A 115,343-nucleotide genomic window follows, 5' to 3' on the forward strand; every position below is an offset into this window, starting at 1 on the left:
TCGCAAGCTCAATCATATTTTCTTTGAGTTTCACGCGGCGGCCAGCATTCCACGAGCCCCAATACATCCAGATATCGTCACCATCGTAGAAAATTGCGGGATCAATGTTCAACTTCACGTCGTTCGGTGTATTATCGGTAATTAGCGCATGCCCAATCGCGTCCGTCCACGGACCGGACGGATGATCAGCAACGGCAACGCCAATCGCAAATCCTTCACTTCCATTTTCCTTGATAGTCCCATGATGGACCGCCACATACCAATAAAACTTGCCATTTCGGTATTCGCAATGGCCCGCAAAAGCGCTCGCATTCGCCCATTTGAACGTTTTGACGCTCAAAACCGCCCCGTAATCGTGATAATGTTCCATATCGTCGGTCACGAGTACGTGCCAGTCGTTCATGATGAATGCTTTATTGTTGTTGCCCTGCGGTCCCTGTTCGTCGTGACCCGCAAAAATAAAGAGCGAGTCGTTATGCACGAGGGCTGCGGCATCCGCAGAATAAAAGTCCGTCGTCAACGGATTTGCGGCAAAAGCCGATTGCGCCCCAAAAGCGCCAAATAGGCAAAAAAGGCAAAAAAAGGCCCATTTCAACGTCGTAAAAAATCCAGAACTCTTCGTTCCCATAAACATCTCCAAATCCACACCAACAACTGCTTTAAATATATATCAAAAATTATAAAAAGTCCACATATTTATTTATGACATCAAGTATTATTTAGAAGATAATCCACAAACAACACACATTTTCACGAATTAAAAGTCTACAGTTCACAAAAGACTGTTGGACAGCGTTCTTATTTATGAAAAAAAAGAGAGTCCCGATCATTCCCGTCATCCCCGTCAAGCGAGGACAGGCGCGAGGACAGAATCGCAAATGACATTTTCTTTCGAAAATAACATTTCTTGTCTAATGACTATTGACCAAAGACCATTGACGAACGAATGATAATTGACCAACAACAGACAAAACGTATCATTAAGGTTGCATATGATTCAGCCGACAAAAAATTTCATTTATTTGAAAATTATTCATGGTAAACAAGCATAAAAGTACATATATTTTGTGTTGGATCTATTTGATTTAGGAGAGTGGATTATGAAAAGATCTTTGTTGGTCGCACTTTGCGCAACGTCAGTCATTTACGCAGGTTCATTCGAAACCTGGGATGCAGCCAAAATTTTTGAAGATTTCTATCTAAACTATCAAATTCATACAGGTCTCGGCAATGGACTCGAAACAGAAGGTTACTGGTATTCTTACAATGACAACAACAATTCGGGATCATCTGTAATCGTTTGGCCTGTATCGACAGATTTGTTTTACTCAAATCAATCTTTAGATCCCGTCATCGAGGAATGCAAAGGCCTTGCTGGCACAGCGATTCTAAGCAAAGAATCTTATGAACACGATCCGTATGTCGGTGTGGGCTTCAATGTTGTCGGCGAGACCTCAGAAACAAACCCAGCGCCAGATATTGGTGATGCATCAGCCTGGGGCGGACTCTGCGTGACCTACATGTCAGACACAGATATAGCCTTGGAACTCGGTCTTGGTGAAACCGTCGATTCAACAATCAATTACGCAAATCCAACAGTAACACTTCCCGCCGCAAAAGCTCCAAACATTCTATCGCCCAACGGAAAATACGGAAACAAAGTCGTCGTCAACTGGTCCGACTTTAAACAGCCTTCATGGTACGATGGAGCCGTTAAAATCGACGGCGAGACGGCAGCAAAACAGCTTGCCGCCGTACACTTTAAAATTCAGGCGGAACCAGGCGAATACAATTTCAACATCTGTGCCATCGGCCCGAAAGACGGAACATGCCCAGAAAAATGCGGAAAGTCAACATCCGCAGGACCGTTTATCACATGGAACGGAGCCGATGAATATGCTAACGACCAAGTTCAAACAGGACTTGGCAACGAAACAGAAACGAGCGGATTCTGGTTCTCCTACGGAGACGATGGTGATGGAGGCGTGTCAGCAGTCCGTTGGGACACCTATACAGATCCTGAACCACCACATGTACTCGAACCCATCGTCTTGGAGTGCAAAGGAATATGCGGAACAGCCCAACTCAGAAAAGGTATTTTAACCTACACACCTTTCATAGGTTTAGGCTTCAGTGTTGTCGGACAAATTTCATATGAAGATTTTTCCTATGCCACAGGCGACGCCTCTTCTTGGGGTGGACTCTGCGTAACTTACACTTCCGATGCAGACATACAACTTGAACTCGGCCTTGGTAAAGCAACCGATTCCACAATCAATTACGCAAATCCGGCTGTCAATCTCCCCGCCTCCAAGACTAGCAATAGAATGGTTTTCAGTTGGTCCGACTTTAAGCAACCTTCGTCATACGACGGGGCCGTCAAAATCGAAGGTGAAGCCGCAGCAAAGCAACTCGCCATGGTCAAATTCAAGATACAGGCAGAGGATGGCGATTACCGTTTTAACATTTGCGCAGTCGGCCCGAAAGACGGGACATGCCCGGAACAATGCGGAACGCCAAGTGCAGGGATTCAAATTGCCCACGGAACATCAGCAGTTAAAGCATTTTTAAACGGTCGCACGCTTGGATTCACGGGAATCAAGTCCACAGCCACCGTCGAAGTTTTGAATTCTCTTGGACAAGTCGTGATGAAGGGCGCCATTAACAACGCCATTAACAACGCAGCCACGCTTAACCTTACATCGCTTAACGCAGGCATTTACATGGTGCGTGTGAGCGGGAAAAACGTGAATTTTGCAAAGAAAATAGTACTGAGGTAACGCAAATACGAGAAGGTGATTCCCGGTCATCCCCGTCAAGCGAGGACAGGCGCCGGGAATGACATGCAAGGGTATCAAGCGAGAGGTCACTTGTGAACTCGCATTTGATACCCGCAGCAGTCAAGCCCCGTTAGGGGAATAACATGGGAGTTTACGATGAAAAAATTTTTATTGACAGCACTTTGCGCAGCAACATCAACTTTTGCAGGGCCGTTTATCACATGGAACGGAGCAGACGAAAACGTAACCAGCCAAGTTGAGACTGGGCTCCGCAACGAAACAGATATAAGCGGATACTGGGTAGCCTATTCAGACGATAGCGATGGTGCCGAGTCCCAAATACTTTGGGACATTGATTTAAGCCCAGAATGGATACCCAATAAATATGACCCAATCATCGATTATTGCAAAGGAATGTGCGGAACAGCCCATCTCAGAAAAGCAACTTCATCCCACGTTCCTTCCGCAAATGTAGCCTTCTGCGTTGTCGGAACGATTTCAGAACACGATTTCTCTCTAGCCAAAGGCGACGCCTCTTCTTGGGGTGGACTCTGTGTAACCTACACATCGGATACAGACATAGCCCTAGAACTCGACATTGACGATACCGACGATCCCATAATAGATAATGCAAGTCCGGCAGTCAAATTGCCCACCTCCAAGACTGGCAATAGAATGATTTTCAGCTGGTCCGACTTTAAACAGCCTTCGTCGTACGACGGATCCATTAAAATCGATGGAGAAGCTGCAGCAAAGCAACTCACCGCGGTCAAATTCAAGATACAAGCAGAAGACGGCGATTACCGTTTTAACATTTGCGCGGTCGGCCCCAAAGACGGCACATGCCCAGAACAATGCGGAACGCCAAGTACAGGGATTCAAATCGCTCGCGGAACATCCACAGTCAGCGCAATTTTGAACGGGCGCACGCTCGGATTCACGGGAATCAAGTCCACCGCCACCGTCGAGGTTTTAAATTCTCTTGGGCAGGTCGTGATGAAAGGCTCCATTAACAACGCCACGAATAACGCGGCAACGCTTAACCTCACCGCGCTCAATGCGGGAATTTATATGGTGCGCGTGAGCGGGAAAAACGTCCATTTTGCAAAGAAGATTGTACTGAGGTAAAACTGTTCAAGACGGAGATGCCCTCCCCATACGCGGATCATGCTCACGTAAGTGCTGAAGCACTAAGTGATCAAAGAGCTCAGTGGCGGGCATGACATAGGAGTCGAAGGATTACAACATTTGGAGGGTAAATGATGAAAAAAATTATGTTGGCAGCACTTTGCGCTGCGTCAGCCATTTACGCAGGCACATTCGAAACCTGGATTGGAGCTGATTACGCCACAAGAGTAGAAACCGGACTAGGCAACGAAACCAATACCTACGGAATTTGGTACGACTTTAATGATTATTACGAAATAGAAACTTATGGAATAATAGGCGGGGAACTTAGACCAGGCTCCTGGTTATATACCATGTCCGAAGCATGTTATGATCACGAATACAACTGTGTCGAATATTTTTTTGATCCTGTCGTAGAATATTGCGCCGCAATTTGTGGAACAGCCCGTTTACGAGAAGGAGCGCCTACCGCACAACCGTTCGTGGGCGTCGCATTCAACGTTGTCGGCAAAGTATCAAAAGATAGCCCAATTCTAGCCACGGGTGACGCCTCTGCCTGGGGTGGACTCTGCGTAACCTACTCCTCTGATGCGGACATATACCTAGAACTTGGGCTTGGCAACACCATTGATTCAACGATGAATTACGCACTCCCTGCAGTAAAGCTCCCAGCCTCCAAAACGGACAATAGAATTATCGCCTCATGGTCCGACTTTAAACAACCTTCAGGGTACGATGGTTCTGTCAAATTTGACGGAGAAACAGCAGCAAAACAATTGGCTTCTATCAAATTTAAAATTCAGGCGGATTCCGGGGACTACGATTTCAATATTTGCGCGGTAGGTCCGAAAGACGGAACATGCCCAGAAAAATGCATCAAACCTTGGCTCGAACAAGAAAACAAGATTGCTCGCGGTGTTTCAGCAATCAAGACTAATTTGAACGGGCGCACGCTTGGATTCACGGGAATCAAGTCCACCGCCACCGTCGAGGTTTTAAATTCTCTTGGGCAGGTCGTGATGAAAAGAGCTATAGGCAACAGCGCCCAAACGCTCAACCTCGCCGCGCTCAAAGCAGGAGTTTATTTGATACATGTTGTTGGAAAATCAACAAACTTAGTTCGTAAAATTTTGTTAAAATAAATAGACAAAATATTTAATATTTTTTATCATTGGTACAAATCATATCAAACCAAGGAGAATCTAATGAAAAAAATTTTCTTGATTGCAACAACTGTGTTGGCTTTTGCAGCAAGTTCTTTCGCAACACCTTCCAAACCGTTTACCTCAGGCATTTCTCTCTCGGAAACAACAGAATTCGCCCGTGGCAGCGACGCACCTGATTTCGACGCTTTGTTGGGATACAGAATCAACCTTACGCTTGCTTACAACGCCATGATTGGAATCATCCCCAATCTTTATGTCCACCCGGCACTCGGCGTGAGCCTCCGCCTCAGCTCTGAATCCGATAATAAGAACAGTGGCAGTGGCTTCAACATGTCCGTTTCTTCCAATGATGAAAAAACGGTTTCTGCTTTGGACGTTTTGCTCCCTGTAACAGCTCGTTATTACATCACAAACAATTTCTTCGCTGAACTCGGCTTGGAATTCGACTTCAACATTTTGGAATCCTACAACACTGGTAGCCAAAAAGAAGACGATTATTACGAAAGCATGTATGAACCAAGCGCCGTTAACCTGGGCATCGTAGGTGGCATCGGTGCAACATTCAATTTCGGTCTCGAAATCAGCCTTACCTACACGCACGGTCTCACGGATCTTTACAAAGAAAAGAAGGTTGTTGATTTAAACATCATGGGCTACTCCATTGCACAGAAAAACGCAAACTGGTCTTACAGCCGCCTCAACTTCAACATTGGTTACTGGTTCGGCTACAGAAACTAATCTTAGTTAAAAGAACTCAAAAGCCTCCGATTAATCGGAGGCTTTTTTGTTTTTGTTTTAATAGAAAGCTTTGAGCACAAAACAAAAACGCCCACGGGTACTACCCGCGGGCTGTTTTGTTAAGAAGGAAATTCCCACTCGGTAGCGGGAATGACATTAAATGGAACCCGTGAACAACAAACGCCTCGTATTGCGATTTCATCGCATAAACCGGCGCCTCAACAATAGAAACAAGCAAGCTTGTTTCTGCTGTATTCGGCTTGGATTTATTTAACGAGGCGTGGTTGCGAGAGCGAGGCGAAGACGGAGTCCCCGCCATGCATAAGAGCCGAGCGGTCTGATTACGTGTGAGCGAGAAACGCCTGGCATTAGCCAGGCGTTTTCGCGAGAGTGAGCGTCGCTCACATATTTCTATTTGATTCTGACGCGAACGGTTAGGTATGTGCGTCAACCCATTCAGCGTTCTTCTTGCAAGCTTCGACAGACTTGTCGAAAGCAGCCTTTTCTTCGGCGCTCATCTTGACTTCGAGAATCTTTTCGACACCGTTTGCACCAACGACAACCGGCACGCCGCAGTAGAGGCCGTTCACGCCGTATTCGCCATTGAGCTTAGCAGCGCAAGAGAACACGCTCTTCTTGTCGAGGAGGTACGCTTCAGCCATGTGGATAGCAGAAGTTGCCGGGCTGTAGAAAGCAGAACCGCGACCGAGGAGGTTCACGATTTCGCCACCTGCACCAGCAGTACGCTTTGCAAGTTCAGCAAACTTTTCCTTGCTCATGAGCTGAGAAACCGGGATGCCACCGACAGAGACGCATTCCATGATGGAAACCATCGTGTCACCGTGGCCGCCCATAACGAGAGCCTTGACGTCTTCGACGGAAACGCCGAGTTCGTCAGCAACGAAGCAAGCGAGACGAGCAGAGTCGAGCACGCCAGCCATACCGATAACCTTGTTAGCCGGGAGACCAGACTGCTTCTGCATGTTGTAGACCATGGCGTCGAGCGGGTTCGTAATAACGATCACGAATGCATCCGGAGCGTTTTCCTTGATAGCTTCAGCAACAGTCTTGATAACGCCGCAGTTCTTGTCGAGAAGGTCGTCACGGCTCATGCCCGGCATACGCGGGAAACCAGCGGTAACGATAACAACGTCAGCACCCTTAATAGCGGAGTAATCAGTAGAACCCTGAAGATCAACGGACGAATTGATGACGGAGCGGCCTTCCATAATGTCGAGAGCCTTACCCTTCGGCATGCCCTGAGTCATCGGGATGTCGATAAGCACGACGTCACCGAGGTTCTTCTGTGCGAGCACGAGAGCCATTGTACCACCAATTTGACCAGCACCAACGAGTGCAATCTTCTTTCTTGCCATGATTAACCTTCCTTTTAAGGTATTAAAAATTTTACGTGTCAAATATAGCAAAAGAAATGTAAAACCGGCAACGTTACAATGTTATTTCTTTGTCATACGAGAAGGAGTTTCCCGTTAAAGGCAAGAAGACAATGAGTGCACTGGAAACCGTCATTTTTGTAATAGCCAATAGCGACTAACTAGTAACTTTACTAAATTTGAGCCCACTATGAGTATTGCTATTCCTCAACTGCCCAAGGGCACACGCGATTTTTACCCGGAAGCCGAGCGCATCCAGAACTATATTTTTGACACATGGCGCAAAGTCGCCGAAAGCTTCGCCTACGAAGAATACGAAGGTCCGATGTTTGAGCATCTGGAACTTTACACCGGCAAGTCCGGCGAAGAAATCGTAAGCCAGCTCTACAACTTTAAGGACAAGGGCGACCGCGAAATCGCACTCCGCCCCGAAATGACGCCGACGCTCGCCCGCCTCGTGATCCAGAAGGCCCGCGAACTCAAGAAGCCGTTCAAGTGGTTCTCCATGCCGCGCCTGTTCCGTTACGAAAAGGCTCAGAAGGGTCGCCTCCGCGAATTCTTCCAGCTGAACATGGACATCATCGGCACCGAAAGCATTTACGCCGAAGCAGACTTGCTCGCTTCTATCGCTACAATGCTCCGCAAATTCGGTCTCAAGGACGCTGACTTTGCCATTGGCGTTTCGAGCCGCAAGCTCCTCGCCACCTACCTCGAAGAAATTGGCGCCCCGAACCCGGCTCTCGTTTACCCGGTTCTTGACCGTCGCTTGAAAATCGGTCCGGAAGCATTTGCCAAGGCACTTACCGAAGCAGGCCTCTCCGAAGCACAGATCAAGCAGCTCGACGATTTCATGAGCTGCAAGTCCATCGAAGAAGTGAAAGCGGCCGTCAAGAGCGAAAACGCAGCAGCAGCTCTCGCTGAAATCGAAAACCTCTTCGCAACGCTTGCCGCAGCAGGCTTTAGCGAATGCGTGAACCTCGACCTGTCCATTGTGCGTGGCCTTGCCTACTACACAGGCATCGTGTTCGAAGTCTTTGACAAAGGTAAATCCATGCGCGCTATCGCAGGCGGTGGACGTTACGACAGCCTCACCGAAAAACTCGGTGGCGACCGCATCCCGGGCGTGGGCTTTGGCATGGGCGATGTCGTGCTCGCCGACCTCCTCCGCGAACGTGGACTTCTGCCGAGCCCGAAGCAGCATGTGGACTTCTACATCGCAAGCTTCACGAACGACATGAAAAAGATCTTCGAAACGGCCCAGGTGTTCCGCGCAAACGGCAACTCTGTTTCTCACCCGCTCGCCACCATGAAGATGGGCAAGCAGCTGGAACAGGCCAACTACCAGGGCGCAAGCATCGTCGTTTATGTCGATGGTGACAAGGCCCAAGCCGGTCAGTTCGAATTCAAGGACCTCCGCGACGGCACCATGCACGTTGGCGATGTCGCCGCGATTGTTGAACAGCTGAAAGCTTAACTATGACTCCAGTAAAAGTATTACTCAGCATCATTTCTCTGTACCTCGTTCTCGGGCTGATGGCGCTTGCCTACCCTGAAGACGGAATCCATGTTGGCGATACGACGCTCCGCTACCCGAAGCTTTCCCAGGTTTTCGAGAAGGCCGAAACGACAACGGACTCCGCTGGAAACACCGTCAAAGTCGAACAGGTCGATCCGGAAGAAGCCATCCGCCAAATGATGGAAGAGACCAAGGCAAAGCAATTTGCAGCATACTCGGATTCTCTCAAGTACTACGAAGACTTCTTTAGAGAAGGCCGTACTCGCTTTGACCTGCCAGACAACGACCTCACGTGGTTTGATCGTTTCTTCGAAAACCTTCAAAAGGCACAAAAGGATTCTAGCGTTGTTCACATCATCCACTATGGCGACTCGCAGCTCGAAGAAGACCGCATTTCTTCGGCTATCCGTGAAGACTTGCAAACGGAATTTGGCGGTAATGGTCCGGGCATGCTCCCTGCCGTGATGCACATTCCGTCGCAGTCGACTTCGCAGTGGAACAATGGCAACATGCAGCGTTACATTGTCTTTGGCCCCAAGGAAGAACAGGCGACACACAACCGCTATGGTCCGTTAGCACAGGTGGGCGAACTCAATGGTTCTGCCGTCATCGGTGTCAAGAAACGCGAAAACAAAAAGGATATGTTCCCGCACGTCGGTAGCTATTCTACCATTAGGGTTCTCGCCGCCAAACGTGGCAACTTGAAGCTTCGCCTTACCTACGAACACATGGTAAACGAAGTCGTGGGACAAAATGCAGACGGAAGCCCCAAGTTCAAAATCAAGAACAAGAAAGAAACCGCCGCAGATCCGACTTTGGACGAATACACGAAGCTTAGAGTTTATACGTGGAAACTCCCGGACACGACATCGAACATCAAGCTTTACCTGAGCGGTCGCACGGAAATTTATGCCGTTTCTGTGGACGGTGCTTATGGTGTCGCTGTGGACAACGTAGCTATGCGCGGTAGCTCGGGTACAGTATTCCACAAGATCGATAGCCAGCTCCTTGCCGAATCTTACAAGGCAATGAATGCGAAGCTCATCATCATGGAATATGGCGGAAACATGGTTCCGAGCATGACGCCCAAGACTCTTGACTGGAGCAAAAAGCTCATTACCAGACAAATTCAGGCTGTCAAAAGGGCAAACCCGGATGCAGACATTTTGTTCATTGGTCCTGCCGACATGGCAAAACAAATTAATGGCAGATGGCAAACTTATCCGGGACTTGGCATTACCATCAAGATGCTTCGTGAAGTGGCTCTTGAAAACGGACTTGCTTACTGGGATATGCACCGCGTGATGGGTGGCGAAGGCGCCATGATCAAGTGGGTCAAGAAATCTCCGCCACTCGGTTTTACCGACCATGTCCACTTCACTCGCAAGGGTGCAGCTTACATGGGCGATCTGTTCTGTTCTTCGCTCCACATGTATTACGATTACTTCCAGTTCCGCGAAAGGCACAAGCTGAACGATTCGAAGCTTAAGGACATCCGAAAGTTCTCGGATAAAAAACAGGCTAGTGCTGACACGCCCAAAGTAATTGATTTGAACAAAGAAAAGCTAAATCCTTAAATACCGGAGGGGGTGTTAAGTGAAGAAAAAGCTTGCCGTCATTGCTGCCATACTTGGCATCGTTAGCATGGGATCCATGGTTTCTGCAAAGGACATGGAAATAACCCCAGGCTATTATGACGTTGACTTTACGAAATACGATTTTATCGATACGTCTTTGAATACCATCCAGTTCCCGCAAGGGAGCGCTAGTTTCGAGCCGTTCTTCAAGAAGCTCGACACGCTCGTTTTCGAGAACAGGGGCAAGGTGCGCATCCTCCACATTGGCGGTTCGCACTTGCAGGCAGACGTCATCTCGGGCCGCATCCGCGAACACTTGGTAAAGGAATATCCGGGTGCATCGGCAGGCCGCGGTTTCGTATTCCCGTATTCGGCAGCTAGGACAAACACCCCTGCAAGTTACGCTAGCTATTATAAAGGCATCTGGGACAAGAACAAGAACGTCCAGCACGAAATCACTAAACCGCTCGGACTCCTTGGCATTGCCATCAGCACTCGCGACCCGCGTGCCGAAATCACGCTCCTTTTGGACAAGTACAATACCGAACCGATTTGGGGCGAAACAAGTTTTAGAGTTTTCGGCTATAGCGACAGCAACGACGTCGAACCGGTGCTCCGCATCGATTCCATGGACGTCTTTGGAACGTTCGATGCCTCTAGCCAGAGCTACGTTTTCACGAGCCCGCGCCCGATTGACACCATCCAGATTGCGTTCCGCTGGGCAGATACGACCAAGCAGGCAGAAGTCGCCGCATTCATCACGGACTCGCTCTACAAGGATTCTGTGGCCCGCGCAGACTCGCTCGCCCGCGTCGCCGATTCTTTGCGCATGGATTCGCTCGGCATTACGCCTCCGGCAAGTTCCGCACAGCAAATGGCACAGGCAGTTGCCGCAGACTCGATGTTCCAGGGCGACTGCGAAGACGTTCTCGATACAAACTGCCTGAACCGCGATGAAGACTTGCAAGCCGCACTAGATTCTGCCGCTGCAGATACGGTTCCGCCTCGCCCGCACTTTACGCTCACGGGCATCTTGGCAGAAAACAATGCACCAGGCATCACGTACACGAACGTCGGCATCAACGGTGCGAAGGTTTCGAACTACTTTGAAGAGACATGCCCGCTCTTTGAAAAGGAAATGTCTTATTACAAGCCGGACCTCGTGATTTTCGCCATCGGCATTAACGATGCCAACGTTGACGTCTTTAACGACAAGGCGTTCCGCGAAGATTACGACATGCTCATCAAGCGCATCCGCAAGGTGAGTCCCAAGACGGCTTTCATTTTCGAAACAAACAACGACTCCTACCGCAAGGTCCGCAAGAAAAAATACGTGCAGCACCCGAACGGTGAAGTCGCACGCAAGGCTTTCTTTATGCTCGCCGACAAGCACAAGGCAGGCGTCTGGGACAAGTTCTCCATCATGGGAGGCTTAGGTTCCATGGCTAAATGGGAAAAGGCGGACCTCGCCAAGAAAGACAAGGTCCACTTCAAGACCGCCGGTTACCAGTTGCTCGGCGACATGTTCTACAAAGCTTTGATGCAGGCATACTTTGACCACATAGCAAGCCTCCCTGCTGAAGCTCCGGTCGTTGCACAGGCAAAACCCGCAGCAACCCCGACTCCAGCCCCAACACCAAAGACAATTCCGGCAGCATCGAGCGTAGCCCCAAAGACGCCAACACCGTCTGCCAAAACAGCTTCGAGCACAGCCACGGCATCTGCTACAGCTCCCGCTGCAGCCCCGGCAAATGCAAAGGCAGCCGCTGCAATTCAAGCTAAGGTCGCAGCCCCCGCTCCAACAGCAGCACCGGCAAAAAAAGAAGTAGCAGCCAAACAGCCTGCCGAAAAAACGGTTGCTCCACCGCAAATGCCAAAGCTAGCCGCCGCAGCTCATAAAGATGTTCCAATGCCTGAAGTTGTAAAACAAACCGCACAACCCGCGCAACCCAAAATTCAAATTCCGCTGAAACCTCAAGCTCAAGCAGCGGAATCGCCGACAACACCAACTCCCAGTGCGACGGACTCCAAATAATTTTCTAATTTACAAGCCCAAAAATCATGCTTGACTATATCATCCCCTACCTGACCCGCACATTCGCGTTTGACCCGAACTCCCCGTTACTCTTCACCCAGTTCTATTTCTGGGGTTTCTTCGCGGTCGTTTTCGCCATCTTCTCGTTAGTCCACAGCAAGCTTTTGCTCCGCAACGCATTCCTGTTTGCGACAAGCTTGTTCTTCTACTACAAGACGAGCGGCAGCTACGTGTGCATCCTCATCTTCTGCGTGATAGCAAACTTCTTCATCGGCAAGTGGATTGAGAAAGCAGAAGAAAAGTGGAAAAAGAAACTCTTGATGATTATAGTCGTGATTATCGACTTGCTGGTGCTCTGCTATTATAAATACTCTTACTTCTTCCTGGATGCACTTTACGACTTTACCGGCATCGAGCTCCACGTGTACAACTTCTTTGCCGCCGCAAGCAATGCAATGTTCAACACGCACTCGCTCGTCGATACGATTATCCTCCCGGTCGGTATTTCGTTCTTCACGTTCCAGGCGATGAGCTACTGCATCGACATTTACCGCGGTAAGATCAAGGCCGTAGACAACATCCTGAACTTCGGCTTTTACCTTTCGTTCTTCCCGCAGCTCGTGGCAGGACCGATTGTGCGTGCTGACAAGTTTGTGCCACAGCTTTACAAGCCGTATTTCCTCCCCCGTCGCGCCTTCGGCATGGCAGTGTTCTGGATTTTGAACGGTCTTGCCAAAAAGATTATCTTGAGCGACTACCTCGCCACAAACTTTGTGGACCGCGTTTTCGATACACCGCTCCTCTTTACCGGCCTTGAAAACCTGATTGCCCTTTTCGCCTATTCTTTACAGGTTTACGCCGACTTCTCGGGTTACACGGACATTGCTATTGGCGTTGCACTTTTGATGGGCTTCCGTCTGCCGCAAAACTTCAACAGCCCGTACAAGGCCAAGAGCCCGACCGAATTCTGGCGCCGTTGGCACATCTCGCTTTCTAGCTGGTGGCGCGATTACTTGTACATCCCCCTTGGCGGTAACAGAAACGCAACCGTCGGCACGTTCTTCTGGATGGGTTTCTTGAGCCTTGTGGCCATTCTCCTTTCTGGCAGCATGTGGGTCGGCATCGCTCTTGGCGTGTTCTTCCTCTACATTGCGATTTTCGCCTACTTCAAGCCGGAATCCCGCAAGACGATTACCACGAACATGAACGCTATGGCAACGCAGATTGTCGGCGGTTGGTGGCATGGCGCTAGCTGGAACTTCATCATCTGGGGCGGTTTGAACGGCTTTGGCCAGGTGTTCAACAAGCTCTGGGTCAAGCGCAGCGCGACTGTCCGCGCATCGATTGCTCTTGGATTCTTTGCACTGAGCGCGATTCTCTACAAGCACTACACAATTCCTATATGCGCCATTACAGCCGTGTGGTTCGGCGTGCTTTTCGTGGGCATCTACTCGACCATCATTTATCACTTGTTCTGCCAAAAACAATTGCCGTGGCTCACGACCGCATGGAATGTGACGCTCACGTTTGTGTTCATCACGTTCACGCGTCTCTTCTTCCGCGCAGGTTCAAACCTCGACCCGGCTGAAGCAAACGAAGTCGCATGGAACACGGCAAAGAACATGGTGCACCAGATGGGTACCGCCTGGCGCTGGGACACGATTCTCCCGATTGCATGGGAACACATCAATATCATACTCGTGTTCATCGCTGGTATGCTTATCCACTGGATTCCGAAGCGCGTGAAATCCCGCTACCGCATCACGTTTGCATCGCTCCCGATTCCGGGAATGGTGGCGGCAACGGCGTTCATCATCTTCGTGATTTACCAGTTCATGAGCGCAGACAGTTGTCCGTTCATTTACTTCCAATTCTAGTTATTGGTCAATGGTTATTAGTCATTAGTCAGTGGTCAATCGTTTGTAGCAATTCAATGTCATCCCGCGAGATTCGCGGGATTTTTTTAAGACAAAATCCGACATTTTGACCATATTTATTGCAATTTGAGCACACGATAGGTTACTCAAATTTACAATAATGTTACACAAAGTTTTCTTGTTAATATCTAGTGAAAAAATATCCCAAATGTAGTGACAAAACGCAAAAAATTGAGTATTATTGAGTCCATATATATAGACCCCCTATTTTTATGAAAATTAAAACTATACTCATTGCAGGAGTCCTGCCACTCGCACTTTTCGCAAAAGATGACGACATGGCGGGAAAAATTGTTCCTCGTCTCGTTGAATCCAGAAGTACAGAATTGAACCAGACTATCGATGGTATCAACGACTTCGCCACAGAAGCCGAAGCCCAAACCGTCGGAAAGTTCGTCATCAACGAAAGCAACTTTACTCATAAAAAATCCAAGTCCCGCAAGGCTAAAGCCGCAGCCAAGGCTGCCCCTGTCGTCAGCGTCAAAGAAGCAGTCACGGCAAATCTCGGGACCGAAGAAGGCATCAATAGCGATAGCCTCGACACTGAAGAAGCCGTACGCGAATATGCCGAAGCAGATGCCGATATCAAGGCAACAACAGACTCCGCTTCCACGGGCGCTCCCGAAAAACTTTTTGTCCTCGACATGACGACTTCCATCATCCCGACGGAAAGTCGCCGCATCGCAGGTCACTATGGTCCGCGCAAGCACCGCATGCATCGCGGTGTAGACCTCGGTCTCTGCCACGGCGAAGACCGCACGATCGTCGCTGCATTTGCAGGCAAGGTCGTCAAGGTTCGCAACCAGGGCCGTCGCAAGGGTTATGGTCGCTACGTGATTTTGGATCACGGCAATGGTCTTACCACGCTTTACGCTCACCTCGAACGCTGGAAGGTCAAGGTTGGCGATGAACTCCAGGCTGGCGATACGATTGGCGTTGGAGGCAACTCAGGCCGCTCGTTCGGCGCCCACTTGCACTTCGAAATGCGCTACAACGGCATCTACATCAATCCTGAAACTGTTTACGATTTCGCCGAAGGCACATTCAGAGATATTTCCGTCACGCTGGATACAGACAAGCTCCAGGAAATCGAAGCCGCCTACCAGAAGGAAATCGGCAAGAGCAAGTTCTATAAAGTTCGTCGTGGCGATTGCCTCGGAAAGATTGCCCACAAGTACGGCACATCTGTCGAACAAATCAAGCGCTTGAACAACCTCAAGTCTGAAAAGATCCGTCCGGGACAAGTGCTCCGCTGCTCATAAGGAAGTAGGAAGTAGACAGAAAGACAACTGCGTAAGGCGAGTGAAGCGCTTATGCTTGCATAGGCATTTCCGAGCCTAGCAGTTGGTACTTTAGCGAAGCTAAAGTACAATGTCGCGCGGGATTGCGCGACTTTTCTATTTCATATGGCAACCAGCAAACTGCGCAGCCGAGAGGGCATCTCCTTTTTAAGCGAAATATTCTTTTCTAATGAGAAGGCTACAACAGCGCACAAGCGGGCTTATTCCTTCGCAATCTTGTCGTAAGCTTGAATCAATTCGCGGTCCATGTCACGACGGTGCGCCGGGGACGCAAACTTGTTAAGCACCTGGCTTTTGTAAATAGTCCAGTTGCGCGAGAACGCAATGTGCATCACAGAAGCAATCAAAAGTCCCGGCAACAGGCTGTAGCTACCCGTCATTTCACAGACCATCACAACGCCTGCAATCGGAGCCTTTGCAGCGCCCGCAAAAAATGACGCCATCCCCACAAGGATGAACATCTCAGGCATGCGAATAACTCCCGGAAACGCAAGTTCGCATATTCCAGCAAACATAGCGCCAATAACGCCACCAATAAATAGCGATGGTCCAAAGACACCGCCCGAACCGCCCGAACCGACCGTAAGAGCGGTCGCCACAATCTTTGCAAGCACGATACCGAGCAAGAGCAAAACGCCCCACAGCGAATGCGGCACAAGCCCCGCCATTAGGTTGTCAATAAAATCAAAGCCGCCACCCGAAACTTCCGGGTACGCAAAAATCAACAGAGAAATGAACGCGCCACCCAACGCAGGCTTGAGCCAAACGGGGATTTTCCACTTGCTAAAACGGCGTTCCGACTCATAGTAAAAGCGCACATACAAATACGAGAATGGGAAACAGAGCACGCCAAGAAGCGCACATGCCAAAAGCTCGACGCCACCCGTAAACGGGAATGCAGGCACGCCACCGATCAAAGGAGCAGTCCCCACAAACGCGACGTAAATCGCAAACGACACCACCGAGGATACGATAGAAGTTGCAAAAGCGTTCGATTCAAAATCCTCGCGGTAAAGCATTTCGACCGATGTGAGCGCTCCCGCGAGCGGAGCCTTGAAAATAGCACCAAGCCCAGCCGCCGTGCCCGCCAGCAAGAACTGTCCACGCATCATGCGCGGCATCTTAAAAAACTTGCAAATCGTGGATGCAATGCCAGAGCCAATCTGCGAAATCGGTCCCTCGTACCCCGCCGAGCCGCCCGTCGCAAGCGTGATAATACTAGCAAAGAACTTGACCGGAGCCACGCGCGCACGAACATTCCCACCTTGATGATGGAAAGAATAAATCATCTTGTCGGTGCCCTGCCCCGCCGTCTCTGGCGCATGCGCCACCTTGTGGATGAAAAGCCCGACAACAAGTCCGCCAATCGCAGGCACCACCGCAAAAGCGTACCACGGCAAAATTCCAAGCGTCCACGGCATGCGAACCCAATCCACAGCGTGGTCAAGCCCCCAATGGAACGCGACAGCGACAAGCCCCGTCACAAAACCGATTACCGCGGCAAGCCCAAGCTTCGGCAAGTAACCGTTCACCACAAGAAGTTTCGCAATTGTACGATGAATCCGCTTCACGCAGCGCAAGATAGAAATTTTAAAAGTGCGCGACAAGGTTTCGCGCACATGTCAAAAACAACGAAAAATCAAGAGATCCTTCGACTCCACGATGTTTCGCTCAGGATGACAAAGCCCCGCAGCTATTTTTCGAGAACCTCGAGCACGAGCTTTTCGAGCATTTCAAAGCTCGGGGCGCCGCTCCAGACGCGCTTGATGTAGCCGTTTGAATCAAGGAGCATGAGCGTCGGGACCGCATGAATCCCGTAACGGCGCCAGAGTCCCTGGTCCGCATCGCGGTAAAGCGGATACGGCGAAGCATGCTGCTTCTTGTAGAACGCAAGGAGCGGCTTGGTCTGTTCAGACGAAATGCCGATGACTTCGAGCCCTTGGCTAGAATACTTGTTGTAGATCTTTTCGAGCACAGGGAGTGTCTGGCGGCAAGGTCCGCACCAAGTTGCCCAGAAATCGAGAAGCGTTGCCTTCGGAGCATCCTTTCTCTTTTCGCCGTTCTTGTAGAAGTTCTTGCCGAATTCAGCCATCTTGCTTCCAATTGCAGAACCCGTAAGGCTAGAAATATCGTCCGGGCGTTCCGTCAGCGTCACCTTCAGCGGGATGCGCTTTCCATCACGGAAAATTTCAATCGCAACCTTCGAACCGACCTTAGCCTTTTTCAGAACGTCCTGTATTTGCGCCACATTGACCAAGTCCTTGCCATCAAAACCGATGACCAAGTCACCCGAAACAATACCGGCCGAGAGGCAGCCCGATTCAGGATGCACGCCAGAAACAAGCAGCGCAAGGTGATTTTCATAGAGGGATTTTTTGTAAATGAGTCCAAGCCACGGTCCCGCAAACGCAGAAGCCGACAAAAGTAAGAGAACACAAATTGCACGAATGATTTTCGACATTTAATCCATCCTATAAATTACTATTTAAAAGAGATAAAAACCGATATTCAAAGCAGCAGTGAAATGAGTTTCACGGCTAAAAAGTTCATCATTCTTATCGACTAGCGCACGCCCCAAGATGTAACTTGCATCCAGCTCGATACGGCACAAAAAACTCGTATTCTTGAAGAACGTAATGTCGCGACCATAACCAAGTGTCAAGCGCGGCGGGAAATAGCTTTTGCCATATCGTTCGAAAGAAATAAACGAAACTCCCAAACGCACAAAATCATCTTCGCGAGTTCCACGGAAAAAGAATCGCCAATCCGAGCCGACTTCAAGATAATCACCAGAGAACAAAGCTACACCAAACAAGTCGAGCGAATGGTGCTTATGGAAGCGATACTCGCCACTCAGCAAAATGCCAGGATGCACGGAGCCCAAGTAATAAACGAGTTCCAGTTCACCCCCAAACGAGAGCGCCGAAAGCGAATCTGACACCGGAGCATTTTCGTAGGGTTGCTCGATAAAGTATCCAGCGAAAGAATGGACACTCACAAGCAAAAGCGCAACGAGGAATATTTTAACGCTCCGGAACTTCAATGTTCGTTAGCCCTTCGGGTTCTTAGCGTCGTAATCGGCGAGAGACTTGAAACCGTCTTTCGAGAGAGCTTCTTCAAGTTCCTTGCGCATCGCATGGGCAGCCATCCAGCGGAAAGCCACCACAGAATAGCACTGCACCGCATCGACACCGAGCTTGATGAGGTCATAAATCTTGTAGCCGTGGTCTATGCCACCGCAAGCAATCACGCTCATCTGCGGGTAATGTTCACGAATAAACTTGACATTACGCACCGTATTTTCGTAAAGCGGGCGACCAGACATGCCACCGCGATCGTTATCAGCACGGAGCGGCGTCAAATCGTCGTACTTCACATGGACAGGGAGATCCGTAACTTTCTTTGTCGGGTACGTGTTGCCCATGACAACGCCGTTCACGCCCACCTTCACCAGCATATCCATGATGGTCGCCGTGTGATTTTCGGGCATATCCGGGCTGAGTTTTGCATAAATGGCCTTGCGGACTGGCTGTTTATTGCGATAATCCGTGATGGCGGTAAAAATCTTATTGACAAGCGTCATGTCCAAATCGAGGCGGTTCTCCCCCGTATTCGGGCAGCTCAAGTTGATTTCAACGTAATCAGCCACGCGGTAAGCGATAGAGAAACTTTCGACGATGTCCTGGAGCTTTTCGTTTTCGTCCGTGATGCCCGGCGTTTCGGCAACAGAGATGCCCACGCACATGCCTGCCCTGTGAGCTGCAGTAATCTGGGTATCCACGCGACGAGTCACCGCATCGACGCCATCGTTGTTAAGACCCATGCTGTTATGAATCGCACGGTCATTCTCGATAAAACCGATACGCGGTCTGTGCGTGTTTCCTTCGCGGACGTGGCGAGTGGCAGTTCCCACTGAGATGCCGCCAAAACCCATGTTGGCAAAATCGCAAATGCGCTTCGCCGTCTTGTTTGCACCAGCCGCGAGCATAATTGGGCAACCGAAATGGAGCGGATTCGAACCATCCGCAAACGTTACCACGCGATTCAGAGTCTTGCTCAAGTCCGGGCGACCACCCATGAACGGGATAATCGGAGCAAAGCGAGCCACATGCTTCAAGGAATCATGGCGAAATTCAGGATTGTTGTGAAAAATGCGGCGAATAAGCGCTAGAACACGGTCACTAGGACGCATGTAATATTCGTGGTTGATGCAATTATTACTCATGTGTAGTAAAATAGAAAAAAAAGACTCCCCTGACGAGGAGCCTTTAAGCTATAGACTTAATAAGGCTATCTAAACATCGCTACTTGAGAGCAAGCATCGTAGCAATATTTTCTTCAGAAACACCAATTGAACGAAGATAATCCGCCCTCTTGGCATCAAGAGCCTCGTACTTTTCACGTTCTTTTTTAGCGCCCTCATTAAAAAAGTGTTCACCAAAGGATTCGTAGCCCTTATTTTTCAAAGCCTCTGGACTATCCATCTTGATTACCTCGCTTTTGTAAGGCCACTTCCAGAAAAAGTACGAAAGCGACTGTTTAATAAAATCCCTACCTTCGTCGGTATTCTGCAGCCTAAGCAAGTGCGCAGCCGCCTCACGAAAAGATATGGAAAACTTCTCTACATCAAAAATATACTTCATCGCAGTCAGGGCGACAAGTGTAAAGGTATTCCTCAATTGCATTGATTTCGTAAGCGATGTCAAATCATTCACACAAAAAAGGTTCCCCAAAGGGAACCTTTCATAGCTATTTACCTTTCAATTATTTAATTACAACTCGCTGAATCCTATTATCAATTTTCAAGAGGTAATTGCCTGGGCGAGCGACAGACATGTTGAAATTCGTCGTGTACACTTGACCTTGCTGCAACACCTTGCCTTGCATATCAAACAGAGCATAAGCGGAACCAACGCGAGCTTTGGAAATCTGAATATTGTGAGCAATTACCTGAATTGAGAACTGAGGAGTCTTCGTTACAACAATCGCATCCGTTTTTTTGCTGGAAGAAGATTTAGCCTTTGAACTTGAAGAACTCTTGACAGAACTAGACGATGATTTTGGAGCGCTACTAGAACTAGACTTCACAACAGAACTACTGCTCTTTGCATTGCTAGAAGAACTCTTAACAGAACTTGACGAGGACTTCGGAATACTGCTAGAACTAGACTTCACGACAGAACTGCTGCTCTTTGCCGTGCTAGAAGAACTTACTGTCATTGAAGAACAAGATTCGTCATTGCGAGAACTCGAAGAGCTCGTAGCAATCTCTTTACTTGAAGAACTGGACGAAGAAAGCTGCATGATGCTGGAGCTAGACTCGTCAGCAAAACTGGAGCTACTACTTATTGCCGTACTATCAAATAAAGCCTTATAAGTAGCATCACCAGAAACCGCTACAACTTCTGGCGTCCAATTTTTGAATGTATAAGAGTACAAAGAAGTAGACGTTCTCGTCGGAACGCCCTCATACTCCGGAATAGCACCATATTTCAATTCAAATTGGGCATTCTGGGAAACATTAAATTCATTAACAAACTTAACTATATATGTATTGACTGTGCTATCAAATATAGCTGTATAGACAGCATCCTTAGTTACCTCGACTACAGCCGGATCCCATGCCTTAAAAGTATAAGTATATTGAGCAGAAGCCTCTCTTGTCGGGGTCACAGGTTTTACAATCTTTGCTACAGCTGTACCATAAGCATAAGAAGAATCCTTTAGCACTGTTTCATCATAATTTTCAAACACGACATTATACTTATTCACAACGCTATCAATAATGGCGTTATAAGTAGCCGGTTCTACAGCAGCGACAATTTCTTTATCCCAACCCGTAAAGCTATAAGTAAACTGTGCAGAATTTTCGGGCAAAGTAACCTTCGGCGCAGTCGGGACAGTGCCGTAAGCAACTTCATTAGACTGCAATTTCGTTTTGCCATTCATAAATGTGATAACAAAAGTCTTTATATTGTACTTTGCATCAACCACAGTATTTCCAGTTACTGAAATTTTATCACCAGATTTGCCAATAACCATTGAGCCATTATAGAATCCAGCAAAGTCGTAACCCGTGCTATCTGGAGCCTTAGGCAATGTATAATTCGAACCCTTTTCTAGAGCAACGCTATCAAGTGTAGTATTCCCTAAATGGATTGCAACGTACACCAAATCAAGAACCTTAACCGGCACCACAATTTCAGCAGAATTCGTATAGTTTTTCGTATCAGTCGGAACAAAAACAACCGCATAACCTTCATTTTCTAAAGCAGGCTTTGTCGTAGATGTTTTCCAAACAAATTCGCCATCGACATCTGCTCGACCTCCACTAAGTTCAGATGCAGCCAAAGTTAGTCCAAGAACAACATCACTAGCCTTGGGATTCTGGCTAATAACAGGTGTTGCCTTTTCAATCGTAAACGTTTTGGACGCAGAACCACTATAGTTACCCTTCATCGCTACCGAGACCGTAGCAGTTCCTGCATTTACATTGTTTTTGTATTCAACAGCATAATCTGAGACATCAAGCAACGCTTCGCCATTATAGACTTTGATTTCAGGAGTCAAGGCTCGACCTGTATAAGTCATGTTATCAATCGCAGCAATCGTTGGTTTTACAGCAACACCAGCAATTTCAAATTCAACAACTTTACAACCGCCATACGGCTTTATGCCACACACATTGATAGATGCGGTACCTGCGTTAATGTTATCCTTGTAGGTAACAGTATATTCTGTTTCATATTCCAAAGTTTCACCAAAAAGCGTAACCGAAGTCACTATGGGAAACTTTTCCTTACCATCGTACTTGATTCCTTCAAGTGAAGCTGTAGCCACAACAGCATTGGTTAAGGAATTGCTGTAAATTTGGAGGAACGGATACGAATCTTTTTGAATTTTCCAAGTATCGATAAAATTCCAATTTACATAAGTTGATTGAGTCTGCATTTCTGCAGTTGTCTTGCTTGGCAATCCCGAAACCGAAGCAGTTTCCTCACCGCCATCGATCCCCAAGCCACATTTCGTCTTGTCATAATACGATTTAGCAACCGAAAGTGAGCCGTTTACATAGCCCACAATGCAACCCGTATAAACGGGTTCATTTTCAATGCCCTTGACAACACCGCTAGCGTATATTTCTTCCAGAGTTCCTTTTGCATATCCAACAAGCCCTCCAATATAATAGTTCCCCACTTCATCGGCAGGGTCGCCATAATAACTACCCGTAATATTTCCATTTGCGTAAGATTGAGAAATTTTAGTACCGTCAAAACGACCAACAAGACCTCCCAATTTCGTGGTTCCCGAAACATCGCCCAAAGCCATGGATTTGCTTACAGAACCGCTATATTGATAGCCAACTAGCCCACCAAGGTTATCATTTCCTGCAGATGAATGATCTTCATCGCCAATGACATTTCCCATTGCGTACGAATTAGAAACATTGCCGTAGGCGCTACCAATAAGACCACCAACATTATCATCACCTTTTACATTCGCAGTCGAATAGGAACTATCGACAGCTGACTTTGCATACCCCACAAGACCACCGATCTGGTAAATACCTGTAACAGAATCACCTTCAAAATAAGAAACATCTATAGAGTCGCTAGCGTAACCAGCTAAGCCTCCAACGAAATTTAGACCTTTTACATATTTGGCATCTGCATTGGAATTGCGAATTTTGCCAGAAACAGAACCAGCAACACCACCGACATAGTCCTTAGTACCAAGTACTTCACCCTTAGAATACGAATTCGTAATAGAACCAGCAACAAGTCCAACCAAACCGCCAACATAACCATAGCCATTCACACTTCCATCGGCATGATATGACGAATCAACTAAAGCTACACAACCTGTTAAAGTACATGAAACATAACCAGCAACACCACCGACATAATTATAGCCGCTCACACTACCTTCAGTATGATAAGACTTATGAATACGACCACCTTTACCAACCAAACCTCCGACATTGTCAGTTCCAATCACATCTCCTTCAGAATACGAGTTCTTCACCATATAATAAGCATATCCAATCAGACCACCAACATAACTACCTTTCCCCGTCACTGTTCCACCAGTATGACTCGATAAATCAACCGAAATACCATTACCAACTAAACCTCCAACATAGCCAATTCCAGTCACATTTCCTTCAGAATACGAGTTTTTTACACTTGACGCAGTTTCCCCAATCAAGCCTCCCACGTAATGACCATTTCCTATTACATTCCCTTCAGAATGCGAATTTTCCACAATTGACGTCGTTTTCCCAACCAAGCCACCGACATAAAGACTACCACTAACATTACCACCGCTATGATACGCAGAATCAATAGTTCCTCCTGCATATCCGATAACTCCACCTACATAACTAGAATCACTTGAAACATATCCATTTTTATGATATGACGAAAAAATTTGCAAAGAAATATTAGAGTTATACGATGATGATTTATAACCGTAATTGGATTTTCCCAATAAACCTCCAACATATTTATCGCTGCCAACAACATTTCCCAACGAATAGGAGGCTCTTACGATTTTCACCAACATAGTTGTATTGGATGGCTGCCTATAAATAGAATCCAAGCCAACTAAACCTCCGACATACCCTTTTCCCTTAACATTTCCTATTGCATATGTATTTGAAGTTGTTATAATAGTAACATCTGACGAACCCGAGTAATAATATTCCGACATACCAATCAATCCACCCACATAATTTCCTGTTCCGACAACATCACCTTCGGAATACGAATTTTTTACACTTAATGAAGCATATCCAATCAAGCCTCCTACGTAACCAAAGCCTTGAACATTACCTTTTGTATGGTTCGAAGAATCCACAGAAGTTCCACTACCAACCAAGCCTCCGACACGATTACCAGTTCCCGTCACATTTCCTTCAGAATACGAGTTTGTCACAGATTTTGCTAATCCAACCAAACCACCAATAAAACCTCTGCCTTTCACATCACCTTTTGTATGATTCGAGGATTTTACAACAGCTGAAGTTCCTATACCAACTAAGCCACCAACATAATCTCCGGTCCCCGTCACATTTCCTTCAGAATACGAGTTTGTCACATTTGAAGAAACATTACCAATCAAGCCACCAACATAATCAGAGCCAAAAACATCCCCTCCAATATGATAAGACGATTCAACCGAAGCCGCACCACCAGCCAAGCCTCCGACAACGGGACCAGTCCCCGTCACATTTCCTTCGGCATACGAATTCGTCACAGAACCATCGGTATGTCCAACTAGACCGCCAACACCATTATAGCCCTTGACAAAACCACCAACATGATAGCTGAAATTTATTGAGCTATATACGGACCCCGCAACACCACCTACATGACCAGAAGATCCAATCACATCCCCTCCCTCGTGGTACGAAGACGTTATATATCCGTAAAAATTGGTATTGTATGTAGAAGAATAGGCTCCATAATTAGATAGACCTACAACACCTCCTACATACGACTTTCCATTTACATTTCCTTGAGAATGTGATTTTTTTATATATCGACCAACACTGTATTTATTATCCACACTTCTATATACAGAATCTTGTCCTATAAGCCCCCCAATACGATTTACACCGGTCACATTACCAATGAAATAAGAATTATTCAAAGTTGTTGTGGTAACACTCGTAGAACCGCTATAACGATAAAAAGACAAACCAATCAATCCACCGACACAATCTCCTTTTCCCGTCACATTTCCTTCAGCATACGAATTTGTCACAGAATCAGATACGTACCCAACAAGTCCACCAACATAACCATAACCATTAACATCTCCATTTACATGATATATTGAATTAATCGTTCCGTTAGCAAAACCAGCAACGCCACCAATATAGTTTGAATCACCTTTTACGGAACCTTCCGCATAACTCTTGGATATAGCAGAACCATAACCAACCAAACCACCTACATATTTTCGACCTTTTATATCACCAACAAAATAACTATTTGATTTATCCGTTCCAGAAATAGAACCTGTCGTGAAACCGATCAAGCCACCAACAGAATCTTGTCCGGCAACATTTTCCTTCACTGAACTTGTAGAAAGGCTACCTGTAAAATAACCCACAAGACCACCAACATGATTATTGCCAGTCACTCTAATTTCACTATGCACATTCGTAACAGAACCTCCTACTGCATAGCCAACAAGAGCCCCCACATTATCCTTTGCAATAATTCGACCCACTAAAACATCAAGATTACTTATCTTAACATTACTTGTATATCCCAAAAGACCCGCATAATCTTTAGTAGCATCGCTAATGTACAATCCATAAATTTTACGATTCTTTTTACCAGCAATACCATCGAATTCACCCTTGAACGGTCGAGATTTCGTTCCAATAGGAGTCCATTCAGCATGAGGAACACTAGCCCATGTTCCCGCCCCAGCACCGGCAGTATCATTCAGGAAAATATCCGCACCCAAAGTGATTGTTTTTCCGCTAAAATTAGAGGTTCCTTCATTTACCAACTTGGCAAGACCGGCAAGCTGTTCAGCTGTTGTCAAGTTGTAAGCTTGAGCACTCGACTCATACCATGAGACATCTGCAGTTCCATCCCAAATCTTAGGAGCTGCAATAACGAAACTAACCCAAGCAGCACAAAAAGCAATTATTTTGCTAAACGAATTCATTGATTCGAATCTCCTTAAAAAGCTCACTCAAACATAAAAAATTACGATACATTGTCAAGTTTTTTGTAATTTTGAGAACTTTTTCGGTCTGAAATGCGACGTAGACGACAAAAACCGACCCATGAGGACCGGTTTTATCAATTAAACGAGCTATAGAAGCTTACTTGAGAGCAAGCATCGTAGCAATATTTTCTTCAGAAACACCAATTGAACGAAGATAATCCGCCCTCTTGGCGTCAAGAGCCTCTTTTTCCGCTTCATTCCTTTCGCGTTCCCGTTCAACCCCTTTACGAACACCTTCATTAAAAAAGTGTTCACCAAAGGATTCGTAGCCCTTATTTTTCAAAGCCTCTGGACTATCCATCTTGATTACCTCGCTTTTGTAAGGCCACTTCCAGAAAAAGTACGAAAGCGACTGTTTAATAAAATCCCTACCTTCATCGGTATTCTGCAGCCTAAGCAAGTGCGCAGCCGCCTCACGAAAAGATATGGAAAACTTCTCTACATCAAAAATATACTAAACCGAGTGTCGCAGCGCAAGCTTGCTTGCTGCTATGACCGAGGTGCCGTATATTGCGCTTTAGCGCCAATATACTTCATCGCAGTCAGGGCGACAAGTGTGAACGGTGAAAATTCCTTCAGTTCAGCATCATCAATGGCATGTCCAACATCTAAAAATACAGCCTTGAAAGGATAGCCGATATCATGATAGAACTTGGGATATTCAGCATAATGAGTTTTCGCCAACGGATTCCATTCATCTTCACCATTATAGACAATGAAGGCAACCACAGGAACATCCTTCTTGCGTTCCAAGAACAAATGATGATAATATTCAGAAATTTGAAGAAGCACCTTATCCTTACTTGTAGACTTATGCTCTGCAATAATCCCTACATAGAGTCCCGTAACACCGCCATCCTTAAGATTGACCTCAAAAACTAGGTCTGCAGAGCCCGTATGCTTGTCGCTTGAAAAGTTTTCAGGAGTTCCACGAAGGGTTTTGAGATCTATGGTGTCCAAGAACTCTCTAAGCGAAGCGTTTCGCCGCGAAAAAAGCTTCAGCAGTTCAGCCATTCGCTCAGGATCCGCAAAAGCAAATCTAAAGTACCTATCATGAATAAAGTCGCTCTGTTCATCAACAGAATCCACGATTGCATTGAATTCGTGGGCAATGTCACGCGTCACAGAATCTGGAATTTCATTTTTAACCTGTTCATTTTCCAATGCCATAGCATGTCCTTTTTACGGTCGAGAACATCTCAAACCGCTTTATTAACACGCTTTTTTCGCAATTTTATTCCAGGTTTATTTCGTAAAATCTTTTAAACAATGCAAGAAATTATTTAAAGGCAGTATCTGTAGAAAGCCAACAAACCACCTATTGCCATGATACGAAAAATTTTATAATTCTTACTAGACAAGAGAGTAAATTATGCAAAACAAAATCAAGAAAGATATTCACGAAAACATGCCGCGCTATATCGACATGCTTTCGAGCCTGGTTGCCATTCCGTCCATCAGTTTTGACAATTTCGACCAGAAGTACGTTTTGGACAGCGCGAACGCCGTAAAGGCGATGTTTGAAAAAGCGGGACTCACGAACATCCAGTTTTTGACGCCGCCAAGCGGGCGTCCGAGCGTTTACGCCGAAAGCCTTACAAGCCCCAACAAGCCGACCATCCTTTTGTACGCTCATCACGACGTGCAGCCGCCCATGCGAGAAACTTTGTGGGACACGCCGCCGTTTACGGCCACGCAGAAAGGCGACCGTCTCTTTGGACGCGGCACCGCTGATGACAAGGCCGGCATCATCACGCATCTCGCCGCACTTGAACAGGTTCGCCGCGAACTCAAGGGCAACGGTCCAAACCTCAAGTTCATCATAGAAGGTGAAGAAGAATCCGGGAGCGCAGGCTTCGAAAAGATTCTCACGAAACATGCAGAACTCTTGAAAAGCGACGCCGTCATTATCGCAGACCTCGGAAACTTCGCGAAGGGAACGCCGTCCATCACGACGACGCTCCGCGGCATGAGCGCCATCAACGTGACGCTCCGCGCGACAAAGGCCCCGCTCCATTCCGGTTCGTGGTCCGGCCCGATTCCCGACCCCGCCCAGGCGCTTTGCCGCATGATTGCAAGCCTCACCGACAAGGACGGCAAGATTCTCATCCCGCATTACGAAGACGACATTATCCCGCCGACAAAGGAAGAGCTTGAATCTTACAAGTCGCTCGGCATGACCGAAGAAATTTTCCGCAACGACGGCGGCGTTCTCGAGCAAGTGAAGTTGAACGTGCCCGAAGACGAAATTCTGCTTTCACTGTGGCGCCGCCCGAGCATCATCGTAAGCACAATTGAATCCGGTTCCCGCGTGAACGCTGGCAACGTGCTACAAGACAGCGCCTATGCCCGAATCGGCATCCGCCTTGCACCCGGCATGGACGCCGTGAAATGCACCGACATGCTCGCCGACTTCCTCAAGGCACAAGTTCCGAACAACATGGAAATCACCATCGACAAGGAAGACGGCGCCAATCCATTCACGACCGACACGAATCACCCGTTCTTCAAAAAGATGAGCGAAGCCATGGCAGACGCTTACGCCTCCCCCACCAAATTCATAGGCTGCGGCGCAAGCATCCCAGGTGCAGAGCTTTTCCGTAACACGCTCGGTAACATCCCGATTTTGCTCACGGGCCTCGAAGACCCGGAATGCAACGCCCATGGCGAAAACGAAAGCCTTTACCTGCCCGATTTCGAAAGCGGAATCGTTGCAGAAGCGCTTTTCTTTGCATCCATTTCGTAAGGAGGATCTATGAAACGTAAAAGACTCGTCGTACTGACTGGCGCTGGAATCAGCGCAGAATCTGGTCTCCGCACATTCCGCGGAAACGATGGCATGTGGGAACACGAAAACATCGAAGACGTCTGCACACCGGACGCCCTCCGTCGTGACCCGAAGCGCGTCAAGGACTTTTACAACTTCTTGCGAAAGGGACTCCCCGAGCACGCTCCGAATGCGGCACACATCGCGCTTGCCAAGCTCGAAGAGCGCCTCGGCGATGCATTCTTGCTTGTAACGCAGAATGTCGACGACCTCCACGAACGCGGAGGAAGCAAGCGCGTTTTGCACATGCACGGCGACTTGATGAAACTCCGTTGCACAAAGAACGAGCACGAATTCGAATTCACGGGCGAAGAAACATTGGACACAAAATGCCCGATTTGCGGAAGCCCCGTGCGCCCGGACATCGTGTTCTTTGGAGAAACGCCTTTGTACATGGACGAAATTCAAGAAGCTCTGATGAATTGCGACGAATTCGCCTACATCGGCACTAGCAGCGTCGTGTATCCGGCAGCAGGGTTCAAGAGCTTTGCGAAATCCTACGGAGCAAAAGTCACTTGCTTAAATCTTGAAGCACCCTATGGCGACCCGTACACGGACGTCGTCATTCAAGGAAAAGCGACCGAAGTCGTTCCCAAGTGGTGCGAAGAATTTAAGTAGTCATTAGTTTTTAGTCATTAGTTTTTAGTTAATAGTTTGACGAATTTCACGATTATAATTCTATCGACTATTGACCAATGACTATTGACTATTTTTATTCAGCACAAAGTTTGCCGAGTTCATCTCGCTTTTCGAGAAGCTTCGCCAAGAGTTCGCTATAATCCATTTGCGTGCGATTACGCAAAAGTTCAGTAATCTCGACCGCAATCGTATAAAGCGGCGTCAGCGAGAGATTTCCGAGAACGCCCTTCAGCGCATGAGCGGCATCAAACGCACCATCCAGATTTTTAGCATCGAGACCCTGCTTAAGTCTGTCAAACACAGCATCATCGGGAATGGTCATCACGAGCTTCAAGAAGAGCGCTTCGTTTCCAAAGCAACGAGCAAGCCCTTCAGCGGTATTTGCACCAAACGAATTGAGTTTTTCAATAGTAATCACGATTTACTTCCTAGTTACGGCTTCACCTTCGAAGAACGAGACAAAGTCTTTGGGTGGAACGGGTTTTGAGAAATAAAAACCTTGAATAATTTCACATCCCATTTTTTTCAAAGTTTCTAATTGCGATTCTGTTTCAACACCTTCAGCAATCGAAGGCACATTCAGGAATTTTGCAATATCAATAATGAGCTTGACGAGCTTGAGATTACGTTCATCCTTTTCCATGTTACGGATAAAGGACATATCGATTTTCAAGATATCCACAGGAATCGACGTAATCATATTCAGCGAGGAATACCCTGCGCCAAAGTCATCAATTTCTATGCGGAAGCCCTTCCGACGCAGGTTTTCGACAACTTCAATAAGCCTTCCCGTATTTTCGGAATAAGCGCTTTCCGTCACTTCGAGCATCAATTCTTCTGGCGAAAGACCATTTTCAGCGCGAATGTTTTCTAGCTTGCTTTCCAGTTCTGGATCGAGAATATTGATGCGAGAAACATTCACAGATACGGGAATCGATGTTCCATGTTCTTCTTTCCAGCGACGGATTTGCGCGGCAGCTTCGTGCCATACATAATTATCAACCTTTTGAATGAGGCCATTTGATTCAAACAAAGGAATAAAATCACCCGGACTGATAAAACCTAACTTCGGGTGGATCCAACGCACAAGCGCTTCGGCACTTGCAAGGCGTGGCGTCGAGCCCACAACATTGTACTTCGGTTGGTAATAAACTTTCAAGTCCTTATTGGCGATAGCATCATCTAAATCATGAATGAGAGTTTCTTCGAACAGATACCTTGCATGCAATTCGTTATTATAATGGGCAAAAGATTTTGTAAAATCGCCACGATTTGTATTGCATGCTATTTTTGCACGGTCAAACCAGTCTTCAATTTCGTATTCACGGCTGACATTTTCCCAAATTCCATAGCGGAGGCGGATATTATTCATCTGGAAGAACTTGGAAATCACAGCATCGAGTTCTTCACGGAATTTTGAGTAATCTTCTTGGTGAGTGGCGAACACATAGAACGTATCGGCATCGGCGCGGCAAGCAATCGCATTCATCGGAGCCAGCAGCGCTTTCATGGTTTTACCAATTTTCGAAAGAACAAAGTTACCATAGGGGCGGCCACAAAACTCGTTTACCAAATGGAATTGTTCGATATCAATGACAAGGGCATCTCGAGGAATCAGCTTGCCCCAGCGTTCCATTTGACGGATGTATTCAAAGAAGTAGTCCTTGACAAAAAGCCCCGAGACACCATCGCGTTCCGTATGACGAATAAGATTTTTATCTTCGAAGAGCTCGACAATTCTTTCGCAGCGAGCAATCACAACTTCGGGAAGGCTGAAAGGTTTCTTAATAAAATCTGCGGCACCTAGCTTAAGACATCTTATTTCATAATCATTTTCCGATGTCATCACCACAACAGGGATTCGCTTTAACCGGTCACTAACAACTCGGCGTTCCAAAAACTCAATCCCGCCCATCACCGGCATCATCAAGTCGAGAAGTACAAGCGAATAGACCGCGTCGGGTTCCATCAGCTTATCTAGGGCAATCTGCGCATTTTCCGCGTAATCAACGGCATAAGCCTTTGAAAGCATATTGCCCAGTATTTCTCGGTTAATGAATTCGTCATCTACTACAAGTACACGACGTCTAATAGCTTCATCCTCTCTTATGGTATTCATTTGTAACCACACTCCATTTTTTTATTGTCAAATTTAAACAATAGTTGACTAAATTCAATACGTTATTTTCATTACATTTGTAATTATTACACATGACATATTGTGTCATCGATATTTTTTTTGTTACAATTTAATGCTTTTGCTGACTTTTTTCTTACTACGCCAGTTTTCGTCACAACCTTATTTATATTTGCCGCGTGTTGGGATGAAAAATCTGCAAAGCGCAGAGAGGATAATATGGTGTGGAAAAAAAGAAATGGAGTCAAGGAAACAGCCATTGGCAACATCGCCATGGCACTAGCCGTAATCGCAGGGTTCATAGCCTTAGCCTATATTGCGGTACAAAATATCAGCTCAATGTTCATGGAGGAACTTGCCGGTCGTCGTGAACAGTTTGTGGAGTCCAAACTTACAGACTATGTAAACAGTCTAAACTTCGCCGTCAACCACCTTACCCCAGAAGATCTCGCCAGCGAAGCGAATTTCCAGTCCTACCAATACCGCTTAAAGCATGTGTATGGACTTGAGAGATTCGCCTTTGTCGATTCCAGAGGCGTTATTTACACCTCGAATGGCACACGCGACGACATCGACCTTTACAAATTCGACTATAAGACTCTTTCCAAACCTGAAATTTCACTCAAGAAAGTTGAAGGCGAACACAAGACAATCATTGTAGCCATTCCCATCAACAAGCTTCATTACAACGGTCAAACACTTGTCGTTTCCTTCATGGAAATCAATATCAGCCGTTTGCTCGAAGGCGTCTCTCTACAGCTTGATACGAACAGTGCAGTATCTTGCAACATCTACACAAAAGACGGTCAGTCGCTTTTAAGCATGGTGCTTGGCGGATTCGCAAGTGACGAGAATCTTTTTACAGCCATGGAGAAGGCAGCATTCGACGAAGGCTACTCCGTTGAAACAATTCGCACAGATTTTTCAGCACATCAAGAAGGAACGGCAACATTCACACTCAACGGAATACGAGAAACGGTCCACTACATCCCAGTAAAGTCAACCGACTGGATGTTAGCATACCTTGTTCGTGACAATGTTTTCTCGGAACAGTTTACCGCATTCTCCGAAGGCATTGTTGAGCGTAACTTGATTATTTCCGTCATCGTCCTCTTCGCTATCGTTCTGCTTTCAATCTTTTTTATCGTGCAAACACGCCGAAATGCAAAATACAGAATCGAGCAAGAAATCATCGAAGCCGAAAACCGCGTAAAACAGAAAAAACTCGAAGAACAGCTAAAGCTCCAGGAAAAGCTTGTAGAACAGGAACGCCAGAGGAGCGAGCAAAGCTACATGATTAACGCGCTTTCTTCGGAATACAAGAGCGTGTTCTACGTAGACTTGGAAAATGACACATCCATTTGCTACCGCAAAGTCATGGACGAAGACATTCCGTTTGATATCGGCGAAAAAATCCAGTACTGGAAAATATTCTCGACATACGCCAAGATGTTCATTTTGCCGGAATACCAAGAAAAATTCATTGAATTTATCAAACCAGAACACATCCGCGAAGCCCTTCAGAAAGAAACGCTCATCTCATTGCGTTACAAATCCATGCACAAAGGAAAAGAAACCTATGAAATGGTCCGCATGGCAACCGCTAATACAAATGAAGACGGGACCATCCGCATTGTGGGTGTCGGTTTTTCGAACATCGACGAAGAAATGCGCGAATCCATGGCCAAGAACCAAACGCTCATCGACGCTTTGAAAGCCGCCGAAGAAGCGAACAAGGCAAAGACAGTGTTCCTCTCGAACATGAGCCATGAAATTCGCACCCCGATGAACGCCATTATCGGCCTTGACAACCTTGCGCTCCATGAAAAAGATATTTCGCCCAAGATGCGTGAATATCTTGAAAAGATAGGATCCTCAGCCGAGCACCTGTTGAGCCTTATCAACGAAATTCTGGACATGAGCCGAATCGAAAGCGGACGCATGACTATCCATAGCGAAGAATTCTCGTCGGCAAAGATGCTCGAACAAGTGAATACGATTTTCAACGGGCAGTGCAGTGAAAGAGGCTTGAATTACGTTTGCAATATTTCCGACAACATAGATGACTACTACATTGGCGACGACATGAAAATCCGCCAGGTGCTCATCAACATTCTCGGAAACGCCGTCAAGTTCACCCCGCAAGGAGGATCAGTCACATTCAGCATCAATAAAGCAACGACGTACGACAACAAGTCTACTCTCGTCTTTAAGATTAGCGATACCGGCATCGGCATGAGCAAGGAATACTTGCCGAAACTCTTTGAACCGTTCAGCCAAGAAGATCCAAACACAACGATTAAGTACGGCAGCAGCGGCCTTGGACTTGCCATTACCAAGGGTATTGTCGACATGATGAACGGAAAGATTGAAGTCGAAAGCGAAAAGGGCAAGGGAACGACATTTACCATTTCGCTAACGCTTTTGAACTCCGACCGCTCCGACAAGGATACAAGCGATATCCAGATTCAGACAAGCGAAATGAGCGTCCTCGTGGTGGACGATGACGAAGTCGCCATGAACCACGCCAAGCTCGTTCTCGAGAAGTCTGGAATTTCAACAGAAGTCGCCAATTCTGGAAAAGAAGCTGTCGAGATGGTGAAGCTCCGCCACGCCAGATGCAATCCATACAGCCTCATCGTTTTGGACTGGCAGATGCACGAAATGGACGGCGTGGAAACCGCAAGGCAAATCCGCGCAGTCACCGGCGACGATACCGCCATCATCGTGCTCACTGCCTACAACTGGGACGACGTTCTGGACGAAGCGCTTGCCGCTGGTGTGGATTGCTTTATCGCAAAACCAATCTTCACAAAGAACATCTTGGATGAACTCAAGAATATTCTCAAGAAGAAACGTCAACATATTGCGCCGATGAAAAAGAAGGCAGAACTTTCAGGCCGTCAGTTGCTCCTTGCTGAAGACATGGAAGTGAACGCCCAAATCATGATTGAAATCTTGAAGATGCGCAATATCCAGACGGATCACGCCGAGAACGGAAAGATTGCTCTCGAGATGTTCAGCAAGAGTCCTATCGGGTACTACGACGCCATTCTCATGGACATGCGTATGCCCGAGATGGACGGCTTGGAAGCAACGGCTGCCATCCGCAAGCTCGACCGCCCCGATGCAAAGGTCATCCCGATTATTGCACTCACGGCAAACGCCTTTGACGAAGACGTACAGCGCAGCTTACAAGCAGGCCTTAACGCTCACTTGAGCAAGCCGGTACAACCCGACGTGTTGTTCGAAACGCTCGAAGGAATGCTGTAATAACTATTCTATCTCTAAAAGGAAGGCTGCTCGTTTTGAGCAGCCTTTTTCTTTACTTTTCAATTTTTGTTTCGGCAGTATCATCTTTTATCAATCGGACAAAAGACTGCGAATGCGTACTGAAAGTCACACGGCCGGGGAAAATTTCAAAACAGAATTTATCCTCAGATGTCCAGAAATGACTAAAGAAATTATTGCTGATGCCAGTGCTGCATTTGACCGGAGTCGCCTCAAAACCCAGATTATCGGTCGGGGTCACGTTGCATTTTTCCCAACCCTTACGAGACATGAGCACGCTCGACGGATCACCAAGCCCTAAATTTGTAGCGGTCTTGATCAAGGTTTCAAAATCCTTTTTGCTAGGAACGCGCCAGCCCCTTACGGCACAGTACTTGTTCACGGAATTCCATTCGTACAGCCCCTCGCCCGTATAGCCCACGCACTTGTACTTTAAGGGTTCCTTCATCCACACTTGTTCGCCAATCCTTACGGTCTTGTAAACCTGACCATCGCGAGGGTCGACAAACTGCGATTCAAAAAGATTCGGGGAAAGCGAGAATCTTTTTTGCCAAATGTATTCCTGCATGATATCGAGCATTTGCGCGCACGGTTCAAAAGACAACCCCAACTCCACGCAAAGCCGTCTTTGGCAAGCTTCCAAAACTTCCTGCTGTTCGCCATCCGAAAAACTTCTGACCTCGTACATGCTTGACGGGATTTTCTTTAAAACAAGCAGGAACAAACGATCCTTGGCATCTGCAAATTCGGGGGCATCCAAATCGCGCAGTTCTTTTTCTAAAGTCGATTCGTTTGCGAAAATAGAATCACCGACTTTTTGTACAAGAACCTCACATAAAGCCTTAACATCTTTTTGCGCTACCTTGACTGCGGGGCGCACCAATTTGGCGCCGCAGAACGGGCAATTTTCCATTTTATCCATTAAAGCATCAAAATCTTTTAGATTCTTATGACACTCTTTACAGAACATAGTGTTCTCCCCGAAAAAATTCTCGAATTTTCAATGTTAATATTAAAAATTGAGAAAGAAAGGGATGTAAAACTTATGCAAAAAACGATTGCAAAGCAGAGTTACTTGGCGCAAAAGCAATAGGCGAAATGGTCCGCTTCGGCAATTTTCGTCGGGAGTTCGGCGGAAAGGCATTTTTCGCGAACATCGGCGGAAGCCTTGGCACATTTGCAGCAGCGGTCAGCAAAGCGACAACCCTTTGCAAAGTCCTTGGGATGCGGCACAGAGCCCGGAATAGACGCAAGCGTGCGCAAGTCGCTATGGCTTTCTGGAATCGCGGCAAGGAGCCCTTGCGTGTACGGGTGCATCGGATGATTGATGACTTCGCGGACAGGACCTTCTTCAACAATGCGACCAGCATACATCACGGCAACACGGTGGGCATACTGCGAAACGATACCCATGTTGTGCGTAATGAGGAGAACAGCTGTTCCCGTTTTTTCCGCCATTTCCTTGAGTACGGCAAGAACTTGAGCTTGCACGGTAACATCCAAAGCGGTTGTCGGTTCATCGGCAATGATCAATTTGGGCTTTGGCAAAAGCGCCATCACAATGCACACGCGCTGGAGCATGCCACCCGAAAGTTCATGCGGATAGGAATTCAAAACGCGATCGGGATCGGTGAAACCGGCCAAGCGAAGCTGCTCGCGAATAAGGTCGAGGGGATCGTTCTGCGCATTTTGAGACTGCGCATTCCGAGATGTCGCGGGATCTTGTTTAGACTGCGCGCTTTTCAAAGTAGCACCCTTCGAGATTGCGCTAAACTTAAAAACTTCAAGGAGTTGCTTTTTGATGGTGACGACAGGGTTCAGCGCTTGCATCGGTTCCTGGAAAATGCACGCGATTTCGGAACCACGAACAGATTGCAAATCCTTGAACGGGAGTTTCACGAGGTCGTGGGCATCTTGAGATTGCGCATCATTCGCCCCCACATCGAACAAAATCTCGCCGTTCACAATCTTTGCACTCGGCCACGGCAGCAGGCGCAAGATACTCATGGCTGTCACGCTCTTTCCGCAACCAGACTCGCCCACCAACGCAAAAAATTCGCCTGGGAAAATGTCAAACGAGACGCGGTCCGTCACTTGCAACGGTTGCTTGCCATCACGCGAGTTGCCGTTTTTATCAAATCCGAACGCCACCGAAACGTCTTTTACACGCAAAACGGGAAAAGCAGTATTAGACATAGCGATCCCCCGACTTCGGATCGGTTGACGACTCCGCAATCGACTTAACAACGCTACCAGAACTTCTGAAGTCGATCGCTCCGCGCTCCCACGGCTCGTTAATACGAGCCGTTCCCGCTTGGCATGGACCACTCAGTCGTATTGCATTAGACATATCTATCTCCCGACTTCGGGTCCATTGCATCTCGCACGCCTTCGCCGACAAACGTCGTAAGGAGGAGCGTCACAAACAACGCAGCAACAGTGCTCACGGAAATCCACGGAGCGTAGAGGTTGTTGAGTCCCTGGCTCATCAGTTCACCCCAGCTCGGCGTCGGCGGCTGGAGTCCAAAGCCCAAGAAGTCAAGCGACGTGAGGCTTCCGATTCCACCAATCAACGTGAACGGGAAAAGCGTCACCACGGGAGTCATTGCATTCGGCAAGATTTCCTTGAAAAAGATATGGCGATGCCCAAGTCCAAGCACCTTCGCAGACATCACGTACGTCATGCTGCGGAGCTTCAGGAATTCCGCACGCATGTAATAGCTGAGCGAAAGCCAGTTGAACGCCGCCATAATCAAAATCAAAAGCCAGAAACTGCGGCCGTAAATACTGCCGATGAGAATCACCACGTAAAGCATCGGGAGCGACGACCAGATTTCAATCATACGCTGCATGCCCGTATCCCAGAACTTCCCGAGATAGCCCTGGATACCGCCAATGACAATGCCGAGGAACGTCCCAAGCACAGTCAAGAGCAAACTAAAGCTGATGCAAATGCGGAACCCGTGAATCAAGCGCGAAAGAACATCGCGCCCATTGCTATCGGTCCCGAGCCAGTGCTTTGCGCTCGGCGCAAATGGAGGGGTTCCCTCCTCGCTCAGATCCGCCTTCAGCGGATCGTGCGGCACTGGCGGCATGATCGTCCACATCTCGGGGCAGCCACCAGCACGCGGGAATCCGTCTTCTTCATCCTGCTTACATTCTTCGACATCTGCAAAAAGCTTTGCGTAATCCTGATCCGTCTTGTATTCACCACCAAAGTCCGCTTCGCTGTAACGCGCAAACGCCGGGAAATAGCTCTTGCCGTTATAACGCAAATAGAACGGTTCATCGTTCACCGTCCACGGACTCGTGAGAGAAAGCAAGTACGCCACCACCAAAATCACAAGCGACCAAAAGGCGCGCTTGTTCTTGCGGAAGCGCTTCAGGCGGTTCAAAGTTTCTGTCGAAAGTCTAAGTTTCATAGATTAAACAAGGCTCGGCGCATTTTCGCATTTTCGCGGCAGTTCCAACAACCATTAAATACTCGACTCGATAAATTCCTTGCGGAACGTTCCATTACCAAGCAAAATATCAATCGGCAGCTTGTGGAACTCGTACTCGTACGGAGGCTGTTTCCACGCAAAATCCTTCGGGTACTCGTTGAAAATATACTGCAACAACTTCACCGCCATTTCAAAACTGCGGAACTTGTTGCGGTCCGTCACATGAATCTGCGCACCGCCACAAATCTGCCCAGCGCCCTTGTGAAACGTCGGCTGGAAGTAGTTTTCGCGGAAATACACGCCTGGAAGCTTGAGGCCATTCATGTACTTGCAAAGCTTGACTGCATCGATAAACGGAGCACCGAAAATTTCGAACGGGCGCGTCGTGCCACGGCCTTCACTCACATTCGTTGCTTCAAACAGACACATACCCGGATAAACAATTGCAGTATCGAGCGTCGGCATGTTCGGGCTCGGCAAAATCCACGGGAGTCCCGTTTCGTCAAACCACATGCGCTTATCATAGCCGTCCATGTGCATCACATAAAGTTCGCATTTCGGGAATCGTTCTGCCTTGAACTGTTCGGCAAGTTCGCCAATCGTCTTTGCGTGCCTCGTGCGGATGCTATGGAGCCCAACAAAGCTCGTGTAATTGAGGTCAAGCACCGGACCTTCCTCGTCCACGCAGTTAATCGGATTCGGGCGATCCACCACGACCACCGGGATTCCCGCCTTTTCGCATGCCTTCATGCAGAGGAACAGCGTCCAGATGAACGTATAGTAACGGGCGCCCACATCCTGCAAATCGACAAGCATCGCATCCACATGCGAAAGCATTTCTGCGGTCGGTTCACGATGTTCACCGTAAAGGCTGTAAACCGGAATATGCAATTCCGGATCTTCGTAGCCTTCCCATTCAATCATGTTGTCTTGCGTGTGCCCCTTGATGCCGTGCTGCGGACCAAACAAAGCCGAAAGCTTAAAGAGCTTGCCGTCCAAATCCTTGAGCAAGTCAAGCGTATAACTCAAATCGGCACAGACCGAAGCCGGATGGAGAACCGCACCCAGGCGCTTACCACGAAGCGCTGCCGGGAAACTTTTTTCAAAATGAGAAAGAGCTAACGTAACCATGGATTTAAAGGTAGTAAAACCACCTTTAAACGCCAGCCGCTTCAAGCCGTTTCACATGGCAATAGGCGAGTTCTTTTGTCCGCTCGTCACGCAAATGCAGGCTGGAGCCCTCGCAATAGCGCCAATACTTGCAAGTTTTGCAGTCACCAATTTTCGCCCAGCTGCGGTCGCGCATCACCTGATAGCGGTTCTGCCATACATCCCACAAGTCATCCTTGTAGATATTCCCTTGAATGTAATCCCCACGCAAGCTCGGGCATGCCGAAATGCTTCCATCGCACAGCACCGACGCAATATTGACGCCCGCCCAGCAAAAGAACGGATTATCTCGAACCACCTTTTCATAACTTCCGAGGAATCCTTCGCAATCGTAATTCACGTTGATGATTTTCTTTGTTTTCGCTTCACGAATAAATTCAAAGACCTGTCGAAATTTCTCATTCGAAAGTTGAAATAGCGGATTATCTTTCGCGCGACCTTTCGGGAACACGTTCGAAACGCGCCAACGCTTCACGCCAAGATTTACAAGCAAATTAAAAATCTGAGGCAATTCCTTGAGATTCTTGCGATTCACGCAAGTCATCACGTCAAACGTCAAACCATCCGTATGCGCAGCCATGTTGATGGCTCGCACAGCACGTTCAAAGCTATGTGGATTTCCACGAAAATGATTGTGATTCTCTTCAAGCCCATCCAAGCTAATCGTAAGCGATTTGAGCCCAGCGTTCATAAGCCGAGCGAACCGATCAGGCGTCAAAGCGAGTGCATTCGTCACCATGCCCCATGCATATCCGCGCTTCTTAATTTCCTTACCGCATTCCTCAAGATCAGGGCGCATCAAAGGCTCGCCACCCGTAATCACCACCGCAAAATCATTCGGATCAATGTGCGGAGCAAGCCCATCCAAAACACGCAAAAAATCTTCACGCGGCATATCTGGAATCGCCTCCACCAAGCAATCACTACCGCAATGCAAGCAGTGCAGATTACAACGCAAAGTACATTCCCAGAACAAGTATGTCAACTTGTGGGATTTTATTTCACTATGGCGGTAAAGACGGTGCGCCTCAAGCGCTAAGGTTTTCTTAAAACCTAGATAATTCATCGTTCAAAATTACTTTTCCTCGCCGCAAGAATTATTGAACACGCAAGGAGGACCATAAAGAGCTATCGCTCGTTCCAAAAGCATGTACTTATCAAAAAATTCATCTTCGCTCAGATTAGCTTGTCCATTGCTATATACAGTATTTCCTTTATCATCAGTACTTACAACAAAGGACTGACCATCCTCGCACTCAAATGAATTATCATCCACTCGTTCACAGGGAATTTTTTCATCAGGCTTCACTTCGGTAAAAACATTATAATGAGCCATAAAATCAGCTTCGTTATAGACCTTGCCATCATCACATGTATAAGTCTTATCTCTCACAATAACAACGCCGTATTTGGCAGTAACCTCAGGACGATTACGTATAGAAACTGGTTCTTCATCAACGATAGATTCAACACAGGTCACGCCATCAGAGCAAGTAAGTTTCGAATCACCCTCGATTCTGGTGCAGACATCCCCCATAAAAACACCATACAATGGCTGAGGAACAACATCCATGCTGCTAGAACTTTGAACAACAGGATTTGAGCTAGACGATTGAGCTTCAGAACTTGAAGAATTTACCTCAGAACTAGAGCTTGCAATTTCAGCCGACGAACTGGAACTATTGCTATTTGAAGTTGCACTTGAACTGGAATCCGAGCCCTCAAACGTCGGAGATGTAGAACTATTATCGCAAGCATTCCAGAAGAACGTTGTCAACGCCAGCAAAAGCTTTTTCCAGTGATTGTACATCATATCAAATTCCCTAAAAATGTTGCCCCATACACATCTAATATAAACAAACCAAGAAAAAATCACAATCTTGGAAAAGCTCGTTTCAAGAGTTTTTCAACGTTTTTCAAAAGCAAATTCCACTTTTTCACGACAAACGTATTATATGCGACTTTTGAGCAACAAAAAAAGACTGCCGTTAAGCAGTCTTCTTTCGTCTTTGTACAAGTTCCAAATGCTCGGCTCGGCCATGTTCAAGCAAACTTGACCGCGGCGCTCGCCTTACGCATTTGTCGTCTGTAGCGGAGCGTTCTTTCGTCTAGCTCACGAGCATCATCGAGAACACCATAACGAACAGCGCGACCGTTTCGCCGACACCGAGCACCATGAGGTAGTTCACGAGGCCCTTGCCCGTTTCGCCAAGAGCGTTGCAAGCGTCAGCAGCGGACTTACCCACGTACCAGGCGCTAGCCATCATGCCGATGCCACCGAAGATGCCTACGCCAAGGTAAGCAGCCCAGTTGCCCGGAGCAGCCTGCGACTTGTTCAAGATGTACATCATCAGGAGCATGCCGTAAATCGTCTGCGCAATCGGCGCACCCACGAAGATGAGCAGCGTAAAGAGCGCGTTCTTACCCTTGAGATACGCCTTCTTCCAGGCACCGATGGCCGCCATGCCGGCAGTCCCGCAGCCCAGCGCAGAGCCCACCGCGGCAAGGCCAAGAGCCGCCACCGCACCGAGCTTTGCGAGCGTTAAAAGTTGTGATTGATCCATAAGTGCGACCTCTTTCGATTAAAGCACCATCATGGAGAACACAAGCACGAACAAAGCGACGGTTTCGACGATACCGAGAACCATCAAGTAGTTCACCATGCCCTTGCCGGTTTCACCGAGAGCATCGCAAGCCACTGCAGCAGACTTGCCCTGGTACCAAGCAGAAGCCATCATGCCGAGGCCACCGAAGATACCAGCACCGAGGCAGCCGCCCCAGTTCGTAAAGCCCTGTTCAGCAGCCTTGCTCAAGATGAAGTTCATGAGCAACATGCCGTAAATCGTCTGGGAAATCGGAGCACCGACGAACACGAGAAGAGTGAAGAGAGCAGACTTACCCTGAGCGTAAGCCTTCTTCCACATCGTGATAGCAGACATACCGGCCGTTCCGCAACCAAGGGCAGAGCCCATAGCCGCAATGCCAAGCGCAGCTGCAGCACCCATTTTAGCGAGAGTCACCATTGTATTCGGTTCCATTATATTATCCTCATTAAGTAGCGGGATTTAACCCTTGGTTTAATTTTTTTGCTTGGCGAAGGGGCTGAATGCAAATCCGCTCCATTCAAGACCAAGTCCATTTGAAAATTCGAGTGTGTTAAGACGTACGGCATGCACTGCAACGCCCATCACGGCAAGTGCAATGTTCAGGCCATGAACGCCCAAAAGAACTAGAGCTGCACCGGCAACCCCCACGGCAGAGCCAAACAGCGGCGAGAGCATTCCATTGAACGCTTCGGCGATGGCGGCACCAGACATACCCACAGCAAAGAGACGGATATAGCTGATAACGTCGGTGAAGCTGTTCACGATGTCGAGCACGAGCATCGGGATGCTGATGAAGTCCTGTTTGAGGCGGCTAGGCGGCACCGTAAAGAGCACGAGAAGCACGACTTCCACGATGAACATCGGGATGACGAACTTCGGCATGTCGATTCCAAGCACCATGTTGCATGCAAGGAAGAACATGACCCAAGCGCCCATGAGCCAGCCCACCTGCGCCATGAACGTCGAAGACTTGCGCTTGAGACGCACAACGACATTCCACGCATGAGCAATGCTCAAGTGCACAACGGCAATGCAGAAGCAGAACAGCTGGATATGCTGCATCTGGGATGCCCCAGCGGCCTTCGGCACAAAGCTAGCAGGCAAGAACGTAAACGTCTCGCAGAACTGCTTGTATGCTTCGAAGCGCGTCGGATCCGTCGGAGCAGAGCTGCGAATCCAATAGAGTACGTTGCGCACGCCTTCCGGGATAAAGTTGTAGTTAGCGATATCAAGGTAGTAGCTCCACCCTGCAAGTTCCGGCGTAAGGCCAAGGAAGTTTGCATTGATGGCGCCCCAGATGATAGTCGCCCAGCTCATCAAATACACAAAGTGGAATCCTGCACTACTTGCCTTCGGCATTTTCGAGCGAGCAAACATCGCAAGACCGAGGAACAACAGGCCATAAGCCATATCGCCCACAATCATCGCAAAGAAAAGGCTAAAGAAGCAGAGGAACACAGAGCTCACGTCAACTTCGTTGTAACCCGGCGAGATGCCAATGATGTCATAGAGGCACTGCATCGGGCGTGAAAGCTTGTTGTAGCCGAGAAGCGTCGGGATGTTATCTTCGTCCGTCGGATCTTCAACGCGGATGCCCCAGCCGTTTGCCTTCGCTGCCGCACTGATTTCAGCAACGCGCGGTTCCGGGCAGAATCCCTGAAGTGCAGCCAAGCCCTTGTTCTGGAGCATGCTTGCAGAAGCTTCCACGAGATTGTAACGGTCCGTCACTTCCAAGAGGCGGTCTTCGAGATCGTCCTTCACGGAAGCAAGCTGGGCAAAGCGTTCGTCCACAGCAGAAATCGTCGTGTTCGATTCCTCTTCGATCATTCGATATTCTTCGAGCGACTTGAGAGGCATGGCGAGTTCCGTAAACGCACCCTTCACAGATGCAGGAGCATCGCCCTTCGTGAACACGGCAATGTACGTGCCATTTTCATCCTTGCCAAAAACATGCTTGTAAGCGTTATCGCCTTCGACTTCAAAAGGATCCTTGGAAAGATCGACGAGATAAAGGCGGACAAAGATGCCCTTTGCGGCGAGTTCCTTGACCGTACGCGGATCGAGATTTCCAAAAGCGTGGAGCTTTTCAAGTTCTTCCTTGGCTTGTTCCAGCTGAATTTCGGCATTTTTCTTGTCCGAAATGAGCGTCTGGATTTCTTCGACGAGCGTTACACCGCTTGCACCTTTCGCTGCAGGCGTCACACCCTTGCGGAGCTTATCCGGAACGACTTCCATAGCCTTCTGCACGCGGGCCACAGCACCCTTTGCACCGTTCACAGATGCACCAACGGCATTCTGGAGCGGAGTCAAATGGATAATTTCCATTTCGCGCAGAGCCTTAAGGGTTTCTTCCTTATGGCTTGCAAGCGTAAGAATGGTCACCTTCTTCATAGGAGTAATCATGCGGCAACCTCCTTACTCTGGGCGTCAAGTGCAAGCGCCTTAGCCGTAGCCTTGCCCTTTGCAAGCTTACTACGGGCCACACCGCTTGTCTGCTGGTCACCCAAGAAGATATTGATTTTGCGGATGTTATCCTTAGACTCGGGAATTTTCACCTTTTCGAACAGGTTCACACGCTGGCTCGTGGTACGCAGTTCCTTCGAAAGGAGTTCGTACTGCTTTTCGAGCACACGGCGTTCCAGGCGCAAGGAAATCAAACCTTGCAAGCTGCGGATACCATCGTCGAGCCACACCGGAGTCGTAAAGAAGTCCGGAATGTTCACGTTGAATTCCACACCGCTAAACGTCGGAATCTTCACGCCGGCAATGTTACCCTCGCCCTGTTCGACACTTTTCACCGAGAGATACTTTTTCCACTCAATGGGTTCGGCAAAAAGCGAAATCCACGAAGCCATACTCTTGCGGAGCTTATCCTCTTCTTCGCGTTTCGCCATCACCTTCTCCTGGAGCGTACGCATTTCCATCTGCAGCTGCTGCTTTTTCAAAAGCAACGTCGGCAGATAGCGCTGGAAGCGCTTCAGTGCGTCACGTTCCGCCTTGAGGGCGTTTTTAGTTAACTTGACCTTAGCCATATTACCACTTCTTCGGCCAGTACTGATTGATCATCTTGGTGGGGATACCGGTTTCTTCAGGAGTGAAGCAATCGGCGAGGATTTCCCATCCGAGATCCAAAGCCTTTTCAAGAGGGATGTTCACAGAAAGGTCCATCATTTCCTTTTCGAAGCGTACACCGTACTTCAACAGCTTCTGGTCCCAGTTGCTCATGTTGAAGCCCATGGATTGCTTTTCCAAGGTTTCCTTGTAGCTTGCGTACAGCTGAATCATGGTGTTCATGATGGTACGGTGGTCGCTACGGGTCTTGCCGTTCACCTGCTGCTTCAAGCGGCTCAAAGAACCGAACGGTTCGATACGGCCCTTGCGCAAGTAGAACTGACCTTCGGTAATGTAACCCGTGTTGTCCGGAACCGGGTGCGTCACGTCGTCGCCCGGCATGGTGGTCACAGCCAAAATCGTGATAGAACCAGCGTCGCTGAAGTCCACAGCCTTTTCGTAGCGGCTTGCGAGCTGAGAGTAAAGGTCGCCTGGATAACCACGGTTCGACGGAATCTGTTCCATCGTAATAGCAATTTCCTTCATGGCGTCGGCAAAGTTCGTCATGTCCGTGAGGAGCACGAGCACGTTCTTGCCTTCGGTTGCAAACTTTTCAGCAACAGCGAGGGATGCATCCGGAACAAGCAAGCATTCCACAATCGGGTCAGATGCGGTATGCATGAACATCACCGTACGGGAAAGAGCACCGTTCTTTTCGAGGTAATCCTTGAGATAGAGGTAGTCATCGTGCTTGAGGCCCATGCCGCCGAGGATAATCACATCGACTTCAGCCTGCAAGGCGATACGTGCCAAAAGTTCGTTGTAGGGTTCACCTGCAATCGAGAAAATCGGGAGCTTCTGCGAAACGACGAGCGTGTTGAACACGTCAATCATCGGGATACCCGTACGCACCATCGTCTTCGGGATGATTCGCTTAGCAGGGTTCACAGACGGGCCGCCAATCGTGATGCGTTCGCCATCGACTTCCGGGCCGTTGTCACGCGGCTTGCCGGCACCGTTAAACACGCGGCCAAGCAAAGCATCGCTGTACGGGACCTTCATCGGTTCACCGAGGAATCGCACTTCGGAGTCCGTAGAAATACCACGAGCACCAGCAAAGACCTGCAAGTCCACGAGGTCACCGTCAATGCGGATCACACGGGCAAGAGAAGTACCGAAAGAGCTCGTCACCTGAGCCAGTTCCTGGTTTGCAACGCCTTCGGCTCTCAAAGTAATCACAGAACCGGCAATGCGTTCAATACGATGGTAAGCAACATTATGCATTAGCAGAAACCTCCTTTACGGAAGCAAAAATACTGGATTCGAGATCCTTGAATTCCTGAGAGTCAAACGCCACGCGGTTCCAGTCCTTGGTAGCCTGCGTGAGCTTGAGGAAGAACGTACGGGCGACATCCTTTTCGGTAAACGTCATCGGCGTCATGAGGATGGTGTAAATCTTGTCGAACACGTACTTTTGACGTTCTGCAGAGCAAGCGGCGTCGATTTCGTTATAGGCGTCCTGCTGCAGATAAACGGCATCAAGATATTCAGATTTCAGATAAACAATGAAGTCTTCGATCGAAGTACCTTCTTCGCCCACAACCTTCATCATGTTGTTCACATCCACACCGTTAGCGAGGATAGAACGAGCCTGAGCGACCTTCTTGGAATCGATGATACCTTCGTACTTAGACCAGGAATCCAACGGGTGGATAGCCGGGAAGCGGCGCTGGTCAGAACGTTCACGGGAAAGGCCAAGGAATGCGCCCACCACCTTCAAGGTTGCCTGGGTCACCGGTTCTTCGAAGTTACCACCTGCAGGAGACACGGAACCACAAATCGTCACAGAGCCGGTTGAACCGTCCTTGAGGCGGACAACGCCACCGCGTTCGTAGAAAGAAGCGATCACAGATTCGAGGTAAGCCGGGAATGCTTCTTCGCCCGGAATTTCTTCCAAACGGCCACTCATTTCACGGAGAGCCTGAGCCCAACGGGAAGTGGAGTCTGCGAGGAGGAGCACGTTGAGGCCCATCTGGCGATAGTATTCAGCGAGCGTCACGCCGGTATAAACGGAAGCTTCACGAGCAGCCACCGGCATCGAAGACGTGTTACAAATGATAAGCGTACGTTCCATCAAGGACTTGCCCGTACGCGGGTCAATCAATTCCGGGAATTCGCGAAGGGTTTCCACCACTTCACCAGCACGTTCACCGCAAGCAGCCAAAATCACGATGTCCACATCGGCATAACGGCTCATGAGCTGCTGGAGCACAGTCTTACCGGCACCGAATGGACCCGGCGTACAGAACGTACCGCCCTGCATCACAGGGAAGAACGTATCGATAATGCGCTGCTGCATGGTAAGCGGCTTGGACGGGCGGAGGCGTTCTTCATAAGCCTTGATCGGCATCTTGACCGGCCAGGTCTGCACCATCGTCACGTCAACAGATTCGCCCTTATCGTTCTTGAGCTTTGCGACAACATCTTCGACAACGCGGTCACCGGCAGTCGTAATGTAATCCACAGTCCACTTGCCGAGGAGCTTGAACGGCACCATGATGCGATGCGAGAAAACACCTTCCGGAACCGTACCGAGCGTATCACCAGCGACAACCACATCGCCAGCCTTAGCGACCGGAGTAAAAGCCCACTTCTTGTCACGCGGGAGAGCCTTCAAGTACTTACCGCGCTGGAGGAAGAAGCCGCATTCGTCAGCGAGCTTCGGCAGCGGGTTCTGAAGACCATCAAAAACTTGAGTAAGGAGACCCGGACCAAGTTCAACAGAAAGAAGTTCACCCGTAAATTCGACTTCGTCGCCAGCCTTGAGGCCAGTCGTATCTTCGAACACCTGGAGTTCAGCGTAATCACCACGGATACGAATCACTTCGCTCTTAAGGGGGATGATTTCTGTCTTACCTGCTTCGTTCTTCGAAATGAGCTTTGCATAAGCCACTTCGTTCTGGGAAACGGCGCTTTCAAACTTGACACGAATCAGGTTTCCGTTCACGCCGGTTATTTTTCCGATACTAGCCATTGAAAATGGACCTCCACTCATTCCTGCCTGTATGCAGGATCGTTTTCATTAATAATATTGATGACGGCCTTGTCGCCTGCGATATCGTTCAAGCGAGCCCAACGCTCGCAGATTCTAAGCTTAATCGCATAGGCGTAGACGTGCTTGATGGTCCCCTCGCCTACACCGGCAAGGCTATCCACAAGCCAAAAACGGGCGCGGTCGATATCCTGTTCCTTTTCAAGCGGATTTGACTTCATGAACGCGTCCTGGATCATCTTCGCAAAGGTGACGTCATAACCAGAGAATGAACGTTCCGCAAAACGCACTTCAGGGCCCCACGCCTGGGCGCGGAGCCTACCTGAAACATTTCTCATCTGGGTTTCGCGGGACTGGTATTCCCTAACAAATTCATCATCGCTCTCTTCGCCCGCTAAGAGGGCGTCGAGCGCTTCGAGTTCTGGGGCATCCAGCACACCTTCGCAACGGCCACGGAACTCGGCCATGCTAAGGGGCGGAACGTCGCCCAGTTCTAGCATCGGAAGCGATGCCATCAAATATGCTGGACTGCTCATTGGACCGCCTTATTTGCCCTGGGCGGCCTTGTTTACAATCTTTGCAAGTTGCGGTCTGAGCAAGGCAGAAAGAGATTCCGCCATTGCCTGTTCTGTAAATTCGTGGCTGACCTTGCCGCCGTCGAGCTTCACGCGGAAACCAAACTTGACGCCCTTGTCGCTTTCGACCTTGACGCCAGCCTTGAGCTGCTTTGCAAACTCGCCCATCACAAAGCTCGTGAGGGCCTTGGCATCGGCTTCGGAGAAGTTGATTTCGATGTCGGAGGTGTAGCTCTTTGCAACCGTAAGGAGCATGTTCTTCACGGTCGATTCATCGAGAGACTTGTCAATCTGGAGGCTGAGAAGATCAAGAATCATCTTTTCGAGGTTCTTGCCCACCGAGAGGAGCAAATCGCGAGCGGACTGTTCCAACGTGCGTTCGCTGCGTTCTGTAAATGCTTGTGCTTCCTTATCGGCGTTTTCGAGTTTTGCTTTGGCTTCGTCTTCGGCTGCCCTGACAATTTCGGCCGCCTTGTCCTTTGCCTTAGAAATAATATCTGCTGCTGCGAGTTCTGCCTTTTCGACAGCATCCTTCTGGATGCGTTCCATAAGGGCTTGCAAATCTTCTGCCATTTAAATCTCCAAATTGAACCAAAACACCCCTTTTAAGGGCATTTTTATTAAACACAGAAAAGAATATACTAGGAAAATTTGGAAAAAGACAAGAAAATCGACAAAAAATTGCGAAAATATTGTTTACTTACACAAATGGAGGATAAAAAGACCAAAAGGAGCGACAAAAGGCGTAAAACCTCGACAGAAAATGGAAAGCGCTTTACAAAATTTGGGAGGAAACGATGAATCTATTCAAAAAGACTTTTTCAAAAACAAGCAATTAACAACTAGGAAGTTTTTCTATATTTCACCGCGAAAAATTATCTTCAAGGATACAACCATGAAACGTACACATAACTGCGGCCAGCTTCGCAAGGAAGATGTTGGCCAGACCGTAACACTCGCCGGTTGGGTGGATCGCCGCCGTGACCATGGTGGTGTGATTTTCGTTGACCTCCGCGACAAGTATGGCAAGACCCAGATCGTTTTCAATCCGGATTACAATGCCGATGTTTTGAAGACTGCCGAACAGCTCCGTAACGAATACGTTATTTACGTGACTGGTAAGGTCTACGCCCGCGAAGAAGGCAACACGAACGAAAAGCTCGCTACGGGTGAAATCGAAGTCAAGGCTGACAAGCTCGAAATTTTGAACGCCGCCCTCACCTCTCCGCTCGCCATTAACGACCCGAACGAAGAATGCAAGGAAAACGACGACCTCCGCTTGCAGTACCGCTACCTGGACCTCCGCCGTCCGTGGATCCAGAAGAAGCTCCTCCTCAAGAGCCGCTTCCTCAAGGCCGTGTACGACTTCTTCTATTCTAACGGTTTTGAAAACATTGAAACTCCGTGCCTTTGCAAGTCCACTCCGGAAGGCGCACGTGACTACCTCGTGCCGTCCCGCGTGAACCCGGGCAAGTTCTACGCCCTCCCGCAGTCTCCGCAGCAGTACAAGCAGCTCTTGATGATTGCAGGCATGGACCGCTACTTCCAGATCGCCAAGTGCTTCCGCGACGAAGACCTCCGCGCTGACCGTCAGCCGGAATTCACGCAGATCGACGTTGAAATGTCTTTCGTCAATCAGGACGAAGTCATGGAAATGTTCGACAAGTTCGTGACTGAAGTTTTGGGCAAGGTTTGGAACTTCGAACCGCCGCGTCACATCCGCCGTATGAAGTGGGCAGAAGCTATGCTCAAGTACGGTTCCGATAAGCCGGACCTCCGCTTCGACCTCGAAATTCACGACGTGTCTGAAATCGGTGCAAAGTCCAACTTTGGCGTGTTCAAGAACTGCGTTGCCGCTGGTGGCAAGATCCGCGGTATCGCTGCTAAGGGTTGCGTTGACTTTACTCGTAAGCAGATCGATGAACTCACGGCTTACGTTGCCAAGTACGGTTCCAAGGGCCTCGTGTGGATGCGCGTCAAGGAAAATGACGAAGTTGAAACTCAGGTCGGCAAGTTCTTCACGACCGAACAACTTAACGAACTCCGCGACGCTGTTGGCGCTAAGTGCGGCGACATGATGTTCTTCATCGCAGGTCCGGAAAAGATTGCAGCTACGGCTATGGGTCAGCTCCGCTTGGAAGTCGCCCGTATCAAGGGTCTCCGCGATCCGAAGAAGCGTGAATTTGTGTGGATTACCGAATTCCCGATGTTCGAATACAGCGATACCGAAGGCCGCTACATGGCTATGCACCACCCGTTCACGAACCCGCTTCCGGAACATTTGGACATGATGCTCAGCGGCAACCTCAAGGATTGCAACGCTGAAGCTTATGACCTTGTTCTTAACGGTGTGGAAATCGGCGGTGGTTCTATCCGTATTCACAACCCAGAAGTTCAGGAAAAGGTGTTCCGCTTGCTCGGCCTCTCCGAAGAACAGGTGAAGACCAAGTTCGGCTTCTTCGTCGATGCATTCAAGTACGGTGCTCCTCCGCACGGTGGTTTGGCCTTCGGTCTCGACCGCGTTGTTGCTACTATGGAAGGTGAAGAATCTATCCGTGACTACATCGCATTCCCGAAGAACACGAGTGCTTCTAGCCCGATGGACCAGTGCCCGAGTGAAGTGGACCTCCAGCAGTTGCAGGACATCCACATTTCTGTGCAGTTGCCTAAGGGTAACGAGAAAAAGTAATAGTGGTTGTCATGCCCGCGAAGGCGGGCATCACCCTTTCACTAAAGCTTTTGAAAATGGCGGGTTTCGACCCGCCATTTTTGTATGAATGGTGATTCCGGCTCGGAGGCCGGAATGACAGCTTCCGCGAGAGTCGCGAAACAAAAGAAATGAAAAGAGCCGTCGGTATTGCTACCGGCGGTTCTTTGATTGTTGGATGGAGGAGGAGTCTTTTTTTATAAGTTCTTTTTCTGCTGTTTATGTTCATCGACATTGCCGCAGGGTTTCAGATGGCGATAAACGGCAGGATGCCCCGAGATGCTGTCAATGGAAAGAAAATGTGAGGATTCGGATACGGCTACACCGAATGAATCCGTCTGCCCTGTAAATAGGCTATTGATGTATCCCATGTCGTTCTCCTATATTTTCAAATTCTTCAGGTATTGCGAGAGTTCCATGTTCGCGGAGTAATCCACCGGGCACTCGATGATGCTCGGCACGTCCTGGCGGAAGGCTTCGCGCAAGGTGCTCGGCAAGTCTTCGGTGCGCTCAATGCGGTAGCCCTTCAGGTGCAAGGATTCGGCGTACTTGACGTAATCCGGGTTCGTGAATTCGACCGCATAGCTGTCACCGTAGCGTTCTTCCTGTTTCCACTTGATGAGGCCGTAGCCGCCATCGGTAAAAATCAGCGTCACGAACGGGATGTGTTCACGGTAAGCCGTCTCGAGTTCCTGGCTGTTCATCATAAAGCCGCCGTCACCCGTGACCGCCAAGACCTTTTTCTTGGGGTTCAAAAGCTTTGCCGCAATCGCGCCAGGCACCGCAATACCCATGGTCGCAAAACCGTTAGAAATAATGCAGGTGTTCGGGTGGTCGCAATTGTACTGGCGGGCAATCCACATCTTGTGCGCACCCACGTCCGAAATCAGGATGTCTTCTTCATCCAGAACGAGACGGATGTCATGAAGCACCTTCTGCGGTGTCGGCGGGAAACTCGTGTCGTGATCGTAACGCGAATGCTCGGCCACCATCATCGCACGGATTTGCATAGCCCATTCCGGTTCCCAGGAGTTCGGACAAACGCTGCAGAGCGCATCGAGAGATGCGGAGATGTCGCCAATGATTTCTTCGTCGGGCTGATAGAATTTGTTCACATGGTTCGGCGTTTCGTCGATGTGAATAATCATCTTGTTGCCATTCGGGTTCCACTTGGCAGGCGCATATTCCACGACGTCATAGCCAACAGCAATCACGAGGTCTGCCTGTTCCATGACGATGTTCGGATAATCCCTTTGCGGTAGTCCGATGCAGCCCATAAAATACTTTTCGCAAGTCGGGATTACACCCTTTGCCATCATGGTGCAAACGACTGGAATCTTGGACGAGGACACAAATGCACGCAAAGCCTCGGAAGCGTGGTTACGCACAGCGGAATGCCCCACAAGAACCACCGGGCGCTTTGCATTTGCAAAGACCCCGCCCGCCGCGAGAATCGCATCGGTGCTAGCGTACACGGTGTTTTCGCGATGGTGCTTCAGCGGAGTTTGAGCGACCTCGCCTTCCACTTCCATAGCGGCAATGTTGCACGGCAAGTCGATGTGGCATGCACCGGGCTTTTCCATTTCGGCGTACTTGAATGCAATACGGACAATTTCATTCACCGTATCCGGGCGAACGACCTGCTTACTGCGCTTGGTAATCGGCGTAAACATGTTCACCAAGTCCAAATATTGATGGCTCGTCAAATGCATACGCTCTGTACCCACCTGCCCCGTAATCGCAATCAGCGGAGCGCCATCGGAGTTTGCATCGGCAACACCCGTAACAAGGTTTGTAGCGCCAGGGCCAAGGGTCGAAAGGCAGACGCCCGCCTTCCCCGTCAAACGCCCATAGACATCAGCCATGAAGGCCGCGCCCTGTTCGTGACGCACCGTAATGAACTTGATGGACGACTTTTTAATCGCTTCCATCAGTTCGAGAGTTTCTTCTCCAGGGATTCCAAAAATATACTTGACGCCTTCACTTTCTAAGGACTTGATCAAAACTTCAGCAGTGTTCATAATTTTAAATGTCTCTTAAATGTCTCCGCGAAAAGGTTTGCAAAAACCGTGCCAAAAAGTGGTTTTGCCGTAAAAAAGACAAATTTTGAAAGAAACAGGGCTCTGGAGAGCATTTTTTAGGGCATTTTGGGAGTTTTGCCGATTACAAAGCTAAAGGTTATACAAATAATGGAACGCGCTTTTACACAACAAATTCCGTAATAGTTACAAGAAACGTAATGAATATATTATAAAAACACGCGATTTTAAGCCATATTGGCCTTGGCACATTTTTTGCGATTAAACGAGCATGGAATGTGTAGAGACAGAAGATACTTTTATCCGGTCCATTTCGGCATTGTCGAAAGTGGAATTCGAGCACCGCTGCAGGCGTTTGCATAACGTTCTCGATGAGAACGATCTTTCGTCGAGCATGGGAGGCAACCACAAGGGTACAGACCCCATCCCTCTCGTGATTACGGCCGAAGAATGGAAAACGCTGGAAGCGGGCGTTGCACAAAGGGCAAAGCTTTTTAACGCGCTCGCGAAAGACATTTATGGCGAACAAAGTCTTTGGAAAAAAGGGAAATTGCCCGCCGCGCTGTTGTTTGCGAACCCGGATTTTTTGCAGGTTGTATGGAAGGTACACCCGGTTGGCGATGTATTTGTGAACTTGACATCAACCGATGTCGCAAGGCTCAAAGACGGAACGTTTGTGGCAGTATCGGACCATTTGCAAGTACCCGATGGATTAGGGCGTGCACTGGAGAACCGCATTGGCGTAAGCCGTGCATTCCCGGAGCTTTTCCGCAGCATGCAAACGGAACGATTGGCAGGATTTTTCAAGAAGCTGATGGATGGCCTAGACGCCATGCACAAGAACATAGGAGGTGAAGGTGAAACCAGCAAGGTGGTACTTTTGGCATCGAGCCCGGACAATCCGCGTCGAGCAGAAGACGCAGTAATCGCCCGTTACCTGGGGATCCCACTTGTCGAAAACGATGACCTCGCGATTCGCAACATGCAGGTGTACATGAAGACGCTTATGGGACTCAAGAAAATTGGGACCATATTCCGCCGAGTGGAAGACGGCATGTGCGACCCGCTGGAATTGCGAATTGACAGTGGCGAAGGTGCTGTCGGCTTAATCAGTTCCGTCCGCGCAGGGAACGTCGCGATAGCAAACTTCCTCGGGACTGGCGTTCTGGAAACGCCCGTATTCAAGCCGTTTTTGCCGGAGATTTGCCGCGAGCTTTTGGGCGAAGAACTGCTGTTGCGCGATGTGGAAACGCTTTGGCTCGGGAACGCAGATGATGCGGAACGCGTGTTGGCTGAACCCGAAAAATGGATTTTCAAAAAGGCGTTCCGCGACGAAGGAAGTTTCAAGGAGGCAGAACCCAAGACTTATGTAACCATGACGACGACAGCACAGCTCGCCTTGCTGCAAACGGTCGAGAATGCACCCGAGCAATGGGTGGCAGAAAGATCGATGGAGGTTTCGACAGTTTACGCTTACCGAGGAGAGTTCACTCCAGCAGTTTCGCTGATGCGGTTCTTTGCGGTGAACACAGCGAAGGAAACTTCGGTGATGCCGGGCGGCCTCGGAATTTTGGAGAATGGACTTGGAGAAAAAGACATTTGGGTGCTTTCGGAAAATCCTGTGGCGAACTTTTCATTGCTCGCGCCAGCAAGTCAGGCGATTACGCCGTCGAGAGCTGGAGGCGACCTGCCTAGCCGTGCGGCCGAGAACTTGTTCCGGCTGGGGCGAGCATTGTCGGCTTCGAACATGATGGCGCGTATCGCAAGAGGTATCGCGGTGAGGCTCTCGGACGAATCCTGGATGGACATGCCGGAGCTACCGTGGATACTGAAGGCTGGGCTTACTGATGAAACGCAGTCGAGGCTCGCGCAAGATCCCGAAAACGCACTCCGTTACTTTATCTTGCGTAAGGACAACAAGAACGGCATGCAATGTGTGCTGACGGAAATTAGAGAGCACGGCATGCAGTTGCGAGACCGCATTTCGGAGGATTTATGGCTTTACTTGAACGGATTTGGCATTGCAGAAGTGCCGGCAGGAACAGGTGCGGCAGCGCTGTTGCCATACCTAAAGGAGGTCCTGTCGGACAGCGCTGCAGTGGCAGGGCTTGCAGCCGACTCCATGACGCGAGGCCACGAATGGCGCTTTTTGGAACTCGGTCGTGAAATCGAATGCGCCATCCGCACCTTGCAATTGGTCAAAAGTTTGCTGTACACCGCCCCCACTGACGAGATGACAAACTTGCGCTTATTGCAAGCAGTTCTTGAAATCGGCGATGGACTTATGACATACCACCGCCGCTATGGAGGCCGTTTGCAAGTTGTCCCCGTCATCGACTTGCTTTTGTCGGACGAATCCAACCCGCGAAGCGTCGCCTACCAGGTGGCAAAATTGCGGAAAGCAGCAAAGTACTTGCCCGGCAACGACCAAAGCGAAGCGACATTCTCGCCACTAGACCGTGAACTGATGCGCGTGCTTGCCGAGCTCCGTCTCGCAAACATCGAACAGCTTGCAGAAACTGTAGATAACAAAAGGGAGAACCTCATAAAACTTGTAGAAACACAGATAAATTCCATTGAACGAATTGCAGAAATCGTAAACAGGCTCTACTTAAGCCACGCCCCACGCGCTGGAGTATTCCACGCGACAACCACGGATGTGTCGGAGGTTTAAGATGCCCATTTATCAAGTTGACCATGAGACCGTCTACGACTACCGCCTCCCCGTTCTTTACAGCAACCACCTCGCCCACATGCTCCCGCGAGCAGTCAGCCGACAGAATTGGATTAGCCACAACATCGAAGTGGAACCGAACCCGACAATTCGGCAGGAACGCATCGACATTTTCGGGAACAGGGTATTGGCATTCAGCATCGAGCAGGAGCACACGCACTTTAGATTCAAGACGACTGGCATTGTAGATGTTCAGGGAGAAGAACCGCCAAAACAAGGTGAAACGATGAAATGGGAAGATGTCGCAAAGCTTTTGGAACGCCCGACAAGCGACGAGACGCTAGACGCCGCGATGTACGCCTACGCCTCCCCTTTCGCCAAGTTTGACGAATCCGTCCGCAATTACGCGCTCGAAAGCTTTGAGCAGGGCCGCCCCATTTTTGACGCCGCCTACGAGCTCATGAAGCGAATCTACACGGATTGCAAGTACACGCCGGGAGCCACAAGAATCGGGGCGCAGCCACAGGAAATCTTGCGCGGGCGAAAAGGCGTCTGCCAAGACTTTGCACACTTGATGATAGGCTGCTTGCGTTCACTGCATTTGCCCTGCCGTTACGTGAGCGGTTACCTCCGCACGCACCCCTGCGAAGGCCAACCCAAACTCGTCGGAGCCGACGCGACCCATGCCTGGGTCAGCACCTACATTCCCGGCCACGGCTGGGTAGAACTGGACCCCACCAACAATGTGCTTGGAGGTAACGAGCACATTATACTCGCCTGGGGCAGAGATTTCGGGGACGTGAGCCCGTTAAAGGGCGTCATCACCGGAGGTGGCGAGCATACCTTGAAAGTGTCCGTGAACGTGGACATGAAGGAATAAGTGACCCCGGCAGGGAAAGGCGATCCCGGCACGTAGGCCGGGATGACAGTAAAGGAACATTTAACATAAAAGCATAAGGAAACACAACAACATGCGATTTGGAAATTACGACACCGAAGGCTTTTACGATGAGCTTTGCTTACCGGATGGGACTCCCCGCCCGGCTGCAGAGCCGTTGTTTACGAAGATTAACGAGCTTCCCGAAGGAGAACTGCAACGCCGCCAAACCATTGCGGAATCTGCGTTTTACGATAACGGAATTACATTCGCGGTTTACGGCAACAAGGACGGTAAGGACAAAATCATCCCCTTTGACGTCATCCCGCGTATTGTAAGCGCAACCGACTGGAAGCACCTCGAAGCAGGCCTCAAACAGCGTACAGAAGCGCTGAACTGCTTTTTGACGGACATCTACAACGATCGAAAGATTTTGCGTGACAAGGTCGTCCCCGAAAGCCTCATCAACACCTGCACCGCTTACCGCCCGCAGATGGAAGGTTTTGTGCCGCCCAAGGGAATCTGGGCGCACATTACAGGCACAGACCTTGTGCGCGATACCGACGGCACATTCTATGTACTTGAAGACAACATGCGTTGCCCGAGTGGAGTCTCGTATGTGTTGCAGAACCGCCAAATTCTCAAGAGGACCTTCCCGCAGGTTTTCTCCAACTGTTCCATTCGCCCTGTAGACGAATACTGCACCCGTCTGCGCCATGCGCTGGAATACTTGGCAGATTCTACTGCGTCGCCGAAAGTCGTGGTGCTGACACCCGGCATCTACAATTCGGCGTACTACGAACATTCCTATTTGGCACAGCAGATGGGCGTGGACCTCGTGACCGGAGACGACCTCGTGGTGCAAGACAAGAAGGTTTATGCCCGCACAACGCGCGGTCTCAAGCAGGTTCACGTGATTTATCGCCGTGTCGATGACGAGTTCTTGGATCCGAAGGTTTTCCGCCCGGATTCTTGCCTCGGCGTGCCCGGACTGATTGAAGCTTACAAGGCAGGTAACGTAGCGCTTGCGAATGCGCCCGGTTGCGGCGTTGCCGACGACAAGGCGATTTACACCTATGTGCCGCAGATTATCAAGTACTATCTCGGCGAAGAGGCGATCATCCCGAATGTGCCGACTTTTGTCTGCGAAAACCCGAAGCACATGCAGCATGTTCTGGACCACATCGAAAACATGGTCGTCAAGGCAGCCAGCGAATCTGGTGGCTACGGCATGCTCGTCGGTCCAAAATCGACAAAGGAGGAATGTGAGGCGTTCAAGAGCAAGATTATCGCGAACCCGCGTAACTACATTGCGCAGCCCATGATTTCGCTCAGCCGCGTGCCTTGCATTGTCGATGGCGGTTTTGAAGGTCGCCATGTGGACTTGCGCCCCTACATTGTGCAAGGGCGAGAGACTTACATTCTCCCCGGTGGCCTCACTCGCGTAGCACTCCGCAAGGGTTCTATCGTGGTGAATAGCTCGCAGGGCGGCGGATGCAAGGACACTTGGGTCATTGCCGAAAACGAAAAGGCTCCGGAACTCGGACAAGCCAAACTTTGGATGGAACAACAACAGCAACAACAATAGGAATTTAGAAGTAGGAAGTGTAATATGTTAAGTAGAGTCGCAAATTCCATTTATTGGCTCGCCCGCTATATCGAACGCGCCGAAAACGTCGCGCGAAGCATCGATGTGAACCTCCAGCTGCAACTGGACTTGCCCGGCGAAGAACGCCCTTGGGAACCGGTGATTCAGATTGCCGGCAATGCCGATGACTTCTTCAAAAAATACGCGCATGTTTCCATTGAAAACGCGCTCATGTTCTTGACGTTCGATAAGGAAAATCCGAACAGCATCATTTCGTGCGTCGGGGCCGCCCGTGAAAACGCCCGCTGCGTCCGCGAAAGAATTTCTTCGGAACTGTGGATTGCCATCAACCAGTTTTACTTGAAACTAAACGACCCCGAAATGCCTAAAGAAGCATTGGCTGGTCCGCACGCCTTTTACAACAGCGTCAAGGAATTCAGCCAGCTCACCGCAGGCATCATTCAAGGCACGATGAATCACGATGTCGCCTGGAACTTCACGCATCTCGGCACATTGCTCGAACGCGCCGACCAGACTTCGCGTATTCTGGACGTCAAGTATTACATCTTGCTTCCAGATGTGAGCATGGTGGGCATGGCGCTCGATACCGTGCAGTGGAACGCCGTTCTCAAGAGCGTCGGTGCGTACGAAATGTTCCACCGCCGCAATTCGAATGTGACACCGCACAACGTCGCGGAATTTCTTTTGCTCTCCGAAGATTTTCCGCGTTCCTTGCGCTATTGCCTCGAAAAAGCGGAACAGTGTCTCAAGAACATCGCCTACCCTGTCAAGAGCAAGGCAGAATCCATCCGCCTCTTGGGAAAGCTGCGTTCCGACATTGCGTTCACCACCATCGAAGAAATCATCGACGAAGGGCTTCACGAACAAATTGAAAAAGTCCAGATTCGCCTAAACGAACTCGGCAATCAAATCTGGAAAGATTTCTTCTGCTAAAAAAAATTCCATTACACTCAAATAAAATCACAATGACGGGTTTCGGCACGTCATTTCTTTTGTATATTCCGAACATGGCGTTTTCTAAGGAATATCTCAAAGATTACGAACGCAAGATTCGTGAGCTCCCTGTCGAGGAGCTCTACGATATTTTAAGCCAAATTCGCGATCATGCATTTCAGGCAGATGATTCTCCAGAACGGATCCGAATTGTCGAAAAACGCATAATCGAACTCACCGGCAACAAAGATGACATTTTGCCATTGCCACAGTATACACAAAGTCTCAATGAAAAATATCAAAACAGAATGACGCCAGGCTCTATTGTATTTAAAGTCATTGGCATAACCTTAATCTTTGCGGGCTTCTGCTTTTTCGATAATCAGACAAAGCAATACACATCTTTTAACTTTATTATAAGCGGACTAGGATTTTTAACATTTGTAATAGGCTGTACATTTGATGGCCAAATAAGACTGTGCTTAAAAGAATTTACCGTCATCAGAACAAGAAAAGATCACCCAAAAGAATTTAAACGCATTACAGGCATTCTAGACATTATCGGCTATGGACTGATCATTTACGGTCTTTTTGCTTTTTAAATTTCTATTTTTGCAAAGCGAGCCTTTAACTCGCTTTTTGGAGCATTTATGAAAACTTGCAGAATTTGTGGCAAAACATTCGAAGCGAAATCTTACTTTGCAAAAGAAATGATGTATTTAAACGCAGGGCGTTTTGAATACTTTGAATGCCCGCACTGCAAGTGTCTGCAAATCGATAGCGTTCCTGAAAACTTAAGCGAATACTATGGTCCCAATTACTATAGCTACAACAAGCCCGCCGACACAGTCACTCGCGCAAAGACACAACACAACAAACGCATACTCGACGTGGGTTGTGGCGCAGGCGCATTGCTCTGCAGTATGGCAGCAACTTCAGGAATTGAGAGCCTTACCGGTTGCGATCCGTTCATCGAAAAAGATATCTCGTACGAAAACGGCGTTCAGATTTTCAAGAAGACGGTCCACGAAATGACCGGCGAATTCGACATCATCATGCTCAACGATTCATTCGAGCACATGACCGATCCGCACGAAACCATGGACAGCCTCAAACGACTTTTGGCAAATGGCGGAACCATCAAGATGACGCTCCCCATCTACCCCAACATTGCGTTTGATAAGTACAAGGAAAACTGGTATCAGCTCGACGCCCCCCGTCATATCTTTTTGCATTCCATCAACAGCCTAAAACTCCTTGCCGACCAACACGGTTTCAAAATTGCGCAGATGATTTTCGACTCCAACAACTCCGCCATTTTGAGGAGTTACCTGTACACCAAGGGAATCACATTCTGGAAGCAAGACCCGAAAGACATTTTCAAGTATTTTACCAAAAGCGAAATTATCGACATCGATAAGAAAATAGCTGAAGCCAACAAAAAAGGTTATGGCGACCACGCCACAGTCTACTTCATGCATAAATAATTGACAGAAAAATAACAGCACAAATTAGTCATAATCTCCTTTTTTTGAGCATTTTTGTCTCATTTCATTGAAAAACTTCTCAACGTTTACAACAGTTAATAAAAAAAAACAATAAAAACGGTCTATTGAATAGAAAACCGCTATATATTCCATTATAGAACGTGTGGGTTTAGTTTTTTCAAGGGATGAGATTAATAATGAAAAAACTGTTGGTTTGGTCACTCGCTGTTGCGGGTACATGTTTTTACGGGTGTGCAGACGAAAACGCAGCTGCATTTGGTAGCATTGCGCCAGAAATTGGTGAAGTTTCATCTTCATCTGTTGAAGAAGATGATCCAGATAATCAAACTCTTCCGCCATCAACAGAAGAGTCTTCGTCGTCCAGCGTACTCGAAGGCGTTTCTAGTTCACAAAATAATTCTCAAGAAGCTCCTGCTCCGAGCTCATCTAGCGCGGGCTCTAACACGGATTCTAGCGCAGACGCTCTCGAAAGCTCTTCCTCGCCCGTCCTAAATTCCAGTTCTGCAATAGCACCAGCAAGCAGCTCTTCTCCAGCTCAAATTCAGATTCCATTATCCTCAAGCTCCATTGCAAGTGTAATTTCAAGTTCTTCAGCAATTGTGGCATCATCGTCTAGCGGACTCCAGGAATACGATGATAATCATAAGCCCAAAGATTCTTTCCTCCCGAAAGCAGGCTTCTACAAGAGTTTAACCATTGAACCGCTCACACCGCAAAAGGGTGGCGAAATCCGTTGCTCATTTGACGGGTCTTTCCCGACCGCAGCTTCCGAACAAATTACAGTCTCAACCCCGATTACCGAAAACACAGTTATACGTTGTTCTGAATTCGTAAACGGAGTCGCTGCAGATACGGCAACGCAAACATATTTCATTAACGAAAGTGTCTCGATGCCAGTGGTTGCACTTACGGTCAATCACCACGACATGTTCGATTCTACCGATGGTCTCTACGCTACCGGAAACCTCACTGGCGGTGGCATGGGTGGCGGAATTGGCGGAATGTGGGGTGGCGGCAACGCAAACGTTACCGACAACAACAACCCGAAATGCGCAGAACCCTGCAAGGCAGCAAACTTCTGGAGAGACGATGAACTCCCCGTCCACGTGGAATACTTCGAAAAAGGAAGTTCCACCACAGAAAAGACATGGGAAATCGACGCAGGCATTTCGATTATCGGTAACTACAGCCGATACAAGCCCAAAAAGAGTGTCGCCATCAAAATGGATAACGACACCTACGGCGACAAAACAATCAAATATTCTTTGTTCAAAACGCGCCCTGAAGCCAAGAAATTCAAGAGTTTCAATTTGCGCAACAACGGCAACCGTTTCTGGACGGACTATGTTGGCGATGCCATGATGACCTCACTTATGGAAGGCACAGAAGTCGATTACCAGCGCAGCCGACAAGTCGTCGTATTCTATAACGGTGAATACTTCGGCATCCACGATATGCGCGAACGCTTGAACAGACACTTCGTCGAAACAAACTACGGCATCGATTCCAAGTCGATCAACATGATCAAGATTACCGGTTCTGGCTACGAAGCTAGCGGAACAAATGGAGCATCAACAGAAGATTACAAACAACTCGTAAATAGTATTTCTAGTGCAAATTTTGCAGGCGAAAACAACACACAGTACGAACAGATTAAGAGCAAACTCAATGTCAACAGTTTTGCCCAATACATGTTCGCCGAAATGTACTACCACAATGGTGACTGGCCAAACAATAACGTGCGCGCCTGGGGCGGCAACGGATATCCGTTCAAGTTTGTCGCATTCGACACCGACCACGGTTTTGGCTTTACACCGGGCATCAGCGGTTTTGACGAAGAAAATCAAAACATGTTCGACTGGGTTCTTGGTGCAAAACAGACAAGCAATCAAGGCGGAAATGGCGGCATGTGGGGCGGCTTCGGTGGAGGCATGGGCGGCGGTTTTGGCACATCGGTCGACAGCAGGGCTCCGGGAGGAATGCTCAAGAAGCTCCTCGAAAATCCAGACTTCAAGCGCCTTTTCATCAACAACGCATGCATTCTCCTCAACAGCTACTTGACTTACGAAAAGGTGCAGAGCACGGTCCAGTCTATGATGGCAACGATTCCATCTTCGGAACAGCAGCGCGACGAACAGCGTTGGCCGCGTAACCAGGCAAACTTCAAGTGGGATCCGAGTGGTAACACGCTTATCGCCTACGCCAAGAATCGCGGAGAAAAAATCAAGCAAGAAATGGTCGAACGTTTTGACCTTGAAAGTGAAGTAACGGTCAAAATCGGAGTAAGTGGTAACGGCTCCGTGCTTGTAGACGGCATGAAACTTCCGAGCAACAATTATCAATGCAAATTCTTCACAAATAATGAACTGCAATTGACAGCAGTAGCAGGTGCCGGAGCGGTATTCACAGGATGGTCTGACGGATCAACTGAAAACCCACATAAAGTTACCCCCACAGCAGGCATGACTATCACAGCGCAATTCAGATAAACACATTTTATTCTAGTCTCCTTTCCCCGCGGATAACGCGGGGATTTTTTATATTGGGACTATGTCCAGAGCAGCCAAAAGACGCAGAAAACTCATGATGATGGAGAACCAAATGATGGAGAATCAACCTCTCCCACCCTCCAATGTCAAGCTGACAAGTTCTACTAAAAAGCTGTCACCAAGAAACAAGATTCTAATTATTTTATTCATATTAGAAGTATGTTTCACTGCAGTGTTTTTCCTTCTAAGAGCAAAAACACATTCGTTTGATCTCGGCTATATCATCGACGATATATTTTTGAACAAACTTGCTGAACGTGAACTATACAGAACATTGCTTAAAATTTCATTAGCTTTCTCTTTAAGCTTTGCAATTGGCATTACTTTCCACATCCTTAAAATATTGCCAGCAAGAAAAGACAACAAAGAACCATCTACAAAAAATTTTATTACTGAATTCATTCTTCTGCTAATACTCGCCATTGGCGTTTCAATTTCAGAAGTTATCGAACTTCCTGCAAGGTTTACAAAAAAGCCAATACTCAAAAAAGAATTCCTTATTAATAAAGATACTTGGACAACGAAATCAGGAATGCATTATGACCTTATATTCAGTAGCAAATCGAGCATAACGGTTAGCAAGCGCACTTATTTAGCAATGGATATCGGAACTGAATTTTACACTGTTTATCAGGGGTCGTTTCTTATTGATTTTTTCCCGATGGATAAATATTTTTTGAGAAAGTAATAAAGAATCGAAACAAATACAATTAATACAATAGTATCATTTGGTGAAGTAAAAAGCAATATTATAAAGGGGTTGAATAGCTATATTAGGAACATATCCCCCAAACAACAAAAATCTACGTAGCTGTTGGCTGCGTAGATTTTTTTTATGCATTGGAAATGCGCGGGGTAGCCAGATGGGCTGCGCTGGCTTCCCGATTGAGCATCGGGGTAGCCAGATTGCCAAAACACTCATTTCATTTCGTGTTTTGCCCTCCGGGCTTGCTTGAGCTACGCTCAAGTCAAGGCTTAAAACCGGCTGTGTTCGCTACGCTCTCGCCGGTTTTAATCGAACTGACTTCGTCAGTTCTCACTGGACTCCGTTGATATATGCAAAACGACCCCACAAGGGGGTCGTTTTGCATATCGGGGTAGCCAGATTCGAACTGACGACATTCTGCTCCCAAAGCAGACGCTCTACCAGGCTGAGCTACACCCCGAAGTGACAGCAAATATAGCAAAGATTATTGCAAAATTTGAATGAAACCGCTAAAAATTTTCATCTATAACAAATTTTTTCATAAAAACTTCACTTTTGTGCACTGAAAATATTGACAATTGCCCAGTTGTGCATTATATTTATATTGTCCAAATTCCAGAACCCTTTATGACGAGAGGCTAAACATGGAAAACTTTAATGAAAAGCGCAAAGAACTGACGGCAAGGCAAGAAGAAATCTACGAATACATCAAGAAGTATTCCAAGGAAAACCGCATGCCGCCTACCGTCCGCGAAATCGGCAACCACTTCGACATTTCTTCGACAAACGGAGTTCGTTCCATTCTCGCAGCCCTCATCAAGAAAGGCTACATCAACCGTTCTCCACGCCTCAGCCGTGGCATCGAAATTTTAAGCTCAGACGAAAGCGATTCCAACAAGAAGGCAGCAAGCAACACGATTGAAATTCCCATTGTCGGTCGCGTTGCCGCAGGTACGCCGATTCTCGCCGTGCAGAACCTCGAAGGTACAGTTACCATCGACAGAGACTTCCTCGCCTGCCGTAGCGATGTGTTTGCTCTCCGCGTCAAGGGCGACTCCATGATCAACGCCGGCATTTTCGATGGCGACTTGATTTTCGCTCGTCAGCAAAAGACTGCCGATCTTGGCGAAATCGTCGTGGCTCAGATTGATAACGAAGCTACAGTCAAGTACTACCACCCGAGCGCAGACCACGTGGAACTTCGCCCGGCAAATCCCAAGTACAAGCCGATTATCGTGAACAACAGAAAAGACTTTTCAATTGCAGGCCGCGTCATCGGCGTCATGAGAAAAGTCAATTAATTTATTTTCAATGGTATACAAAAAACCGAGGTTTGACGCCTCGGCTTTTTTATTCTTTGGACCCCCTCCCCTATTGAGCTATGCACTCCCAGGGGCGAGTTCAATAACAAATTAATCGTCGAAATCGGCGAGTTCTTCTTCAGCTTCCTTCAAGTCAGCAGCATCCGGTCCTTCGATATCGTCGTCCTCCACTTCGTCAAGAGAGTCTCCGCCCATAGCGCCCAGCTGGTATTCCACCTTGCGAGCTTCCTTGGACTGACCCAAGTGCAAAATAGCGGCACATTCTTCGCAGTAACCGAGGTGTTTGTCGACCCAGAATTCCGGAGAAACAAGGTTCTTGTTGCAGCGCGTGCAAATCTGCGTTGCAGCTTCGCGCGTGAAGGCAGCGTTCTGTTCTTCAAGTTCCTTCAAGATGCGTTCCGTCAATTCTTCCTGCGTTTCTTCAGCAAGTGAAATCTTATGACGGATGGCGGAAGTCGGCTTCTTTTCGAGGTTCTTCATTTCAGAAGTCACCTTCTTCTTGTTGGCGCGTTCTTCCTGCTCATCAATTTCAACAAACATAATGAACTTGCAAGGTTTCTTGCCACCTTCAAGCAAAACAGCATACGGATAATCAGACTTCACTGTAGCCTTCTTCGCTTCGACCTTTTCAACGACTTCAACTTTTTCAGGGGCTTTTTCAACCACCTTTTCAGGTTCCTTTTCTTGAACCTTTTCAACTTCCTTAACAGGTTCTTTTGCAACCTTCTTTTCGACTTCCTTTTCAGGAACGTTCTTTGCTACAGGCTTAGCCTCGACTGCCGGTTCAACCTTCTTTACAGTCTCAACATGCTTCTTTGCTGGAGTTTCAGCAGCCTTAACCACCTTTGCAGTTTCTTTCTTTGCTGATTCTTCTTTTTTGGCGACAGGCTTCTTTGCTGCTGCAGTGGACTTTGCCGGAGCAACTTTTTCCGGAGCAGCCTTCTTTACAGGTGCTGGCTCAGCCTTTGCAGCAGGTTTCTTTGCGGCAGCAACAGGCTTTGCAGGAGCCTTGGCAGGGGCAGTCTTTTTAGTCGGTGCCGGAGCAGCCTTCGCAGCAGATTTCTTTGCGGCAGCAGCGGGTTTTGTAGATTTCTTTTCAGAAGCACTCGCCTTTGCAGGCGCTTTAGATGTCGCTTTTGTTGAACTCATATTTTACTTCTTTTCCACAATTTTAATGTTCAAAATCGGATCGTTCGGGTCAATACGGCACACGACATCGTGACCTTCAATGACCTTACCAAAAACAGTATGATGACCGTCTAAATGCGGCTGCGGGAGGTGCGTAATGAAGAACTGAGAACCACCGGTATTCGGGCCTCTGTTCGCCATCGAAATCACCCCCGTCTCATGCTTAAGATTGTTCACTTCATCATCAATGGTATAACCAGGACCACCCGTTCCATCACCCTTCGGGTCGCCACCCTGGATCATAAATCCTGGGATAACGCGATGGAAAACAAGCCCGTTATAGAAACCGGAATTAGCGAGTTCCACAAAATTTGCCACGGTATTCGGTGCAGCCTTGAAATTCAAGTCCACAACGATTTTCCCCTCATGAGTTGTAATCTCGGCAAGAATCTGTGTTGTCCCCGTGTAATCCTTGTTGAAAACCTTCCCCGCAGCAAAAGCATTTGCGGCAAGGCAAAGGGCACTGCAAATAATGAACTTTTTTAACAAAACTTAACTTCCGTCGTTGTAACGTTCTAAAAGTATATCGTACTAAAAGAACAAATTGTACACCTAGAATATAGTTTTTTTTTAATGGGTTCACAGCGAGTTCCAATAAACAGGCACAAGATTTCTATATTTATGCAAAAACTCTTCAACATCTTAATATGCCGCAAAACAACAATATCCGTAATTTTAGCATTATCGCCCACATCGATCACGGCAAATCCACCTTGGCCGACAGAATGATTGAATTGACCAAGACGGTCTCTAAAAACGAAATGATGAACCAGCTCCTGGACGACATGGACCTGGAACGCGAACGCGGCATTACCATCAAGGCTCACGCCATCCGCATGGTCTATGAAAAAGACGGTGAAGAATACATTTTGAACATGATCGATACGCCGGGGCACGTGGACTTCACTTACGAAGTCAGCCGTTCCCTCGCCGCTTGCGAAGGCGCCATCCTCGTCGTGGACGCAAGCCAGGGCATCGAAGCGCAAACGCTTTCGAACCTCTACCTCGCTATCGAAAACGACCTTACGATCATCCCGGTTTTGAACAAAGTAGACCTTCCGGGTGCACAGCCCGATCACGTGGCTCAGCTCGTCGGTGACCTGCTCGGCTACGATCCGGACAAGATTCCGCGCATTTCCGCAAAGACAGGCCTTAACGTGGAACAGGTGCTCGACAAGATTGTCGACGAAATCCCGGCTCCGAAGGGCGATTCCGGCAAGCCGCTCAAGGCTCTCATTTTTGACTCCGTTTACGATTCCTACCGCGGCGTGATCAACTACATCCGCATTGTCGAAGGCACGCTCAAGGCGGGCATGAAAATCCGCATGATGAAGACGGGTGGCGAATACGTCGTCACGGAAGTCGGTACATTCAGCATGCGCCGCGACCCGCGCCCGGAACTGACCGAAGGCATGGTCGGCTACGTGCTTGCAAACGTCAAGACGATTAGCGACGTGAAAATCGGTGACACGCTCACGGACGCCGCCAATCCAGCCGAAGAACCGCTCCCGGGCTACAAGGACGTGCTCCCGATGATTTACTCGGGTATCTACCCCATCGACCCGGAAGATTACAAGGATTTGCGCGAAGCTCTTGAAAAGCTCCGCCTCAACGACTCCGCCCTCTGCTGGGAACCGGAAACTTCCGAAGCGCTCGGCTTTGGCTTCCGCACGGGATTCCTCGGACTTTTGCACATGGAAATCGTGCAGGAACGTTTGGACCGCGAATTCAACGTGGACATCATCACAACCGTGCCGAACGTGGAATACCACGTATACATGAGCGACGGCTCCATGGTGAAAATCGAAAGCCCGTCCAAGCTCCCCGACGCTAGCCGCTACGACTACATCGAAGAGCCGTATGTGAAGGCACAGATTTTTACACCGAAGGAATATGTCGGCGCCATGATGACGCTTTGCGAAGAAAAGCGCGGCACGTTCGAAACGATGGAATACATCGACGAAACAAAGGTCATCCTCAAGTACGACCTTCCGCTTGCCGAAATCATGTTCGACTTCTACGACCGTCTCAAGTCTCTGAGCCGCGGTTACGCAGGTCTCGACTACACGCCGAGCGAATACAAGCGCAACAACCTCGTCAAGCTCGACATTCTCTTGAACGGTGACCCGGTCGACGCCTTCTCCGTGATCATCCACCGCGACAAGGCAAACACCTACGCCAACGCCATCTGCGTAAAACTCAAGGACCTCATTCCGCGCCAGCAGTTCGACGTCGCCATCCAGGGAGCCATCGGCGGAAAGATTATCAGCCGTTCGACCGTGAAGGCAGTCCGCAAGGACGTGCTTGCCAAGTGCTACGGCGGTGACATTACCCGTAAGCGTAAGCTCCTCGAAAAACAGAAGGAAGGTAAGAAGCGCATGAAGAGCATCGGCTCCGTGGAAGTGCCGCAAAAGGCATTCCTCGCAGTTCTCTCTCTCAGCGACGATTCTACCGGCGGCAACGACTAATCGCAATCAGAACCATGTCAGCACTCGATCGTAAAGTCAGGTCATTACAACGACGCCATTCCAGAGCGCACGTGTTTTTCCTCGTCTTTATCCTCGGCATCGTGCTGACAATCATGATCGGGGTTCGCACCTATATTTTCGAGCCCGTCCGCCTGCAAGACAACTCGCTACATCCCAAATTCAAAAAGAATAGCATCATGTGGATGTGCAAGCTTCCTAGCTGTACAGAAAATATTGTCGACGGCGATTACGTCTGGGGCGTCATGCGCAACCAGGACAACATGGTTCGCAGAGTCATCGGCGTTCCAGGCGATTCCATCACGATTACGAACAACGGCAAAGTCTACACGCCACACCGCAACTTCAGATGGAAAGGCGAAGACGCATTCATCGAAACGCGCAGCATCTACGTTCCGCGCAAAGGCGATACACTCCGTTTTGACCAGCTAAGCGATGTCGAACAAGACTACTTGATAGCTCTCATGCACGAGCAGAACGAGAAAATCTACATCAAGTCCAGTCTTTGGCAAGGCAACCGAGAAATGCCGCTAGAACGCATCGGTTCCACAAAGCTCGGAAACCGCCTTGTGAGTTTGCAAGAAATCGACTTCATGCCCTGGCAAGACAGATTCCTCGTAGAACTCCAAATATTCCTTGCAGAACCCGGCAACACGCCCATCCATATCAAGCGTGAACTATACAACGCCAAGGATTCCTCGAAGATTTCTTTTTACGTTGTTCCTGAAGACTGCTATTACCTCCTCTGCGAAAAATCCAACCATTGCGCAGACTCCAGAGAAATCGGTTACTTTACCACAAATCGTCTTATCGGTCGCGCCAACAAAACGGCAAACAACATTCAGAAATCATTCGACAAGCGCATTTCCGAACTTCAAAATTCAGCGAGATCGTTGTTGAAACGCGCGACGAAAACAGGCAAAAAGCCTGAGAAAAAAGACAAAAAGAAGCCGGCAAAAAAAGAATCTACCAAAACTTAAATCGTTTAAGTTTCAACAGAACGATTATACCCGAAAGATACAGAACACGTATCCACCTGTGCTTTTGACTTAAATCCATATTCCACACACCATATTAAACATCACCGGCGGGAAATGTAGAATTTAGGAACACAAAAAACGAATTATTGACTCATTTTGCAAACAACCGTTTGCAGGAACGCAAAAATAAAAGCATTGCGTATCAAAAAGCCAAAACGCACCCAAGCCGGGTGCGTTCTGCAATTTTCACTATAGAAGTCCGCGCCTCTCGTACGAGAGGTTCGCGCATTCTACAAGCAATTAGTCGAGCGTGTGGACCAAGAGACCGTCGCGGAGCTTCGGTTCAAACCACGTGCTCTTCGGCGGCATGATTTCGCCAGCGTCGGCAATGCTCATGAGCTGATCGAGCGTGGTCGGATACATTGCAAATGCGCAAGCGCATTCACCGCTATCGACGCGCTTTACGAGTTCGCCGAGACCACGGATACCACCGACAAAGTCGATGCGCTTGGAAGTACGCGGATCGTCAATGTCGAAGAGCGGCTTCAAGATAAGCTTCTGGAGGAGAGCCACATCGAGGCTGTCGACCGGACCCAAGTTCTTGAGGAACTTGTCCTTGAACGTGCAAGCATACCACTTGCCGCCCATGTAGAAGTTCACCTGATTCTGCTTGCTCGGGCTCTGCATGCTCGGCAATTCTTCGATATCGAACACAAGCTTCATTTCTTCCATGAGCTGTTCCGGCGTACGGCCGTTCAAGTCCTTAAGCACGCGGTTGTAGTCCAAAATCTTGAGCTGCGTGCTCGGGAAGAGGATAGCGAGGTAACGGTTGTATTCTTCGTTGCCCGTGTTCTTCGGATTCTGTTCGGCGCGGTAGCTGGCAGCGCGAGCACCAGCAGCACTGCGGTGGTGACCGTCAGCGATGTAGCTCACCGGAATTTCTTCGAAGGACTTGCGGATAGCTTCGATTTCAGCATCATCGTCGATGACCCAAACCGTGTGGCCAAAGCCGTCGCCCTTGCTCACGAAGTCGTAAACAGGCTTGCGCTTGGTCACAGCACCGAAGATATCGAACTGGCCGTTGTCGCGGTAAGTGAGGAACACCGGACCCGTATTGGCGTTCGTGGCGAGCACATGGCGCAAACGGTCTTCTTCCTTGTCAGCGCGGGTAAGTTCGTGCTTCTTGATGGTGCCGTTGAAGTAGTCGGCAGCCGGAACACAGCACACAAGACCGTACTGTTCGCGACCGTTCATCGTCTGGCGATAAACGTAGAGGCACGGCTTCTGGTCGAAAGCGATCACGCCGTCTTCGATCATCTTGTCGAGATTTTCACGAGCGTGGGCATAAACCTTCGGATCGTAAGCGTCGACAGAATCCGGAAGTTCGAGTTCGGCACGCGTCACGCGCAAGTAGGAGTGCGGAAGGCCCTCAGCCATAGCCTTGGCTTCGGCGCGATTCATCACGTCGTAAGGGAGCGCAGAGATAGTCTCAGCTTCAGCCGGGTTCACCGGACGCAAAGCCTTGAACGGATAGATGTGCATCATAGGTTTCTTTCCTTTGTGTGCTTCTTTGATTAAAACTTCGTCTTCGGCAATCAAGTTATGGATATAACCCGTCTTTGCCTCAATCCATTTTTTCTTCCTGTAACTTACGATGAAATAAGCTAGAAAAAAGAAGATGGCGCCGCCAATAGCAGCGACAATTGTAATGCCAATCATGAACGCCAACAGGTGGTCCGCAGCATCATTCCACAAATGCCCGATCACCGTCGTGAAATTCTTGAACGATAGCCCCTGGAATTCTTCCAAAAAGTCAAACTTAATCGCCTCCGGATGGACAATCTTACACCCGAGCATGTAGCCCGTCGGGTAGAAAAATCCGAACTGAGTCAGCGGGTTTGCCACAAACGACGAGACAATTCCCGGAACCTTCGGAAGGCGGAACAAGGCACAGAACGCAACCGTCAAAATAATGGCAACACCAATCGTCGGCCAAATACCAATAAAGACGCCCGCCGCCACAGACCACGCCACTCGCATGGCATCCTGACGCCTCGGAAACATCCTATTGTAATAAATACGGCTTAAGCGCTTGTACTTCGATTCGTTCCTTCTCAATTTAACCATATCACCTCTTAAATAACCGAGCCAAAGATAGTAAATATAGAGGAAAGACCAAAGACTATAAAAGGGGGAAGACTCCCCCTGATTGCAGCCCCAGCTTACATTGTCACCCCGGCCACCGTGCCGGGGTCGCCAATCCCTATTACAATAAAAACGCCGGATCTTCCATCACCCCCTCAAACGGGGCTTCAATCGCCAGCCCCGTAACGCCCCGGCTACAAGTCCTTCAAGCAACGAACTGAAAAACCGTAATCTTTGGAGTAACCGGCACTGTATGCAATCTCATCCCCCAGCATCATCGAGTAAGCTCTGCTGCCATCATATTCATCCTCAGCGGCAATCCAGAAAAGGGCATATTCACCTACATGAAAGAATTTGCCATAGTCACCAGAACAAAAAGGCTCACAACCATGGTTAGTGCCCATCCTGTAGCCAGCAGGGAGCGCAGAGAACCCAAACGAATCCGAGCCGTTGCAACCATTACACCCCCCACATTGCGTTGTCAGTATTTTACCGGCAATTGAATCCAGCACTTCAGGATGTTCAAGACTAAAGGGTTTTCCACCCACTTTAGTAAACAAAGTTCCCCATTCCGTTTTGGTCGGTAGACGCCAGCCCGGCGGACAAATGCCCTGCACCTTTGCCGGAAGCGAACAGGATTTAAAGTATTTGCATTCATCCAAGTCAATCGCCGCCGCCCAGGTGTAAAGACGTCCGGCAACGGCACAATTTTCAGCCTTGTTGTTATAGCACCAACTACGCTCCAACAGACTCGGAGTTTTGACACTATCGGCATAGTTCAAGTTTTCAGCCATCCACACCTGGCCACCGATTTTCACAGTCTTGTAAATTTGACCATCGCGGGGATCAGTCATTGAGTCATAGGCAATTTCAGGATTCAAATATGCTTCCTTCGGCACATCCCAGTTCCAGCCTCCCATCAGCTGTACCCAGCCGTTTATGGTGCAGTAATACTTGTTGGTTGCGTTTTCCACACCATCAATCATCTTGCCAACCTCTGCACTGGAGCATTTTTCGCCGTAGGTATCACATTCAATGTCGGTCGCTACGCCCCATACACCCTCCTTACAAATAAAGCGGTCTTGCGATCCATAGGAGGCACTGTATTTGTTAGCAGTAGCCTTGATTTCGCCATTGTTGCTTGAACCACATTCGTCCAAGCCATAGTTCGTATACCAGAAGTTACGTACATACTTTTCGAACTCAGGCACCGCTCCCAAGTTCCACTTATCAATGTTGCTGCGAATGATAGCTAGTTCCCCCGCAAGATCCTTTGCTGCCGCCCAGTCTGCAATTTTTGCCTTGGTCGCCTCGTCATCCCAAATACCATCTTTTTCCATATCTGTGGCAAATTTGGTCAAGAGTTCGGTAAAATCGGCTTCACTCAAATCCCTGAGCATCAGCACGCTGAATGCTAAGAGCGCAGCATTGCCATCACCCTTGCTGAAAATATCAAGGTCTTCAGAACTAGCAAATTCGCCCTTAATGCCAAACTCATTCAAAATTTCTGATTCAGCTTGTTTTTTAGCTGAGGAGACATTTTTACCTTTACCCACCAGGTATAATGCACGTTCATATTCCAAATGCGTAAGCAAATTAATATTTACAGTCTTGCGGTCGGAAATGTCTGTGAGAGCATTCAAAGTAATGGTACTTTGAGACTTATTTCCCATAATTTCGTTACGGAAATACCCATTCGCCTCAAGCAAAGCATACTGACTTGCTAGAGACACGCTCGAAATACTAAACTTACCATCATCAGAGGTAATCTTTCCCGTAAAGTTCTTGCCAGTCTGAGCATAAGACTCGCCGTCTAGTTCGTAAAGTTTAACCACCGAACCAGTAACAAAAGGACCTTTTTGGGATATGCCACTAATGGTCTTATTCTTGACAGCAACAACTTCAGGCAAAGCATTGTTGTTTGGACCACTGGAGCTGCTATCGCCACCACAGGCTGTAAGCAAAAGCACACTTGATATTGCAGCTGTAGCAACGCACCCTCGCAAAGACTTCTTTCCACACCAAATTTTTTTCAACGACATAAGATTCTCCAAAACAAAGTTTTTTTCAAATACGTTTATTTGTAATAGTCTATGATTCATCCTTCAGGCAACGAACCGAGAAGGCGTAGTCCATGCATCCGTTGTCCAGGCCCGCACCCTCGTATTTGCCGTCCAAGTACAGGCCGCTGCAGGCGTTAGAGCCATAGATCTTGGCACTCAAGAAGACGGTGTTGTAGCCATCGCCGACGAAGCCGCCATCGCCGCCCCTGCCGCCAGCAGGCAGCGCGGAAAAGCCCACGCCATCAGTACCGTTGCCATTTCTTCCATCATAATTCCATCCCGTCTGCGACTTGAGAATCTTGCCTGCTGTCAATTCTCCACCCACTTCGGTAAACAAAGTTTCCCATTCTGCTTTTGTCGGCAAATGCCAGCCCGACGGACAAATGCCCTGCACCTTTGCGGGGAGAGTGCAGGTTTTGCCGAAACCACAATCAATGCCCTTGCCAGCGTCATACAAAGCAACCGAGTCAATCGCCGCCGCCCAAGTATAAAGGCGTCCGACCACATCACAGTTGGCAGCAACGTTGTTATAGCACCAGCTGCGTTTCAACAGACTCGGAGTCTTCGTACTGTCGGCATAGTTCAAATTCTCGGCCATCCACACCTGATTGCCAATTTTCACAGTTTTATAAGTTAGCCCATCGCGACTATCTGTCAGAGTACCATAATTAATGTTTGGATTCAGGTGAGCTTCCTTCGGAACATCCCAACGCCATCCCTTTCCCTTTGACACATTTACCCAACCATTTACGGTACAACAGAACGTGCCTTTGTTCTTCAGGGCTTCTTTGACTTCAGCTTTGTTACTAGCATCGCATTTACCCAAACCATAGTTCGTATACCAAAAGTTGCGCACATATTTTTCGAACTCGGGTACCGTTCCCAAATTCCACTTTTCAATATTGGCGCGAATAGTCGCAAGTTCACCAGCATAATCCTTCATTTGCGTCCAATCCGCAATATTAGTTTTGTTTTCCTCATCATCCCAAACGCCATCTTTTTCAATATCCGTGGCAAACTTGGTCAATAGCTCGGTAAGATCAGCCTCGCTCAAATCCCTGAGCATCAGCACGCTGAAGGCTAGGAGCGCAGCATTGCCATCGCCCTTGCTGAAAATATCAAGGTCTTCAGAACTTGCAAATTCACCCTTGATGCCAAAAGCATTCAAAATTTCAGCTTCAGCCTGTTTCTTAGCGGAAGACATACCTTTACCTTCACGCATCAAATACAAGGCACGTTCATATTCCAAGTGCGTAAGCAAGTTGATGTTCACCGTTTTGCGGTCGGAAAGGTCCGTGAGCGCATTCAAAGTAATGGTACTTTGCGATTTATTTCCCATAATTTCGTTATGGAAATACCCATTCGCCTCAAGCAAAGCATACTGACTTGCTAGAGACACGCTCGAAATACTAAACTTACCATCATCAGAGGTAATCTTTCCCGTAAAGTTCTTGCCAGTCTGAGCATAAGACTCGCCGTCTAGTTCGTAAAGTTTAACCACCGAACCAGTGACAAAAGGACCTTTTTGCGAAACACCACTTATGGACTTATTCTTGACAGCAACAACTTCACGCGATGCATTGTTGTTTGGACCACTGGAACTGCTATCATCACCGCAGGCAGTAAGCAAAAGCACACTTGATATTGCAGCTGTAGCAACGCACCCTCGCAATGCTTTTTTACACCATGTCTTTATTAACGACATAAGCCCCTCCTCTTTTGCAAAGGATTTTCTCTTTAATATATATTTTTCTTTACAAAAGAAGCCGATAAATTTCTAAAGAATAGAAAGCAGTTTACGATTATTCAATCGTAAAGACCTCCAAATGCCCCAAAATCAGCGTTTTTAGAAGGAAAATCTAATTTCCGCGGTAAAATTCACCGCCGTCATGCTGTTGCCACAACAAATACATTTCCTTGTAATGATCTTTGATGAACTTCTGAATTTTCAAAAGATCGCGATCATTCAAAGCTCCTTTATTCTGAACAACCGTATCACCATTTTCTTTCACAAAGAACTTTGCTGAACCGGTTTCCGTCAAACGACTATCACTAGCATGAGCGTGAAAGCACTCCACTATACACATTGACGTGAAATAAAGAAAATATCCAGCAATCTTAAAGTTGTAGAACTTAGGCATAAACAGATTCGTCCATATATTCCAAAGCGTTAGACAAATAACCCTTAGCAATATCCTGCTCTACCGAATCCATATTGGTTTCTATAAGCGTTCCGTCTTTCTTAAAAACAGCAACACCATGACCATTGTTTAAATCTACCACTTTTACTTTTTCGCCTTCGATTAAAAAAGCAAAGCCACTGATAATGACATCAGCTTCATCAGCTATAGCTTTGACATCAAGCATATCTCACCTCCACTTTTTTTATCGGTGCCAAGAATCGTTCCACATCAATATATAAATCTTTCAGAATCGGAACAAGGTCTATATATTCTTCAACCAAATCCTTGCTGTAGCTGTACTTTGTCATCACAACAATATACCCATTATCCCAAGTTAGAACCTTTTCATACTTTTCAAGACAACGGGGAGCAATGAACCTAATAGTCTCTTTACCAAACTGGAACAATGTATAGGACGACTCGCTATACAAACGAGCCGTTTGATTCAAAGAATATTCTTTTTCCTTTTCCATAACATTTTGCTCCAATCGTTCCTTTCATTAAAAATAATATTTTTTTTCAATCACATTTTCTAAATTTTCTCCCATGAAACACTTGATTTCGAAAGAAGGCTTTGAAAAATTCAAGGCAGAATGGGAACATCTCAAATACGTCGAACGCCCGGCCATGATCAACCAGGTGCAAGCCGCCGCTGCCGAAGGCGACCGCAGCGAAAACGCTGCTTACACTTACGGGCGCATGCGCGTGCGCGAAATTGACCGCCGCCTGCGTGAACTTGACCGCATTCTAGATGGCGCACAGATTGTCGAAAACGCAGCGACCAAGGACGGTTCCATCCGCTTTGGCGCCACAGTCAAGATGATTGATAAGAAGACCAAACGCGAAAAGGTTTACAGCATCGTCGGAGACAAGGAAATCGACCCGCTCCAGGGACGAATCAGCATGAAGTCCCCCATCGGCGAAGCCTTGCAGGGCAAAAAAGCCGGCGACACCGTCGAAGTCCAAGCCCCCCGCGGAAAGATAGTTTACGAGATATTAGAGGTTAGTTACTAGTTATTAGTCATTGGTCAATAGTTTAAGTTAGGCACCAAAGGTGCGTTTTCTAATTCAAAACAAATAGCGATTGACCATAATCTAAATATTTAAGCCAGCTAATTTTCAAAATAATTCAACTAAAGACTATTGACTAACAACCAATGACCAACTTCATCGATACTCATTGTCATATTGATTCTTACGAGCGCCATGCGGGCGAATCCTTTGACGCGCTTTTAGAGCGCTTCCAGACCGCCAGTTTCACAACCGAACGCAGTTCCGCCAAAGAAAAAGCGGCAGCCTCCAAGATTGCACAGCCCGAAGCATTTATCCATGTCGCCTGCGACCCGGCAGACTTTGACCGCGCCCGCGAACTCAGCGAAAAATATCCATTCGTCTACACCGCTTACGGCATCCATCCCGAATACGTCGAAACAGAAACAACCGAAGACGAAGCCCGGATGATGGAATTTTTGAAGCACCCCAAGTGCGTCGCCTGCGGTGAATTCGGCCTCGATTACCATTACGGCGCCGAAACAAAGGCTGCCCAAGTCAAGCTCTTCGAACGTCATTTGCAGCTCGGCATAGAAAGCGGCAAGCCTCTCGTGCTCCACCTCCGCGAAGCCGATGATGACGCCCTCGCCGTCCTGCGCGCAGCAAACTTGCACAACCGCAACGTTCATGTACACTGTTTTACAGGCACGCCAGAATTCGTCGAACAGCTCCTTCAGCTAGATGCAAACATCTTCGTCGGATTCACAGGAATCGTCACGTTCAACAACGCACAAAACGTCCGAGACGCAGCAACACTCGTACCGCTCGACCAAATGCTTTTGGAGACCGACGCCCCTTACATGGCGCCCGTTCCCTTCCGCGGAAAGCCCTGCCACTCCGGCTACATACCTTTTATCGCCGACAAGCTCGCCGAAATAAAAAAAGTGACGGTAGAAGAACTCTACCATCACTGTCGTGAAAACACGAAAAAATGCTACGGAATCTAAGCTTTAACAGCGTTCTGTTCTGTTTCGAAGGTAGATCCCTGCGTCGGAACATTGTAATGTTCCTTCATGTATTCTAGCGCCTTATCCGTATTGAGAGGTCTGCTAAAATAGAAGCCCTGAATCAAGTGGCAGCCTTCGCGATACAAGAAGTCGAGCTGTTCCTTCGTTTCAACGCCTTCGGCGATGAGATCCAAGTTCAAGGACTTTGCAATGCCAATCACCATGCGAGCAAACGAAGCGTCTTCTTCGTTATCCGCCACGTGATCCACAAAGTACTTATCCATCTTAAGAGTATGCACTGGATAGCGCTTCAAGTAAGAAAGCGAACTGTAACCCGTTCCAAAGTCATCAATCGAAATCTGGATACCCATATTCGAAAGCGCACGCATGATTTCAATCGTCTTGTCCGCTTCACACATGGCTGTGTATTCCGTAATTTCGAGCTTCAAGTTACGCGGATTCAAGTTTGTTTCGGTCAGCACGCGACGCACATCATCGACCATTGAATCCATCGAGAACTGCTTTGCCGAGAAGTTCACCGCCACCTGGATATCCTTAAATCCCATGTCCACCCATTGCTTGGTCTGCTTGCAAGCCATGCGCAAAATGAGCGCACCCATCGGCACAATGAGCCCCGTTTCTTCAGCAATCGGGATAAATTCAGCCGGCGAAATAATGCCGCGTTCTGACTGGTTCCAACGCACAAGCGCTTCAAAGCCCACAATCTTGTTGCCCGCCTGAATATCGACAATCGGCTGGTACATGAGCACAAATTCTTGTGCCTGAATAGCCCTGCGGATTTCGAATTCGAGCTTGTAAAGTTTCATCGCCTTTTCGCGAATGCCACCGCTAAAGAACTGGATACCGCCATGGTTAATGCCCTTCTTCATATCGCGAAGGCTTGCGTTTGCATTGGCGAGAATATCCTCGACGCAATCCACATCCTGATTCACGACAATCGACATCGAAACGCTGATGTAAAGGTCCTTGCCTTCCAGCGGAATCGGAGACTTTACCTTGTTATGAATATTACGAACAAGCGGAATCAAGTCGTCATTCGGGTCACGGCTCTGGATGTTGTGCAAGATAACGGCAAACACATCAGGACCAATTCGAGCCACACAGTCATCCGGGCGAGCAATTGATTTTAAGCGGTCAGCAATCGTGCGGAGAACGTTATCGCCAATATTGATGGAATAAGAAGCATTGATAGCACCAAAGCTATCGACATCCAAAAGCGCCACTGCAAAAACATAACCTGGACGTTTTGCAGCAATATCCACATCGTTTTTCAGCTTTTCAAGGAAGTACTTGCGGTTATAAATGCCAGTGAGAGCATCCTGATAAACGTAATTGTAATGTTCACGTTCTACAGACTTGCGATCCATCGCTTCCGTCAACGAACCAATCACACGAATCGGGCGACCTAATTCATTGCTCTGGACGCGTCCGCTAATCACGAGCTTCATATTTTTCTTAGATGCATCAAGCAAGGTCAGGTTGCAAGAGAATGTTCCAGAAGTCTGCAAAGCGGCATTCAGCTGTTCACGGAATGCGTTCCAGTCACTTTCAATCACACGCTTTTTCAGAGGCTCAAAAGAATCTTCAAGAACAGCGTTCTCGGTAGCAAGCAACTTGGCAATGCGGTTCGACCAGTAAACCTTTCCCGAAGCAACATCAAACGTCCAGAATCCATCCGACGACACATCAATCATCATCTGGAACATTTCATCTTTTTCGATAAGGTCTTTTTTAAGATCGCGAATCGGCTCCACGACTTTTGGTTCCGGAATATCGACGTCATTGCGAAGTTTCCGAGCATCCATCGGGAACTTGTAAAAAAGCGCAACATACGCCAAGAAAACTATCGCCAAAAAGTACGGGATAAAATTATAAGCGTGTTCTGCAAAATTCAGAATATCTGGAATCGATTCTGCAAACAGAAAACACGCTAACAATAGCGCAAAGCGCAAGACTACATGTTCGTCAAATAATCTCATGTCAACCCAATCCTATATTTACACCTAAAATAAGCAGAATATTTCAAAATAGAGCAACCCGAAAGAATTTAGTAATGATTTATTTACTCCAAGTTCTAGTATTCCAAGTTGGAATATTAAAAGTGTTAATTAACAAGGATACTTACGGTTAAAAATTTGCAAGTATCCACATCTTCTATAGTTGAATATAGGCTTAAAATATCGAAAAAGTTCATTGTATATAAAATAAATTTTAACATTTTAACAAACTAATCTCAACCAGCTTTCAACACCGACAAACACTGGGATTCGTGAAATACATCACACTTTTTCTTATTGGCAGATGTTCCAAATCGTTCCGAAAATTTCTAAAAAGCAATCTCAGCGACCACCATTTCTCTAAAAAATTTCAATCAAAAATTTACACCAACCCTCCCCTGCCCAAGCGTCGTATGTAAAAAGTCATCTTTCCGTAATGTAAACGTCCGTAAATATTTACGGCAACAAAAAAGCCTCCGGCTCTTTCGAGACCGGAGACTTTTTTAATGCTTTTCGCATATGGCTTTTAGCCATTGGAAATGTAACTGGATCCTGCTCCTTCGAACCTAATTCAACTACGGCAGCAAGCTGCCTAGTTTCATATATCACGACCTACGGTCGCTCAGGATGACGTAAGCAGCTCCGTAAGCAAAAAAGAACACTTGGTATCAACCAAGCGTTCTTTAATTCCTATGCAATTAGCATTTGGGAAAGGAGGGTCTTAGGGAGGGCGGAGCCTTCCCTAGTCTAAAGCGATGCCTTGCGTTAAGCAAGGCATTGCATTAAACAGCACCCTGCCACTTCATGGCATCGGCAACCTTGAGGAAGCCGGCGATGTTTGCACCCATCACGAGGTTGCCCTTCTGGCCGTACTTGACAGCGGCAGAGGAAGCAGCGGCGTAGATGCTCTTCATGATGCCTTCGAGCTTCTTGTCCACTTCTTCGAAGGTCCAGGAGAGGCGTTCGGAGTTCTGAGACATTTCGAGGCCGGAGGTAGCCACGCCACCAGCGTTAGCAGCCTTGGCAGGTCCAAAGAGAACGCCAGCCTTCTGGAAGGCTTCGATAGCTTCCGGAGTAGACGGCATGTTAGCACCTTCAGCAACAGCCTTCACGCCGTTAGCGATAAGAGCCTTTGCACCTTCGAGATCGAGTTCGTTCTGAGTTGCGCACGGAAGAGCGATGTCGCACTTGACCGTCCAAACGCCCTTAGAACCTTCGTGGTATTCAGAACCCGGGACGAGCTTAGCGTATTCGCTGATACGAGCGCGCTTGTTGTTCTTGAGGTCGAGAACGATGTCGAGGTTGATGCCGTTCGGGTCGTAGATGTAGCCGTTGGAGTCAGAAACGGTCACAACCTTAGCGCCGAGCTGCGTTGCCTTCTGGCAAGCGAACTGAGCAACGTTACCAGAACCAGAAATCACGACGGTCTTGCCTTCGAAGGAGTCGTTAGCGAGGTCCTTGAGCATTTCGCGAGTGAAGTAGCAGAGGCCGTAACCAGTAGCTTCGGTACGAGCGAGAGAACCACCGTAGGAGAGGCCCTTACCAGTGAGAACGCCCACAAATTCATTGCGGATGCGCTTGTACTGACCGAACATGTAACCAATTTCGCGAGCGCCAGTACCCTGGTCACCAGCCGGAACGTCCGTGTCAGCACCGACGTGCTTGCAGAGTTCAGTCATGAAAGACTGGCAGAAACGCATGACTTCGTTGTCGCTCTTGCCCTTAGGATCGAAGTCAGAACCGCCCTTGCCACCACCCATCGGGAGCGTGGTCAAGCTATTCTTGAAGATCTGTTCGAAGCCGAGGAACTTGAGCATGGAAAGCGTCACTTCGTTACGGAGACGGATACCGCCCTTGTACGGGCCGATAGCGGAGTTGAACTGAACACGGTAGCCACGGTTGACCTGAACGTTACCCTTGTCATCGAGCCAAGGTACGCGGAAAGTGATCACGCGTTCCGGTTCGACGAGGCGGTCGATCACGCCGTTAGTTTCCCAAGACTTGTCCTGTTCGAGGACCGGGTCGAGGGATTCGAGGAATTCACGGACAGCCTGGTGGAAGAGAGCCTGGTCCGGATCGCGTGCGACGACCTTTTCATAAACCTTCTGAAGGTAAGCATTCTTAATTGCCATTTTTTATATCTCCGTTGAGAATTAGATTGTTAATGTTTTAGCGCTTGTAAAGATAGTAAAGGGTGCTCCGAAAAAGTGAAAAAGGGGTAAAAATCTTCAATTTCTTACATTTTTGTAAGTTAGTTTTTCATCAGTTTTACCAATTGCTTTTTTTCACAAAAAAACGAGGGTACACAAAGCAAACACTTACATTTTTGTAAGTTTATGCATTTCACAGAATTTAGTAAACAAAGTTTTACATTTATAATAATGTTTTTCTTTATACAAGACGGCGCCCCCGGTACAGAGACCGGGGTGACAATGCAAAAAAAGCCCGCGCAGAGGCAAGCTTTTCAATATTAGAAATGACTGGGTCCTTCCGCCTTCGGCGTCAGGATGACATGCGTCTACTAGATTTCCATGAAGGCTTTGAGGTCGCCCATACGCCGCTTGGCGTATTCAAGCCCCATGTTGTAGGATTCATCGAGTTCGTTACGATCCGTTGCAAAGAGGTCGCAAACTTCTTTTTCCGGGCGGAAAATCAAAATCTTGCCAGCCTTTTCGAGCTTTTCCATCTCAGCAAACATCTTCTCGTAACGCTTGTAGCGCAACATGAGCGCACGGAAGAAATCCGGGTACTTGCGCTTGAACATCGGATTCAAAATCACACGGTACTTGCGGAAGTCCGTCACGATTTCGCCGGGATAATGCGTCGAAACCACAACAACCTTGTCGCAACCCTTTTCGAATGCACGCTGGAACGGAATCGGAGAAGTCACGCAGCCATCAGCATAGTGCTTGCCGTCAATCTGCACCATCGGGAAAAGCATCGGGAGTGCACTGCTCGCATTCACGATATCGAGCAAACGCTTTTCGCTCATGTATTCCTGGAAAAATTCCGAACGCCCCGTTTCCAGGCAAGTCAAGCCAAATTCGCATTCCACGCCAGAACCAAAGAACAGGTGGAAATCGAACGGCATATCGCCATACGCAGCATTGTAATGAAGCGCATAGCATTCCTTCTGGATGCCATCAAAAATGCGATGAGCCTTGTCGCTACCCTTCTGGATTTTGGTCGGCTGGATAATATAGCGGAAACGACCGCGCTGGCGCGTAACAAAGTTCATGGCAGCATGGCAACCAGCACTTACGCCCGAAATATACGGGAAATAAATACCTTCATCAAGCCAAGCGTCCAAAACGCCTGCCGAAAAAATAGTCTGACGCGAACCGCCTTCTAGAGCCAAGCCAATCTTCATTACTTGCTCTCCTCAGGCAAAACTTCTTCAGGCGTTTCAGCGGCAACAGGGAGAATAGCCCCCGTCTGGCCCAAAGCGCGCTGCTTGAGTTCCCAAACCTTCTGGCGGAAATATTCGCTGCGTTCTGCAAGATGCTTGGAAGACGGAATTCCCTTGACGCGTTCAATCTTTTCGGGTTCGTCCACCACAATCTGCGTGCGGTGACCCATCTTGTAAATGCCGTCAATGCCAAGTGAAAGAACCGGATAACCCGTACTGCGAGCAAGGAATGCAAAACCCGTCTTGAACTCGTTCAAGAGTCCATCGTAACGGCACTTGCCTTCCGGGAAAATAATAACGGAATTGCCCTTTTCGAGTTCCTTTTTGGCAAGGAGCGCCCATTCGGTATCAAGGTTAAAGCGGTCGCAAGGAATCACGTTCTTGAAACGTTTAAGAGCCCAGCTAAAATGCGGGTCTTCGACCTGATCCTTAGCTACAACGATACTGCGCTTGTGGAAGAACAGAGACTGCACCATCAAGGGATCGAGCATGCTCGTGTGGTTAGCAATAATAATCATCGGCTCCTTAAGGTCAGTCGACTTGACAGACCCCAAGAACGTCATTTTCGGACGATAAACCACTAACAAGTAAGTGCGTACCCCGTAAACAACAAGGAAAAGCACAAACTTCCAAAACAAACCAGCAATTATATTTTTCGCTTTCTCAATCATCAACTGTATATAAGGCGATCCCGGCACAAGGTCGGGAAGACACAAAGGACAATTAATTTATTTGCCCAAAGATTCCTTAGGAATGGACGTAAACGTAAGGGAGCCCTTGGCGTGGACATTGCCGTTTACCTTGACAACGCAGTCAAAGCCAACGATGACTCCACCGCCCTTCGTCTTGTTGACGGAGATTTCGAGCTGGTCACCCGGAATCACAGGCTTCACGAACTTGAAACCGTCAATCTTCAAAAGAACGTACAAGTTCTTTTCAAGGTCTTCAGCCGGCTTCTCGATCACGAGAGAGCAGAGCTGGGCGCAAGCTTCGCAAATGAGGACGCCCGGCATAATCGGGGTGCCCGGGAAGTGGCCCATGAAATACGGTTCGTTTACAGAAACATTCTTGATGCCCGTTGCAGATTCGTTCGGAACGAGTTCCGTGACCTTTTCAATCATCTGGAACGGCGGACGCTGGGCAATCTTTTCGCTGATCTGGTAAATGTTCATCACAGGGAAAGACCTCCATCCAAAACGATGACCTGACCCGTCACATAAGCAAACTGGTCAGAAGCGAGAGCAGAAACGACGTTTGCGACTTCGTCAGCAGAGGCAAAGCGCTTGAGCGGCACCTTTTCGAGGTAGCCCTTGCGGGTTTCTTCCGGAATGGCTTCGATCATTTCTGTAGCGACAAAGCCCGGAGCGACTGCGTTCACGCGGATGCCGTAACCGCCAAGTTCCTTGGCGAGCGTCTGTGTAAAGGAGTTCACGGCGCCCTTCGTAGCGCTGTAAACAGCCTGACCGGCAAGAGCGAACTTGGAAGAAACAGAAGACATATTGATAATCACACCGGACTTCTGCTTGTACATCTTGACGGCCACCTGCTGGGCGCAGTAGAAGTAACCCTTCACGTTCAAGTCAAAGCACTTGTCGAGCGTATCTGGGTTCATCATCAAAAGATATTCGTCACGGACGATACCGGCGTTGTTCACAAGAACATCAATGCGGCCGTAAGCTTTGAAAACGTCACGGACCATCTGCTTGACTTCTGCAAGCACGGCAACGTTAGCCTTGTAAATCATGCCGTCGCCACCTTCGGACTTGATTTGGTCCAAAGTCTGCTGAGCGGCAGCATCAGAACTGGAGTAGTTTACGACGACCGTGTAGCCGTCACGAGCGAGGCGGAGGGCACAAGCCTTGCCAATCCCCTTAGAAGAACCAGTAACGATTGCAACTTTCATTATAAATTCTCCTTCAAAAAATTATTTACCGAGAACAACGGCGCTGTAAGAACCGCCCGTAGCAAAGGAAGTGACCAAGATTTTCTTGAAGCCCGCTGTTGCGACCTTCTTCTTAGAAACTTCGCCATTTGCGATAAAGTAGGCGTTTTCTTCGGCAAGTTCACCACCGAGCATGAGAGCGGCTTCGGCAGCGGCGAGTGTCGCAGAAGCGGCACGGCCTTCGCCCACGCGTTCCTTCACCTGGAAGAGCGGGAGGCTTGCAAGCTTATCGCCAAACACGCGTGCGTATGCACCCTTTTCGATATCGTCAATCTTCTTGAAGCCGTTTGCAAAACCGCAGACAGCATCAATTTCGTCAATGCTGACGCCTGCATCGTTGAGAGCATCCTTGATAGCAAGGTCAAGAGCTTCGTCAGAACCGGAGATGTGGCCAAACTTCACGTTCTTACGGCCATTACCGTAACCGAGAGCATAGCAGTAAACCTTTGCACCACGAGACTTGGCGTAGTCTTCGGTTTCCATGATGATAGAAACGGAGCCATCGCCCACCACAAAGCCATTGGAGTTGGAATACGGTTCCACCACCTTGTCGGCAGCGACGTTCATCTTCTGGCAGAGTTCGGTGATGATCGGGAGGTTTTCGTCCGTACCCGTAGCCATCATAGCCTCTTCCTGACCGTCGTGGATGACGTTCATGGAGTAGCCGATGCTATCGAGACCGGAGAGCGGACCCGTCGTGATGGTGACGCCGTAGCCCTTGATTCCAGAGAGAATCGAGAGGTAGCCACCGGCGGCATTATAAACTGTGTGAGGGAACTTGAAGGCGCTACCGCCTGCATTACCGGCTTCGGCAATGAGTTCCTCGAAATCGTAAGTGGCACCGAGACCGCCTTCGCTGGTACCCACGATGATACCAATCTGCTTGGCGTTGTCTTCAGAGACCGTAAAGTTAGCATCCTTGAGGGCGCGCATGCCGGACACGGTCTGGAGCTGGCCCAGATTGTCGAGCTTGCGGTAGAAGGCCATCTTGATGCCGAGTTCCTTGTAGTCGTCGTTCGTGACAGTAGAGCAAATGGAAGCGGATTCCGGGAGCTTACCGTTCTTGACGGCGTCAAGGTAAATTTCCTTGCTGTTACCGATCGGGCTTACAATGCCAATACCTGTCACAGCAATCTTCTTATCCTTAGCGACCTGGCTCTGAACATCGCCCGGCTTTTTGCTGAACACGATACTTGCGTTCGTGCCGCCGAAAGCGACGTTGTTGCTCATGACGCATTCGAGTTCCTTAGCACGCGGGGTGTTCTGCACGTAGTCCATTGTGCCGACCTTGGCCTTGAGGGCTTCGGAATCTTCGGCGGTGTAATGGAGAGTCGGGAGCACGGTGTTCGTCGTGAGAGCCTTGATGCTGAACACGGCTTCGATTGCACCGGCGGCGCCGAGGCAGTGGCCCGTCATTACCTTGGTCGAACTGACACTCAAGGTCGGATTTTCTTCGTCGAAGAACTTGTGGAATGCATTGATTTCTGCATTGTCGTTCTTGCCCGTACCCGTACCGTGAGCGTTCAGGTAACCGATGTCAGACTTCTTGATGCCAGAATTCTTGACAGCGCGGTCCATCGCTTCGAGGAGGCAGACGCCATCTTCGCGAGGAGCCGTAATGTGGTGAGCGTCGCTTGTGACGCCTGCGCCGAGAACTTCGCAATAACGCTTGGCGTTACGCTTTTCGGCATGTTCCAGAGATTCGACAATCACGATGCCGGCGCCTTCACCGAGGGTGATGCCGTTGCAGTGGTTGAACGGAGAGCAACCGTTTTCGTCCAAAGCATGGAGAGAAAGGAAGCCGGAATACGGAACAGAAGCAAAGGAGTCGGAGCCACCGGCGATCACGACATCAGCCTTGCCTGCGCGGATAAGGTCGCAAGCAAGAGCAATGGAAATCGTACCGGCAGCGCAAGCGTTACCCACGTTTGTGACAATGCCGCCCGCATGGCAAGCTTCTGCCACCTGAGAGGCGATTGCAGCAATGGGCATCTTCGGAATTTCGTTGACGTTCTTACCGTGGCGATGGTACTGTTCAATGCTGAGGACTCCACCCACGCAGCTACCGATAATGACGCTTACGCGGCTGCTATCGGCAAAGTCACCGAGACCTGCATCGTTCAGGGCTTCTTTCATAGCCTTGATGCAGAGCTTGGAGGCGCGGTCCTTTTCGTCCGGGCATTCGATATCGTCCAGCGTATCACAGTTCACTTCGGCAGCGAGGTCTGCATAGCAGTTCTTGGTATCGAGCGAAGTAGTCTTGTGAATACCGGAGACGGAATTCAGGGCGTTTTTCCAGGTTTCTTCAACATTGTTGCCTACGGCGCAGATAACGCCAAGGCCAGAAACAACACAGCGACGATTATTAGAAGTCATAGAAATTCCAAACAATACTCAAATAAAAAGGCTTGATTAAGCCTTGTTCTTTTCGATGAAAGCGGCGATGGTGTCGATGCTCTGGAAGTTTTCCTTAGCAACGCCAGTCATAGAAACGCCGAAGTTGTCATCGACGAAGGAGATGATTTCAAGGGAGTCCACGGAGTCAAGACCGATTTCTTCGCCGAAAAGCGGAGTATCGTAATTCAGGACATCGCCATCTACGCCGAGATCGGACATAAAGAATGCCTTGAGTTTGCTCTTGATTTCTTCGTTTGCCATATTTTTGTATCCTCTTTTGATAAAATTTTAGCACAAAGATAGAAAAATATTCTTTCGTAAATTGCCGTTTTCACAAAAAACGTACAAAATGCAGTTTTCGAGGATAAATGGTAAATACGCATCACACCTATATTAAAAGGTAGTTGTCTGTATTGTAAACTTTTTCAAAAAGAAAGCTTTCTGTAATAAATAAATACCATTTAGAGAAACATTATTTACTAAATTTGAGCCCATGATTTCATACGTATTTCCCGGTCAGGGTTCTCAGTTCCCAGGAATGGGCAAAGATTTATTCGAATCGAACGCCGACGTAAAGTCGATGTTCCTCAAGGCAAACGAAATTCTCGGCTTCAACATCACTGACGTGATGTTCAATGGCACCGCAGAAGACCTCAAGCAGACGAAAGTCACGCAGCCGGCAGTGTTCCTGCTCTCCGTTGCTATGGCTAAGGTTCAGGGTGGTAAGCCGGATATGGCCGCTGGTCATTCGCTCGGCGAATTCTCCGCACTCACGGCTACGGGCGCCATCACTTTTGAAGCTGGTCTCAAGCTCGTTGCAAAGCGTGCCGAAGCCATGCAGAAGGCATGCGAACTCCGCCCGGGTACGATGGCAGCAGTTCTCGGCGGTTCTGACGAACTCGTCGAAGAAGCTTGCGCACAGGTCAAGGACGCAGCAGTTGTTCCGGCAAACTTCAACAGCCCGGGACAGGTCGTGATTTCTGGCGAAAAGGCCGGTATCGATCAAGTCGCAGCATACCTCACCGGCAAGGTGAAGCGTGTCGTTCCGCTGCAGGTCGGTGGTGCATTCCACTCCCCGCTCATGGAAAGCGCTCGTGCAGAACTCGCCAAGGCTATCGAAGAAACTGAATTTTCGACTCCGGTCTGCCCGGTCTACCAGAACGTAGATGCCAAGCCGCACACGGACCCGAACGAAATTAAGGCAAACCTTCTCACTCAGCTCACCTCCCCCGTCCGTTGGACACAGACGGTCAAGAACATGATTGCAGACGGTGCCACCGAATTTAAGGAACTTGGCCCCGGCGAAGTCCTTACCAACCTTATCAAGCGCATTCAAAAGTAATCGCAACACACAGGAATACTATGTGGGATAAATCGTATTTAGAAAAGTTGAGCGAACGCAACGCCAAGGCACAGGCCGGTGGCGGCGCCGCTCGTGTAGAAAAGCAGCATTCCCAAGGCAAGCTCACCGCTCGCGAACGCCTTGAAATCCTTTTTGACAAGGGAACGTTCAAGGAAATCGGTGCCATGCGCCTTTCCCAGAGCATCGAGCTCCCGGAATCCAAGCGCATTTACGGTGACGGTGTCGTGACGGGTTACGGCAAGATCAATGGCCGCCCGGTTTACGCTTGCTCCCAGGACTTCACGGTGAGCGGCGGTTCTCTCGGTTCCGCACACGCGAAGAAGATTTGCCACGTGATGGACCTCGCCCTTGATTCCATGGTGCCGTTCATCAGCATCAACGATGGCGGTGGCGCCCGTATCGAAGAAGGCGTTAGCTCCCTCGACGGTTACAGTGGCATTTTTGCCCGTAACACTTGGGCAAGCGGCGTGATTCCGCAGATTTCCGTGATTCTCGGACCGTGCGCAGGTGGTGCTTGCTACTCCCCGGCTATTACAGACTTTATCTTCATGACCGAAAAGACGAGCCAGATGTTCATCACGGGCCCGGCTGTCGTGAAGGCTGTGACTGCTGAAGTCGTGACCCCGGACCAGCTCGGTGGCGCAGGCGTTCATTCTTCCAAGTCCGGTGTTGCACACTTCGTGTACAAGGACGACAAAGAATGCCTCGAAGGCGTGCGTAACTTGCTCAAGTACCTCCCACAGAGCAACACAGACAAGTCTGTCGCTCAGGCCGGTACAATCGTGGACAAGTCCGCCGACATCGAAGAAATCATTCCGGACAACTTCAAGCGCGCTTACGATGTTCGCGACGTGCTCAACTGCTTTGCCGACAAGGATTCCTTCCTCGAAATCCAGCCGGAATTTGCAAAGAACGTTGTCATCGGCTTTATCCGCCTCGACGGTAACGTGATTGGCGTTGTCGCTAACCAGCCGAAGTACCTCGCCGGTTCTTTGGACGTGGACGCTAGCGACAAGGCTGCACGCTTTGTCCGCTTCTGCGACAGCTTCAACATTCCTATCCTTACGCTCGAAGACGTTCCGGGTTACATGCCGGGCACGAAGCAGGAACACAACGGCATTATCCGCCACGGCGCAAAGCTCCTCTTTGCTTACGCCGAAGCAACAGTGCCGCGCGTGACGCTCATCCTCCGCAAGGCATACGGTGGCGCTTACATCGCCATGAACAGCAAGAACCTCGGTGCAGACTGCGTGTTCGCCCTCCCGATCGCTCAGATTGCCGTGATGGGAGCAGAAGGCGCTGTCGATATCCTCCGCAGAAAGGAAATCGCCGCATCTGCAGAACCGGCCAAGCTCCGCGAACAGTACATCAACGAATACGAAGAAAAGTACTTGAACCCGTATATCGCTGCTGGCAACGGATTCATTGACGAAGTCATTGAACCGAAGAGCGTTCGTGACCGCCTTGTTTCTGCCTTCGAAAACTTGAAGAACAAGAAGAAGGCTGTGCTTTGGAAGAAGCACGGAAATATTCCGCTGTAATTAGTTATTAGTCATTGGTCAATAGTCATTGGCCAATGCTAAAAGCTGTTAGAAAATGAAATATCCCGGTTCCGTCGCAGGAATCGGGATTTTTTTTCAAATTTATTTTTTCTGACTATATATATTTATAAGAATTTCAAGATTTTCAGATATTTTTTTCAATTTTTCATCTATTCTAACAATACCTGCCACAACCATAAAAACACAAAACGCAAAAGTACATAAACCCAAAAGAATCAAAATATTAATCATAATCAGTTTCCTTTTTTATCAAATATAATCTAAAAAACAAAAAAAGGTGATGCCCGTTCGGAGACGGGCATGACAAGAAAAAAAGCTGTGAAAGATTTCGTTAAGCGAGGGTTTTCACGAGGGTGTCGTGCAAGAGGCCGTTAGTGAAAATGACCTGTTCAGCATCGACAAACTGCATGGGAGTGCCGTCAATGTGCGTGGACTTGCCACCCGCTTCTTCGACGAGGAGCGCGATAGCAGCAATGTCCCACGGATAGCTCATGGTCATCACAAAACAGTCAATGCGACCGCAAGCCGTGAAACAGCCTTCAATCACAGCAGAGCCCAAGCACTTCACGCGTTCAAACGTTTCAGCTTCACGGGCGAAATTGTGCGAATTCTGCGCATTGATTTTTGCGGCATCGCCCACGTTGAAATCGCCATTCGAAACAATCGCATGAGTCGGATTCGATTCACGACTCACGTGAATTTGTTTACCATTCATGAACGCGCCCATGCCTTTTGCTGCAGTGTAGAGTTCACCGAGCTTGGGTAAATTCACGACAGCAACAAGCGGTTTGCCTTCGAAATGCAAGGCAATCGAAATGCCCCACAGCGGAATGCCACGGCTAAAGTTCACGGTACCATCGACCGGGTCAATAATCCAACGGTAGCGAGGATCAGAGCCTTCGATAACACCCGCTTCTTCTGTGCGGATGGAATGTGTCGGGAATGCGGCACGCAACCCATCGACAATGAGTTTTTCGCTGGAGACATCAGCGATTGTCACAACATCTTTGACAGTCTTATATCGGACATCGCCAAGGTTGTTTTGAAGTTCTAGGCAAAGGTCACCCGCCTTGCGGGCTAGTTCCTTTGCGACATTCAAAAAGTCTTCTGTATTCATTTCTTTTATTTCTTGTATGCGCAGCAACGGAAGCCAATGGAAGACGACTTGTAGAAAGCCGATGCTTGACGATAATTAAGCGTTTTTCCAGTAAGGAAAACAGCTTCCTTCTTCGAAGGCTTATAAGTCAATCCATTCGATAGCGTATCAAGCCAGGATTTTCCACCCTTCTTGTATTCCGAATAAAGCGAATAATCCGTTCCGATAACCTTACCATTGGCATCGATAACATCATAGAACTGCAACGTATCCTTAAAATCTTTCTTCGTTAATACGTTATACAAAGTTCTCGTTGTATCAGCAACATACACCGTATCAACCTTAGTTCCTTCACGATAAAGATATACGGAATCTTGCGTATATTCTGGGCGCGTGTAGAACGGGAATGCGCGGTTGGTGCAGTAAGCAATCGATTCGTGATCAAGCCCTTCGTAAACCTTGTAGCTTGCGCCCTTCAATACAGCAACGGTATCTTTGGAACGTCCCTTCACCCACTCCTGGTACTGCCCCGGCAAGTCTCTCACGCCCATCGGGTTCATGCAACGCTGGTCACGTTTTGAAATACTTGCAGCAGACGCAGAATCATTTGTACTTACGTTACAGTAATTAGACCAATGATCAGCAACCGTCGAAGCATCTTCTTCGATAAACCCATACGACAAGGAACCACCGGACAAGCAAACAAGTTCCCAATCGCGTTCACCGCAAAGGGAAACTTCAAAACCGCTAGCAGAGATTGCCTCACACGTAGCCAAAGCTTCGGAATGCAACACGTTCGTCATAAACGAACCATCTGCACTGCGATGTTCGAACTTTTCCATACAGAACTCGGTGGTATCAGATGTAGAAACAGCGACAAAGCCCTGAGGACACTCCATCTTTTTGGCAAGCGCACCAGGAGAAACAAATATCGAATCCACCAGCGCACGAGAATAATAGCCAGACCGATCAACCGAGCGGATACGCAAAATCAACGTATCGCCAGGAGCCACCCAGCGGATTGTATCCGTAACAAACGTTCCTTTACCGGACAAATCGACTTCGAATTTTTCATCATTTCTCTGATATTGGACACCATAACGATCATCGCCACCCGCATAAGAATATTCATGCCAAGACTTATCTAGTTTGTCATAATATTCAATAACATAACGGGATACATTTTCATAGCAGCTCCCATCGTTACAGCCACGAGGAATAATAATTACAGAATCAGATTCAATGTCATGATCAAACTTGACAGGATCAACACTGCGGTCCCAGAATATAAGGACTCTGTTATTACTATCGAGCCTTGCATAACCAGGATAAAGAGAATCTTCATTCGTAAAAATCTTAGTCGGCATCAGAGGAGCAATGGAATCCGTCGTGTAAATTCCCTGACAGGCATTTACAGGCGTAGACTGGTCCGCTTCGGAGCCACTTGCATTGCCAGCCATATCCCAAGACGAAATGGCGATCGTGTATGTGTACGATACAGAATTGGAACTCGTTCGGAGTCCTTCGATGTACACACGGAAACGATTGCTCGAAACATTCTCTGTATCGTAACCCTTCCCGTCAAGAACTACGAGATTGAGATAATTCTTTCGCTTATCGCCATGAGAAACATCATCAACACGAACAGAATCGTTGGCATAACGGATTCGGGCATGGCGCTTGTAATACTTTTCACCTTTACTATCAACACCTTCTGGCGTTATGACTGTCACTTTCAAATCGCGGATATCTTCGGTCGAATCTTCAGCCCAAAGACGAATATTGTAACCCAGGATTTCGCCCGACACGGCAGACGGATCCAAAAGGTCAGTGCGGTCCATCGGACGGTACCATTCAAACATCGCCCCCGTAGACCAAACAGAATCCTTTAGCGGTTCAACAATAGAAGGTGCCTCGACGTCCTTAAACGGAATGAAAAGGCGCTGGACAGAACCAGGACTGCCGCCATCGGAATATTCACAGAACATCACAACCTGGAGACTGTCATAGCCATCTTCGATAAAATGCGTAATCTTATCGGTCAAATCAAGAGTATCGTAAAAACTACCCGAACTTTTATACTTCTGGAAGAACGCGTCTTCATTCGTCGAGTCATGAGCAAGAGCCACCTGCTTGTCATTTACAGACTTTGACGTATCATCGACAACGGTGGTATCAAACCAGACACACAATCCAGAATAATTATCCGTCAATATCGGATAACGGTACCTAATCTTGTAGCATGTCGTACCCTCGGGCGTGCCTGGAGAACATTCCCTAAGAACGGAATATTCAGAGATTTCCCTGTCAAACATGTATTCAGTTCCGTCGTCATCGTCAGAGCAGGCGAAGAAGAACATGGCAAGAACAGATATGAGATAAAGTTTTAAATAACGCATAGAATTCACGCTATTAATTTAGAAAAAACGCAATGTGAAAACGCCCTAAACGCAAAAAAACCGGGCGCTTTCGCGTCCGGCTTTTAAAAGCTAACCAAAGTTATTAGGCTTCTTCAGAGTAGACAGAGACCTTCTGGCGCTTTGCATCGAGGCGTTCAAACTTCACCTTGCCATCAATGAGGGAGAACAAGGTAAAGTCCTTGCCCATACCGACATTGTTGCCCTTGTGGAAGTGAGAACCGCGCTGACGAACGATGATGTTGCCAGCCTTGACGGTTTCGCCCGCATACTTCTTAACACCAAGGTACTTGGCGTTACTGTCGCGGCCGTTACGTACTGAACCTTGACCTTTCTTATGTGCCATGGATTAAGCCTCCTTAGCCTTACGCAGAGAGTTCTTCTTGACCTTAGCCGGCTTCGGAAGTCCCTGAGCGATCTTTTCCTTGCGAGTGAGCGGCTTGTTCTGAACCTTCTGCTTAGCAAGGGCAGCCACGCGAGCGCGGTTGCGGGTAATAACTTGAGGGTCAACGACTGCAGATTCAGCGCCGGAGCGGAGTTCCGTGACGAGCACCTCGGTATAGCCCTGACGATGACCGTTACGACGTTCGTAACGGGTACGACGCTTCTTCTTGAACACGATAATCGTGTCTTCCTTGCCATGGGCGAGAACTTCGACCTTGACAGATGCGTCATTCAGGACAGGGGTGCCGACTTGCACTTCTTTTCCGGAGAAAAGAAGAACGGACTTGAGCTCCAGTTCAGAACCAACAGCTGCGTCGATCGTCGGGACCTTGTAGGCCTTGCCGAGTTCGACTTTATACTGGAAACCACCTGTTTCAACAATAGAATACATTTTTGTAATCCTTTTTAGGTTGCTATTGGAGTCCCAAATTTAGTAATAGTGCACAGAAAATCAAAGGGGCACAAAGGTGAAAAATGAGAAAAAAGACGAAAGAACGCTAATTCTAGGGTATTTTCCAATGACTAACGACAATCAACCAATGGCTAATTTGCTAAATTATCGCTGAATTTTATAAAGGATTCCCTAAATGAGCAAAATTATCAGCCTTGATGGCGATTGGCAGATGATCTGGGACACGGAAGACACCGGCATCTCCAATCGTTGGTATGCAACGTATCCTGAAAAAACACAGACTGTTAGCGTTCCCCACATCTGGGAAAGAGCTTTTGACAAGCTTTTGATGGCCCAGGACTGCGCATTCTATTTCAAGAGATTCACGATTGACGACGAAAAGCAGGTCACAAAGCGCATTTTCTTGCGTTTTGAAAAGATTGCAACGCACGCCACCATCTGGCTTAACGGTAAACTTTTGGGCGACCACTTTGGCGCCTACACGTCGTTTGTCATTGAAACTCAGAAGGCAATCAAGCTCGGCGAAGAAAACATTCTCTGCATCCGCGTTGCAAACATGGGTGCAACGAACAGCCGCATCGACTTCGGTCGCGAAAGCAAGGAAGGCGCAAACGACCGCTACGCCCACCCGGGAGAAATGCCGGTTGGCCTCCCCTGGTCGCAGTATCCGTATGGCGGTATCTGCGGTCACGTGGACTTGATTCTCGGCAACGCCGCATTTATTTCTGATATTCACGTCGAACCGGACATGGACCAGGAACGCGTTTCTGTCGAAGCATTCTTCAACAACCCGCGCGGTTACCAGTCTCGCCTCCGCATCCTCATGAAGAACCCGAACGGCGACGTTTACGAATTCTTCAAGGATATCAAGCTCGAAAAGGAAAACGCCACGCAGAAGTTCTTGCTTGGCATCAAGGACTGGAAGAAGGACAAGTGCGTCTGGAGTCCGGAACGTCCGAACCTGTTCGCTATCGAAATGCAGCTTGAAATCAAGGGCGCTAAGGGCAAGGCTCCGGAATACACCTTCCCTGTCGTGAAGACTTTCGGCTTCCGCAAGTTCGACTGCCTCAAGGGCGACTACTACATCAACGACTCCATCGTAAAGCTCATGGGCGTGAGCTACAACCAGCAGTGGAGCGAAGGCGGCCTCTGGACAGACCAGAACCCGGCTCTCGAAAAGGACTTAAACGCCGTGAAGGCAGCAGGTTTCAACGTCATCCGTTCTTGCGGCGCTCCGCTCAGCAGCACGGCTCTCGACATCTGCGACAGAATCGGTTTGTTCGTGTTCCAGGAATTCCCGATCCACACGATGCGTTCGACCGCACAGGGCCTCGAAATCACGAAAAAGCTCATCAACGACATGGTGCGCGACCAGCACAACCATCCGTGTATCGCCGCCTGGATTCTCGGTTCCGAAAACGGAACGTTCATGCTCCAGAACGGTAACAAGCTTTTGAACGCTATTAGCCCGATCGACACCTGCCGCCCGGCGATTAGCAACTTCAACAGTATTTACCTCGACAACGAAGCAAACTTCCACAAGGATACGGGTAAGATTATCCCGGTTTCCATCGACCGTATTTCGCAGTACGCCACGATGCGCGTGAACCCGCGTTTAAACCCGAGTGCCGCTTACACGCACTACCTCGCCCACATGCTGGACAAGGAAGACGAAGAACTCATGGTGCCGGATACGGGTCTTGGTGACAGCCACTTCCAGGATGAAGAAGAACCGATTTTGAACGATATCGAAAACAAGGTTTTGGTGACGCTCAAGAACAATACGCTCTTCCCGAAGCGCGCAACCACCATCGCCGGTCCTCGTAGCATCAAGAGCCAGAAGGCGATCAAGAACGAATTCAAATCTGTGGAAACGTTCGTCGACGATAGCAAGCTCTCCATTTGGCCGAACTTCGAATCGTTCAACGCCGATGTTTACCGCATTGCGCTCAAGAGCAAGTACGACCAGATTACGGCATTCCAGAGCAACCCGCAGATTTCTGGTTTCTTCCTCGACCAGTGGGCCGACAACGGCACCGACTTCAGCGGCCTTAACGACGAAAACAGAAAGTCCAAGGGCGTCCAGAATTTTGCTCGTGAAATCACAACTCCGAGCCGCGTGCTCATCAGCGAACTGGAACACGTAGCCACACCGCAGAGCGAAGTCAGCTTCCAGCTCACGCTTTTGAACAACAGCCGTTTGGAAGATGTGGAAATCGAAGTTTCGCTCCTCGACGCTAAGGACAAAGTCCTCAACACGCAGAAGGTCATGCCCGAAGAACCTGCTGAAAAGAAGACTCTTACGCAGCTTGGCATTTGCACGTTGATGGCTCCGCGCGCAACCGGCATGTACAAGATTAAGCTCACGCTCAAGGATTGCGGCAAGGAAATCCATTCCAGCTACGAAGACTTGATCGTGATTGAACAGGCCGACGTGAAGGACGCCATGAGCAAGGTTTGCTTCTTGGATAACTATGACGAATCGAGCGATGTGCTCGCCGCTCTCGACGGTTCCGAACAAATTATCTTCACTGCAAACTTGAGTTCTTGGCCGGATGAAATCTTGGAAAAGATTATCGAAGTCACGAAGAACGGCGGCAAGACGCTTTTGCTCTCCGACATGACGACAGAAGATATCGACCTCTTGAACCAGAGCCACAACTTCGAAAACAAGATCGAAGCCCACTGGACCACAGGCGCAAACGAATTCAGCTTGCATTACTTGCCGAAGGATTCTCCGCTCCTCGCAGTGTTCGGCGGCAACGGTGTTCTCGACCACAACTCCGCATCGGCTATGCCGGGCATTTCGTTGAACGAGCTCGCTGGCGCTAAGGTTTATGCACGTTCCGTGACGCTCAAGGATGGCGAAATCAAGACGGGTGTGGACCTGCAGCTCGTGCCGTTTGGCAAGGGACAGATTATGTTCAACCAGTTCAGCGTGATTGAAGGCTTGGAAACGAACGCCCTTTCGGATGCTCTGTTCACGGCAATCGTGAACCTGCTGTAATTGGTTCGGCAGGCTCACCAACCTTATTAAGGTCCAGGTCCCTGAGCTCAGCCGAAGGGCCGAAGCGTATAATTAGTAATTACAAGAGTCCCGCCCTGGTGCGGGACTTTTCGTTTTCTATATTTGCTCTTATGACACAGAATAACGTTAATTTGGAAAAATACTCTGACGAGCTCGCCAACAAAGCAAAGAACGCGAGCAAGAAAATCCGTACATTGAGCGCTGAAAAGCGCGCAGCCGTGCTCGCACGTGTTGCAGAAATCCTCCGTGCAAAGAAGCCGGAAATCCTCGCCGCCAACAAGATTGACCTCGAAGCTGCCGCCGGCAAGCTCGACGATTCCAAGATGGATCGCCTGACTTTGAACGATGCCCGCATCGAATCGATGGCCAAGGGCGCCGAAGAAATCGCCGCATTTACCGACCCGCTCGGTCGCATTCTTGAATCCCGTGAACTCAAGAACGGCATCAAGATTAGCCGTGTCGCTGTGCCGATAGGTTCTGTGTTCTTTATTTTTGAAAGCCGTCCGAACGTGACGATTGACGGCGCTTGCCTTTGCTTTAAGGCGGGCAATGCCGTGATTCTCCGTGGCGGAAAGGAATCACTCAACTCCGCAAAGTGCCTCGCCGGGATTTTCCACCAGGCTCTTGAAGAAAACGGCGTCGACAAGGACGCTGTGCAGCTCGTGACCGAAACGAGCCATGACCTTGTGGGCATGCTCTTGCAGCGCAACGATTGCCTCGACCTCGTGATTCCTCGCGGTGGCGAACGTTTGATCCGCGCAGTCGTCGAACAGAGCAAGATTCCTGTCATCAAGCACTTCAACGGCATCTGCCATGTGTACGTGGACAAGTCCGCCGACATGGAAAAGGCTGTGAACATTCTCATCAACGCCAAGACGCAACGCACGGGCGTGTGCAACGCCATGGAATGCGTGATTATCGACCGCCACATCGATGATGCAAACGTCAAGAAGCTCATTGATTGCCTCGCCGACCGCGGCGTGGAACTCTTTGGCAACAAGGACGCCCAATCGCATGACAGCCGCATCAAGGATATCGGCGACGATAGCAACTACCATCACGAATACCTAGCTCTCAAGGCAAGCGTCAAGTTTGTCGATAACGTCGAAGAAGCCTGCGACCACATCGAAAAGAACAGCAGCCGCCACACGGAAGCTGTCGTTGCAGAAGATGCAAGCGTTCAGGACTACTTTGTCGCAAACGTCGACAGCAGCAGCGTCATGGTGAACGCCAGTACGCGCTTTGCAGACGGTGGCGAATATGGTCTCGGTGCCGAAGTGGGCATTTCTACGGACAAGCTCCATGCTCGCGGTCCGATGGGCGTCGAAAGCCTCTGCAGCTACAAGTGGATTCTCCGTGGCAATGGACAGGTTCGCGGATAATTAGACGAAAGAACGGCGCGTTGCGCCTACAGACGAGAGACAAAAGATGAAGTTTGAAGACTTAATCAAAGAAGTAAAGTTTGAAGTAGAATTCGGTGGCGTGAAGCTCGCACCAGCAATCGTCCAGGACGCCGACAAGGGCGACGTACTGATGATGGCATGGATGAACGAAGAAGCGCTCCGCCGCACGCACGAATGTGGCGAAATGGTGTTCTGGAGCCGTAGCCGCAAGGAATACTGGCACAAAGGCGACACGAGCGGAAACGTGATGACGGTCGTCGAATGGGCTGCCGACTGCGATTCTGACGCACTGCTTTTCAAGGTGCGTATGCAGGGTCCACAGGTCGCTTGCCACACTGGCGCTCGCAGCTGTTTCTTCAAGAAGTGCGAAAAGTAAGCAACGCCTTAAAAAATTTCAGCCTAGTTTGCACACGCAAGCTAGGCTTTTTTTGTTTTAGAACTCATTTTTTTCGCAAAATGCGTTATGCAAAATGCGAAAAACTGCAATTGTCAATATATGACATTTTCAACTATTAAATTACAGTCGTGAGGTTCTTATGCTGACGACATTCCTTATCATTTTTGCAATCCTTGCCATTTTAGGGCTTGGAGGTGCGGGCGAAGCCTGCGCCATAACGCTATTGCTACAAATCCTCCCCTTCCTGATTATCATCGGGATTGTCTGTTGCCTATGGTTCTGCGGAGGGTAGAAATATCATAAATACATTCAAAAACATATTGATTTTCTCCAGTAAGTATATTATTTTTATAGTTATTGGAGGAAATCGTGATAAGGACTGCCTCAGAAATTCTGTCAACGCTGAGTCAAGAGTACAAACAACCGCAAATGAAATTGCGGCAAATGACTCTTCGTGGCGAAATTTTCAAGATTATCCGAGGACTTTACGAAACCGATCGGAACACGCCAGGAGAAGTCCTTGCCGGAGCCATTTACGGACCGTCATACCTATCATTCGAATATGCCCTTTCGAGGCACGGACTCATTCCCGAACGAGTAAACTTATACACGTCAGCATCATTCCAAAAGAACAAGAACAAGCTATACCAAACACCCTTCGGCGAGTTTTCATACTCCGACATTCCAACCGATGTATTCCCTCACGGAGTCAATATCGAAAATATGGAAGACCGCCCATACACTATGGCAACTTGCGAAAAGGCGCTTTGCGACAGGCTCTACAAGGAAAGCCCTATCACTAGCAAGCGAGCTATGGAATCATTTTTATTTGAGAATTTGCGAATTGAAAACGAGGACTTCAACAATTTAAATTTTAACTTTATCCACAAAATTGCACTTTTATACAAAAAGAAGAATCTTTACATTCTTTCTAAAATGAGGTAAACATGGCAAGTGTAATAGAATCAATGCTCACAAGATACAACTGCAAAAATGTATCTGATTACCGCAACGCACTCAAAGAAATTGCTCAGGAAGTCGCGCTATGCGGACTCTCGCGAGGCGGATTTTTCGAAAAAGCAGCTTTTTACGGTGGAACAGCCCTCCGAATTTTCTATGGACTAGACCGATTCTCCGAAGATATGGACTTTTCTTTAATCCAAGTCGACGAAAAATTTGAACTACCACATTATTTTGATATTCTTGAGCAAGAACTCCAAGCAGTCGGCTTGGAAATGACCGTCGAAAGCAAGATCAAATCCCTAGATTCTCCAGTGCAATCCGCGTTTTTAAAGGGAAACACCCTAAAGCACCTGCTGAAAATCATGCCAACCAAACATTCACCATTGCCAATTCCAAGCAACGAAATTTTGAAAATAAAATTCGAAGTGGATACAAATCCGCCTGAATTGGCGACATTCGAAAACAAGTATCGACTTTTGCCATCCCCTTTTGCAGTGAAGCTTTACGATAAGCCTTCACTTTTTGCAGGGAAACTCCATGCTTTGCTTTGTCGAGGGTGGAAGAACCGAGTCAAAGGACGTGATTTCTATGATTTCGTATGGTATGTTTCTCAGAACACTAGCGTTAATCTGCCACACTTGCAAAAGCGCATGGAACAGACCGGACATTGGAATTCTACAGAAATCTTAACAACTGCTAAATTGAAAACCCTATTAAAAGAACGATTCCACGCAGTCGATTTCAACGAAGCAAAGCGAGATGTCCAACCGTTTATCGCTGATTCCTCAAAGCTTACTCTATGGAGTACAGATTTCTTCTGCGCCTTAACAGACGAATGGAAGGGGTAAGCGCCCCATAAAAAGGGAAATCCCCCGCATCAGCGAGGGACTTCTTGTGTTTCAAATTTCTGTTGTACTTTGTCTTGTCTCGAACAACTCTTGTCCGTAACGTGGCTCCGTTTTGGGAGCCGTCTATGCGTCGCATGCGCATCGCATCGCTTTCTTTGGCAGTTTCAGCAACATTGCTGAACACTTTATCTTTCTTTTTAGCCATGACAGCCTCCTTAATAGACAAATTTAATATATTTCGTTTAAATAAAGAAGGGTTCTAATATGAAAAAGACTTACGCAGTTTTATTCGGTATGTTCATGTTCGTCGCTTGCAGCGAAGACAATCCGACATCGAGTCTCGACAACACTCAATCCACAAAGCCTGCAACTCAAACAACGGATTTCGGTGAAGGATACACTTATGTCATCCCGATTAAGTACGATGAAACAACGGGACGTGTTTACCAAGGAACATACGTTTGCAATTACCACCCCGATACAAAAACGTTTGCTTGGGAAGAATATCCAGAATCATTGGATCCGGGTTCTTACAAGATTGTCGGTGATTCGCTTTGGATGGGGCCAGCCGAAAAGCAAGTTTCAGACAATCCGGACGAACAAGAGTTTCTTGACTTATACCGTAACTATGAAACGTTGTCGCTGAGCAATGACCACAATGATATTTACGGAACGTGGAAAGTCACCGGTTGCAAAAGACAACTCGGAGAAACTGATATCAAGTGTTCAAAATTCATTGGTGGTATGAGCGGAATCGCAAGAACCATGAAGATTACCAAAGACTCCGTTTATATCACAACGACCGTTGATACGGGCAATTTAGAACAAAATGATATCAACATCGGAGCCATTTTGGATCGCAATTTTGGTTATGATATTGGCGACGCTATCATCAAGCAACTGCTTGTTGAAAAAACGATAACAAAGGAACCCAAAGAATTATTAAAGCAATCATTCTCTATCGGCAACCAACTTTTTGAAGTTACTTTGGCTCCAAAATTCGACGCTACAGGAATGAACTACATTACAACGATGTCTAGCAATGGAAAGACTTGCACAAACACACAAAGATTGGGATTCATCAACGAGAAATTGTGCAAAGAAGAAAGTGCAGAATTTTTATTGAGCGCTCGCGATAAAAGTGATGATCAATTTTATTATAAAGAGGGGCCTGTTGAAGGATTCCAAATCGATAACAGAGATGAATTCTACGAATGTACAAAAGGACTTCCTACAGAAGAAACAAAACAATTGCTGAACCAGTACGCTAAGAATTAAGGGAAATAGTTTAGAGAGTAAAAACAGAATAATCGTAAAATTCTAATTTAAAAGGAGAACTGTTTCAAAAGACAGTTCTCTTTTGTCTTTATTAAAAGGTCTATCGGGTTGTCGCTCAATTTAGTTGAAAATATTCGCCATCATGGTTTTAAGCGCCTGCTGCTTGCAGTTTCGGGCGGTTTGGATTCTATCTGCTTGGCGCATTATTTTATCAAGAACCGCAAAGCTCTTGGGATTGAATGGCTAGGGATTGCGCATGTGCATCACGGGCTACGCGAAGGAACGGCAGACAGAGACGCAAAATTTGTAGAAGAATTTGCAAAGTCGCACAATGTTCCTTTTTTCTTGAAGAAGTTGGATGGTGAAGCGCTGAAAGGTGCAGATGGTTCACTTGAAGAAAATGCACGAGACGCAAGGTATAAAGCGCTAACAGAAATTGTGAAAAGCATTGTCACTCTGGAGCCGACAGGCGATAGAGTCCATTATGCTTTGGATCCTATCGGGGCTTTGCCCCTCCAGGATGACGAAGGCTGCGCCCCCATACCCCATAGCCCAATTGCTATCGTGACTGCGCATCATGCGGGGGATCAGGCGGAGACAGTGTATATGCGTCTCAAGCGCGGGACAACGCTAGCCGGGCTCCGCGGGATTCAAGAAGTAAGAATAATTCAGGATGACATCGTAATCTTTCGTCCGTTCCTGAACGTCACTCGCAAAGAACTCCTCACCTATGCTCGCGAGAATGGTTTAAGCTGGTGCGAGGACGAAAGCAATGCGGATGTAAAATTCGCACGCAATAAAATTAGGCACGAGTTTTTGCCGAATCTGGAACGCGAATGTCCGGGGGCAATCCAACAGCTTTGCAAGATTGCGGGGCTAGCTGACAAAGCGTACGCGAAAGTGATGGCCAAATGCTCTAGATCCTTCGACTTCGCTCAGGATGACTCAAGGGGATTCCCGCTCGGTGGCGGGCATGACAAAGATTCTCTCGTCTCTCGTCTCTCGTCTTTCGTCTCATTAGACAAGAAAAAACTCAATAAAATTCTACGCGAATACGCGGATGCAGATCTGTCCGAAATGTTCCGGTTGTGGCTCACAGAAAAGGGTTTTCGGTTCCCGATTGGCTTTTTCTACGGCCCTAAGGAGCCTGCCCACGTAAAAATCCCGGTCCGGGCGGTTTATCGCCGGCGTTCCGTCGTCAAAATAGCGCGTACTGTCTGGATTTGCGAGTTCAAGGACGCGCTTTCAGCCGCAAAATTTGTATCTTGCGAGAAGAAAGAAAAGGATTATAATGAATCAACCTAAGAAGCCAGCTCCGTTTAAGAACAAGAATTTTATCATTGTTCTCATCATGCTCCTCATGCTTTTCGTCATGTTCCCCATGACCGGGAAAGATTCCAGCAAGGATATTACCCGCACCGAATTTTTAGCCATGATGGGCGACTCGACCAAGGTCATTACTGAACTTACGCTCCAGAAGACTCCCGATGGCGTGATTATCGAAGGCGCTTACGAGATGTCCCCGGAAGAAATCGCCGAGGCCAAGAAGAGCCAAAGCGCACTTGCTAGGTTCACCCGCAACAGTACCGACACGAAGAACAAGCATTTCAAGAGCCACATGCTCGATATTTCGAACGAGCAGATTTCGACTTGGGAAGCTTTCAAGGGCGTGAAGGTCAAGGTCATTCACGAATCGACCACCTGGATTGATACTCTCGTTGCATTCTTGCCAGCCATTTTGCTGATTGCGTTCTTCTATATCATGATGAGCCGTCAGATGGGCGGTGGCGGTAAGAGCCCGTTCTCGTTTGGCAAGAGCCAGGTGCGCCAGCTGAACTCGCAAAAGAAGACGACGTTCAATGACGTTGCCGGTTGCGACGAAGCCAAGCAGGACTTGCAGGAACTCGTTGAATTTTTGAAGGATCCAAAGAAATACGACAAGCTCGGTGGCCGCATCCCGAAGGGTGCTTTGCTCGTTGGCCCTCCGGGTACAGGTAAGACGCTCCTCGCCCGCGCCGTTGCAGGCGAAGCTGGCGTGCCGTTCTTTAGCATGTCGGGTTCGGACTTTGTGGAAATGTTCGTTGGCGTGGGTGCATCCCGCGTGCGTGACTTGTTTGAAACCGGTAAGAAGAACGCTCCGTGCATTTTGTTCATCGACGAAATCGATGCCGTGGGTCGCCAGCGTGGTGCAGGTCTCGGAGGCGGTCACGACGAACGCGAACAGACTTTGAACCAGTTGCTCGTGGAAATGGACGGCTTTACCGCTAACGAAGGCGTGATTTTGATTGCCGCCACGAACCGTCCGGATGTGCTCGACAAGGCACTCCTCCGTCCGGGCCGCTTTGACCGCCAGATTGTGGTGGGACTCCCCGACCTCAAGGGCCGTGAAGAAATTTTGAAGGTTCACTTGAAAAAGCGCAAGGTGCCTCTTGGCGATGATGTCGATGTGAAGGCTGTCGCTAAGGGAACTCCGGGACTTGCCGGTGCAGACCTCGAAAACTTGGTGAACGAAGCAGCGCTCCTCGCCGCAAGGTTCAACAACAAGAAAGTGACGATGCTCGACTTTGAAGAAGCACGCGACAAGCTCAGCATGGGTGCTGAACGCCGCACGCTCTTAATGACCGACGAAGAAAAGCGCCACACCGCTTACCACGAAGCAGGCCATGCCCTCATGACGCTTCTCTGCAAGCATTCTGACCCGCTCCACAAGATTACGATTATCCCTCGCGGACGCGCTCTCGGTGTGACCATGAGTTTGCCCGAACGCGACCAGGTGAGCTACAGCCGCGAATACGCCGAAGAACGCATCATGATCATGATGTCAGGCCGTCTCGCCGAGCTCATCTTCTTCAACCACCAGAGCACGGGTGCAAGTAACGACATCCAGCGCGCTACAGAACTTGCCCGTAAGATGGTGACGGAATGGGGCTTCGACGAAGAAATTGGACCAGTCTGCTACAGCCGCGCCGATGGCGAAGTGTTCCTCGGACGCGAAATCAGTAAGCCGAAGGAAATGTCCGAAATGATGGCCGAAAAGATTGACAACGCCATCAACAACTTGATCAAGCGCATGGACAACAAGGCAAGACAACTCCTTGAAGAACACAAGGACAAGCTCACCGACCTCGCCGAAGCGCTGTTTGAATTTGAAGTGCTCGACCGCGAAGAAATCGACAAAGTCATGGCTGGCGAAAAGCTCACCGGTACAAAGAAGAGCCGCCAGTACAAGGCTATGGAAGAACTCGCTAAGAAACGCGAAGAAGAAAACACTCCGCCGCCTGACCCGGGTGACCAACCGCCGGTAGCTCCGATTGCCGACGTCCAGCCGGCCCCAGCATCAGGCAACGAAACCGCTACAAATTCTGTGAAAGAAAACGAATAAGGTCGCTCAATGCTCCGCTCTCTATTAGAATCTAATCGTGCAATCTCTTGGAAAATTGGAAACGACATCATTCCAGCTTCGAGGATGCCGCTTGTCATGGGTATCGTGAATGTTACCCCGGACAGTTTCTTTGATGGAGGCAAGCATAACACGCCCGAAGCCGCTTACGAGCACGCCATTTCGTTGGTGGAACAAGGTGCTGTGATTCTCGATATCGGCGGTGAAAGCAGCCGCCCCGGGAGTGCTCCCGTGAGCGTTCAGGAAGAACTTGACCGCGTATGCCCCGTCGTAGAGGCGCTCGCACAGACCGCAACCATTTCGGAAGACCTCGACAATCCGGGATTCCGCAAGTTCTACATCTCAGTCGATACGGTCAAGGCTAAAGTCGCCGAAGAATGCATGAAGCTCGGGGCGCACATCATCAACGACATCAGCGCCTGCATGATGGACCCGAAAATGATCGAGACCGTTGCAAGCACAAAGGCAAGCGTGGTGCTCAACCACATGCGCGGGAACTTCGGAACGATGCAGCAGGACTTCAAGCCGTACACAAACGTGGTGCAGGAAGTTCAAGAAGAACTCTTGGCACAGGTGAAGAAGCTCCTCGACGCCGGTGTCGAAAAAGAACGCATTTGCATTGATCCGGGTATCGGTTTTGGAAAGACGGTTCAAGACAACATAGACTTGATGAAGTCCGTGGACGTAATGCTCAAGGACGGCTACCCCGTTTTGATTGGCACGTCTAGAAAGTCCTACATCGGAAAGATGCCTGGGCTTGAAACAAGCGATAGGCTTATCCCGACAGTGACCGCAGACATTATCGCCGCCCTTGGCGGTGCAAGCGTTATCCGCGTTCACGATGTTCGCGAAGCAAAAGAATCACTTTTATATTTGGAGGCTTTGAAGTCCCATGACGCTGTTTAAGTTATTCGGCATCATCGATGTTCGTATGGCTGACATTCTGGACGTTCTCCTCATATCAGTCATTCTGTATTACATCTTTTTGCTGTTCCGCGGGACGCGTGCAGCACAGATGATTTTCGGCGGCTTTTTGCTCATTCTCGCATGGCTCATTGCGCAGTGGTGGGAACTCCATACGCTCGTGTGGATGCTCAGTAACCTCGCTACGCTCGGTATTATCGCCATCGTGATTTTGTTCCAGCCCGAAATTCGAAGCGCCCTTACGCGAATCGGTCAGAGCGTGAGTAAAGTGGACTTGAGAAACATCCTCTTCCACGCGAGCGGTCTCGATGACATCGCCCAGAAAATTTGCTCTGCCGTTCAGGATTTGGCAAAGACAAAAACCGGTGCGCTCATCGTGCTTGAAAAGCGCGTGGGCCTCAAGAACTACGCAGACACAGGTGAATACCTCGATGCACGAATCAGCTCCAGACTTTTGCGCGCATTGTTTTTCCCGAATTCCGCTTTGCACGACGGTGCTGTGATTCTCAACTGCAAGTCGATTGTCGCCGCAGGCTGTATTTTGCCGATGCCGACCGGTAATGCTGAAGGCGATGCAGGCTACGGTATGCGCCACCGCGCCGCTAAAGCTCTCGCTGCCGAAAGTGATGCCCTCATCATCATCGTCTCCGAAGAAACAGGTAAAATTTCTACCGCTTACAGAAACAACCTGAGACGCGGCCTCACCCCGAAAGAACTTAAAGCAGAAATTTTCCGCCACTGGCACGACCTCTTCAACGAAGTTATTGAAGAAGATCAAGCCGAAGGTGAAAACGAAGCAGTCGAAAACAAGGTGTAACTTATGGCAAACAACGAAAAGAATTCTACGAAGAACGCACAAAATGCGCAGGGCAACCAGAAGAAGAAAAACGGGAAACGCAATCTCGTCATCTTGATTTTGATGTTCCTTTTGCTCATCTGCCTTTTTGTAGTGCAGTGCCAGCTCAACAAGGTCAAGCAGCAAGCGCTTGAAGAACAGAAGCTCTCGGAACTCGCACTCCGCCAACAGCAGATTCTTGATAGCCTCCGCGCCGAGCAGGCCAAGGCCGACAGCTTAAAGGCTCTCGAAGAAGCTAGAATCGCAGACAGTTTGCGCCTTGCCGATAGCCTCCGCTCGGCAGATTCGCTCGCCAATTTGCCCAAAGTCCCGGCAGTCAACAAGGACAGCATCCGTGCCTATCGCAAGTTCCGCAGGGATAGTCTCGCCCGCGTTAACGACTCACTCGCACGTATCGAAAGAGACCGCCAGGATTCCCTGAACAAGGCTCGCTTCGCCGATAGCCTCCGCAACTCGGACAAGGTCCCGCCCACAGCCGAAATCACGCCGCCTGCAGGCCGCTACTACGACCCGATCAAGCTCAAGGTCAAGTGCGATGAAATCAAATGCAAGACGTTTGTTTCCATCGGCGATACGCTCAATCCGCAAGATGCAAGCAAGGGCATTGAATACAACAAGACCGGTTCCGTGTTCTTCTACGCTACCGACTCCGTCGGCAACCGCTCCGCTTGGGAAGAAGCCAAGTACGACATGGCAAGCGATAACATTTGCGGCAAGAACGCCTACCCCGTCCCGGTTGGCGGAAAGACCGTCTGCGTAGACGCCTATGAATACCCGAACCAGCCGGACGCTACACCGAAGGACATGGTAAGCCAGGAAGAAGCCGCACGCATCTGCAAGAACGAAGGCAAACACCTCTGCACAATCGAAGAATGGCAAGCCGCCTGCCGTGGCAAGGACGGTTTCAAGTTCTCTTACGGTAACGGTTACAAGCAGAGCAAGTGCAATACCAACACAAAGGCAGCCAAGAGAAGCGGTCGCAAGACGCAATGCCGCAGCTGGTATGGCATGTACGACATGAACGGAAACCTCTGGGAATGGACAGCCTCTACAAGCAAGCAGCACCCGGACAAGTTCCTGGTCGCAGGTGGCGCATGGAACACGAACAACGAAAGTAGCTGTTCCGTAAGCAAATTCAGTTTCTACCCGCAGAACCAGTACCCGAGTGTCGGTTTCAGGTGTTGTAAATAACACACCGTTAAAACAACATTACATAGATTCGCTAACCTAACTGAAAAAAATTATCTAATTTAAGAGCATGAAAACGAAACTTATACTCTCCGCACTTTTACTTTCTTCGTTTACGTTCTTCGGCTGCAACAATGAAAAGCCCAACTATACGGGTTACTGGAAAGGCGAAGCCGACATGATTTTCGAAGTTCTTACCGAAAACAACGTCGATTACACCATCAGAAACGTGAACGGCGACCTCACAGCCAAATACGAGAACAACGCTCTCCGTGGCAAGAATTCGCTCAACATGGACATTTTGATGCGCGTCAAGGGCGACTCCGCCTACTATGAATTCGGCGAAGACGAATCCGGCAAGATCGTGACGGGTTACATGAGAATCTCGAAGGACGAATACGACAAGATTTTCAAGGCCCAGTCCGAAGCTAAGAATAGCTATAACTAAGCGCAGAAAAGCCGGCTAAATGCCGACAAGAAGTCCGCGAACTTATGCAAGAAACCCCGGTTTAAAGCCGGGGTTTTGTTATAGCGGAAAGTGCCGCGCCCTTCGACAAGCTCAGGATGACACTTCGCTGCACTTCTTACTTTTTCAAAGCCGAAAGGAATTCCTTGAGGCGGGAGTCCTTGGGATTGTCGAAGACTTCTTCGGGGGTTCCGTCTTCCTTAACGTAACCGTCAGCAAAGAAGAGCACACGGTTTGCTACTTCGCGAGCAAAGCTCATTTCGTGCGTCACGACAATCATCGTCATTCCAGACTTTGCAAGGTCCTTCATGATCTTGAGCACTTCGCCCACCATTTCCGGGTCCAATGCACTCGTCGGTTCATCAAAGAGGATGGCTTCGGGCTGCATTGCCATGGCACGGGCAATAGCAATACGCTGTTGCTGACCGCCCGAAAGCTGTGCCGGGTAATGGTCTGCACGGTCCAAAAGGCCCACGCGCTTCAAGAGTTCACGTGCACGCGTTTCGGCCTCAGCCTTGGACAAGCGACCGAGTTTCACCGGAGCAAACATGATGTTCTTGAGAGCGGTCATGTTCTTGAACAGGTTGAACTGCTGGAAAACCATGCCAACGCGCTCGCGAATCGAAGGCTTCGAAACGTCCTTCGCCAAAATGCTCTTGCCATCCAAAAGGATATCACCGCTCGTCGGCTGCTCAAGCAAATTCAGCTGGCGCAAGAACGTCGACTTGCCACAACCAGACGGGCCGATAATTGCAATCACGTCACCGCGATGGATATCAAGCGAAATACCCTTGAGGATTTGCTTGTCACCGTAAGATTTGCAAAGGTTCTTGACCTGGATTAAAGTTTCTGCATTAGCGTTCATTTTTCTTCAACCTCTTTTCAAGTTTTGCAACACAAGCCGAGAGCCCGGCGACAATGATAAAGTAAATAGCAGCCACAGCAAGGAGCGGGAGCATGGCTTCGTAAGTCATACTGCGGATGATATCGCCACCGCGAGTGAGGTCAGTAAGGCCGATGTAACCGCAAATGGAAGTTTCCTTGATGAGCGAGATAAATTCGTTCGTGAGAGCCGGAAGCGAATTCTTGAACGCCTGCGGGTAAACGATGTAATAAAGAACCGTACGGAACTTGAGGCCAAGGCTACGGCCTGCTTCAATCTGTCCCGGATCAACGCCCTTGATGCCGCTGCGGATGATTTCGGAAACGTATGCACCCGAGTTGATGCCGAATGCAACAATCGCAACGAGAATCTTGTTGATGTTCACCGACGAGAAGACGATGTAGTAAATGATGAGGAGCTGAATCATCATCGGCGTACCGCGAATCACGGCAAGGTAAGCCTTAGCAAACCAGTTCAGCACCTTGAAACGGCCGTTGAATTCGTTGCTCGTACGAATCTGCGCAATCACAAAGCCAATCATGATACCGAGGAGAGCCGCAAAGAACGAAATCACAAGCGTGTTGCGGAGACCTTCGACAATGAACTTCCAGCGGGAATCCTTCACGAAATTCTTGTAGACATGATCGCCAAAGCTTTCTTCGCTTTGAACGGCCTCGTCACCGCGGACAATCACGACGACTTTCGAGAGCGTGTACGGAGTCGTGAAGTTGATGGACTTCTTGCGTTCTTCGGTAACGGTGAATCCCGAGAAACCGACATCAGCCTTGCCCGATGCAACCGCATTGATAATCGCGTCAAATTCAATGTCCTGAATTTCGACCGTGCGGTTGAGGTAGTCGGCAATGTAGTTCACGATTTCGATATCGAGACCGACAATCTTTGTGTTCTCGTAATATTCGTATGGCGGGAATTGAGCGTTGGTCGAAACCACAAGCTTCGGGCCTTCGGTCACTTTCTTCTGATAGTGATAATTGCCCGAACGATAAATGTACGTGTTGAAGAGGGAATCGTAAACGCCATCCTTCTTCATCGCTTCAAGCGCCTGGTTCACAGAATCCAAAAGCGTTTCGTTGCCCTTCGCAACAACGCCTGCGTACATTTCTTCGACGAAGACTTCTTCGAGAATGCGAAGCGACGGATTCTGGAGCACGAAAGCCTTGGCGGGCTGGTCGTCACTCATGACCGCGTCAATCTTCCCCTGCAAAAGAGCCTGCACGGCATCAGCAAGCTTCGTATAGCGTTCGACGTCGATTTTCGCCGTGTCACCACCAAAGTCCGACGCGTAGATATCGGCAGTGTTGCCAATCTGCACGCCCACTTTTTTGTGGCCGAGATCGCTGATGGAATGAACCCTGTTGGGGATGACGGTCTGTTTCTCGCTTTGGCACGATGTGAGCGCAAGTGAGAACAATGCAATAAAAAGAGTGAGATATAACTTTCGTATCATTTTCTAACCTTAATTAAAAGTTAGTTAAAAGGCGAAAGTTTGGGAACCCTTGTGAGTATTATATAATATATGGACTAATAAATAAGTTTCATTTCGTCAATAACGAGTATCGCACCCTTTGTGCCCTTGTAATGGTTGCCATCGGCACTCGAAGCAAAAACGACGCGAATATGAGTCACGGGCTCATCACCAGTCCCCTGCACCAAGCCGTTATTGATGGCGGACTTGTTCGAGGATTCAAGTTTCGTGTTGAACGTCGAAGAATTTTCAATCGGTGAGCCTGCGAGCGGCTCGCCGTACTGGAGCTTGAGACGGAGCGTACGCATCTTGTTTTCGTCCGGTTCCGAGACTCTTACGACATCAGGATTTTCGCGGCCGGAATTATCCGCCTTCGTAGAGCGGAACCAAGCAGAAGCAACCAACTTGTTCACGTCGCTGGACTTGCGATTGGCATTTTTATCGCCAGTGCGATTTTCAAGAAGGATGTAAATATCGCAGCTATCGCCCTTGCCATCGTAGCTGAACTTGACTTCCATAAATTCCGGGCGTGCAGCAAATGGCTTACCGAAATCCAAGAGTTCATTGCCATCGGGCCATGTCGAAGAGCTCGCCATCGAGAGTGTACCGACGCCTTTGGGATTGAAATCCGCCGTATAGAGGCTGCCGCTAGCCATTTTGGTAAGAGCAGAACTCGTCTGGATTTGAGCACCGATCATGGAGCCAGACGTGATTTTTTCCGTCGTCGTTAAAATGGTATTGGCATTGCCCCAGATGGAATCTGGCGTGACATTGTCACCTTTCCAGGTGTTAAAATTCGATCCCGGCAGCTGATAGCCCGCCTTGACGGTGTACGTTTCAGATTCGTCGTTTGCATTCGTGACAGTCACTTGAACGCCCGCGCCAAAGTCGTAAGACTCGCCCACTTCGACATTTGCAGTAGCGCCTTCTGAAAGTTCAATTTCAGAAAGTTCGAGCGCTGTAAGGTCTGTACGGAAATCCAAATCGTCCACGTGGAACGTTTTGCGGTCTGCATCAAATACGGCAGATTTGCCTGCGATAGAAAGCGAAATGATTTGCGGAGCAGGGGCTTCGCGAGAATCGCTAGATTCGACGGGTTCTTCTGCAACAGAACTGCTAGAGTTTTGAGAATCGCTGGATTCGCGGGAGTCGCTGGATTCACGAGATTCGTCACTATTTGAACTGCTCGATTTTTTCGTGGAACCGCTCGACGCACTACTTGACGTTGCGGATTTTGTGGAACTGCTCGATGCACTACTAAATGCGGCGCTTTTCGCGGAACTACTAGACTTTGCTGATTTTGCAGAAGAGGAACAGCTTTCTGATTTGGGCTCCGGAATATTCAAAACCAATTGCCAAATGGACTTCATTCCACTTTCAGAAACAACAACTACATAAACAATATGGTTCGAAGGCACTTGAATCTTATCGCCCACTTTTACAGCATTTTTTGAACACACCACCTTTTGCGCCAAAGAATCCAATTCAAGCGAATCCGTCGGGAACTCTTCTATTTCATCATCGACTAAATGAAGCGATGCAAAATGGCTCATGTCGATATTTTCAATAGTCAACGAGTCCCAAATTTCTTGAGATTCCGATGGGGCAACAAAATCAAATTCCATGCGGTGTTCTGCGGAATACACCACTGAAGAACCATTCTGTTCAGCAAAAGAAACTTCTTCCAAATTGCGGTAATCTGAAGCACCAAACGTATCGTAATCTGCAGAGCAACCATTCAAAACCACGAACGCAAAAATTCCAAGGAGCGAAAACGCAGTACCTGCGAAATGACCAATTTTTGTATGATTAAAAATTTCAAACAACATCACCAACCCCTAAAAGAAATAGACCAACGAAAAATCAAGTGCAAGCAAATTAACCTTAAAATTCACAACGTTGTAAGAAACTTCGCTGCGTTTTTCACCATTTTCTTCAATAACAATCCAAGAAGAATTCAAGCCTAAAAGTCCAACAGATGTTTCAAACGCCAATCGCTCCAGCACCATAATACTCAAGCCGGGATTGATGCCAAATTTAAACGTCCACCCATGATTTTTCGTTCTCGAAACATCCTCACCA

At 48.6% G+C, this 115,343-nt stretch carries 95 protein-coding genes, 1 tRNA gene and 1 pseudogene (2 of these 97 cut by a window edge); 41 read left to right on the forward strand and 56 right to left on the reverse strand.

Annotated elements, in window-relative coordinates; all coding sequences use genetic code 11:
* Window positions 1-628, reverse strand: partial view of a family 43 glycosylhydrolase gene (locus B9Y77_RS03410; RefSeq protein ID WP_085490473.1) — the beginning only. Its footprint begins 1,067 nt before the window's first position; 628 of the gene's 1,695 nt are visible here — the first part of the coding sequence; it begins with the start codon at window positions 626-628; its stop codon lies beyond the left edge, outside the window.
* A gap of 472 nt (window positions 629-1,100) precedes the next feature.
* Between B9Y77_RS03410 and B9Y77_RS16175 the strand changes: the two genes are divergently transcribed.
* The 4 genes from B9Y77_RS16175 to B9Y77_RS03430 all read left to right on the forward strand — a co-directional run bounded on the left by B9Y77_RS16175 (window position 1,101) and on the right by B9Y77_RS03430 (window position 5,812).
* On the forward strand, window positions 1,101-2,780 hold the full coding sequence (locus B9Y77_RS16175; RefSeq protein ID WP_254899903.1) for a T9SS type A sorting domain-containing protein: 1,680 nt from the start codon (window positions 1,101-1,103) through the stop codon (window positions 2,778-2,780).
* Between the two features lie 156 nt (window positions 2,781-2,936).
* The gene (locus tag B9Y77_RS03420; protein WP_085490474.1) at window positions 2,937-3,908 is read left to right on the forward strand and encodes a T9SS type A sorting domain-containing protein; all 972 of its coding nucleotides are present in this window, start codon (window positions 2,937-2,939) and stop codon (window positions 3,906-3,908) included.
* Between the two features lie 131 nt (window positions 3,909-4,039).
* Window positions 4,040-5,050, forward strand: coding sequence for a T9SS type A sorting domain-containing protein (locus tag B9Y77_RS03425; protein ID WP_254899904.1), 1,011 nt, complete (start codon window positions 4,040-4,042; stop codon window positions 5,048-5,050).
* Between the two features lie 63 nt (window positions 5,051-5,113).
* Window positions 5,114-5,812, forward strand: a complete 699-nt coding sequence (locus tag B9Y77_RS03430; protein ID WP_085490475.1) for an outer membrane beta-barrel protein — start codon at window positions 5,114-5,116, stop codon at window positions 5,810-5,812.
* A gap of 434 nt (window positions 5,813-6,246) precedes the next feature.
* Here the strand turns inward: B9Y77_RS03430 and mdh are convergent, their stop codons facing one another.
* Window positions 6,247-7,188, reverse strand: a complete 942-nt coding sequence (gene mdh / locus B9Y77_RS03435; RefSeq protein ID WP_014547218.1) for a malate dehydrogenase — start codon at window positions 7,186-7,188, stop codon at window positions 6,247-6,249.
* A 208-nt stretch (window positions 7,189-7,396) separates the two neighbouring features.
* Between mdh and hisS the strand changes: the two genes are divergently transcribed.
* The 5 genes from hisS to B9Y77_RS03460 all read left to right on the forward strand — a co-directional run bounded on the left by hisS (window position 7,397) and on the right by B9Y77_RS03460 (window position 15,533).
* A complete protein-coding gene (hisS, locus tag B9Y77_RS03440; protein WP_085490476.1) occupies window positions 7,397-8,680 on the forward strand; it encodes a histidine--tRNA ligase in 1,284 nt (427 codons plus the stop codon).
* A gap of 2 nt (window positions 8,681-8,682) precedes the next feature.
* Window positions 8,683-10,299, forward strand: coding sequence for an SGNH/GDSL hydrolase family protein (locus B9Y77_RS03445; RefSeq protein WP_085490477.1), 1,617 nt, complete (start codon window positions 8,683-8,685; stop codon window positions 10,297-10,299).
* A 19-nt stretch (window positions 10,300-10,318) separates the two neighbouring features.
* Window positions 10,319-12,334 (forward strand): GDSL-type esterase/lipase family protein, encoded by a 2,016-nt coding sequence (locus B9Y77_RS03450; RefSeq protein ID WP_085490478.1) that lies wholly within the window; start codon window positions 10,319-10,321, stop codon window positions 12,332-12,334.
* 26 nt (window positions 12,335-12,360) lie between these two features.
* Window positions 12,361-14,211, forward strand: a complete 1,851-nt coding sequence (locus tag B9Y77_RS03455; RefSeq protein ID WP_085490479.1) for an MBOAT family O-acyltransferase — start codon at window positions 12,361-12,363, stop codon at window positions 14,209-14,211.
* Between the two features lie 272 nt (window positions 14,212-14,483).
* Complete coding sequence (locus tag B9Y77_RS03460) at window positions 14,484-15,533, forward strand: peptidoglycan DD-metalloendopeptidase family protein (RefSeq protein WP_244536518.1); 1,050 nt, start codon at window positions 14,484-14,486, stop codon at window positions 15,531-15,533.
* A gap of 239 nt (window positions 15,534-15,772) precedes the next feature.
* On the opposite strand, the gene B9Y77_RS03465 is transcribed toward B9Y77_RS03460, so the two are convergent.
* The 8 genes from B9Y77_RS03465 to B9Y77_RS03500 form a co-directional block, all read right to left on the reverse strand.
* A complete protein-coding gene (locus tag B9Y77_RS03465; RefSeq protein WP_073424679.1) occupies window positions 15,773-17,143 on the reverse strand; it encodes a chloride channel protein in 1,371 nt (456 codons plus the stop codon).
* Between the two features lie 122 nt (window positions 17,144-17,265).
* Entirely contained in the window at window positions 17,266-18,033 is a 768-nt protein-coding gene (locus tag B9Y77_RS03470; RefSeq protein ID WP_073424086.1) for a thioredoxin-like domain-containing protein, read from the reverse strand.
* 24 nt (window positions 18,034-18,057) lie between these two features.
* Window positions 18,058-18,570: a hypothetical protein gene (locus B9Y77_RS03475; RefSeq protein ID WP_244536516.1), complete on the reverse strand. Its 513-nt coding sequence runs from the start codon at window positions 18,568-18,570 to the stop codon at window positions 18,058-18,060.
* A 51-nt stretch (window positions 18,571-18,621) separates the two neighbouring features.
* Window positions 18,622-19,797, reverse strand: a complete 1,176-nt coding sequence (locus tag B9Y77_RS03480) for a beta/alpha barrel domain-containing protein (RefSeq protein WP_085490480.1) — start codon at window positions 19,795-19,797, stop codon at window positions 18,622-18,624.
* Window positions 19,798-19,876: 79 nt separating this feature from the next.
* Complete coding sequence (locus B9Y77_RS03485; protein WP_139829251.1) at window positions 19,877-20,287, reverse strand: hypothetical protein; 411 nt, start codon at window positions 20,285-20,287, stop codon at window positions 19,877-19,879.
* Between the two features lie 49 nt (window positions 20,288-20,336).
* The gene (locus tag B9Y77_RS03490; protein ID WP_085490482.1) at window positions 20,337-26,261 is read right to left on the reverse strand and encodes a GLUG motif-containing protein; all 5,925 of its coding nucleotides are present in this window, start codon (window positions 26,259-26,261) and stop codon (window positions 20,337-20,339) included.
* Between the two features lie 160 nt (window positions 26,262-26,421).
* A complete protein-coding gene (locus B9Y77_RS03495; protein ID WP_085490483.1) occupies window positions 26,422-26,724 on the reverse strand; it encodes a hypothetical protein in 303 nt (100 codons plus the stop codon).
* A gap of 89 nt (window positions 26,725-26,813) precedes the next feature.
* Window positions 26,814-27,494: an Rpn family recombination-promoting nuclease/putative transposase gene (locus B9Y77_RS03500; protein ID WP_073424082.1), complete on the reverse strand. Its 681-nt coding sequence runs from the start codon at window positions 27,492-27,494 to the stop codon at window positions 26,814-26,816.
* A 202-nt stretch (window positions 27,495-27,696) separates the two neighbouring features.
* Here B9Y77_RS03500 and B9Y77_RS03505 point away from each other — a divergent pair, with 202 nt between their 5' ends.
* Both B9Y77_RS03505 and B9Y77_RS03510 read left to right on the forward strand, forming a co-directional pair.
* Entirely contained in the window at window positions 27,697-29,070 is a 1,374-nt protein-coding gene (locus B9Y77_RS03505; RefSeq protein WP_085490484.1) for a M20/M25/M40 family metallo-hydrolase, read from the forward strand.
* 9 nt (window positions 29,071-29,079) lie between these two features.
* Window positions 29,080-29,769 carry an SIR2 family NAD-dependent protein deacylase gene (locus B9Y77_RS03510; RefSeq protein WP_085490485.1) on the forward strand — a complete coding sequence of 230 codons (690 nt, stop codon included), beginning with the start codon at window positions 29,080-29,082 and terminating at the stop codon, window positions 29,767-29,769.
* A 94-nt stretch (window positions 29,770-29,863) separates the two neighbouring features.
* Here B9Y77_RS03510 and B9Y77_RS03515 read toward each other — a convergent pair whose 3' ends face one another.
* The gene (locus B9Y77_RS03515) at window positions 29,864-30,208 is read right to left on the reverse strand and encodes an Hpt domain-containing protein (protein ID WP_085490486.1); all 345 of its coding nucleotides are present in this window, start codon (window positions 30,206-30,208) and stop codon (window positions 29,864-29,866) included.
* A 3-nt stretch (window positions 30,209-30,211) separates the two neighbouring features.
* Window positions 30,212-31,909 carry a putative bifunctional diguanylate cyclase/phosphodiesterase gene (locus B9Y77_RS03520; protein WP_085490487.1) on the reverse strand — a complete coding sequence of 566 codons (1,698 nt, stop codon included), beginning with the start codon at window positions 31,907-31,909 and terminating at the stop codon, window positions 30,212-30,214.
* 237 nt (window positions 31,910-32,146) lie between these two features.
* Between B9Y77_RS03520 and B9Y77_RS03525 the strand changes: the two genes are divergently transcribed.
* Window positions 32,147-35,200: a response regulator gene (locus B9Y77_RS03525; RefSeq protein WP_085490488.1), complete on the forward strand. Its 3,054-nt coding sequence runs from the start codon at window positions 32,147-32,149 to the stop codon at window positions 35,198-35,200.
* A 52-nt stretch (window positions 35,201-35,252) separates the two neighbouring features.
* On the opposite strand, the gene B9Y77_RS03530 is transcribed toward B9Y77_RS03525, so the two are convergent.
* From B9Y77_RS03530 to B9Y77_RS03595, 14 genes are all read right to left on the reverse strand, one after another.
* The gene (locus B9Y77_RS03530; RefSeq protein ID WP_254899905.1) at window positions 35,253-36,140 is read right to left on the reverse strand and encodes an FISUMP domain-containing protein; all 888 of its coding nucleotides are present in this window, start codon (window positions 36,138-36,140) and stop codon (window positions 35,253-35,255) included.
* A gap of 149 nt (window positions 36,141-36,289) precedes the next feature.
* The gene (locus B9Y77_RS03535; protein WP_085490490.1) at window positions 36,290-37,414 is read right to left on the reverse strand and encodes an ABC transporter ATP-binding protein; all 1,125 of its coding nucleotides are present in this window, start codon (window positions 37,412-37,414) and stop codon (window positions 36,290-36,292) included.
* A gap of 146 nt (window positions 37,415-37,560) precedes the next feature.
* Window positions 37,561-38,640: an ABC transporter permease gene (locus B9Y77_RS03540; protein WP_085490491.1), complete on the reverse strand. Its 1,080-nt coding sequence runs from the start codon at window positions 38,638-38,640 to the stop codon at window positions 37,561-37,563.
* 54 nt (window positions 38,641-38,694) lie between these two features.
* Window positions 38,695-39,792, reverse strand: coding sequence for an exo-beta-N-acetylmuramidase NamZ family protein (locus B9Y77_RS03545; RefSeq protein ID WP_073424074.1), 1,098 nt, complete (start codon window positions 39,790-39,792; stop codon window positions 38,695-38,697).
* Between the two features lie 25 nt (window positions 39,793-39,817).
* A complete protein-coding gene (locus B9Y77_RS03550; protein ID WP_085490492.1) occupies window positions 39,818-40,897 on the reverse strand; it encodes a TIGR04133 family radical SAM/SPASM protein in 1,080 nt (359 codons plus the stop codon).
* A gap of 9 nt (window positions 40,898-40,906) precedes the next feature.
* The gene (locus B9Y77_RS03555) at window positions 40,907-41,644 is read right to left on the reverse strand and encodes a hypothetical protein (protein WP_139829252.1); all 738 of its coding nucleotides are present in this window, start codon (window positions 41,642-41,644) and stop codon (window positions 40,907-40,909) included.
* 295 nt (window positions 41,645-41,939) lie between these two features.
* Entirely contained in the window at window positions 41,940-42,395 is a 456-nt protein-coding gene (locus B9Y77_RS03560; protein WP_014544954.1) for an ATP synthase subunit K, read from the reverse strand.
* A gap of 18 nt (window positions 42,396-42,413) precedes the next feature.
* Window positions 42,414-42,869 carry an ATP synthase subunit K gene (locus B9Y77_RS03565; RefSeq protein ID WP_015732433.1) on the reverse strand — a complete coding sequence of 152 codons (456 nt, stop codon included), beginning with the start codon at window positions 42,867-42,869 and terminating at the stop codon, window positions 42,414-42,416.
* 39 nt (window positions 42,870-42,908) lie between these two features.
* On the reverse strand, window positions 42,909-44,840 hold the full coding sequence (locus B9Y77_RS03570; protein WP_085490494.1) for a V-type ATP synthase subunit I: 1,932 nt from the start codon (window positions 44,838-44,840) through the stop codon (window positions 42,909-42,911).
* The gene (locus tag B9Y77_RS03575) at window positions 44,837-45,469 is read right to left on the reverse strand and encodes a V-type ATP synthase subunit D (RefSeq protein WP_085490495.1); all 633 of its coding nucleotides are present in this window, start codon (window positions 45,467-45,469) and stop codon (window positions 44,837-44,839) included. The genes B9Y77_RS03570 and B9Y77_RS03575 overlap by 4 nt, the downstream gene beginning before the upstream one ends.
* Before the next feature lies 1 nt (window position 45,470).
* Window positions 45,471-46,772, reverse strand: a complete 1,302-nt coding sequence (locus B9Y77_RS03580; RefSeq protein WP_073424070.1) for a V-type ATP synthase subunit B — start codon at window positions 46,770-46,772, stop codon at window positions 45,471-45,473.
* Window positions 46,765-48,522 carry a V-type ATP synthase subunit A gene (locus B9Y77_RS03585; RefSeq protein WP_085490496.1) on the reverse strand — a complete coding sequence of 586 codons (1,758 nt, stop codon included), beginning with the start codon at window positions 48,520-48,522 and terminating at the stop codon, window positions 46,765-46,767. Before B9Y77_RS03585 ends, B9Y77_RS03580 begins: the two co-directional genes overlap by 8 nt.
* 17 nt (window positions 48,523-48,539) lie before the next feature.
* Entirely contained in the window at window positions 48,540-49,076 is a 537-nt protein-coding gene (locus B9Y77_RS03590; RefSeq protein WP_014544948.1) for a hypothetical protein, read from the reverse strand.
* 9 nt (window positions 49,077-49,085) lie between these two features.
* A complete protein-coding gene (locus tag B9Y77_RS03595) occupies window positions 49,086-49,688 on the reverse strand; it encodes an ATPase (protein WP_014544947.1) in 603 nt (200 codons plus the stop codon).
* Window positions 49,689-50,010: 322 nt separating this feature from the next.
* Between B9Y77_RS03595 and aspS the strand changes: the two genes are divergently transcribed.
* Window positions 50,011-51,804 (forward strand): aspartate--tRNA ligase, encoded by a 1,794-nt coding sequence (gene aspS, locus B9Y77_RS03600; protein ID WP_085491435.1) that lies wholly within the window; start codon window positions 50,011-50,013, stop codon window positions 51,802-51,804.
* Window positions 51,805-52,019: 215 nt separating this feature from the next.
* Here aspS and B9Y77_RS15890 read toward each other — a convergent pair whose 3' ends face one another.
* Together B9Y77_RS15890 and B9Y77_RS03605 are read right to left on the reverse strand one after the other, a co-directional pair.
* Window positions 52,020-52,193: a hypothetical protein gene (locus B9Y77_RS15890; RefSeq protein ID WP_015732430.1), complete on the reverse strand. Its 174-nt coding sequence runs from the start codon at window positions 52,191-52,193 to the stop codon at window positions 52,020-52,022.
* Between the two features lie 9 nt (window positions 52,194-52,202).
* Complete coding sequence (locus B9Y77_RS03605) at window positions 52,203-53,843, reverse strand: acetolactate synthase large subunit (protein ID WP_085490497.1); 1,641 nt, start codon at window positions 53,841-53,843, stop codon at window positions 52,203-52,205.
* 346 nt (window positions 53,844-54,189) lie between these two features.
* Here B9Y77_RS03605 and B9Y77_RS03610 point away from each other — a divergent pair, with 346 nt between their 5' ends.
* The 8 genes from B9Y77_RS03610 to B9Y77_RS03645 all read left to right on the forward strand — a co-directional run bounded on the left by B9Y77_RS03610 (window position 54,190) and on the right by B9Y77_RS03645 (window position 64,699).
* On the forward strand, window positions 54,190-56,535 hold the full coding sequence (locus B9Y77_RS03610) for a circularly permuted type 2 ATP-grasp protein (RefSeq protein WP_254899985.1): 2,346 nt from the start codon (window positions 54,190-54,192) through the stop codon (window positions 56,533-56,535).
* A gap of 1 nt (window position 56,536) precedes the next feature.
* Window positions 56,537-57,415, forward strand: coding sequence for a transglutaminase family protein (locus B9Y77_RS03615; protein ID WP_085490499.1), 879 nt, complete (start codon window positions 56,537-56,539; stop codon window positions 57,413-57,415).
* Window positions 57,416-57,506: 91 nt separating this feature from the next.
* Window positions 57,507-59,000 (forward strand): circularly permuted type 2 ATP-grasp protein, encoded by a 1,494-nt coding sequence (locus B9Y77_RS03620; RefSeq protein ID WP_085490500.1) that lies wholly within the window; start codon window positions 57,507-57,509, stop codon window positions 58,998-59,000.
* Window positions 59,001-59,024: 24 nt separating this feature from the next.
* Window positions 59,025-59,954, forward strand: coding sequence for an alpha-E domain-containing protein (locus B9Y77_RS03625; RefSeq protein WP_085490501.1), 930 nt, complete (start codon window positions 59,025-59,027; stop codon window positions 59,952-59,954).
* A gap of 74 nt (window positions 59,955-60,028) precedes the next feature.
* A complete protein-coding gene (locus tag B9Y77_RS03630; RefSeq protein WP_085491436.1) occupies window positions 60,029-60,556 on the forward strand; it encodes a hypothetical protein in 528 nt (175 codons plus the stop codon).
* Window positions 60,557-60,604: 48 nt separating this feature from the next.
* A complete protein-coding gene (locus B9Y77_RS03635; RefSeq protein WP_085490502.1) occupies window positions 60,605-61,441 on the forward strand; it encodes a class I SAM-dependent methyltransferase in 837 nt (278 codons plus the stop codon).
* A gap of 197 nt (window positions 61,442-61,638) precedes the next feature.
* Entirely contained in the window at window positions 61,639-63,951 is a 2,313-nt protein-coding gene (locus B9Y77_RS03640) for a CotH kinase family protein (RefSeq protein ID WP_085490503.1), read from the forward strand.
* Between the two features lie 61 nt (window positions 63,952-64,012).
* The gene (locus tag B9Y77_RS03645; protein WP_085490504.1) at window positions 64,013-64,699 is read left to right on the forward strand and encodes a hypothetical protein; all 687 of its coding nucleotides are present in this window, start codon (window positions 64,013-64,015) and stop codon (window positions 64,697-64,699) included.
* A gap of 404 nt (window positions 64,700-65,103) precedes the next feature.
* On the opposite strand, the gene B9Y77_RS03650 is transcribed toward B9Y77_RS03645, so the two are convergent.
* A tRNA-Pro gene (locus B9Y77_RS03650) sits at window positions 65,104-65,177 on the reverse strand.
* A gap of 184 nt (window positions 65,178-65,361) precedes the next feature.
* Here B9Y77_RS03650 and lexA point away from each other — a divergent pair.
* Window positions 65,362-66,018 (forward strand): transcriptional repressor LexA, encoded by a 657-nt coding sequence (gene lexA / locus B9Y77_RS03655; RefSeq protein ID WP_073424036.1) that lies wholly within the window; start codon window positions 65,362-65,364, stop codon window positions 66,016-66,018.
* A gap of 111 nt (window positions 66,019-66,129) precedes the next feature.
* Here the strand turns inward: lexA and B9Y77_RS03660 are convergent, their stop codons facing one another.
* Window positions 66,130-67,188, reverse strand: a complete 1,059-nt coding sequence (locus tag B9Y77_RS03660; RefSeq protein WP_085490505.1) for a hypothetical protein — start codon at window positions 67,186-67,188, stop codon at window positions 66,130-66,132.
* A 3-nt stretch (window positions 67,189-67,191) separates the two neighbouring features.
* Complete coding sequence (locus B9Y77_RS03665) at window positions 67,192-67,617, reverse strand: peptidylprolyl isomerase (protein WP_073424674.1); 426 nt, start codon at window positions 67,615-67,617, stop codon at window positions 67,192-67,194.
* Between the two features lie 257 nt (window positions 67,618-67,874).
* On the opposite strand from B9Y77_RS03665, the gene lepA reads away from it, so the two are divergent.
* Together lepA and B9Y77_RS03675 are read left to right on the forward strand one after the other, a co-directional pair.
* Window positions 67,875-69,695 carry a translation elongation factor 4 gene (lepA, locus tag B9Y77_RS03670; RefSeq protein WP_073424034.1) on the forward strand — a complete coding sequence of 607 codons (1,821 nt, stop codon included), beginning with the start codon at window positions 67,875-67,877 and terminating at the stop codon, window positions 69,693-69,695.
* Window positions 69,696-69,766: 71 nt separating this feature from the next.
* Complete coding sequence (locus tag B9Y77_RS03675) at window positions 69,767-70,693, forward strand: S26 family signal peptidase (protein WP_254899906.1); 927 nt, start codon at window positions 69,767-69,769, stop codon at window positions 70,691-70,693.
* Window positions 70,694-70,993: 300 nt separating this feature from the next.
* Here B9Y77_RS03675 and B9Y77_RS03680 read toward each other — a convergent pair whose 3' ends face one another.
* From B9Y77_RS03680 to B9Y77_RS03705, 7 genes and pseudogenes are all read right to left on the reverse strand, one after another.
* Window positions 70,994-72,238: a DUF1015 domain-containing protein gene (locus B9Y77_RS03680; RefSeq protein WP_369597152.1), complete on the reverse strand. Its 1,245-nt coding sequence runs from the start codon at window positions 72,236-72,238 to the stop codon at window positions 70,994-70,996.
* Window positions 72,239-72,337: 99 nt separating this feature from the next.
* Window positions 72,338-72,820: pseudogene (locus B9Y77_RS16315) on the reverse strand (DUF2062 domain-containing protein); the annotation flags it as partial.
* 212 nt (window positions 72,821-73,032) lie between these two features.
* Entirely contained in the window at window positions 73,033-74,880 is a 1,848-nt protein-coding gene (locus tag B9Y77_RS03685; RefSeq protein WP_254899907.1) for a fibrobacter succinogenes major paralogous domain-containing protein, read from the reverse strand.
* A gap of 49 nt (window positions 74,881-74,929) precedes the next feature.
* Window positions 74,930-76,606, reverse strand: coding sequence for a fibrobacter succinogenes major paralogous domain-containing protein (locus B9Y77_RS03690; RefSeq protein ID WP_254899908.1), 1,677 nt, complete (start codon window positions 76,604-76,606; stop codon window positions 74,930-74,932).
* Window positions 76,607-76,760: 154 nt separating this feature from the next.
* Window positions 76,761-77,042 carry a DUF4160 domain-containing protein gene (locus B9Y77_RS03695; RefSeq protein ID WP_085490508.1) on the reverse strand — a complete coding sequence of 94 codons (282 nt, stop codon included), beginning with the start codon at window positions 77,040-77,042 and terminating at the stop codon, window positions 76,761-76,763.
* Window positions 77,035-77,268, reverse strand: a complete 234-nt coding sequence (locus B9Y77_RS03700) for a DUF7723 family protein (RefSeq protein ID WP_085490509.1) — start codon at window positions 77,266-77,268, stop codon at window positions 77,035-77,037. The genes B9Y77_RS03695 and B9Y77_RS03700 overlap by 8 nt, the downstream gene beginning before the upstream one ends.
* Window positions 77,261-77,557, reverse strand: coding sequence for a DUF7724 family protein (locus B9Y77_RS03705; RefSeq protein WP_085490510.1), 297 nt, complete (start codon window positions 77,555-77,557; stop codon window positions 77,261-77,263). The genes B9Y77_RS03700 and B9Y77_RS03705 overlap by 8 nt, the downstream gene beginning before the upstream one ends.
* A gap of 73 nt (window positions 77,558-77,630) precedes the next feature.
* Here B9Y77_RS03705 and greA point away from each other — a divergent pair, with 73 nt between their 5' ends.
* Window positions 77,631-78,098 carry a transcription elongation factor GreA gene (gene greA / locus B9Y77_RS03710; protein WP_074208546.1) on the forward strand — a complete coding sequence of 156 codons (468 nt, stop codon included), beginning with the start codon at window positions 77,631-77,633 and terminating at the stop codon, window positions 78,096-78,098.
* A gap of 143 nt (window positions 78,099-78,241) precedes the next feature.
* A complete protein-coding gene (locus B9Y77_RS03715; RefSeq protein ID WP_085490511.1) occupies window positions 78,242-79,081 on the forward strand; it encodes a TatD family hydrolase in 840 nt (279 codons plus the stop codon).
* On the opposite strand, the gene B9Y77_RS03720 is transcribed toward B9Y77_RS03715, so the two are convergent.
* The 8 genes from B9Y77_RS03720 to B9Y77_RS03755 form a co-directional block, all read right to left on the reverse strand.
* Window positions 79,078-81,081, reverse strand: coding sequence for a putative bifunctional diguanylate cyclase/phosphodiesterase (locus B9Y77_RS03720; RefSeq protein ID WP_085490512.1), 2,004 nt, complete (start codon window positions 81,079-81,081; stop codon window positions 79,078-79,080). The two genes, B9Y77_RS03715 and B9Y77_RS03720, sit on opposite strands and share 4 nt — an antisense overlap.
* An 800-nt stretch (window positions 81,082-81,881) precedes the next feature.
* A complete protein-coding gene (gdhA, locus tag B9Y77_RS03725) occupies window positions 81,882-83,231 on the reverse strand; it encodes an NADP-specific glutamate dehydrogenase (protein WP_073424028.1) in 1,350 nt (449 codons plus the stop codon).
* Between the two features lie 389 nt (window positions 83,232-83,620).
* A complete protein-coding gene (locus B9Y77_RS03730) occupies window positions 83,621-84,469 on the reverse strand; it encodes a patatin-like phospholipase family protein (protein ID WP_073424027.1) in 849 nt (282 codons plus the stop codon).
* Window positions 84,469-85,146, reverse strand: a complete 678-nt coding sequence (locus B9Y77_RS03735) for a lysophospholipid acyltransferase family protein (protein ID WP_254899909.1) — start codon at window positions 85,144-85,146, stop codon at window positions 84,469-84,471. The genes B9Y77_RS03730 and B9Y77_RS03735 overlap by 1 nt, the downstream gene beginning before the upstream one ends.
* Before the next feature lie 90 nt (window positions 85,147-85,236).
* A complete protein-coding gene (fabZ, locus tag B9Y77_RS03740) occupies window positions 85,237-85,680 on the reverse strand; it encodes a 3-hydroxyacyl-ACP dehydratase FabZ (RefSeq protein ID WP_015732419.1) in 444 nt (147 codons plus the stop codon).
* Entirely contained in the window at window positions 85,680-86,411 is a 732-nt protein-coding gene (locus B9Y77_RS03745; RefSeq protein ID WP_073424025.1) for an SDR family NAD(P)-dependent oxidoreductase, read from the reverse strand. The genes fabZ and B9Y77_RS03745 overlap by 1 nt, the downstream gene beginning before the upstream one ends.
* Window positions 86,412-86,432: 21 nt before the next feature.
* The gene (locus B9Y77_RS03750) at window positions 86,433-88,826 is read right to left on the reverse strand and encodes a beta-ketoacyl-[acyl-carrier-protein] synthase family protein (RefSeq protein WP_085490514.1); all 2,394 of its coding nucleotides are present in this window, start codon (window positions 88,824-88,826) and stop codon (window positions 86,433-86,435) included.
* 36 nt (window positions 88,827-88,862) lie between these two features.
* Window positions 88,863-89,108, reverse strand: coding sequence for an acyl carrier protein (locus tag B9Y77_RS03755; RefSeq protein ID WP_014544921.1), 246 nt, complete (start codon window positions 89,106-89,108; stop codon window positions 88,863-88,865).
* A 232-nt stretch (window positions 89,109-89,340) separates the two neighbouring features.
* Here B9Y77_RS03755 and fabD point away from each other — a divergent pair, with 232 nt between their 5' ends.
* Together fabD and B9Y77_RS03765 are read left to right on the forward strand one after the other, a co-directional pair.
* Window positions 89,341-90,189 (forward strand): ACP S-malonyltransferase, encoded by an 849-nt coding sequence (fabD, locus tag B9Y77_RS03760; RefSeq protein ID WP_014544920.1) that lies wholly within the window; start codon window positions 89,341-89,343, stop codon window positions 90,187-90,189.
* 20 nt (window positions 90,190-90,209) lie between these two features.
* On the forward strand, window positions 90,210-91,751 hold the full coding sequence (locus B9Y77_RS03765) for an acyl-CoA carboxylase subunit beta (RefSeq protein WP_073424024.1): 1,542 nt from the start codon (window positions 90,210-90,212) through the stop codon (window positions 91,749-91,751).
* A 102-nt stretch (window positions 91,752-91,853) separates the two neighbouring features.
* Here B9Y77_RS03765 and B9Y77_RS15895 read toward each other — a convergent pair whose 3' ends face one another.
* From B9Y77_RS15895 to rplU, 5 genes are all read right to left on the reverse strand, one after another.
* Complete coding sequence (locus B9Y77_RS15895; RefSeq protein WP_176221707.1) at window positions 91,854-92,003, reverse strand: hypothetical protein; 150 nt, start codon at window positions 92,001-92,003, stop codon at window positions 91,854-91,856.
* A 100-nt stretch (window positions 92,004-92,103) separates the two neighbouring features.
* Window positions 92,104-92,889, reverse strand: coding sequence for an inositol monophosphatase family protein (locus B9Y77_RS03770; RefSeq protein ID WP_254899910.1), 786 nt, complete (start codon window positions 92,887-92,889; stop codon window positions 92,104-92,106).
* Window positions 92,890-92,894: 5 nt separating this feature from the next.
* On the reverse strand, window positions 92,895-95,267 hold the full coding sequence (locus tag B9Y77_RS03775; RefSeq protein ID WP_254899911.1) for a hypothetical protein: 2,373 nt from the start codon (window positions 95,265-95,267) through the stop codon (window positions 92,895-92,897).
* Window positions 95,268-95,370: 103 nt separating this feature from the next.
* Window positions 95,371-95,631: a 50S ribosomal protein L27 gene (gene rpmA / locus B9Y77_RS03780; protein WP_072828035.1), complete on the reverse strand. Its 261-nt coding sequence runs from the start codon at window positions 95,629-95,631 to the stop codon at window positions 95,371-95,373.
* A gap of 3 nt (window positions 95,632-95,634) precedes the next feature.
* A complete protein-coding gene (rplU, locus tag B9Y77_RS03785; RefSeq protein ID WP_014545146.1) occupies window positions 95,635-96,120 on the reverse strand; it encodes a 50S ribosomal protein L21 in 486 nt (161 codons plus the stop codon).
* A 196-nt stretch (window positions 96,121-96,316) separates the two neighbouring features.
* On the opposite strand from rplU, the gene B9Y77_RS03790 reads away from it, so the two are divergent.
* The 6 genes from B9Y77_RS03790 to B9Y77_RS03810 all read left to right on the forward strand — a co-directional run bounded on the left by B9Y77_RS03790 (window position 96,317) and on the right by B9Y77_RS03810 (window position 102,780).
* Window positions 96,317-99,148, forward strand: coding sequence for a glycoside hydrolase family 2 protein (locus B9Y77_RS03790; protein WP_085490516.1), 2,832 nt, complete (start codon window positions 96,317-96,319; stop codon window positions 99,146-99,148).
* 131 nt (window positions 99,149-99,279) lie between these two features.
* Window positions 99,280-100,551 (forward strand): glutamate-5-semialdehyde dehydrogenase, encoded by a 1,272-nt coding sequence (locus B9Y77_RS03795; RefSeq protein WP_073424021.1) that lies wholly within the window; start codon window positions 99,280-99,282, stop codon window positions 100,549-100,551.
* A 46-nt stretch (window positions 100,552-100,597) separates the two neighbouring features.
* On the forward strand, window positions 100,598-100,948 hold the full coding sequence (gene hisI / locus B9Y77_RS03800; protein WP_073424020.1) for a phosphoribosyl-AMP cyclohydrolase: 351 nt from the start codon (window positions 100,598-100,600) through the stop codon (window positions 100,946-100,948).
* A 160-nt stretch (window positions 100,949-101,108) separates the two neighbouring features.
* Window positions 101,109-101,261, forward strand: coding sequence for a hypothetical protein (locus B9Y77_RS15900; RefSeq protein WP_176221708.1), 153 nt, complete (start codon window positions 101,109-101,111; stop codon window positions 101,259-101,261).
* Window positions 101,262-101,413: 152 nt separating this feature from the next.
* Window positions 101,414-101,914, forward strand: a complete 501-nt coding sequence (locus B9Y77_RS03805; RefSeq protein WP_254899912.1) for a type IV toxin-antitoxin system AbiEi family antitoxin domain-containing protein — start codon at window positions 101,414-101,416, stop codon at window positions 101,912-101,914.
* Window positions 101,915-101,916: 2 nt separating this feature from the next.
* Window positions 101,917-102,780, forward strand: coding sequence for a nucleotidyl transferase AbiEii/AbiGii toxin family protein (locus B9Y77_RS03810; protein ID WP_085490518.1), 864 nt, complete (start codon window positions 101,917-101,919; stop codon window positions 102,778-102,780).
* Here the strand turns inward: B9Y77_RS03810 and B9Y77_RS15760 are convergent.
* Window positions 102,725-102,985, reverse strand: a complete 261-nt coding sequence (locus B9Y77_RS15760) for a hypothetical protein (RefSeq protein WP_139829253.1) — start codon at window positions 102,983-102,985, stop codon at window positions 102,725-102,727. The two genes, B9Y77_RS03810 and B9Y77_RS15760, sit on opposite strands and share 56 nt — an antisense overlap.
* 59 nt (window positions 102,986-103,044) lie before the next feature.
* Between B9Y77_RS15760 and B9Y77_RS03815 the strand changes: the two genes are divergently transcribed.
* From B9Y77_RS03815 to B9Y77_RS03845, 7 genes are all read left to right on the forward strand, one after another.
* Window positions 103,045-104,058 (forward strand): hypothetical protein, encoded by a 1,014-nt coding sequence (locus B9Y77_RS03815; RefSeq protein ID WP_085490519.1) that lies wholly within the window; start codon window positions 103,045-103,047, stop codon window positions 104,056-104,058.
* Window positions 104,059-104,166: 108 nt separating this feature from the next.
* Window positions 104,167-105,363 (forward strand): tRNA lysidine(34) synthetase TilS, encoded by a 1,197-nt coding sequence (gene tilS, locus B9Y77_RS03820; protein ID WP_085490520.1) that lies wholly within the window; start codon window positions 104,167-104,169, stop codon window positions 105,361-105,363.
* Window positions 105,350-107,440: an ATP-dependent zinc metalloprotease FtsH gene (ftsH, locus tag B9Y77_RS03825; protein WP_085490521.1), complete on the forward strand. Its 2,091-nt coding sequence runs from the start codon at window positions 105,350-105,352 to the stop codon at window positions 107,438-107,440. The genes tilS and ftsH overlap by 14 nt, the downstream gene beginning before the upstream one ends.
* Window positions 107,441-107,449: 9 nt before the next feature.
* Window positions 107,450-108,364, forward strand: coding sequence for a dihydropteroate synthase (folP, locus tag B9Y77_RS03830; RefSeq protein ID WP_085490522.1), 915 nt, complete (start codon window positions 107,450-107,452; stop codon window positions 108,362-108,364).
* Window positions 108,351-109,199: a diadenylate cyclase CdaA gene (cdaA, locus tag B9Y77_RS03835; protein WP_085490523.1), complete on the forward strand. Its 849-nt coding sequence runs from the start codon at window positions 108,351-108,353 to the stop codon at window positions 109,197-109,199. Before folP ends, cdaA begins: the two co-directional genes overlap by 14 nt.
* 3 nt (window positions 109,200-109,202) lie before the next feature.
* Window positions 109,203-110,429 carry a formylglycine-generating enzyme family protein gene (locus tag B9Y77_RS03840; RefSeq protein WP_085490524.1) on the forward strand — a complete coding sequence of 409 codons (1,227 nt, stop codon included), beginning with the start codon at window positions 109,203-109,205 and terminating at the stop codon, window positions 110,427-110,429.
* Window positions 110,430-110,496: 67 nt separating this feature from the next.
* Window positions 110,497-110,874 (forward strand): hypothetical protein, encoded by a 378-nt coding sequence (locus B9Y77_RS03845; protein WP_014544893.1) that lies wholly within the window; start codon window positions 110,497-110,499, stop codon window positions 110,872-110,874.
* 136 nt (window positions 110,875-111,010) lie between these two features.
* On the opposite strand, the gene B9Y77_RS03850 is transcribed toward B9Y77_RS03845, so the two are convergent.
* The 4 genes from B9Y77_RS03850 to B9Y77_RS03865 form a co-directional block, all read right to left on the reverse strand.
* The gene (locus tag B9Y77_RS03850) at window positions 111,011-111,757 is read right to left on the reverse strand and encodes an amino acid ABC transporter ATP-binding protein (protein WP_085490525.1); all 747 of its coding nucleotides are present in this window, start codon (window positions 111,755-111,757) and stop codon (window positions 111,011-111,013) included.
* Entirely contained in the window at window positions 111,747-113,243 is a 1,497-nt protein-coding gene (locus B9Y77_RS03855) for an ABC transporter permease subunit (protein ID WP_085490526.1), read from the reverse strand. The genes B9Y77_RS03850 and B9Y77_RS03855 overlap by 11 nt, the downstream gene beginning before the upstream one ends.
* A gap of 74 nt (window positions 113,244-113,317) precedes the next feature.
* The gene (locus B9Y77_RS03860) at window positions 113,318-115,090 is read right to left on the reverse strand and encodes a PCMD domain-containing protein (RefSeq protein WP_085490527.1); all 1,773 of its coding nucleotides are present in this window, start codon (window positions 115,088-115,090) and stop codon (window positions 113,318-113,320) included.
* Window positions 115,091-115,099: 9 nt separating this feature from the next.
* On the reverse strand, window positions 115,100-115,343 hold the 3' end of the coding sequence (locus tag B9Y77_RS03865) for a hypothetical protein (protein ID WP_085490528.1). The gene runs 527 nt beyond the window's last position; 244 of the gene's 771 nt are visible here — the last part of the coding sequence; the start codon falls outside the window, past its right edge; its stop codon occupies window positions 115,100-115,102.

Origin of the sequence: Fibrobacter sp. UWB13 (assembly GCF_900177805.1) — a bacterium.
In the GTDB taxonomy this organism is placed as follows: Bacteria; Fibrobacterota; Fibrobacteria; order Fibrobacterales; family Fibrobacteraceae; genus Fibrobacter.

What these genes read in the sequence shown, in the direction of transcription:
- B9Y77_RS03455 (WP_085490479.1), top strand. Translation starts at nt 12,361, where the DNA reads ATGCTTGACTATATCATCCCCTACCTGACCCGCACATTCGCGTTTGAC.
- B9Y77_RS03605 (WP_085490497.1), bottom strand. Translation starts at nt 53,843, where the DNA reads ATGAACACTGCTGAAGTTTTGATCAAGTCCTTAGAAAGTGAAGGCGTC.
- B9Y77_RS03510 (WP_085490485.1), top strand. Translation starts at nt 29,080, where the DNA reads ATGAAACGTAAAAGACTCGTCGTACTGACTGGCGCTGGAATCAGCGCA.
- B9Y77_RS03500 (WP_073424082.1), bottom strand. Translation starts at nt 27,494, where the DNA reads ATGGCATTGGAAAATGAACAGGTTAAAAATGAAATTCCAGATTCTGTG.
- B9Y77_RS03660 (WP_085490505.1), bottom strand. Translation starts at nt 67,188, where the DNA reads ATGAGTTCAACAAAAGCGACATCTAAAGCGCCTGCAAAGGCGAGTGCT.
- B9Y77_RS03460 (WP_244536518.1), top strand. Translation starts at nt 14,484, where the DNA reads ATGAAAATTAAAACTATACTCATTGCAGGAGTCCTGCCACTCGCACTT.
- B9Y77_RS03525 (WP_085490488.1), top strand. Translation starts at nt 32,147, where the DNA reads ATGGTGTGGAAAAAAAGAAATGGAGTCAAGGAAACAGCCATTGGCAAC.
- aspS (WP_085491435.1), top strand. Translation starts at nt 50,011, where the DNA reads ATGAAACGTACACATAACTGCGGCCAGCTTCGCAAGGAAGATGTTGGC.
- B9Y77_RS03425 (WP_254899904.1), top strand. Translation starts at nt 4,040, where the DNA reads ATGATGAAAAAAATTATGTTGGCAGCACTTTGCGCTGCGTCAGCCATT.
- greA (WP_074208546.1), top strand. Translation starts at nt 77,631, where the DNA reads ATGAAACACTTGATTTCGAAAGAAGGCTTTGAAAAATTCAAGGCAGAA.
- hisI (WP_073424020.1), top strand. Translation starts at nt 100,598, where the DNA reads ATGAAGTTTGAAGACTTAATCAAAGAAGTAAAGTTTGAAGTAGAATTC.
- ftsH (WP_085490521.1), top strand. Translation starts at nt 105,350, where the DNA reads ATGAATCAACCTAAGAAGCCAGCTCCGTTTAAGAACAAGAATTTTATC.
- fabZ (WP_015732419.1), bottom strand. Translation starts at nt 85,680, where the DNA reads ATGAACATTTACCAGATCAGCGAAAAGATTGCCCAGCGTCCGCCGTTC.
- B9Y77_RS03855 (WP_085490526.1), bottom strand. Translation starts at nt 113,243, where the DNA reads ATGATACGAAAGTTATATCTCACTCTTTTTATTGCATTGTTCTCACTT.
- rplU (WP_014545146.1), bottom strand. Translation starts at nt 96,120, where the DNA reads ATGTATTCTATTGTTGAAACAGGTGGTTTCCAGTATAAAGTCGAACTC.
- B9Y77_RS16175 (WP_254899903.1), top strand. Translation starts at nt 1,101, where the DNA reads ATGAAAAGATCTTTGTTGGTCGCACTTTGCGCAACGTCAGTCATTTAC.
- B9Y77_RS03550 (WP_085490492.1), bottom strand. Translation starts at nt 40,897, where the DNA reads ATGAATTATCTAGGTTTTAAGAAAACCTTAGCGCTTGAGGCGCACCGT.
- B9Y77_RS03570 (WP_085490494.1), bottom strand. Translation starts at nt 44,840, where the DNA reads ATGATTACTCCTATGAAGAAGGTGACCATTCTTACGCTTGCAAGCCAT.
- B9Y77_RS03695 (WP_085490508.1), bottom strand. Translation starts at nt 77,042, where the DNA reads ATGCCTAAGTTCTACAACTTTAAGATTGCTGGATATTTTCTTTATTTC.
- B9Y77_RS15895 (WP_176221707.1), bottom strand. Translation starts at nt 92,003, where the DNA reads ATGATTAATATTTTGATTCTTTTGGGTTTATGTACTTTTGCGTTTTGT.
- hisS (WP_085490476.1), top strand. Translation starts at nt 7,397, where the DNA reads ATGAGTATTGCTATTCCTCAACTGCCCAAGGGCACACGCGATTTTTAC.
- B9Y77_RS03850 (WP_085490525.1), bottom strand. Translation starts at nt 111,757, where the DNA reads ATGAACGCTAATGCAGAAACTTTAATCCAGGTCAAGAACCTTTGCAAA.
- B9Y77_RS03595 (WP_014544947.1), bottom strand. Translation starts at nt 49,688, where the DNA reads ATGGCAGAAGATTTGCAAGCCCTTATGGAACGCATCCAGAAGGATGCT.
- B9Y77_RS15760 (WP_139829253.1), bottom strand. Translation starts at nt 102,985, where the DNA reads ATGGCTAAAAAGAAAGATAAAGTGTTCAGCAATGTTGCTGAAACTGCC.
- B9Y77_RS03625 (WP_085490501.1), top strand. Translation starts at nt 59,025, where the DNA reads ATGTTAAGTAGAGTCGCAAATTCCATTTATTGGCTCGCCCGCTATATC.
- B9Y77_RS03700 (WP_085490509.1), bottom strand. Translation starts at nt 77,268, where the DNA reads ATGCTTGATGTCAAAGCTATAGCTGATGAAGCTGATGTCATTATCAGT.
- B9Y77_RS03635 (WP_085490502.1), top strand. Translation starts at nt 60,605, where the DNA reads ATGAAAACTTGCAGAATTTGTGGCAAAACATTCGAAGCGAAATCTTAC.
- B9Y77_RS03430 (WP_085490475.1), top strand. Translation starts at nt 5,114, where the DNA reads ATGAAAAAAATTTTCTTGATTGCAACAACTGTGTTGGCTTTTGCAGCA.
- B9Y77_RS03420 (WP_085490474.1), top strand. Translation starts at nt 2,937, where the DNA reads ATGAAAAAATTTTTATTGACAGCACTTTGCGCAGCAACATCAACTTTT.
- B9Y77_RS03690 (WP_254899908.1), bottom strand. Translation starts at nt 76,606, where the DNA reads ATGTCGTTAATAAAGACATGGTGTAAAAAAGCATTGCGAGGGTGCGTT.
- lexA (WP_073424036.1), top strand. Translation starts at nt 65,362, where the DNA reads ATGGAAAACTTTAATGAAAAGCGCAAAGAACTGACGGCAAGGCAAGAA.
- gdhA (WP_073424028.1), bottom strand. Translation starts at nt 83,231, where the DNA reads ATGGCAATTAAGAATGCTTACCTTCAGAAGGTTTATGAAAAGGTCGTC.
- cdaA (WP_085490523.1), top strand. Translation starts at nt 108,351, where the DNA reads ATGACGCTGTTTAAGTTATTCGGCATCATCGATGTTCGTATGGCTGAC.
- B9Y77_RS15900 (WP_176221708.1), top strand. Translation starts at nt 101,109, where the DNA reads ATGCTGACGACATTCCTTATCATTTTTGCAATCCTTGCCATTTTAGGG.
- B9Y77_RS03815 (WP_085490519.1), top strand. Translation starts at nt 103,045, where the DNA reads ATGAAAAAGACTTACGCAGTTTTATTCGGTATGTTCATGTTCGTCGCT.
- B9Y77_RS03755 (WP_014544921.1), bottom strand. Translation starts at nt 89,108, where the DNA reads ATGGCAAACGAAGAAATCAAGAGCAAACTCAAGGCATTCTTTATGTCC.
- B9Y77_RS03470 (WP_073424086.1), bottom strand. Translation starts at nt 18,033, where the DNA reads ATGTCGAAAATCATTCGTGCAATTTGTGTTCTCTTACTTTTGTCGGCT.
- B9Y77_RS03630 (WP_085491436.1), top strand. Translation starts at nt 60,029, where the DNA reads ATGGCGTTTTCTAAGGAATATCTCAAAGATTACGAACGCAAGATTCGT.
- mdh (WP_014547218.1), bottom strand. Translation starts at nt 7,188, where the DNA reads ATGGCAAGAAAGAAGATTGCACTCGTTGGTGCTGGTCAAATTGGTGGT.
- B9Y77_RS15890 (WP_015732430.1), bottom strand. Translation starts at nt 52,193, where the DNA reads ATGGGATACATCAATAGCCTATTTACAGGGCAGACGGATTCATTCGGT.
- B9Y77_RS03685 (WP_254899907.1), bottom strand. Translation starts at nt 74,880, where the DNA reads ATGTCGTTGAAAAAAATTTGGTGTGGAAAGAAGTCTTTGCGAGGGTGC.
- B9Y77_RS03765 (WP_073424024.1), top strand. Translation starts at nt 90,210, where the DNA reads ATGTGGGATAAATCGTATTTAGAAAAGTTGAGCGAACGCAACGCCAAG.
- lepA (WP_073424034.1), top strand. Translation starts at nt 67,875, where the DNA reads ATGCCGCAAAACAACAATATCCGTAATTTTAGCATTATCGCCCACATC.
- B9Y77_RS03705 (WP_085490510.1), bottom strand. Translation starts at nt 77,557, where the DNA reads ATGGAAAAGGAAAAAGAATATTCTTTGAATCAAACGGCTCGTTTGTAT.
- B9Y77_RS03845 (WP_014544893.1), top strand. Translation starts at nt 110,497, where the DNA reads ATGAAAACGAAACTTATACTCTCCGCACTTTTACTTTCTTCGTTTACG.
- B9Y77_RS03585 (WP_085490496.1), bottom strand. Translation starts at nt 48,522, where the DNA reads ATGGCTAGTATCGGAAAAATAACCGGCGTGAACGGAAACCTGATTCGT.
- B9Y77_RS03555 (WP_139829252.1), bottom strand. Translation starts at nt 41,644, where the DNA reads ATGATGTACAATCACTGGAAAAAGCTTTTGCTGGCGTTGACAACGTTC.
- B9Y77_RS03770 (WP_254899910.1), bottom strand. Translation starts at nt 92,889, where the DNA reads ATGAATACAGAAGACTTTTTGAATGTCGCAAAGGAACTAGCCCGCAAG.
- B9Y77_RS03720 (WP_085490512.1), bottom strand. Translation starts at nt 81,081, where the DNA reads ATGAGATTATTTGACGAACATGTAGTCTTGCGCTTTGCGCTATTGTTA.
- B9Y77_RS03480 (WP_085490480.1), bottom strand. Translation starts at nt 19,797, where the DNA reads ATGAGTAATAATTGCATCAACCACGAATATTACATGCGTCCTAGTGAC.
- B9Y77_RS03545 (WP_073424074.1), bottom strand. Translation starts at nt 39,792, where the DNA reads ATGGTTACGTTAGCTCTTTCTCATTTTGAAAAAAGTTTCCCGGCAGCG.
- rpmA (WP_072828035.1), bottom strand. Translation starts at nt 95,631, where the DNA reads ATGGCACATAAGAAAGGTCAAGGTTCAGTACGTAACGGCCGCGACAGT.
- B9Y77_RS03860 (WP_085490527.1), bottom strand. Translation starts at nt 115,090, where the DNA reads ATGTTGTTTGAAATTTTTAATCATACAAAAATTGGTCATTTCGCAGGT.
- B9Y77_RS03715 (WP_085490511.1), top strand. Translation starts at nt 78,242, where the DNA reads ATGACCAACTTCATCGATACTCATTGTCATATTGATTCTTACGAGCGC.
- B9Y77_RS03775 (WP_254899911.1), bottom strand. Translation starts at nt 95,267, where the DNA reads ATGCGTTATTTAAAACTTTATCTCATATCTGTTCTTGCCATGTTCTTC.
- B9Y77_RS03840 (WP_085490524.1), top strand. Translation starts at nt 109,203, where the DNA reads ATGGCAAACAACGAAAAGAATTCTACGAAGAACGCACAAAATGCGCAG.
- B9Y77_RS03680 (WP_369597152.1), bottom strand. Translation starts at nt 72,238, where the DNA reads ATGATGCACATCTATCCGTTCAAGGCTTTGCGTCCGGTGAACCCGGCT.
- B9Y77_RS03745 (WP_073424025.1), bottom strand. Translation starts at nt 86,411, where the DNA reads ATGAAAGTTGCAATCGTTACTGGTTCTTCTAAGGGGATTGGCAAGGCT.
- B9Y77_RS03540 (WP_085490491.1), bottom strand. Translation starts at nt 38,640, where the DNA reads ATGAAACTTAGACTTTCGACAGAAACTTTGAACCGCCTGAAGCGCTTC.
- B9Y77_RS03730 (WP_073424027.1), bottom strand. Translation starts at nt 84,469, where the DNA reads ATGAAGATTGGCTTGGCTCTAGAAGGCGGTTCGCGTCAGACTATTTTT.
- B9Y77_RS03645 (WP_085490504.1), top strand. Translation starts at nt 64,013, where the DNA reads ATGTCCAGAGCAGCCAAAAGACGCAGAAAACTCATGATGATGGAGAAC.
- B9Y77_RS03790 (WP_085490516.1), top strand. Translation starts at nt 96,317, where the DNA reads ATGAGCAAAATTATCAGCCTTGATGGCGATTGGCAGATGATCTGGGAC.
- B9Y77_RS03615 (WP_085490499.1), top strand. Translation starts at nt 56,537, where the DNA reads ATGCCCATTTATCAAGTTGACCATGAGACCGTCTACGACTACCGCCTC.
- B9Y77_RS03530 (WP_254899905.1), bottom strand. Translation starts at nt 36,140, where the DNA reads ATGGATAAAATGGAAAATTGCCCGTTCTGCGGCGCCAAATTGGTGCGC.
- B9Y77_RS03640 (WP_085490503.1), top strand. Translation starts at nt 61,639, where the DNA reads ATGAAAAAACTGTTGGTTTGGTCACTCGCTGTTGCGGGTACATGTTTT.
- B9Y77_RS03580 (WP_073424070.1), bottom strand. Translation starts at nt 46,772, where the DNA reads ATGCATAATGTTGCTTACCATCGTATTGAACGCATTGCCGGTTCTGTG.
- B9Y77_RS03505 (WP_085490484.1), top strand. Translation starts at nt 27,697, where the DNA reads ATGCAAAACAAAATCAAGAAAGATATTCACGAAAACATGCCGCGCTAT.
- B9Y77_RS03535 (WP_085490490.1), bottom strand. Translation starts at nt 37,414, where the DNA reads ATGTCTAATACTGCTTTTCCCGTTTTGCGTGTAAAAGACGTTTCGGTG.
- fabD (WP_014544920.1), top strand. Translation starts at nt 89,341, where the DNA reads ATGATTTCATACGTATTTCCCGGTCAGGGTTCTCAGTTCCCAGGAATG.
- B9Y77_RS03575 (WP_085490495.1), bottom strand. Translation starts at nt 45,469, where the DNA reads ATGGCTAAGGTCAAGTTAACTAAAAACGCCCTCAAGGCGGAACGTGAC.
- B9Y77_RS03620 (WP_085490500.1), top strand. Translation starts at nt 57,507, where the DNA reads ATGCGATTTGGAAATTACGACACCGAAGGCTTTTACGATGAGCTTTGC.
- B9Y77_RS03560 (WP_014544954.1), bottom strand. Translation starts at nt 42,395, where the DNA reads ATGGATCAATCACAACTTTTAACGCTCGCAAAGCTCGGTGCGGTGGCG.
- B9Y77_RS03565 (WP_015732433.1), bottom strand. Translation starts at nt 42,869, where the DNA reads ATGGAACCGAATACAATGGTGACTCTCGCTAAAATGGGTGCTGCAGCT.
- B9Y77_RS03750 (WP_085490514.1), bottom strand. Translation starts at nt 88,826, where the DNA reads ATGACTTCTAATAATCGTCGCTGTGTTGTTTCTGGCCTTGGCGTTATC.
- B9Y77_RS03805 (WP_254899912.1), top strand. Translation starts at nt 101,414, where the DNA reads ATGACTCTTCGTGGCGAAATTTTCAAGATTATCCGAGGACTTTACGAA.
- B9Y77_RS03520 (WP_085490487.1), bottom strand. Translation starts at nt 31,909, where the DNA reads ATGAATACCATAAGAGAGGATGAAGCTATTAGACGTCGTGTACTTGTA.
- B9Y77_RS03795 (WP_073424021.1), top strand. Translation starts at nt 99,280, where the DNA reads ATGACACAGAATAACGTTAATTTGGAAAAATACTCTGACGAGCTCGCC.
- B9Y77_RS03445 (WP_085490477.1), top strand. Translation starts at nt 8,683, where the DNA reads ATGACTCCAGTAAAAGTATTACTCAGCATCATTTCTCTGTACCTCGTT.
- B9Y77_RS03590 (WP_014544948.1), bottom strand. Translation starts at nt 49,076, where the DNA reads ATGAGCAGTCCAGCATATTTGATGGCATCGCTTCCGATGCTAGAACTG.
- B9Y77_RS03490 (WP_085490482.1), bottom strand. Translation starts at nt 26,261, where the DNA reads ATGAATTCGTTTAGCAAAATAATTGCTTTTTGTGCTGCTTGGGTTAGT.
- folP (WP_085490522.1), top strand. Translation starts at nt 107,450, where the DNA reads ATGCTCCGCTCTCTATTAGAATCTAATCGTGCAATCTCTTGGAAAATT.
- B9Y77_RS03810 (WP_085490518.1), top strand. Translation starts at nt 101,917, where the DNA reads ATGGCAAGTGTAATAGAATCAATGCTCACAAGATACAACTGCAAAAAT.